Genomic DNA, 109,105 nt, shown 5'->3' with positions numbered 1-109,105 from the left:
AAGACCAGATCGGATTTTCGATCAAACTTTTTAGAAGTTCTTTGTGTATCTTTCTTTATACTATAAACTGCGATATTACTTATGATATAAAAATAAAGAGGTGAAATTCAATGCAGCTCATAATACATTTGAAATCTCAGAATAAATTATCACTTCCTGTTGATTACGGTTATAGGCTCTCAGCGGCGATATACCATCTGGCAAGCTCAGATGCGGAGTACAGCAGGTTCCTTCACGATGAGGGCTATGGAGAGCAGGAGCATTTCAAACTGTTCGTGTTTTCGCCGCTTAAAGGCAAGTATATTATAAAAGATAAGCAGATCATCTTTGATGGTGATATGTCTTTTGAAATAAGGAGCATCTCAAAAAGATTTTGTGATGCGGTTAAAACTTCGCTTCTCAAAAACGGCAGTATCAGGCTAATGGATACAGAGCTTGATATCGTTATGACAGAGGTGTATGATAATGCCCCTGCGGTATCCTCGGTGGATATACGCACAGCTTCACCTATTATAGTGAGTTCTACCGATAATAAGCATACCACCTTTGTTTCACCCGAAGATGATGCCTGGCTTGAAATGATAAATCTGACGCTCTACAGAAAATTCACTGCCGCATATGGGCAAGAACCGCCCTCTATAGTCAGACTTAGCTTGCTCAAACCGCCTAAAAAGGTTGTCAGCAGGATCAAAGGCAACTGGGTGACAGCTTACCACGGCAGCTTTCATCTTGAAGCCGCCCCCATGGTGACAGCTTTTTTATTTGAAACAGGGCTTGGCTCAAAAAACTCACAGGGATTCGGAATGTTCAATATCACAGGAGGAGATCATAATGACCTATAATGCACTGGTACTTATATTAAGTTTATATAATGACAAAGAAGATCACGTTCCGATGACTTACTACTGTTACGGTGACAAGAAATTTTCAGGCAGACAGACCAATGAAGCTGCAACCAAGCTGACATTATCGGAATGCGACATAAAAAAGCTCGTATGTATTACCAGCAAGGAGACACTTACCGAGATCAAAAATGACCTCGGTGATTTGACAACGTATGATTATTTCAAAAAAGAGATCGCAGACTTTTGCACCGAACATAACATATCAATGCCTGAATTTGTGCAGATACGTGATTTCTGTGAAGCGGACAACAACTATAAGCCGACTACCAAACTTCTTGATGATGTTTTAAAAGAACTGAAAGACTACAATGTATATATTGACACAACAGGCGGTGGAAGAGATGCTTCGGTGCTTATCCAACTACTTGTTAAATACATGGAAAATTTCGGACGAAGACCTCAGCGGGCTTGGTACAGCAGTTTCAAAGATAAAAACATACACGATGTTACAGATTCATACCGTGTTATGGATCTGATCGATGCAATGGGGACTTTCAATACCACTGGTATAAGCAAAGGTCTGGCAGAACTGGCGGCGGTGAAAAATAAAGCTCTTAATGACGCAATAAACGCTATCGACAAATTTTCAGATGAGATACATCTGAACAAGATAGATAACATCGAGGAAACTCTCACGGAAATGAACAACTGCTTCAATAAGGTGATAGGCTCTGACGATCCTGCTGAACTCAACAACACGGAATATATGTTCAAGGCGATAATCCCCGAACTGCAAAAGGGACTGTTTCCAAATAATAAAGCCGATATTCCCGATATAATAGACTGGTGTATACGAAACAATATGCTGCAACAGTCGCTGACCATAGCAACTGAGAGGATACCCAGATATCTATTTGAAGATATGGGTCTGGTAAAATGTATCGGGGATAAAGCGGCTCTGCTCAAAGAAAAGAAAACTTATGAAGATGAATACTATCATCTGTTCTATACTAAGATGCTTACAGCCACTGATATATTCCGTGCAGAAGCCAATAACAAAAAGAAAGAATTCATACAGCAGTATCTAAACGGAAAACTGAAAAACAACAGGGAATTCTGGAAAGAATTTGAAACGCTGACATATGGGCTTCCGAAAAGAAACCTCGATCATAAAACGATATTCAATCATCTGTGTGAGAAGGGCAGTTCTGCTTTCGGCAAAAGGATCGATGTTATAAAATCTCTTATAGGCAGCGGTGCGAATACATACGAAAAACTGGCAGATGCCTACGCTAACCATAAGAAGAAAGAACTGGCAGACCTGCTGGGATATCCCGAACTTGCGAGAAAGTCGGAAAATGACTCTCTGAACAACAAGTTTCTTTTAGTTGACAGCATGGACAGCTGCAAGCAGAATGATTTTGAAATAGCGGAGGGACAACTTGAACTATTCAAGAAAATAGCAGTGGGATATCTGTACATAAAAGCAAAGCGCAATCAGGTCAACCATTCGGGAGATGATACCGATATGAGGAATATACAAATGATACTTGAAAAGTACGGATACTCAGCACAGCCGGATAGTATTACTGATAATATACAGAAGTTCACAAGCCTGCTTCGTGCGAACCCCTGAAAAACAGCATAAAAAAGCAACACAGAAAACGGTGTTTCGCACCGTTTCTGTGTCATTTTTGTTCTATTTTTGTTTAACAGATATTATGCAATATTGACAAAACCGACATCTTGTGATATAATCTCATCAAGGGGCAATACCTCGCTTTGTATCTTACCCGTGTGTGGGAATTGAAACTACGAGAATTTCATTTACAGCATTATTCTTCTTATTTGTATCTTACCCGTGTGTGGGAATTGAAACCTCCGTCTGCTCCAATGAAGCCATTTCCGTCGACTTTTGTATCTTACCCGTGTGTGGGAATTGAAACTTCATCATATGTTGTAGTATCTTTCTCGTTTATTTGTATCTTACCCGTGTGTGGGAATTGAAACATAATAGACTTAGCGTTTTCACCCTCCTTAATTTTTGTATCTTACCCGTGTGTGGGAATTGAAACGCCGATGAACTCATTAAAGCCCTCAACACCGTCTTGTATCTTACCCGTGTGTGGGAATTGAAACAGATGTACTCTACATAATCGGCGGCGATCATATCTGCTTGTATCTTACCCGTGTGTGGGAATTGAAACATTCTCTCACCGCCTTCTTGATTTTATCATACAGTTGTATCTTACCCGTGTGTGGGAATTGAAACTTATCTGCATAAAAATCGTTGTGTTGTCTTAATTGTATCTTACCCGTGTGTGGGAATTGAAACTTGTCAAAAGCGACTTCTCCCATCTCCACATTCTTTTGTATCTTACCCGTGTGTGGGAATTGAAACTTATGTATTTTAATACATTTCATGATTGTTGGTAAATTGTATCTTACCCGTGTGTGGGAATTGAAACCTTTTCTTTCTTCTTACCAAATAACATATTATTATTTGTATCTTACCCGTGTGTGGGAATTGAAACCTTCATGTTGCGGCGCCTAATACGTTGCATTGCTTGTATCTTACCCGTGTGTGGGAATTGAAACACTCATACAGTGCGGTTGCAAAGAATTCGTACATTCTTGTATCTTACCCGTGTGTGGGAATTGAAACGAAATGCTCCCGATTTTAATTAGACACGCGCCAAGTTGTATCTTACCCGTGTGTGGGAATTGAAACTCAATAGTCTGTTCAGGAAACGCACCGTCTTCAGTTGTATCTTACCCGTGTGTGGGAATTGAAACATATGTCACACCTCCTTTCCATATCCGTCAACCGTTGTATCTTACCCGTGTGTGGGAATTGAAACGTCGGATTATGGTCATCGACCGTGAATATTGATCATTGTATCTTACCCGTGTGTGGGAATTAACAAAAAAACGACCCTTTCGCTTTTACACGAAAGAGTCGTTTTTGTTTTACAGAATTATTCAGTTGTGATATCGGGTCATATTCATCGCTTCCATATAACTCCTGTAAATATCCGAAAGCTGTGATGCCGTTTTTTCTACCTCATGGAACTTTTTGAGATACTCACAAGTTACATTATGAGGGATCATTTTTATTTCCTTGCCCTCTTTGGTGTAGTATTTTCTGGGAACATGGCATTTGAAGATATCATCTATGCTGTTCACTGTTGCAGGGTCGATTATATCAGACTCCATAAGAAAACCAAACAGCGAATAGTATGTTACAGCCTCAAACTGGGTGGATACCTGTTTAAGCAGTCTGCCGTCGGAGTACGGTATATAGTACAGCATTATTTGCTCGCTTGAAAATGTACGCTTGCATATTTTTGAATTCTTTTGCCTTGTTTTATCGATAACAGCTTTAAAAATATCCAGTACCTGACGAATATTTTCCAACTTCTCGGGATCGATGTCATCATCGTAAGATGGTGCTTTATCATAAAGGCTTAACTCTTCACCGTCTTCATTGTAAGTTACTTCAGAGTCAGTCATTTCATCTATTTTTTTCTTGTGGGATTCAGTATAAGCTTGCTCGGAAGAATAGACAAAATCTAAAAGCGGTTTTGAACGCTTTGAAATGGTCACTGCCAGATAATTCGTAAATGAACTGCTCTCAGTATACTCTTTCTTCGACCATACATCCATGATATCTCCGTTTATTGTTGGTTCAAAAACAAGTTTTTGAAATATCTCTTCGTACAGCGGCTTGATATAATGAAGTCCGCCTTTAGCGAGAACATCGGTATAAAGCAGGTTTACAAGGGCTATTTTCTTGTTTTTGTATTCAGCTTCAAAGCCCTTATCGTGTGCTTCTTTCATCTTTAACGCAGTTTCATCGATAAGTTTTTTGCTAGGGAACCAGTCTTTATCTTTCATAAAACGCACCCCCTTATTTTCCAAGCAAAGCCTTTATAACATTTTTGGGAGAATCTCCCATGCAGGGTGAGAATTTCGAGATGATCTCATTCATATAGAAAAGCGAGGTTATATCGTGTATGAATGCCTTTTTTGTACTGTGATCGAAGCGTCCGTAGACTACCCTGTCGATATATACATTTTTAAGCACATTCTTGGCATATGAAAGACCCATCAGTTCTACCATAGGAGTGGGCTTGGTGCCATAGGTCGTACAGGCTGTGAGTATATCATTATCCTCGAACATATCTATCAGCTTCTCGAAAGTATCCAGATGTGCTTCAAGGTCTTCTCCATGTTCATTATCGGGGACAGTTATAGTTTTTACGTTGTATTTGAAACCTATCTTTTCAGCAAGCGCATCTGCTTCTTCTTTAAAATAACCGAGATTGTGTTCTGCGTTGGGGTTATCCTTGATTATACATATAAACGTTATCTCATCATCTTTTTTTACAGAAAGCGACACTGGTATCATTATTGGGAAACGTGTTTCAAGTGAATTTTCAAGGATCTCATTGTCTGCTGCACTATACACATTGATCTTAAGCTGACCCTCAGGCTGCAGCGGAATGGTACTGATAAACTTTTTCATGATCATATCTCCTTTACAAATCAAATATTATGATATTACACTACGGTTTCTTCATTTCAAACCTCTGATATATATACGCATCGTATCAAGCCAAATCGGAGAATGAAATTTGCAAAATCATTTGTATTTTTTTAGGATATTAAGTTGCGGTATCTGTCACTTCTTTTTATTTTTACTGTTGTTATTATTCTGACCGCGCTTACGCATCATGATACCGCCTCCAAAAGTTCCTCCGTCATCTCCGAAAGAATAGCTCTTGGGTGCATTTGGAGTAATTTCGTCAACTTTGACTTTTTCAAAAACAGGAAGGGTAATATTGGGATCGCTGATATCCGGCAAAACGTGTTTATAGTTCCATGCTGTTCCCGTACCATTTGCAGTTCGGTTTGCGGCGAACCACTGGTGCGCAGCTTTGGAATTTCTGGAAGGTCTTGTTTTATCCTCTGCAATGGGATATGATACGTTCATTCCTTCCGTTGTTTTCAAGCCTATCAGCCGTTCAAGCGCTTTGCTGACCTTTATACCACTCTCAGATACAAGACTGTCTATATCCATCTCAGTTACTGTATACGAGAAAGTTTCCTTATCGTAGTTCCTTATCAGTACCTTATCAACGATTATTTTCGCTGAACCAAGCCCCAGTGGCTTGCCGTGACCCAGCTTATACAGTCGGAAACTATCTTCAGTGTTCTCACCGAGAGTTAGCGTCCAGACAAATCTGGACAGCTGTTTTTCGGTTATATTGTCGAAATACACATCAAAATTGAAGGTGCTTCCCATATCTGCAAGCTCCATTGTGCTGTTACGCTTGGTAACTTCACTTGTTTCATACTTATTCTGTTCAGTATGCAGATAGAATTTCCTGCCTTTAACACTTGCATCAGCAAGCTCTCGTACAGGAACATCCATACTTCTTGATTTTCCTTTGAACATTATGGGTTTCTTTTCATATCTGACTGTCTTGTAGTCATAGTTCCAAGCTACAGCATTATCAGGTCGCTCGGTGTAAAACTCCACCGATGTCGTTTTTGGGGAAGCAAGTTCTTTTAGGGTATGATATCCTGCACTTATGAAGTTGACTTCTTTGGCATCGCTAAATCTCACCCTACTTGCGCGTGCTTTGCCGTTTTTACTGATAATTCCGAACAACGTACACGTTTCACAGAGCTTCTCTCCATCGCCGTACATACATGAGATATGGTCACCGAGAAGATCGTTCAGCTTGTTATGAAATACCGATCGGCTGATCTGCGCAGGAGAAAGATACACTATCTGCTGCTCTCCTTTGCCTACCAGTTCATAGAAAAGCGGTGTCATACCTTTTTCGTTTAGCGTATTTGTTGAGCGATTATACAGCTCAAATTTAGAGCCGCCTTCCTTTTCTGCATTTTTTCTGTATATTTCAAGACACTCACGGTAATCATCCACTGCCTTCTCAAGTTCGCTGCATTGAACGGGAGTTCCGATCGTAAATACGGACTTGACATTATGTTGACGGCCTATATCATACCATACTCTCAGCACCTGATCTCCGTTTAATGGGATATCGGGATTGTATTTGTTCTTCCTTGCAGAGAAAAGCTGCCACTTGCCATCAACCTTTTTCAGTATTCCCGGCAACCTCTGATGCGAGTGCCGTGCTGAAAGGATATTATTGTTGTTTACTGAAAAACAGCTGTTTGTTATCGTTTCAAACATACTCCTGACAACTCCGCGAACCGAACTCCCGGATATAAGGTGAGTGCCGTCTGCTTTTGAAAAGAATGGATATATATAATGCTCACTTAGATCATTACTGATCTGCTTTCTTTCATGGTCAGGGATAGCAAGCGGAGTAACAGCTTTAATAGTGCAGATTATTTTACCCGACAGCGTTCCCTGCTCGGGATCTGTTCTTATGACAGTTCCCCTTACAGGCATAAAGCTGTACGGGTTTACGAAAGATTCGTTTGTTTCCTGCCATTTTCCTTTTGGTTTATTCGGCTTGTTATTACTATTATTTGCCATTCCACTTCTCCTCCTCTCTCAAAAGCTTTACTATCCTGAAATCTTTAAGTGAGAACATACCGTCATCATCATACTCGCCGTAATGACGTATCACAAAACGCTCAAAGCCAGCTTCCGGCATTTCATAATGACCTCCGCCTATAGCTGTATATTCGGCGCTGTCGTTTTTGGCGGCATCAAGATACTGCACTTCGTCATATATGTATTCCTTTGCAACTTCTTCATCGTTTATGTATCTCCAGACAAACTCCCTGCCAATATTTGCACGAACTGCTTTTAATTCTCCATGCTTATCAAAAAGCCTTATCTCCAGGATATGGTCAGTATCTTCGATCGGTCTGAAATGAGTACAGCAGAACTTTGTCGTGTAGACACAGAACAAGAAGCTATCATCGTTCTTGTATTTTTCCAGCAAAGTGTTTATACCGCTTTCGTCAATAGTGCCATTTGCTTTTATATATCCGCTCAATCCTGCTCACCTCCGAAAATATCCTTGAGATCATAAGCCTTGAATTTATCTGTCATATCTTCACCGTTCAGCCTGAGTGTTTTTATTTCAAACAGACCACGCCCCACAGATGTAAGCCCGCCCACCGCGATAAAGCCGTTATCAAGGTCGGCAAAAGCTGCAAGCAGTGCGGTTTTCAGGTCGATGTCCGTACCCTTTGGCAGAGTGACGATAAGGCTCGTTTTTCCGCTGTATATCGTCAGCTCGGTATAAAGCGCACCGTCGTTTGTGGCTGCGGAGAAACGGTCTATTGAGTTTCGGGTGATGAGTTTTTTCTCGTAGGTCCCGTCTTCAAAGACGCTTTCAGAAAAAGTTATCTTAGACTTCTGTGTTATCTTAGTACCCTGTTCAACATAGCCGAAAAGTTCCTGCATCTTTGCATCGGTCATCTTGTTCACGCCAAGAAGTCTTGCCACTCCATCTCTGAACACACCTGCCCAGGTAGTCCCCGGGATAACAGGCTTACCGTTGCGCAGTGATAGATATTTAAAGTCGGGGGCAGTCGGTTCACCGTCTGCTGCGATCTCGGTGGTATAACTGCGTATGGAAAGTGCACTTTTCAGTTCAAGTTCAAGCTCTATTATATCCGTGTCACTTCCCGTTTCAGGCGGTTCAAACGTTTCTGCGCCTGTCCAGCAGTCATCGTCATACATATCAAATCTGAGCCATTTGCTGATATCATCAAAAGCCAGCCTTCTGACATTTTCAAGTCTGACCTGACCGTATCCGCGGGTGGTCTTGTGACCAAAGCGAAGTATACCGCTGTTAAGTGCCGCAAGCTGAGATAAGAATAGTTTTTCATCATCAGCACTGACACTGTCATCAAGCTCGATATATGTCCTGAAACGTACACCGGACTCGACTATCTCAAAGTCGAATTTAGCACCGTCTTCGCCAACCTTATCTATAAGATGAACGCTGTTGCGCACCGAGATAACGGGTTCGCTTTCCCCTGCGTATAAGGCATCGTAAAATATCACATGGCTTTGTTTGTTATCTCCGTTATCAGATATTTTTCCGCAGAGCCTTTCTTTATCTTCCTTACCCAGCCTGCTTGCAAGCACGCCCGCTATGGAGGTAGCAGGAATATATGGCTTGTCACGGCTGTCAAGCAGAACATCGGAATCTGTGTTTTCGTTCAGCCCCGAGCCCAGAGAAAGCGATGAAACAAGCACTATATCAAAGCTGAAATATCTTCTATTCATTTCCGCCTGCCTCCTTTAGTCTGTATTTGATAACGGTAAGTGCGATCTTTAAGAACTCACGCCATTCACTGCTATACTGCTCTTCTGCGCTGTCGATGAAGGTCTTTGCCTTTTCACGCTTGTTATCGGTCTTTATAGATGCCACTCTCTTATCAAGGTCGGCTTTATCTTCTGCCTGAGCGACCATAAGCAGCAGCCTTCCGACAAATGACGGAGTGAAGTCTTTTTTGACTTTACCGTACTGCTCATCTGCATAGTTGATCGCCGCAATACGAAGTTTCTCCCGTTTATTGTTCTTTTCGATGAGGTCTGCTAATTTGCAGTCAGCCGAAACTGCTTCTGCCGCAATTCTCTCGGGCAAAGCCCTGCCAAGTGACGTTAGTTCTTCTTTTGTGCATATTTTAACAGCGCCGAAGCCTTCGTTCTGCCTTTCGCCTATCGTCAGGTATTTTGGAAGTGCTGTATTTGTTATAAAGCAAAGCACGCTGCCCTTTTCAAATGCCCTGATGTGTGAACGCTTATATCTGCCGACTGAGATATACCCCATGACTGTTTTATATTTCAGCGAACTGTGTTCTGCATCAATAGCTTCGCTTTCAATTCCCAGTGCCTTTGCAAGAACGGATATATCCGTGGAAAACTCAGCGTTTTCACCTATCAGCAGCACATCGGAACATAGCAGTGCAAAAACCTTTCCGACAGCTGAACTATTCTCTTTAACAGGCACGCATTTTGCATTGACTATATCGCAGGCAGAATACTGCGCCGTTTTGCTTCTTCCAAGATTTATCCTACCGCCTGCAATAACAGGCATAAGTCTGCGAAGATCTTTGCCGATGCCGCGTACTGTTCCCGTAAAGAGCTGTCCTTCGCTCAATACCTCCTGTGTATACAGCAGCTTGCCCTCCTCACCCTGCTTCTGACCGTGGTGGTAGATAACTTCCTTTTCGGGCTTGATCTCTGAATCATTTATCAGATATCCGCCCTTAAATGGTTTTACAAGCGGCTTATCGTCCTCCTTATCACGGAAAATATATCTTATCTCCTTACTGTCCTTAGTCTTTCCGAGCACAGCGGGCGCAGGCTCGGAAACGGTCTGCCCGTCCGAGATATACATGTTTGAGAATTTAACAGCACCGCTTAAAAACAGTCGGTCGAAGTCGCTTTCATCGCCGCCGTTTTTAAGATATCCTCCGGCAAAAGCACCAAGCACCGCACTTCCGGGGATATAGTCCGCAGTTTCCATTGAGCTTTTTCCCAGGAACATTGCAGCAGACCGCAGTCTGACTGTCAGCCAGAGTTCATACTCATTATCCTCATCTGGGATATTTATTTCAAGCTGTTTCTTATCTTCCGACGGTCTGAACTCACACCTGACAGAGCCATAGCCCCTTGTGCGCTTGTAACCTATATTGCGCAGTGCAAGGCAGATATTTTTCAGGTGCTCTTCGTCACCCTCTGCATACTCTATCTCACTTATGAACACCATTTCTTCTTTATCAAAAGGCGAATAGTGATCGACCACCCTTGTAAAACGCAGGCTGTTTTCCTTTGCGGTATCTTTCTCTATTGCAGTTGATGCCTTGACAGAAGTAAACAGTGCAAGCACTTTCTCGGCTGAATATTTTGATTTTTCCGCCTGCTCACAAAGCATTCTGTGATCCCTTAGTCGTGCATCACCGATACGCAGCGAACCTGAGGTGATGCTTCCACTGACACCGAAAATGCTGTCGATACGCTCACAGCCGATATATTCTGCGGCTTCCCTCAGACAGCCCTTCAATCGCCTTGACGGGATAAACGGCAGACCATATCTGTCAGCGCAGATATCGGTATCTATCGAAAGAGAAAAGCCGTCTCCGCTTGCCGCACAAAGATCGGACTTCAACGTGATGTAGATATATCCCCGCATTATCTCTCCTCCTCTTTTGCAAACCATAGGTCGTATACCTGTGCTATGTCAAAGATCATTTTTCTTGATCTTTCATTTGTGGGGTCAATATGTATACCCTTATTCTTATATCGAGAGTTTATGCGCTCTATCTCAAAGCGGTAATACGACTCACCCTTGATGATAGCTGCCGCAAGCTCTTTGATGTTTGACCTGCCTATTTCTTTTATCTTTTTTGCAAAGTCTATAAACTTAGAATAGGAGTATTCCTCATGTTCTCCGTCAACACGGTATGGACGAGCTGTCAGATCCTTTTCCTGCTTCTCACGCACTATCTCCATATCGTTGGTGATACCTGCACGACAGAAATGAAAATCAATAAAATTCGCATTGCTTTCATATTTCCTTGAACACTTCTTGCCGCTCTCGCAGCACTGCTCTGCTATCTCATAAACATCTGCAAAGGGTGCGTGTGAGTGGAATATCGCTACACCCGCACAGGCATAATTATTGCTTTTCTCACTGTCAAGGGTGCGAAAATATACGTACAGTATATCGGGGACTATCCTTGCATTACAGATCAGTGTTATCTCATCGCCGCCTGCGATGACCTTGCGGTATTTGGCATATTTTATACCTTCGTTCTGCTTTCCGAGCAGCATTTTTTCTATCGCACTTATGGGCGCTTCAACAAAATTGTGAGCTGTCTTTTCGGAAAATCGCCTGAGCGCATTGATACACTTGTCGTAGTCGTGTTCATCACCGAGTTCATTCTTTAGCTTAGCACCCATATTGTTTCCGTCAATATATATTATCGCAAGCAGACTTTCCCTGCCCTTTTCGGTAGTAAGTTCGTCAAGATATATAGTTGACAGCTCCTCCTTGATGTCTATATCATCATACGCTTTGTACTTGCACACACTTTCACAGCTCAATGAATCCTGCTTATACTTATTTTTCTCGACTATGGGCATATATGTGCGCATATCCACCTGAGTAAATGGCAGAACGGAACAGGGCACATTAATGCTGCCCGTGCTTTTATTTATAGCATTCTGCCTGTACAGTTCGGCGCGGTCTGCTTTAAAATCACCGCTCACAGAAACGCATGATACCACTGCATTGACTGTCCATGTTTCATCGATCAGCATACGAGATAATAGCTTGTTCGCTTTGCGGTATATATTTTCATTTTTGTATATTACCATGAGGTTTCCGCCGCCGATATATACTACTTCGGCAGAGCGATCGGACTTCTCAAAATCATCAAAAGAAAACTCCCTGCCTATCCATTCTCCACCGTTAATAAATGAAATACCTTCATTCTTAGCTTTCTCTATAAACTTATCATACATCTTTGAAAGCAAAGCAGAACCACCCGATATCTCACGTATCTTATTTGTTCGGTAAATATATTCCTGTTTGCTTCGCAAGTCATAGAGTGCAAGCCTGTTATCTGACATTTTTATCACTCCGTTCTGTTTATTAAATTGATCTGTAATACAAAAGCTGTGATCACAACAAAAAAGCAAAACATTCACCAATACCCTACTGCTTATGCTTTCTGTGAGGCAGATCATCCATATTTCACAGCCTAAATCATTTAATATATATTACATAATTATTATTATATCATTAATGTTTTGTTTTGTCAACAACGAACATAAATTACAGCAATACAATTACAAGCCGTGCAGCACTTATAGCAATCCAACTTTTTAAATTCACAAGATCCAGTCGCAAAAGCTGGGATTTATGGGTTTTGTGACTGGATTTTGTCTGAATTTTAAGGCGGATTGCTATAAGCTACACGGCTCGCCCTCCCGAAATCGTCAATGCGCCTGACTATCCCTGTTGCTTTCATTTTGTTCCCTCCGTTATTTAGATTTGTGGGAATAGTTTGCGCGGAGAATGGCAGATCATTCATTTTCATGGTTATCCCGCTGACACACCACAAAAAACATCGATCTAGCAGAACTTAAAGTGGTTGGCGTATATCTTTTTGTTTACCGCATTTTTAGCTGGTGTGCTAAAGGGATAGTCATATTCATTTTTATGAAAAAGGTCGATCGTCCGATCATTTTCCAAAACCGACACCAATTATTTTCACAGGACTGCCGCCTAAAGTTGCGCTGAACAGGATAGCCGTAAAATACATTGTATTTTATGGCTATTTATGTTATACTAAAATCACATAAAAATGTATGGAGATGAAACTTATCATGAAAAGATATCTGAAACGATACAGAAGTATTGCAGCCATGCTGTGTATGACAGTTATGCTCAGCAGCATGAATGGTTATTCGTCTGCTGTCAGTGTAAATGCAGCGGAAAGCAGCGGAACAATGACTGATTATCTGTCAGCTGACATCTCACTTGATGGCACAAGACAAAGCACTCTACAGGTACAAAAACTTGCTGCTGCGCTGTATGATAAGAACCTTGAATACTTCAGTAGTCGAAAAGGCGGTTTCTCTTGGGATACAGAGAAGAAAAAACGAAGCTGGACGTACTATAACGGCATCATGATGGATGCTTATCTGATGATGGATGACTGCTTTACATCTGATGTAAGCTATTATAAAGCCGTGAACAGCTTCTATGATGCAAATATCAGCTACATTGATAAGGTAGCTGCTGTAGATACGACAGGGAACAGCAGCAATTATTACAGAGAAACTGAGCTGGACTCGATCCCGCCTGTGCGTGCTCTCTTTGATCTGCTCAAAAGCGATGTTCCAACGGAAGCAGAACGTGAAAAATACACTCAGCTTATCATGTATGTCTATGATCTGATGACTGTCGAATACCCAACAGTCGAAGGCACAGACGGTAATTTCAAGCATAAGTACGGCAGTTCAAACAGCGGTTGGAGCACCTATCCTGTTGCCCTCGACGGGCTCTATATGGCGCAGCCGTTTTTCATGGAATTTGCAAATGCCATAGAAGACGGTACTATTGACGTCACAGAAACAGGTATCACAGCTGATGGATTATATTCCGATGTAGTTGCAAGAATGTGCTGGATCGGAGAAAACCTCTATGACGAGAAAACAGGTCTTTATAATCACGGCTGGGGACCTTCGGCGGGCGTGAACGGTCAGTTCTGGCTGAGGGCGGTCGGCTGGTATGCAGCTGCGCTTGCAGATGTTATTGGTATGCTTCCTGAGCGTTTTGATACAGAAAGGAACAAACTCATTGCCATTGAAAAACAGCTCTTTGACGGTATGCTGAAGTATCAGGATCCCGAAAACGGAATGTGGAACAATGTCATTGACCATGACTTGACGCTGAAAGGTTCAAAAGTATCCAATCTTCCTGAAACATCAGGCTCTGCACTGATGGCATACGCTATGCTCAGATCTTATTCAGAGGGTCATATAGAACAGACCTACTGTGAAGCAGGACTTCGGGCATTCAATGGGATAGTTCGTGAGCGTCTTGACAGTGAAGGACTGCAAGGCATATACATTTCTTCGGGTGTGGGCACTACAGCGGAAAGTTACCTTACAAAGAACTATCAGGTCAATGAAGCAAAGGGTGTGGCACCTCTGATGATGGCTGCATGCTATGCAAACAAAGCGGCAGAACGCTGTTACGGTACCGCCCATTGTTTACAGGGAGATGTCAATGGAGATGGCAAATTAAATATTTCAGATGTTATTCTGCTGCAAAAATGGCTTATTTCCCCGTCTGATACTTACCTTGCAGATAGTAAAGCTGCTGATCTAAACAATGATGGCATGCTGAATGATAATGATCTGGATCTGATGAAAACTGTATTATCGGAACAGTATTAACAATAGATGATCAATACTCATGAAATTTCTCAAACACAAAGATCCTGTCAGAGCATCGTTTCAATAATGTAATACTTAAAAAGAAAGGCAAAACGTTCTAGTGATTTTAAGGTGTGAATAAAATGGCAATATTATATTTTTCTGATATTCTGAAAAAAGTCGGGTTAGACCCTAAAAAAGTCAAATTAATTCGTCATGCGTATTCTCATAATAATTTCAAAAAATTAGCAGAAAGAAATATGATCTATGAGTATACTCGTCATCAAAGAAAAGATTTTAGCAAAGGCTATGATTACTGGGCTGTATTTATAAGCGGCAAAGGTACCTTAGCTCAGCTTTATACAGTTTATAAAGTCGGAGATTATGTTTCCGATACGCCTGATATGATACCCGAAGGCAGCACCGAGGAAGAAGCCAGCGGATATACAGGGGAAGGAGCGGTATATGAGCTTACAAGATTAGACATATTAAAAGAATACGAGGGCAAACTGACCATAGACTGGGGTCCTTCTACTCGTAAGTGGGATCAAAAAGGAACGACGGAAAAACCTATCATCTCAATAATGCCAGACGAGAAAAAAGTATTTATGGGATATGAAGAGGTACTGCTTTCCTATGACCAACTTAAAGAGATTGTGGATAACAAAGAGATCTACGAAGCATGGCATGTTGCACTCAAATCTGTAAATGCTATATATCTTATAGTTGATACAGAAACCGGAAAACAATATGTCGGCTCAGCTTATGGTGAAGACGGCTTATTCGGCAGATGGTGCTGCTATGTAAACTCACACCACGGACACAATAAAAAGATGAAAGAGCTTATCTGTAACTACCCCGAAAGGTATCATGCTTTCCAGTTTTCTATCCTACAAATACTGCCAAAAACGATAATTCCCGAAGAAGCAGTTAGAATTGAAAACAAATGGAAATCCAGATTGTTAAGCATGAAGTTTGGTATGAATGATAACTAGGAACTGACAACTTATGTCTTTTGAGATCACTTACTGAAATAAAAACATGTTTTTTCGACTGTCCGGCAAAATTCACTTCTGCAAGATATGATCGATAAAATCTAAAGAATACATCATCTATCTATGACCGTTTTGTATACTCGCGCATACATAAAATGAACCGTGTAGGGAACACCCACTCCTGCACGGTTTTCTTTATATCTCAGACAAGTTTTAAAAATAATATCGAAGTGTATGCAGATGGCGAAATGAATACAATTATCACCGCCATTCAGGATAAATACATCAATGGCATATTAGCACTGAAAGATGGCAGTGACCGGTATATTTTCGGACATTTTATCGATACTTCTCTTTCATACTGCATTACTGATAACGAAATATTGTCATTAAACGTTCGATAGCTGTAACTGTGCTGCTTTGGCTCAACATAGCCGTTTGTGGTCGTTTTATGCAGTACTTTTATAATGTTTCATTGAGCAGATCTATCTACGTTCACTCCGATTTTATGACTGCTGACTCTGATATGAATGATTTTTTCGAGTACCTGTGCTATACTTCAAGTACAGTCAAACAACGGAATGAAACAAACAAAATGCTGTACTTGCTGCGCAGCTGATACGGATGAAACACTGTCGTACACAGTGGAAAAGTTCGGTCTGATATTTCAAAGTCAACGCATTTTTGGTTTCATTACGGTCTTAGTCTGAAATAATCTATATCTGAAAGGAATAAACAAAATGAAAAACACAACATTTACAAGGACAACCAAGAAAGTTATCACCACCCTGACAGCAGCAGGCTGCATGCTCTCTGTTTCTGCGGGCGCTCTGGGAAACAGCACAATAAGCAATGTTATATTCGGCAATGCGATAGTTGCAGATGCGGCATCCAACGATGCAAGCACTATTATTGATGCAAGAAACGGTAATGTCGAACTGGTACAGGGTAAGTTCTACATATCGCCCAACAAGCTGTATGTGCTTGTATTCCAGGGCGACGGCAACCTCGTTGTATATCATTACAACCCCTCTACAGGCAAGGCATATTCACCTACATGGAGTTCTCAGACAGAGAAGAGAAACGGTAAGAAGTGCATACTTCAGGGCGATGGTAACTTTGTTATCTATAGATCCGACGGAAAAGCTATCTGGAATACCAGGACCAACGGCAAGAAGAACGCTTATCTCACATTCAGCAATTCAGGTGTGATAAGAGTAGTTTCCAGAAATACAGGCTCTACCACATGGTCAAGCACTTATAATCACGGCTACAGCATCAATCAGGGACCGATCATAGATAAGCCGGCAGACGGTCAGCTTTCTGCACATTTCCACTCAAGTGAATTTGCGTGCAAGCGCTGCGGCAAGACCCACGCTATCGACCCTAACCTCATAGACAAGCTGGAAGCACTCTACAGCAAGCTGAATTGTTCAAAGATCATCGTTAACTCGGGCTACCGCGATCCTGATTGTTCCGTTGCAGTAGGCGGTTACAGAACTGACGCACATACTCTCGGACTTGCGGCAGATGTTGTTTGCTACGATAAAAACGGCAATGTTATCCCCTGTGAAACTACCGCATGGGCAGCAGAGCAGATCGGCTTTACAGGCATCGGTTTGATGAATGGCGGAGCTATCCACCTCGATGTTCGTACCACCAGCAATTATTCAAATGGTCACTGGTTCGGTGATGAAAGAACAGGCAATAACAATATCGCTACTTTCAAAAACTATCATAGGTGATATCAACGACACCTGATACTGTGAATATATAATGCAAACAAAAGGCAGGCACTTAAAAACAGAGTGCCTGCCTTATATTTGTTTCTGCACTATATCCCGATGCTGATATAATAAATATGACTATCCCTTTAGCACACCGGCTGAAAATGCTGTAAACAAAAGGATAATTGAGCACCATACGCCAGCCACCTTAAGTTCTGTAAAACCGCCGTTTTTGTGGTGTGTCAGCGTGATAACCACGATAATAAAAAAACGGCAGTGCGCATTACACGCACCGCCGTCTACAGAGAGTTGTAGTTTACACCTATATATACTTCAAGAACACAATCCGAGCCGAATTTATCGCCGTTTCGTACCACTACATAATAAACGCCCGTTATAGGCTCATAATTATTTTTTTTGATATAATCTTTCAGGGCTGTTTCTGTTCCCGAAATATCCGCGATGCTTCCCTCGTGTCTTGTCATGACCGCGTTTACCAGACGGAATACAGGCTTCTTGCCGTAGTTTTCCGAAGGTCTTATCTCACCCTTTACAGGTATCAGTATCTCAGCAGACTGTATTTCATCGGAACCGTCATTTCCCTTGAATGTAAATATAGACCTGCCGTTGGCTGTGTGACCCAATACCGAAAGATTATCATGGATATGCTGTATCACTTTCGGTATATCCGCCTTTCTTGTGTTCGCAAGATAGGTTATCAGGTTTTCAGCGTATACATTCATGTGTTGTATGTATTGCAATCTTTTCACCCGTTCATAATCTATTAGAAATATAAAGCTGACTGTCGTTACAGATGATCATGGCATATTTCTTTTATAGATCATATCACAGAATGTATGGTGCTGTCATCTGTTGCGGAGTGAATGGTATTAAAATCGAAGTGAACGGTATTTACACCTCTTCCGCCCTCAGCATAAGCTGAATGTCAAGTGTGAATTTCCCGCTGTCTGCTGACATTTCTGCTTCGCCGTCGTATTTTCTTACTGTCCGCAGAATGTTGGATACACCGAAACCGTGATGTTCTTTGTCGCTCTTTGAAGTTGCTATAGTATTGTTGCTTTTTATCGACACAGCCTCAAATATCGGATTTGCGATATTAAAGAAGAAGTATCCCTGTTGAAAGTCAGCTTCGATATTTATTTCTTTGCGGTCATCGGAAGTGTCTTTGCCGCAGGCTTCTATTGCATTGTCGATAGCGTTTGCCATTATTATACAAAGGTCAACATTGCTTATGCCTGTCGTAGGTACCATGCCCTTAAAGAGTATGACGGAATTTACCGTTGCGGCTCTGTCATTTTTATCATTCAGCAATGCGTCAATGATTATATTTCCTGTATTGAACTGCTTTTTCTCAACAGATGAAAGGTTTTCTATCTCAGTTATATAATCCAGCGCCTTGTCTTTTTCATTCGCCTCGATAAGGCTTCCAAGACAGATCATGTGATTTTTGAAATCATGTCGGAAACTTCTGAATTCGCCATAGATGCTGTTTATCTTTTCGTAGTACTTTACTTCGTTCTCCACCTGCTTTGAAAGCATGTCTATGGTGGTCTTTTTTTCTGCTTCGGATATGCTTATCTTTATGATGGAAAAAGCAAAGATCACCAGACCTATCATTGACGGCAGTATGTATCTCTTGTAATACAGTTCGTGATCGGGCTTGTTTTCGCCCATAACGAACACTGCCGCTATATACGATATAAGAAGAACGTTAATGTATATTTTTTTCGGTAAAGATTCAATGACCTTGCGCACGACCAGTTCCATCTTTTTGCTTTTAAGATATATAAGTATGCACGCTATGATGACCGAATCGATGATAAATGACAGCAGATTGCAAAGTTCGTAATCATCGATAAATGCCATGCAGATATTCATATATATCTGCGGCGGCGACATGGTTTGCAGAAAAATATACAGTACTCTCAGACTTATCTCACTGAATATGATACTGTATGCAGCCAATCGTCCGAAAAAATAAAATAATTGCAGTGCCAGCAGCAATTCTCCCGGACAGAAATCAGGCTTGTTCATAAGTAAAGGTGCGGGAAGCAGGGTGAGTATAAGAACAAAATAACCCAGATATCTGATGCGTGATGCCTTGAAACTGCATACTGTTTTTGACAGCCTGACTATAAGGAACTGCTCTGTGATGTTGGTGAGCAGTACTAAATAAGAAGTGATAGTCATCGTCACAGCCCCTTCCGTAAATTATATCTCTTGATATAGTCGGTGAAGGCTTTTTTGAACGGCGTGAGTTTTATCCTGCTGATAAGTGCTCTTTCCTTATTGTCGAAAAGTATATCCGTAGATGTGTGCGAAACTATATGCCGCAGTCCTGCAAGATATGTCCTGTGGCATCGGAAAAATTTGTCTTCGGGAAGCATTTTTTCTATCTCGGACAAAGTCTTTTTAAAAAGTACAGTACCCTCATTCGTCCTTATGTGGCAGTATTTGTCAGATGCCTCGATGTATATTATGTCGTTTATATTTATCTTCTTACTGCTGTCATCGGTCTTTATAAGTATAAAGTTCGACTCGTCATTGTCCGCAAGGAATGAATCCAGCGCAGACTCCAGCTTTTTTTCGTCTATCGGCTTTACTAAAAACCTGTAGGCATTGACTTCAAAGGTATCAAAAACAATATCCGGAAAGCTGGTCAGGAATATAATGGCAGTCTTGATGTTTTTCTTTCTTATCTGCCTTGCAGTTTCAAGACCGCTTATCTCTGCCATCTGATGATCCATAAAAATAATATCATACTCGTTCTGACTGCCTATAAGGTCAAGTCCGTTGGTATAATCATTGTAGATCATTATAAGGTTTCTCTTTTTTGCATAATTTTCCAGATGCTTTTTCAGTTCTGTGTGGATGATCATCTGATCATCACAGATCGCGATTTTCATAATGTTCTCCCTTCGTTCTGATACATTTATTTTTTATGGTTCGACACATAGTAACTTTTATAGCGTTCGGCAGATCATATCTTATAATAAACGAAATTTATGCCTTTTGCTATGGTGCAGTTTACTCCGTATTATATACCGTTTACTCCAAAATTGTATCGCGATGTCCAAAAATGTAATATAATAAGACCATCGGAACAAGAGATACAACAAAACTAAAAGAAGGAGGCTTCAATAATGCTGGATTGGTTTGACTGGTGGGGCTGGTAATAGAAATTAAGTAAAATACATAGTAAACTGTTAATTTATATCTATATTTAAGTTTATTATAGCACAGTTTATCGTGTTTGTCAATTTTATGACAGTAAAGTGTTCTGAACGTTTCACCAATATTGAAAGATAACAGAAAAGAAATCATAACAGAAAAGCAAGTCGTGCAGTGATATGGTGTCCCTGCACGATTTGTTTTATCAGGAAAATATGTCCATATCCTCGCCCTGTGAACCGCGTTTTGCCCCTGATAATTCGTCTTTTCAGCATAAGGATGCCGACGGCCGCGTGCGTGGCGGTCGGCAAGTGGGATGACTCCACCTCTCGGTCACCGCTGTGCCGTTACGACTTGGCTGTGAACGTCCTGCCCTGTAATTCGCGCCTTTTGCGTAATGACAGCCCGAAAGGACATGAATGGTAAAATCTGAGAACGACAATTACTCTCATTTTTTTGCAATTGCTATTGAAATTCATACAGTATTGTGTTATAATAGAATAAGTATATCATCCGGTTATACTATATCTCTGTCATAGCAAAGAGGGTAAACTTTATGAGCAAAAATTATGATGTTATTATAGTAGGCTGCGGCGCTTCGGGTCTTTATGCGGCACTCAATCTGCCGAGCGACATGAAAGTGCTGGTACTGGCAAAGCGCGAACTGACACTCTGTAACTCTTCACTGGCACAGGGCGGTATCGCGGGCGTTTATAAAAATCCCGATGACTCACCCGCACTGCACAAGGAAGATACTTTTATCGCAGGCGGCTTCGAGAACGACCCCGATTCCACCGAAGTGCTGGTAACTGAGGCGGCGCAGGATATCGACAAGATAATCAAACTGGGCGTTGATTTCGACAAGACTCCCGATGGCGATTACCACCGTACCCTTGAGGGCGGTCACGGTAAGCACCGCATCTTCCACCACAAGGACGCTACGGGCTATGAGATAGAAACAAAACTGCTGGCTTATGTGCAGACTCTCCCGAATGTTGAGATATGGGAGAACGCACTGATGTGCGACTGCCACAAGGTCGGGGACGGTTTCTCTTTCTTAGTGCTGAAAGATGGTGAGTTCATCACCTGCAACTCTCACAAGGCGATATTTGCTACGGGCGGTATAGGCAGAGTCTATGAGTTCACCACAAACTCCGCCATAGCTACAGGTGACGGCATCGCAAAAGCCTATGATATGGGCGCTGAGATAAAGCACCTGAGTTACATACAGTTCCACCCGACAGCTTTCAACAACCGCAACACCCGCGAGTGCTTCCTTATCTCCGAAGCGGTCAGGGGCGAGGGCGCTTATCTGCTCAACTGCAATAAAGAGCGCTTTATGCAAAACTATGACCGCAGAAAGGAACTTGCTCCCCGCGATGTGGTATCCCACTCGATAATTTTTGAGGTAAGGCGCACAGGTTCGGACGAATTCTACATTGACATATCTCACAAAGACCCAGAATTTGTCAAAAACCGTTTCCCGATGATATATAAGAACCTGCTTGAAGCGGGCTATGACATGACCAAAGAGCCTGTGCCGATATTCCCATGCCACCACTACCTTATGGGCGGCATAAATGTTGACACTTTCGCCCGCACAAATATAGACGGTCTTTACGCATGCGGCGAATGCTCGCACACAGGCGTACACGGCAACAACAGACTTGCCAGCAACTCACTGCTTGAAGCGCTGGTATTCTCCCGCAGGGCGGCGGCTGACATCGCTGAAAAGCTGGACAAGAGCAAGACGCTTGAAAGCTACCCCTATGAGATAGACGAGAGCGCACCGCACATACCATCAGGTCTGAGGCGTGAGATAAGGGCGTTGATGCAGAAGTCCTACTTTGTACTGCCCGATATAGGCAGTTTGCAGGACAGCCTGACAAGAGTGGCGCACATAAGAGAGATGCTGGTCAAGGGCAATTACAAACTCGACCGCGATTATGTTGAAGCAAGAAGCCTTGCTACAGTCGCATACATCGTGCTGACCGAAGCCGTTGAGATAGCATTCAGCAGTGTCCCGCTGGACTATGTCGATTACGAACACGGCTTTTGATAATTCATAATTCACAATTCATAATTCATAATTGTTGACATGGACGTTTGATAATTCATAATTCACAATTCATAATTCATAATTGTTGACATGTGCGAAAGTTTTCCGCTTTATCGGAAGAACTCGCCAACAAATGTAGGAGGCTTGCTCACGCCGTTTGACCCGCACAAACACGCGGGAAAGCATTCCCAGAACCATAAATTCAAACCAATAATGAGGGCGAAACGAAACTATAATGCCTGCCAAAGAGCGACCCTCGGCGCGTTATCGCGAGAATGAACAAAACGACCCGTAGGGGCGTTTTGCGAATGAAGCGATAACCCTTCCGCCGAGGCTGAGCGTGGGGGTATGGGGGCGAGTCAGCCCCCATTTAGAATAGGAGTTAATATGAGATTGATGCAATTCCAGATAGATGATATAATCAAGACTGCTTTGCTTGAGGATATAAATTATATTGATGTGACCACCGATCTGCTGGTGGACGAGGAAGCTGTCAGCAGTGCAAGGTATGTTTCCAAGGACGAGGGCGTGCTTTGCGGTATAGATGTGGCTATGAGAGTTTTCACTCTGCTTGATGAGCGCGTGAAGTGCCGCGTTTTCATACATGACGGTGAAATGGTGCAGAAAGGCGATATAATCGCTGAGATAACAGGTCCGACAAGGGCGCTGTTAAAGGGCGAAAGGACTGCGCTGAACCTCGTTCAGCACATGTCGGGCATCGCAACTGCCACAAACAAGTGTGTACAGCTTATCGCAGGCACTAAGGCAAGCGTTGCCGACACCAGAAAAACTCTGCCCGGACTGAGGGCTATACAGAAGTATGCCGTTACTGTCGGCGGGGGAAGAAATCACAGATACAATCTGTCAGACTGTGCCATGCTGAAAGACACTCACCTTGATGCTTACGGCAGTATGACAGGTGCAGTCAATGCACTGAGGGAGAAGATGGGTCACACGGTAAAGATAGAAGTCGAAGCCGCCGATCTTGATATGCTGAAAGAAGCGCTTGACTTGGGCGTTGAGATAATCATGCTCGATAACATGTCCTGCGAGGAGATGGCTGAGGCTGTAAAGATCACTGACGGCAGGGCACTGCTGGAAGCATCGGGCAATGTCACCGAAAGCACCATCAGGGCGATAGCCGAAACAGGTGTGGATATAATCTCGCTGGGTGCGCTGACACATTCGGTAAAAGCGTTCGATATCTCAATGAAAATGGTGAAATAACACTGCTTTCTGACACAGAAAATAACAGACCTGCCCCTGCCCGACAGCGGGGGCTATATATTTTAAGGAGGATATATGCTATATTCGGTAAGTTCTGGCAATATAGAGTTTTCGGCAGATACTTTCGGGGCTGAACTGCATTCGATAAGGTTTGAGGGCAGAGAATATCTCTGGCAGTGCGGCGATGCTTGGAAGAGATACGCGCCTGTGCTGTTCCCGTTCGTATGTTCGCCCGCAGACAGGTCTTACAGGGCTGACGGCAAAGACTACAAGATGAAAGCAAATCACGGTTTTGCCCGCGATATGGAGTTTGAGTTTGCAGGTGCGCAGGCTGACAGCATCGAGTTTATACTGCGCGACAGCGAGGAAACTCTAACGCAGTACCCATATAACTTTGAACTGACTGTGCGCTACACCGCTCTGCCAAACGGTGTAAAGGTCGAAAATATCGTGAAGAATACAGGCGAAAAGACAATGTATTTCTATCTCGGCGGACACCCTGCGTTCAACTGCCCGCTGGCTGATGGCGAGAAATTTGAGGACTACGACATAGTTTATCAGCAGAACGAACATATAGCCGATCCCGCAGGGAATGTTCTTGCAGAGAACGGCAATACCCTTGCGGTGACACGTTCGCTGTTTGATAATGATGCAATAATGATAGACAAGCCCAATTCAAAGGCTGTAACGCTGAAAAGCAGAAAGTCCGAGAGGGCTGTGACAGTGAAGTTCCCGCAGTCTGACTGCATAGCCGTATGGTCGCCCACAGGTGATGACAGGGCATCTTTCGTGTGCCTTGAACCCTGGACATCGGTGCCTGTTTACGCCGATGACGAATATCCCGACATCGAGAAAAAGCCCCACGCTGTAAAACTGGAAGCAGGCAAGGTGTTCAGTTACGCCTACGAAATAGAGGTGCGCTGATGAAAGCACTGGTACAGGTGGTGAACTTTGCGCGGGTAGAAGTTGAGGGCAAGACAGTCGGTGAGATAGGCAAGGGTTTCCTGATACTTCTGGGCGTGGGTCACGGTGATACAGAAGCCGACTGTGAAAAGCTGGCAGACAAGCTGTCCAAACTGCGCATTTTCGCTGATGAGAACGGCAAGACGAACCTTTCGGTCAACGATGTGGGCGGCGATTTCCTGTGTGTCAGCCAGTTCACTCTTTATGCTGACTGTCACAAGGGCAACCGACCGTCTTTCACCAACGCGGGTGAACCAAAGCGTTCCAACGAACTTTATGAGCATTTCTGCGAACTCTGTGCCGACAAGATAAACGGCAAAGTCGAGCGCGGCATCTTCGGTGCAGATATGAAAGTCACACTGGAGAACAACGGACCGTTCACGGTAATGCTTGAATGCGTTAACGGAGAAGTTTTGGGAATTCATAATTCATAATTCATAATTTTTGACAGGCATTACGGATCTGATTTTTATCGGATAATTTTGTGCAGGACGGGGGCTTGCTCCCGCCGTTTGAACCGCACTGCCTTGCGGGGGCGGGGGCGGCAATTCGTGACCGTTGGCATGGGCGGAATTTAAGGTGGGGGCACTCCACCCTATATAGATGCTTGTCACACGGGGGACGTTTCTCCCCCAAAAAATCAAAACCGAATAATGAGGGCAAAACAAAGCCTTGAAACATGCCAAAGAGCGACCCGCGCCGCGTTATCGCGGGAGAGAGCAAAACGACCCGTATGGGCGTTTTGTGAACGAAGCGATAACCATTCCCGGCACGGCGGAGCGTGGGGGCATGGGGGGTGTGCCCCCATTTAGAATAGGATCTAACATGAGAATACTGATAATCAGACACGGTGAACCCGATTATGCTAAGGACTGCCTTACCGATAAGGGTATCGAACAGGCGGCGATATTGGCTGAAAGGCTCGCTGATGAGGACATAACTGCGTTTTACACTTCTCCGATGGGCAGGGCAAGAGAAACCTGCGCGGCAACGTTGAAAAAGTTCGCAGACAAGCAGGCTGAGGTCTGTGACTGGCTTCACGAATTTGACCTTATGTGGGAAAATCCCGACAGCCATAAAAAGGAAATGACTTGGGACGTTCCGCCCGACTGCTGGACGGAGATACCCGAGATGTTCGACAAGGAAGGCTGGTACAAGCACCCTGCCATGTCTGCCGCAGGTATGGGCGGGCGGATACAGTCTGTTGATGAGGGCGTAGACAAACTGCTTGAAAAGTATGGTCTTGTGCGCGAGGGCAGGCATTACAGAGTGGTGAAAAAGTGCGGCGATACCATCGCACTGTTCTGCCATTTCGGGGCGATGTGCGCCGTTACCGCGCACCTGCTGAACATCTCGCCAATGATAATGTGGCAGGGCTTCAACGCCGATTTCACTGCGGTCACAGAACTCTGCACCGATGACCGCTATGGCAGGTCGGCTAACTTCCGTGTCTGCCTGTGGAATGACAATCACCACCTCGCTGACTTTGAAAGAGGTCAGCTGAGCGCGAAATAAGACGATAAACGGGTCGTTAAGCGCGGCTCGTTTTTTGTGCAAAAATCATCTTGGAATATCAGCGGCAGTGTGCTATAATAGGTATTAAAAGACGAACGCTGTCCCGAAAAGCGTTTGACAAAAAATGTATCCCGATTTGGTTGTGTATTGTTCCCCCGCCGAAGGCGGGGGAACAATACGAAAGAACAGCCATTTTGTATCACCAGCAATACACATCAAAATTGGGAGAAAAATGTTTCCCAAATGGAGGAATTAAAATGAAAAAGACAGCTATGACCATTTCTTATGAACTTTGGGGCAAGCTATACCTGAATATCACCAATAAGTGCCCATGTGCATGCACTTTCTGCCTGCGCCAGAATGATGACGGCGCTTACGGTTCTGACCCGCTGTGGCTGGAACATCAGCCCACGCTTGAAGAGGTGCTGGCAAACCTGAAAACACGCGACCTCTCTTCTTATGAAGAGATAATCTTCTGCGGCTACGGTGAGCCTACCAGCGAACTGGACATACTGCTTGAAACAGCAAAGTATATCCGATCGGTGTGCGATACCCCCATCAGGCTCAACACCAACGGTCTTGCAAACCTCATACACGGCAGAAAGACCGAACCTGATTTCAAGGGTCTGATAGATACCGTTTCCATCAGCCTGAATGCTTCCGAGAGTGAGGCTTACATGGCTATCACGCGCCCGAAGTGGAAGGATAAGGACTGTTTCGCTGAATTGCTGAGTTTTGCGAAAGACATGAAACAGTATGTTCCCAACGTGGTGCTTACTGTGGTAGATGTCATCGGTGAAGAGGAGATAGCAAAGTCGCAGAAAGTTGCTGACAGTGTGGGCGTTAAGCTGAGAGTACGTCCGCTGGAATCTTGATACCCAAAAGGAATGAGGAAGTAAAATGTACAGAATACAGATACCCGCTACATCGGCAAATCTTGGTGCAGGCTTTGATGCGCTGGGTCTGGCGCTGACTTACTATAACTATGTCGAGATGGAGGAGTGTGACAGGCTTGATATAGCTTCTGCTGACGACATCGAAGTACCCTGTGACGAGCGCAATCTCATCTATCTTTCGGCAAAAGATCTTTACGCGGTATGCGGCAGAAAGCTGGAGGGTCTTAAACTCAGGCAGACAAACAATATCCCGATGGCAAGAGGTCTTGGTTCGTCCTCAGCCTGCATAATCGCAGGACTGGTGGGCGCTAACAAAATGCTGGGCGACCCGCTTACCAAAGATGACCTCGTTGACCTAGCCGCACAGATAGAGGGTCACCCCGACAACACCGCACCCGCACTGCTGGGCGGCATAGTTACTGCGGTGTTTGACGGCAGAAAGGTACACTGGGTAAAGCAGGAGGTCTACACTAAGCTGAAATTCGTGGCTATGATACCTGATTTTGAACTTAAGACCGAAGAAGCCCGCGCATGTCTGCCAAAAGAGGTCAGCCATAAGGACGCCGTGTACAACCTGTCAAGGGCGGCACTGTTCTCGGCATCACTGCTTACAGGCAAGTTCGAGAACCTGCGCACTGCGGTACACGATAAACTACACCAGCCCTACAGAATGGAACTGATACCGGGCTGCCGCGAGGTCTTTGACATAGCTTACACTCACGGCGCATACGCAGGTTACATAAGCGGCGCAGGTCCTACTGTTATGGCGATAGTCGATGAAGAGAACAAGTTCTTTGCGGGCAAGATGAAATTCTCGCTTGATAATGCCGGTCTTGGCGGCTGGCAGGTAAAGGAACTTGCCATCGATAACGAGGGTACGCTGATAACCGACGTATAGAACGCACAGTCATATCATAAACATAAAAGCAGTCACTCCCTGTCACGGGAAATGACTGCTTTTTTCTTATGTCCTCGCCAGAACATCAGGGTCAAGTATCGATATGCGCGGCTTGCCCTCGCGTATCACAAAGCCCCTCACCGATCCGTTGTCAACGGGCGAACGGGCTATGTTGTCGGGTGTGACAGTTTCAACATCGCACACCCTGTCTACTGCTATGCCGCACTGCATCGTGTTTATCTCAATGACTATCACACAGCTTCTGCTGTCATAAGGCGCTTCTTCCATACCAAGCCGCAGACGCAGGTCAAGCACAGGCACAGCCTTGCCGCGATGGTTCATAAGCCCCCGCACGAATGGCGGTGCTGTGGGTATTGCGGTTATCACGGGCATCTCGATTATGTCTGATACATCTAATATGTAAAATCCGTAATGCTCTTCACCCGCAGTAAAGGTCAACAGCTGACCGCCGTTTTCGATAAGTTCGTTTACATCAGCCATTTTGCGCCTCCTCTCCAAGCTCGCCGCCCAGAAGCGAGAGCATGTCAAGTATTATGGTCATACTGCCGTCGCCCAGTATCGAACAGCCTGCAAGTCCCGCTTCTTTAAGGTGCAGACCGTCCAGCAGCGGCGAAAAAGGCTTGACTACCACCTGCTGGTCGCACACTATCCTGTCTGCCAGCAAAACGGCTTCATACTGACCCTCGCGGCAGTACATGCAGATGCCGTCTGCGGGTTCGGTGATGTCGGTGTCTATCTGTAGTTTCTCACCCAGCCTTATCAGCGGGAAACACCTGTCCCTGAGATACACGAATTCGTTGCCGTCAGGGTCGGTTATAAGGCTTTCTGCCTTGCAGGAAAAGGCTTCCCTGATGGAAGATGCAGGTATCGAGATGCTTGATGCCCCTACCTCGACACTCAGCACATCGAGTATCGAAAGCGAAAGCGGTATCCTTATGGTGAAACTGCTGCCCTTGCCAAGCACCGAGTTTACTATCAGCTTGCCGCCCACTTTTTCGATGTTCTGCTTGACAACGTCCATGCCGACACCTCTGCCGCTGTACTGAGTGACCTGTTCGTTGGTGGAAAATCCCGCCGCCACCACGAAATTGAATATCTCCTTTTCGGTGTACTCGCTTTCGGGCTTTGTCAGCATACCGTTCTTTTTGGCTTTTGCCAGTATTTTCGCCGCGTCCATTCCCGCACCGTTGTCCTTGCAGGATATTACCACTTCGTTCGACTCGTACCCCGCACTCAGCGTAACGGTCGGCGGATTTGTCTTGCCTGCCGCAAGGCGCTCTTCGGGCGTTTCTATGCCGTGATCCACCGCATTCCTGACAATGTGCATCAGCGGGTCGCCCAGCATGTCAACTATAGACTTGTCAACTTCCGTGTCCTCACCGCGAAATACCAGCGTGGCGTTCTTTTTCAGCGTGTTGTTCATGTCACGCACCACGCGGTTCATCTTCTGGAAAGCTGTTGAAACAGGCACCATTCGCAGACTCATCACAACGTCCTGCAATTCATCGGTCAGCTTTTTCAGTTCACGCGAGGACTTGTTGAACCTGTCCAGCCGCGTTTCCAGCCCGCGCAGGTCGGGTGAAGATGTCACTGCGCTTTCGGTAATTACTATCTCCGAAACCAGATCAAGCAGTCTGTCCAGCTTTTCCAGCTTGACGGTCAGCAGACTCTGCTCCTTTTTAGGTGCTTTCGCCGCAGTTTTTTTCGGCTCTGCGGGCTTTTTTTCTGCCTGACCGACCTCCTGTTTTTCTTCCTGCGGCGCAGGTTCAGCAGGCTTTTGCGGAACGGCAGGCTTTTTCACAGGCAGCGCGCTCTCCACATTTATGCCGCTGTCCAGCAGTCTTTCCACCGCGTTTGTATCATCTGTTATCAGCTTTATGTACAGACCGTTCTTCGCTATCTCGTCATCGGCGCTGTCAGCATCTAAGTCTGCGGGTACAGTTCGGCAGACCTCCGCAAACGCGCCCAGCTTTCTCAGCAGTACCATAGCCCTTGCCGACGGCATAGCACAGCTTTCGCTGTACATCACCCGATATGTCAGCAGACTGTCGGGGTCATCGGGCAGAAAGACTCCGTCGGGTATCACCAATTCCTGCTTTGCAGGTGCGGCAGAAGTCTGAGCTTTCAGCATTTCGGGGGTGAACAGCTCGAAGTTCTCCACATTCATGCCCGCTGCCAGCACCCTTTCCACTGCCGCCCTGTCATCGGTCACCAGCTTGATGAAAAGACCTGCCGCCTTTATTTTTCCGTCTGCACCGTCATCGTCCATGTCGGGCGGTATGGTGCGGCAGACTTCTGCCACAGCCCCCAGCTTTCTGAAAAGCACTATCGCCCTTGCAGAGGGCATCTCACAGCTGTCAGAATATGTCAGCCTGTAGGTCAGCATATCGGGCGGTTCGTTTTCATCAAAAATATCCGCAGGCAGAGCATTATCCTCCTGACCCGACTTTTCAGCTTCGCCCTTGAAATATGCCGCCAGCACATGTATATCGTTTATCAGCCCCGAAAAATCCGTCAGCGGTTTGTCCTCATCGGTGAGGTCTTCAAGTTCGCCTTTCAGCGCATCGCTGCTCTTGTAAAGCAGGTCAAAAAGTGCTGATTTGTCGGTCTGCACGTAAGTTTTCTCACGGATTATGTAGAACATATCCTCCATCGCATGGGCAAGTGCAGACATGTTCTGCAAGCCCATCATAGCCGCCGAACCCTTTATAGTGTGCATCGTTCGGAATATCTCGGCTATGTCGCTCTCTTCGATAAGTGATATATCTTCCGCCTGTTCAGCGCGCATAAGTATCTCATCGAGATTTTCCAGCAGTTCGCCTGTTTCAAACAAAAATGTATCGAGCATGCCCTCCATGCTCTCGTCAAATTTTGGCATATTTCTCACCGCCTGTATCTGTTCAGATAGAATTTAACCATTCCTCAAAGAATTTTCTCTGCGCTTCGCTGTCGGGGAAGCTGTCGGGCTCTTTTTCCTCAAATATCCACACTCTGTCAGAAAGCGTGGGCTTTTCGCCCTTCCTCACAAGGTATACCATATCACTGCCTGCCATCATGCCCGACTGCCCCGCGTTAAGCATCGCGCCCGCACAGCACAGCCCGAAGCCCTTTTCTAGCAGACTGTCCCTCAGCTTGCCGAAAGCTGTGAAATAGTCATCGTCTTCGCCTGTCAGCGTTTTGCCGCCAATATCTATGCGCAGTACCGTTACCCCGTCTGCATAGTCCTCTTCGATGACCGCATCTGTATATACATTATCAGCAAGCCTTTTCAGTCTTACATTTATCTCTTCCATATCTTACCTCACAACAAGCCTTTCATCAACCTCGAACCTGTATCTGCCCTCGCTGTCCTCAACATCATCGGGAAATTCGGTGTCTATCACACAGAAGCCGTCCCTTTCACCGACCACCGCGCACCTTATGACACCCTCTCGCGGAACTGTCATATCAGTGTCATCGCGTGCAAATATCGGCAGTTTATCGGAGAAAACATGCTTTTCGCCGTATCTGTCGGTAAACTCTGCCGATGCAAAGCGAGGGTAGCCGCCTGTATCGGTGATCTCGGTAATGGTGACTTTAACTTCTGCCATATCATCACTCCGTTCAGCTATAGAAACATTATACCATATATAATACCTGACAATCAACCCTGTGCGAACTGCTTTTTCATGAAATATGATCGTCCCGTGTGACAAGCCATGCAAACAGACCGACCGCACCCAAAAGCGCAGTCGGTCATCGCGGTGCAGTTCGAGGTATTACTGCTGATACCGTAAAACAGCGGTTCGTTACCGTCTTGTCACCGACACACATAGTCTTGCCGCACATGACCTGAATGCCTGCCGATATCCTTTTTCGTTTATCATATCTCACACGAAAAGTATATCCCGCATCAGCGAACGCTCCTTGATGATGGTTTGCGTTAATAACATTATAACATATTTTTCACAGCATTTTCAACAGTCTGAAAGCCATTCAGCCAAAAAAAGCATACGAAATCAAGCAGATATTTTCGTGCATATCGCCCAAACTCATCTGTCTGCCCTGCATTTTGTCATGTAATATCATTGCCATATAAAAACGGCACCGCCCCATCGGGACAGTGCCGTTTACTATAATTTTGAGAGGCGGGCATAATGCTCGAATAACATTAGTTCTTCTTTCTTCTGGATGCCAGTACTGCACCGCCGAGAATTGCTGCTGCACCCATGATACCGCCTGCTGCCGAACCTGTGGTCGGGTTGGAGGTGGACTTTGTTGCTGCCTGAGATGAAGCCTTTGAAGAAGATGAGCTTGCAGCCGAAGAGGTCTTGGAAGATGTGCTGCTTGATGCTGCCGATGAAGCAGAACTGTCAGCAACAGAGCTTTCGGATTCGCTGTCTTCTACGTTTTCAGATGCGTTGTATACTACCTTTATGCTCCTGATGTAGTAGTTATCGCATGTGAAATCAACTGTGTACTCAGTGCCGTCTGTCAGTTCACCAAAGTTGGTAACTGCGCCTGTGCTGTCGGTCACACTGCCCTTTTCGATGGATACCCTTGTGCCGTTGACATCAACATATTCCATATCGAAACCGTCCCTGTTGTTCACGGTAACGGGAGTGATGTAGCTGTACTCAGCATTTCTGCCGCCTGTGGTGAAGTATACCCTTGCCTTTACATTCTGTGCATCTGCGGGCAGACCGTTTATGTCAAGACCCTTTTCATTTCTGAACTTGCCTGTAACTTCGCCTGTGTAGACCTCTGAAACATCAACATCAACGTTGTAGTCGTAAACATAGTTCTCGTATGCAGGTACCGAAGTGTCAGCAACATCTGCGTCCTTTACCGAGCAGTAGTAGCGAATACCTGTTATCTTCTTGCCGTCAAGACCTTCTGTAGCATCTATGTTCCATGCTATCTGGTTGAAAGACCATATCTGGTCAAGGTGATAAAGACCCTTAGTGGTGCCGTCCTCAGCAGTTATCACCATAGCGTTGATTATCTTGTCAGATGCTTCCTCAGCTTCGCCTATCTCAAGCTGAACATCGCCCCAGTGAGTGCCGTAGGAAGCGCTCACATCAATGCTCTTGCTGCTTGCGGAATCGCTGCCCGCCTTGAAGCTGCTGCCGTCAAGTTCAAGATAGTTTGCAGGTGCGCTGTCCAGTACATAGTAGGAATATGCAGGTGCTTCGGAAAGTGCCTGATAGCCGTTGAGTACGGTGGAATTTGTCGAGCCGTGACCCATAGTAGCCACAGTTACAGAAGACTCATCGGTTATCTCGCTGCCGCCCAGTGCCTTTACAGCGTCAATGCTGTCTACCTTGACTGCCCAGATAACGCCCTGTACCTTAGAACCGTTGTCCTTGCCGACTGCCGCAACACTGCCGTCCTCAGCTGTGCCTGCGGTAACGCCCGAATGATAAGCGCCGCCTGTCTTGCCATAATTGCCTGTTTTGTTGGTGGCAGATGTTATAGCGTCAACATCACCTATCTCGGAATTTTCAGCCGAATAGAACTGGCTGTAGGGGATATTCATAAGAACATAGCCGCTGAAATCGTCACTTGCCGCCGCAGAAGCCGATACAGAGAACATGCCCGAAACTATGCCCAGTGCTGTAACTGATGCCATTAACTTTTTGTATTTCATAGAAATACTCCTTTCGGTATAATATTGATCCATACTCAAACACCGCGACCGTTGTGACGGTGTTTATTTACTTCTCTCTTGGTTAGTTAGTCTAAACTGACTGCATCGTATAGTATATCATATTACTATGAAATAGTCAAACGTTGTTTTTTACGAACTTAATTGGCGTTAGTGGCATCTAATTTGTAATATTGACGAATGCCCGCTAAGTTAACTATAGCTAACATGGCGAATTTAAACTTTTCGTAAAATAATATAATCTATGATTGACAAATTTTTTGCATTAAAGTATAATAGTTCAATGGTTAGTTATAGCAATCCGCCTTAAAATTCAGACAAAATCCAGTCACAAAATCCATAGATCAGAGCTTTTGCGACTGGATTTTGTGAATTTAAATAGTTGGATTGCTATAAATATAACATCAAAGACGGATAGTGAGGTAGAGAATATGTTATTCCTGATAGCGTTTGCTGTCGCGGTGCTGTTTTCGGTGCTGTGTGCGGGTGCTTTGAAGAAAGTGCCAGCGGCGTTCTATGTGGGCGCTGCACTGGTATCGGCACTGATGGTGGTGCTGGCACAACAGCCTGTGGAAAATGTCATACTGCGCAAGTATGTCATCGGGCTGTTTTCAAGAGGTGCGCTGGCGGGCGCACTGTGGGTGGTCGTTATGGGCATGCGCGTACTGCCCGACGGCAGTAAGGCGATAAAACGGCTGATGCCCATAAGGGGCGAACTTTCGATATTTGCGGCGACAGTCACACTGTCACACATATCGGTCTATGGGCTTTCGTACATAAAGCGGATGACCGACTCAAATATCAGCAAGACGACAGATTTTTTGCTGTCTTTTGCGGTGTGTGCGGCACTGGTGCTCATAATGGTACCGCTGACGGTCATATCTTTCAAGAAGATACGCAAAAAGATGAACGCGAAAAAATGGAAGAACATACAGCGGGCGGCGTATGTTTTCTATGCACTGATATATCTGCATATAATCATGCTGTTCATACCCAAAGCGCGGGCAGGCATGGAAGGTTATTTCCTGAGTTGTGTGGTATACACAGCGGTATTCGGGGCTTACCTGATACTTAGGGTAAGAAAGTGGTATGTGAAGAAAAAGTCCCCCGAAAGCAGAGCTTGGCTGAACATCGCAAGCACTGCCTGCGCAGTCCTGCTGACGGGCATAGTTGCTTTTTGCAGTTACGGCAAACCACAGAACAGGGTGAGGACGCGCGATGCTTCTGCAAGGAAAGCAGCTGTAAGGCGTGACCGTGATGTGACCACCACCGCTGACGATGACAGGGCGCGTGTAAGGCTCAGCGCAGGCGATGACAGCAGTTCATCGGCAGAAAGCAGTTCTTCGGTGAGCGGGAACAGCAGTTCCGAAAACGAAAGCGCATCGGAGAGCAGTTCTTCCAAAAAAGACAGTTCATCATCAAGCAAGAGCGACAGCAGTTCAAAAGACAGTTCTTCGGGCGATGAAAGTTCGCAGGTTCAGGAGCAGGAAGAACAGACCGAAGAAACAGTTGTGCAGGAGGAAGAGCAGGTGCAGTCTGAAGAACCTCAGCAGGAGGTCGAAGCCCCCGCTGAAACTCAGCCGCCCGAAACGGCTCCCCCCGAAACACAGCCCCCCGAAACAGCCCCGCCTGAGCCTGAGTATATCTACAACAACGGCACTTATGAAGATTCGGCTTTTGGCTATGACGGCTACATACACGTTACAGTTACTATCGAGAATGATATCATCACCGAGATATATGCCTACACCGATGAAGAGGAAACAGAGTATTTCGATTCGGCATACGAGATAATCGCGGGGGATATACTCTACTATCAAAGCTGTGATGTTGACGCAGTTTCGGGTGCGACTTTCAGTTCTAACGCCATAATGAAAGGCGTAAAGAAGTGCCTTGACCAGGCAAGAAAGTAACTGCTGACCTGCCGATACATCTGAAAACACATGCAAAGACCCCCGTCGGGCTGATAAAGCCTGCGGGGGTCTATTATAGCGATCCAACTTTTTAAATTCACAAGATCCGGTCGCAAAAGCTGGGATCTATGGGTTTTGTGACTGGATCTTGTCTGAATTTTAAGGCAGATTGCTATAATGCCTGTGCATCTTTTTTGGCTGTGCGTATTGACCTTTTGGTGCGGTTGTGATATAATCGATATATGGTTAGTTTCAGCTAATTGAAGACCATACAGAACAGGAAACGGGGGAACACTTAAAATGTGCGAAAAAAATATTTACAGAGCGATAGTCGGTACAAACTCATGGGGGAGCAAAACATACGGCAAAGTGCTGAGGGGAAGCAGTGTCAGCAAGGAAACTCTCAGACAGACGGTGGAAGAAGCAATGTCGCGCAGACTGGTAATTTTCGATACAGCGCAGGATTACGGTCTGGGCGAGGGTCAGCGCCTTATAGGTGAACTTTGCCCGAAAGATGCTATGATATCCTCAAAATACACACCGGGTACGAAGTATACAGCAGGGCAGGTAAGGCGTTCTTTCGAGAAAGACCTCAAAGACTTCGGGCGTGACTATGTTGACATCTACTGGCTTCATCTGCCAAACTGCATCGAGCAGAACCTTGCTGAGATGACAGCACTTTACAAAGAGGGCAAGGTCAGGAACATCGGCATATCAAATTTCACCCTTGAAGAGTGCAAACGCGCCAAAGCACTGCTCGATAAGGCGGGCGTGCCGCTTTTCGGTGTGCAGAACCATTACAGCATCATTGCCCGCGAGTGGGAACAGAACGGTCTTGTGGACTGGTGCAAGGCTAACGGTGTGCAGTTCTGGGCGTGGGCTGTGCTTGAAGAGGGTCTGCTGGTGCCGCCGAAAAAGGGCGGCAAAATGTCTGCGATGAAACTGTTTTATCTGCGCCGCCAGAGCAAACTTCTGCCGCTCTACAAGAAAATGTACATCATCGGCAGGCGGCATAATATCACGCCCGCACAGGTGGCTATGGCTTTCTGCACTTCAAAAGGCATCGTACCGATATGCGGCTGCCGCAAGCCATATCAGGTCACAGACCTTGACACTGCGGCAGATGTCACACTTTCGGAGCATGAGATAGAAGTCCTTGAACAGACTGCTGACAGCACAGGCGTGAAAATTCTGGGCGCTGACATGTTCAGGTTCGCGGTGAAGAAAGAGCGCATCACCGACAGTGCCTACAAACAGCTTACCCTCAGCGAGTTCACCAAAGCCGCTGAGGTCTATGAAACTGACAAGGCGGGCGTTTACAAAATGTGCAAGAAAGATTATCCCGATGTGCTGGCAGAACTTGAAAAAGAACCTTTCACCGACCTGCTGGACTGCGGCTGCGGCACTGCGCCCATGCTTACCCTGCTGCATGAAAAATACCCCGAAAAGCACTACACGGGCATCGACCTGACGCCGAAAATGATAGAAGTTGCAAAGTCCAAAAACATGGCGGGCGTTGAACTGGTGGTGGGCGACTGCGAAAATCTCCCGTTTGCTGAGGAGTCATTCGATGTGGTCATCTGCTGTCAGAGTTTTCACCACTACCCCAACGTGCAGGATTTCTTCAACAGCGTCTACCGCGTTCTGCGTCCTAACGGAAGACTGATACTGCGCGATATGACCGCCGAGAGTGACGGCGTGAGATGGTTCATGAACAACATCGAGATGCCTGTCATAAACCGCACAGGTCACGGCGATGTGCATGTATACGGCAGGGAAGAGGTGAAGAACCTCTGCGATAATGCAGGTCTTAAGCTGGAAAAATTTGAAAAGCGCGGCTTTTTCCGACTGCATGCAGTTGCAAGAAGACCCGAAAAATAGTTGCATTATAGTAAACAACATTAATTTCAGGACATTCAGCGCTCACAGTTCCGGCGAGCACTGAATGTAGAAATTATTATAAGAGAACGTGATTATCCCGCTGACACACCACAAAAACGGCGGTTTTACAAAACATAAGGTGGTTGGCGTATATCTTTTTGTTTACAGCATTTTCAGCCGGTGTGCTAAAGGGATAGTCATATAATAGAATGATAATGCCGTCGGATTTTGAGCCGACGGCATTTTTCTGTGCATATCAGATATATCAAGGGGTATTCGCGTTGACTTCAAGGCTCTTTTTTAACTCGCTTATGTACGTTTCACCTATCTCGCTCAGCTGACTGCTCTTCTTCCTGATAAAGCCGATCTCCATTACACTGTTGGGATTTTCACTGTCCTCGCGGAACGGCACTACTATGTAATCATTGCCGCTCAGTTCTTTGCACAGTATACCCGAACAGAGCGTGTAGCCGTCAAGCTGCTGCATCATCTCGCCCATAGTGGCGCGGTCGGTAGCCTTTATCATGCGCGGGTAGATGTTCTCGCTGAGTATCTCTTCGGCGTACAGATATCCGTCCCTGCCGTTCTGCTCAAATGAAAGGCAAGGGTAAGGTTCAAGCTGTTCAAGACTTATTGACGGTTCATTGGCAAGCGGGTGACCTTTCCACAGGTAGACATACGCTTTGCATCTCACCAGTTCCGTGAAGATAAGTTCGTTCTCTTCCAGCTGTTTCTCTATGGGCTTGCGGTTGAAGTTGGATATATACAGCACGCCTATCTCGCTCCTGAGGTCAGCAACATCGCGTATAACATCGAGCGTTTCTGTTTCGCGCACCGCGAATTCAAATTCAAGGGTGTTGTACTGCTTTACCGTCTGTATAAAAGCGCTCACCGCAAACGAATAATGCTGTGTCGATACACCGAATCGGCGCTTTTTCTCTTTGTTGATGTATTTTTCCTGTATCAGTTCGTACTGGCGGAAAAGCTGACCCGCATTCTGCAAAAAGCCCAGCCCCTCAGCAGACGGCACAGCTCCCTTGTGGGTGCGCATGAATATGCTGACACCCAGTTCCTTTTCAAGTTCCCTGACCGCACTTGTCAGCGTGGGCTGAGATATGCCCAGCTTTTCAGCCGCTTTGTTCATCGACCCGCTCTCAGATATGGTCAGTGCATAGTGTATCTGCTGAAGTGTCATGATAAATGCTCCTTTATCGTCATATATTTTCAGATATAAGGCTGTACCGCCGCCGCACTTTTTGGTCAGAACTGATATGGTGTTATCTGGTATACAAAGTAGTTCAGCCAGTTTGAGAACAGCAGACCCGATGCTGACAGCCATCTGCTGACAGGTTCTTTTTCGGGGTCGTCATCGGGGAAGTAGTTCTCCGGTATATCGGGCGAAAGTCCTGCATCTGTATCGCGTATATATTCCTCACCCAGACGGTAGAGGTCGTATTCGGGGTGACCGTTCACGAATATGTTGCTCCCGCCGTCGGATACTATGTAAACGCCTGCTTTTTCAGACTCAGCCAGTATGGTGAGTTCGGGCACATTTTCGATATCTTCACGCACCAGCCCCGTGTGCCTTGAATGCGGTGCATAAAAATGCCTGTCGATACCGCGCAGAAGTTCATTGGTCGGCTCGGTCACGATATGTTCGTATATGCCCGACAGCTTTTTCGCATAGTCGGTCTTTCTGACACCGTAATGGTAGTAAAGCCCCGCCTGCGCCGCCCAGCACAGGTGCAGTGTCGATGTGACATGCAGTCTTGACCATTCCAGTATCGAGGTCAGTTCGCCCCAGTAATCAACATCTTCAAATTCCAGCTTTTCAACAGGCGCACCTGTTATTATAAGTCCGTCGTAATACCTGTTTTCTATCTGATAAAAGGGAACATAGTTTTTCAGCAGATACGATGCGGGTGTGTTTTTGTACTTATGCGACACCAGCCTGATAAAATCGACTTCTATCTGCAAGGGTGAATTTGAGAGCAGTCTTAACAGCTGTTGTTCGGTGTTCTCCTTATCGGGCATGAGGTTCAGTATGGCTATTTTCAGTTCTCTTATATCCTGGTGAACAGCTCTTTCCTCAGTCATAGCGAAGATATTTTCTTTTTTCAGTTTTTCGATAACGGGAAGAGTATCTTTCAATCTTAATGGCATAATGCTTTCCTCCTTACTATGGGTCTTCAACTTGCGCTCCATACAATTCAGATATGATTAGTATGGATTATATGGAGTATACCACACTCCCGCCGAAAAGTCAATAGCCCCACAGGAATTTAATTCATAATTCATAATTCATAATTGTTGGCATGCACGCGAGAATGCCGTTTTAGCGAAAAGAAAGCGTGCGGTCAAGCGCTCGCAAACGACAGATCAAAGATTTGTCGTAGCAGGCTTTGCACATCAAACAATAAGAGCAAAGCAAAATTACCGCCCACAAGCGGCGGTAAACAACGGCGTGGCGGTGTAACACGGTGGGAAACGCACGAATCTTTCGCCCCTGTCAATAATTATGAATTGTGAATTATGAATTATGAATTAAAAAGCCGATTTAGCGTGCTAAACATTTCGGGATATCCGGCTTGCCATATCCCATGATTTATCAGAAGTAATAACAAAAATTTATAACCAAACGTAACGATGATAGCGTTGTCTTATACACCGCATGATATATGTTAAAAATCATTCCCCGCTTGCGGAAATATATCTAAAAAACGCCGTATCATCGGGGAATATAACGTTGTCACCGTTTGCGGGAAAAGCGTGTCAGCCGCGCTGTGAACAGTACATTTTCCTTGACCTAAAACCGCCGTGATAACTGCCGCGATGTACCTTTTGTGCGAACGTTGTCACCTTTTTTCGTTGACCTTTCGATGTTTTTCAGCTAAACTGGTAACATCTCAAATATCGAAAGGAAATGGTAAATATGAAGAAGAAAATATGTGCGATGATAATTGCGGCTGTTGCAGTGATGACATCATGTTCGGTAAGCGAAAGCAGTGACAGCGGCGCAAAGAAAGATACTTCCCCAAAAGCCGAAAAGACCGACTACAAATACGGCAGTATAGATATACCCGGCAAGGACGGCGCACTCTGCGGCGCACCGATATATGTGGCTTATGAGAACGGCTATTTCGCAGAGGAGGGCTTTGATGTCAACCTCATCTCCACCGACTTTGAAGCCCGCAAGATAGGGCTGAACAACGGCTCGATACCAATAGTGAACGGCGATTTCCAGTTCTTCCCCAGCATCGAGAACGGCATAAAAGTCAAGGTGGTCGATGGTCTGCATGAGGGCTGTATAAAGTTTGCAGTGCGCCCCGACTCCGATATAAGCACCGTTGAAGACTTAAAGGGCAAGAAGATAGGCGTTGACGAGATAGGCGGTACTCCTCATCAGGTGGCTTCGCTGTGGCTTGAAAATGCAGGTATCTCCGCTGACCCCGCTGACGGTGAAGTTTCTTTTCTCCCGTACTCTGACGGCAACCTAGAATTTGAAGCGCTTGCAAAAGGTGAAATTGATGTGGCGGCACTCTGGGACCCGCTCGGTTCGATACATGAAAAGGCAGGCGATGTGAAGATAATCTTCGACTTGGGCAAAGACCCCTATTTTGAGAACCACTTCTGCTGCTTCCTCTATGCGTCCGAAAAGGTGCTTGAAGAAGACCCCGAAAAGGTTGCGGCACTGCTTCGGGCTTACCGCAAGGCGCAGGAATGGATATACGCTAATCCCGAAGATGCGGTAGACCTGATAGTTGACGGCAAGTATGCTTCCATTGAGGACAGAGAACTGGCGGTAAACCTGATAAAAAGCTACGGCTACCCTGCGGCAGAAGAACATGACGAAAACTGGGACGCTCACGTTGAAGAAGATGTAAAGTACTTCGTGGACGGTCTTGCTAAGATAGGCTATCTTGAAAGTGACCCCGAACAGTTTGCGAAAGACATATATCAGAAAGTCGAGGTGGGTGAATGAACACAGCTACAGTAAAGTTGTCAGCCACCGTAAAGGAAAGCATCACCGACAAGCCCAAAGCGGCATGGAACTACAAAAACGGTGCCTATTTTCTGCTTAAAGCACTGCTGACCGTGTCAGGCTTCGTGATAGCTGTCGCGGTGAATATATTCTTCCCGCAGAAAGCGGCAGTGGAGATAAAAAACTATACTCTGAGCATTTTCGGGTTAAATATAGGACTTACGATGAACGACCTCTACCGCGCTTTGCTGGTGGGGCTGATACTGATATACACAGTTTCGGCAATACGGTCGCTTGCTGACAAGGATAAGCGCAAAAAATTCTGCAAGAATGCGGCTTTCAGATCTGCGCTGGGGCTTGCACTTGCAGTCTGGGATATAGGCGGCACTAAATTGCAGATATTCGCACAGCCGTTTTTCCCTGGTCCTGCACAGGTGGCAGAAGCGTACCTTGCTGACGGCGAATATGTTTTGCAGAACACCCTCTACTCGCTAAGACTTTACAGTGCGGGATTTTCATGCGGCGTACTTCTGGGTGTGGGTACAGGAATACTCATCGGCTGGTTCCCGAAAGTTTACTACTGGGTGTACCCTGTGCTGAAGATAACGGGCGTTGTGCCTGCGGTAGCGTGGATGCCTTTTGCACTGACACTTCTGCCGAACTCTTTTACGGCGGCAGTGTTCCTGATAGTTATATGTGCATGGTTCCAGATAGCTTTTCTGACGGCGCAGGGCATACAGTCTACACCGAAACAGAACTATGAAGCCGCACGCATACTGGGCAGTGACCCCGTTGACCTTATCTTCCATGTGGCTGTGCCCCATGCTATGCCCGATATATTCACAGGCATAACATCGGCAAACGCTATGGCTTTCACCACCCTTGTCATGAGCGAGATGCTGGGTCAGCCGGGCGGACTGGGCTACTACATCAACCAGTCAAAAGTATGGAGCGCTTATTACAAAGTGCTGGCGGCGATAGTCATAATGGCGGTGCTGTTCTCGCTGATAAACCACATCATCGGGCGAATACAGAAGCACACTCTGCGCTGGCAGGAGGGGGTAGTCAAAAAATGAGCAGCAGTATAAATATCTCTCAGGTAGACCGCATCTACACCGACACTGACGGCAGAACGGTGCAGGCGCTCAAAAACGTTGACCTTGATATAAAAGCCGGCGAGTTTATCTCGCTGATAGGACCGTCAGGCTGTGGCAAGACCACACTTCTGCGGCTGATAGCGGGGCTTGACAAGCCGCAGGCGGGTCAGCTTTCGATTGACGGCAGAAAGATAACCGGAGTTGACCCCGAACGCGGCTACGTTTTCCAGCAGGGCAGTCTTTTTCCCTGGCTGGATATCGGGCATAATATCGCTTACGGTCTGCGGGCGAGAGGTCAGCTGAAACAGAAGAAAGCAAAAGTCGGTGAATATATCTCTATGGTGGGGCTTGACGGATTTGAGAAAAGCTATCCCCACCAGATATCGGGCGGCATGGCACAGCGCGTGGCGATAGCGAGGGCGCTGATAAACGAACCTAAAGCACTGCTTCTTGATGAACCGATGGGTGCGCTCGATTCTTTCACCCGCGCCGACTTGCAGGACAAACTGCTGGAACTCTGGAAAGAGAACGGCACTACAATGATACTTGTGACCCACGATATCGATGAAGCCATATACCTCAGTGACCGCATAGTGATAATGACTCCGCGACCCGGCAAGATAAGCCGTGTCATCGAAGTTGACCTGCCGCGCCCAAGACATCGCGGCGGCATTGAATTTCTGGCTATGCGCAAGGAGATACTGGAACTATTCGAGCTGGCGCAGGCACAGCCTCAGCCCGAATACAACATCTGACAAGGAGAAGGTTAAATGGATATAGTTTTTGCAGATATATCATATCTCGATGTGATAGCAAATATCGAGCGAAGCTGTTTCCCCGAAGAACAGGCGGCGAAGAAGCATCAGTTCTGTGAGCGGCTGAGTGTATACCCCAAGCATTTCCTGCTGGCAAAAGATGACAGCGGAGATATAGCGGCATTCATAAACGGCTTTGTAACCGACCTTGCAGACCTGACAGATGAGATGTATACCACTCCCTCACTGCACGATGAGAACGGTGCGTGGCAGATGGTGTTCGGGCTGTGTACCCGCCCCGAATACAGGCACAGGGGCATCGCCAAAAGCCTGATGGAAAAATTCCTGAGCCTTGCAGAAGAACAGGGCAGAAAGGGCGCAGTGCTGACCTGCAAGCAGTCGCTTATCGGGTTTTATGAACAGTTCGGGTTTGTGAACGAGGGCATCTCGCAGGGTTCGGTGATAGGCGGGGTGCAGTGGTATCAGATGCGAAAAACTTTTTGATATGGACAGACGGCAGATGTTCTGAAATTTATGTCGTTTACTGTAACGCATCTGCCGATACATCTGAAAACACATGCAAAGACCCCCGTCGGGCTGATAAAGCCTGCGGGGGTCTATTATAGCGATCCAACTTTTTAAATCCACAAAATCCAGTCGCAAATGCTGGAATCTATGGGTTTTGTGACTGGATTTTGTCTGGATTTTAAGGCGAATCGCTATAAAATACCGTTGAAATATTATACTAAAGACCAGACCCCCACATCCATTATAGGATATGGGGGTCAACATATATGGAAGTCGATACTGTCAATTGATAGTGAAGCCGGAGGCTCTCATGTCATGTTTTACATATATCATTTCATCTCTGCGTATCGTCAGTTTTCTTATTATGTCATCTGCGATATGTTCAAATCTGTTTTTATCGGTATAGTGTACCACCAGTTTACCGCATTTGGTATGTTCGTTTTCTCTGCTGATGCCTGCTTTCACAGCGCGGTCGTAACTGCGGCTGCGGGTCTTTATCTTGCTGTTGGAATAGTGTGTTACATACAGTGCATCGACAGTTTTGTTCATATCTTCGGCAATGTAATGATCGAGAAGTTCCGGAGTGACATTTTCAAGAGTGTCACTAAGTACATTCAGCACGATATAGTCAGGCGGGCACACCTTGTTCATAAGATATGCAGGCAGTGAAAGATCCTTTTCGCAGAAAGGCGAAAAGACATCGGACGGAATGCCCACTATGATGACATCGGGTTCGTTGTTCTCTTCAAATCTTACGAAATGGTCTGAGAAATTCTCGGCTATCTCGGCAAAACTTCTGCTGTAGTCAAAAAGTTCAAATGGGAAGACCTCAGCGCCGAACATATCACCTCTGCTGTCAGAAGTTATCAGAGCGGTCTTATAGCCGCGTTCGGTAAGTATCTTCTGCAAGGCGAGTTCGGTATTCAGCTTGTCGGTACCGTCTGCAAGACCCATCACATATATGACAGGCACCGATACCCTACCCATCATGCCCTGAATGACTTTGTCTTTTCGGCTGAGATCCACATAATCACGGCTTATCCTGCGGGCATCGTTTTTCAGCTTTTTAGTCATGTCATTGTCGAAGCAGTGGTAGTTTATCACCTTTACATCGTGGTCAAAGAGTTCTTCGATGAAAGATGCCACATAGCTGTCGGAACATTGTGTGCTTCTGCAAACAACGACCGTATCGCTCTCGGAAGCTATCATTTCAGCATCAGCGTCTTCAAAACCGACAGTCTTGACCTTATCCTGAAAGCTGTTTCGGCTGACAACGCTGACTATCTTTGAGTTTTTGCCCATGAGCACATCGCTGTTCTCAAAGAAAACCATATCATTATCTGCCGCGCCGAACAGACATATATTTTCCATTATTATGTGACCTCCCTGTATTTTACCCTGATTATCTTTTTCAAGCCCCGCATTTTTGCATGTTGCGCGGGCATATCTTACATCTGTACGAAAATATCCTTTACTGTCAGCAGTTTGTTCAGAGTATCCCTTTCTCTCGTTGCAAACGTTCTCATCTTCTGAGCAAACATGCTGTCATCACCGCTTGGGTCTTCTTTTGTGAAAAAAGATTTTATATAGCTGTTTCTGAGCGTCTGGTGCTCTTTGCACAGCTGTTCGTATTCTTCGAGCACTTCATATACTTCGGGGATATCGGTGTGCTTTTCGTAAAAGCAGTGTTCTATCCGTTTGCACATGAGCAGTTTGTGCTCGTACAGCATGTGCAGGTCTTTTGTCATGTTACTGTAGCCTTTTTCCATTTTACGGGCGAGCCTTTCGTAGACATCGATGCCGTATTCGGCTTTGGTGTCGTAAAAACTTACAGGTTCGGGCGAAGCATCGAGATACCTGCCTATCCTTTCAAAGATCTTCTTATAGTCGATGACTGTTATTACGGTGCGGTCGTACTTTTCGTAGGCGATATCCCGCAGATATCTGCTGTCTGCGCTGTCATTTCCGCCTGTTCTGACAGCTGAGAAGAAAGCCTTTACAGTGTCTTCGTAGCTGATCTCCTTTGATACGAACCTTCCGCCGCCGTAGTTGTCATGTGCTATGAAGACCTGCTTGTTGTCATCATAGCCGCTTATTATGGTACTGTGCGGCAGTGTCGGACCGCTGTACTTATCGTTCACATATACCCAGTCAAGGAAGAGGTGTATATAGTTCTCGTTGTCTATGCCGTTTTTCAGTGTGCCGATAAATTCGTCTTCGCCTTTACTGTAGCTGAATACTGTGCTTTTGAGAAAAGGGCAGGCATCGAACAGTTTGAGGTGGTCTTCAAACACGGGCATATCCCAGTTTTCGTGGTACATAAGCTGTATGAAGTTGCTGTAGACCCAATTCATGTCTTTCTCTTCAATGACAGAAAACAGAAAACCGTATATGGGGTAATTGTAAAGTTTTGGCACTTTCATGGGAAGTATCTTTTTTTTTGGCAAATCTGCACTCCCTTTCGCAATGGTCATTCATGCTATCTGTGTTTGAATAAAAAGCCTATCATCCAATCAATAGGGTTAGAAACATTAATCAACGCCCATCACCTCACACGAAATAATGCCTGCGGTCTTTCCACAGGCATTATTATATCATCGTGTTTTCGGTTTTTCAATAGTTCTTTGGAGAACGGCAGTTAATGGGTGTGCAAAGGCATCTTTGCACCAAAAATATTAACTTATTGTTAATTGAGCAGTACTGCTTCGGCGCTTACTGCACCGTCACTGCACTTGATGCTGAACTTTCCACTGTACTTCCTCACGACATCTTCTACATTGCGTATTCCGTAGCCGTGACCACTGCCGGTCTTTGTGGTAGCCACAGCGCCGCCCGAATATTTCAGTTCATGTGAGGTGCTGTTGGATATCATAACATACAGTGCGCCGCTCTCACTGCTGACTTTTGCTTTCACCCACTTGTCGTCACATTTCTGTGCGGCTTCAAAGGCGTTGCTGAGCAGGTTCGAGAACACGGTACACATATCCATCATGGCGATATTTGTATTCTCTGAGAGTTGTCCTTCCCATTCAACAGTGACATCGCTGTGTTCCTCAGATAGTTCGTGCAGTATAACATCTACCAGCCTGACACCTGTGTGTATGCCCGAATTCAGCGGGGTCATCTTTATCTGTAAGTCTTTGAGATACCTGTCAAGTTCGTCATACTGGTCATATTCAAGCAAGGTATTGATGGCGTAAAGATGGTTCTTTATATCATGTCTGAAACGCTTCGTTTCCTCTTCTTTCTGCAAAAGATAGGTGTAGTATTTATCCTGCCACCTCAGCAGGTCGCGGGTGTATTCTATCTCTTTCTGCTTTTGCACAGAATTGCTTTTGTGGAAGAACAGCAGGAATACCACTACCACAAATACGACACAGCTGAGGCATGCGATGACAGTCAGCCGCCTGTCGCGTATGGTCGAACCGCCCGTGAATGAGAACAGCGTAAGACTGCTGATGTACACCATGAACAAGAACTGTCCTATACTCATCAGGACGATATACCTTGCCGATATACGGAATTCGGGGAACTTATCCGCGTACTTGCTTTTGACCAGCCGCAGTATCAGCAGTATGGGTATGGTCAGTGAATTTATCATAAAATCGACCTCATGGTAGCTGCTGCTGCGGTCGATCTGCAGGTCGGTCACTAGCATCACTATATTTGAATTTGTGATATCAAGTATGCAGATGCTCAGATATTCAAAAAGCAGAAACAGCACAGAACGCTTCTTCTCCAGCGCGAAAATGCAGGCAAAAGATGCGAAAACGCCATATAGTATGGCGTAATCATATATATTCAGGACAGAACTTATCGCCATCACCGCAAATACCGATGCTGCCGCCGATACCGCCAGCAGTTTCGGACTTTTTATCTTCACTGAACTTATGCCGAATGCGAACAGCAGCAGCTTTATCAGTTCGATGATGTAAAGACCTGTATTAGTAAGTATCTGGGTCATGGGCTATTGTTTGCGGGCACAGGTGGTTATATAGCTTATATATTTTTCCCTGAATTCCTTGTGCTTTCTTCTTGAAACGGGTATCTCCTCCTTGACATTCCTCAGCTTTACCGACATCTTGCCAAGTTCGGATATATAAGCATATGAAACTATGTATGACTTGTGTACGTAAAAGAACTGTTTGTCGCTAAGCACCTCAGCCCAGTGTTTAAGTGACTTACTGCTGTCTATAACATCATGGGTGGTATAGATATATGTGCCGTCACCGTAGGCGGCAAGATACACTATCTCGTCAGAACTCAGCACATATTCTCTGTCGCCCGTCTTTATGATGACTTTATGTCTGCTGGACATCTCCAGCTTTATCTCGTCTATCATCTTGCTGACTTTATTCGCATCCAGCGGTTTTGTAAGAAATCTGTAAGCCCTTACTTCAAAGGCTTCAGGCATAAATTCGCTGTGTGAGGTCAGAAAAACTATATACGAACTGACACCTCTTCTCCTCAGCAGCGATGCGGTTTCCATGCCGTTCATACCCGGCATATCTATATCAAGGAAAATAATATCGTACTTATCAGCGATATCTATCACGCTCTCACCGAGATAGCAGGTATCGGCATCGATATTCGGGTCAATGCTTTTTATGACCTCCTGCGTCTTTTTACAAAGTATCGGTTCATCGTCACATATCAATATTTTGATGTTCAAATTTAACACCTCCATATTATAAAAGGCTAATTTGTATAAATCATTAAACTAATATTAATTATATCACATCGTTATTCTGTTGTCAAGCGATATGTGCATGTTCACAAATTATGATATGTGCATGTTTACAACTTATGATACTGATATCAAATATCATAGCGGGCGCGGTATGACACAGGCATATTCGGGCATCAGAAAGGGGACGACAGCTGTAAAAGCCATCGTCCCTGTCGGGTAATCAGGTATATCTTTTGCCGAAAGTACAGCCGCCGTCACAGAGGATATCCACACCTGCGAGGTAGCCGTTGCGCTCATCGGCGGCGGTGGCTATGGCGTAGCCCAGTTCTTCGGGAGTGCCCATGCGTTTTTCGGCACCGTATCTAAGCATCTGTGCGCCCTCTTCCGCTTCTGTGTTGCCCATATCTGTCGAGATAAGTCCCGGGCTGAGGGACAGCACCCTTATTCCCTCGCCGCCGTATTCAAAAGCGCACTTGCCTGCGTACCGGACGGTGAAATTCTTTGACAGCGCGTAAGCAAGCCCCGACTGCTTGTACTTGTCTTTCGGCAGACGGCACAGCTTCAGCAGTTTTTTCAGGAACTTTTCTTCATCGGTTTCTGCCAGTTTATAGGTGCGTTTCGGTATGATAACAGACGGCAGGGCGTATGCGGAATTTGATGATATATCCAGTATGACGCTCCCGCTTCCCATGACTTTGCGAAATTCGCTGTTCACATAGACAGTTCCAAGTGCGTTGACTCTCAGCAGTTTTTCGGGGTCAGCCATTGAGGGTGAAAGACCTGCGGCATTTATGACATTGCGCACATTGCCGAGAGATGCGGCATACTCTGCCAGTACTTTTACGCTTTCTCTGTCGGAGGTGTCGCAGGCTTTTGTGTATACCTCAAATCCCTCCGCGCGGAGTTTTTCTGCCGCTTTTTCCAGCTTTGCAACTGTTCTGCCCGCTATGACTATCATCTTGCTTTTCGGCATATATCCTGCGGCGGCAAGACCCATGCCGCTCCCGCCGCCTGTTATAACACAAACATCAGCCATTTCGTTACCTCACGCTATCTTGCCCGACTTTCTCAGCCACGCTATCTCATCTCTCAGTGTTTCACGGTAGGAACGGGTGGTGTAGCCGAGTTCTCGCTTTGCCTTGCTCGAATCGAATGTGTTGTTCCTTGCAAGATTGTATACCGAAAAGCCGGTCATAAGGGGCTTTTTGCCTTTTTTCTTTGCGTTTTTCTCCATTATGCCCGCGATGAATGCGGCAATACTCAGCGGCAGGAAGAATTTCACGGGCTTGCAGCTGCTCTCTTCACAGACCAGCTTTGTGAAGTCGCGGAAAGACACCGCATCGTTGCCGAGAATGTAGCATTCGCCCTTGCGCCCCTTGTCTGCCGCGAGGATAGTGCCGTTGGCAAGGTCGCGCACATCACAGAGGTTGAAACTGCCGTCAATGCCCATCGGCATCTCGCCGCCGATTATTTTCAGCAGTGTGCCTGTAGTTTCGCCAACGGCGTAGTCTTCGGGTCCCATTATGCCGCTGGGGTGGACGATGCAGGCATCAAGCCCATTTTCGCGCACCGCATCAAGCACCAGCTGGGTCGCCATAGCTTTTGACTGACTGTAACAGCCCACCACCTTTTCGGTGTCGAACTGCGAAACTTCGCGTATCGGTGTGCCTGCGGCGGTTTCGGGGATAGCGCCTGTGCTGCTGCAATATACCAGCCTGCGGCATTCTTTGTGGGCAAGGCAGAGGTCTATGATATTCTGTGTGCCGCCCACGTTGACATCTATGACTTTCTGGCTGAAAGACGGATCGACCGTGACTATGCTTGCTATATGGAACACGACTGTTTCGGTATCTTCGGGGACGGTGAAAAATCTCTCCAGCGATTTTTTATCGCAGAGGTCGCCCACAATTATCTCAGCCTCTTCGGGTATGTACTTCATGGCGGGGTCGTTGGGCAGAACGAAAGCCCGCACACTGCGCCCCTGTTCAATAAGCTGACGGCACACCGTACCGCCCAGAAATCCCGCCGCGCCTGTTACCAAATACAATGTTTTCATGTTGATTACCTCCGTATCGTTTATCTTTGATCTGACTAAATGATACAGCGGCGTTGTTTGAGTAAGGTTTCTGTTATGTTTCAGTTTTGTTAAAGGCAAAAAAGTTCGGCAGCCTGTTGTCAGACTGCCGAACTTATCACGATGCTATATATTGCTTATCATTTAACAGTTACGGTAACTGCACGCTTGATGGCGTTTGCGATATCCCACTTGCCATTGACCTTAGCGGCAACAGCTACCTTATAGGTCATGCCCGGTGTCATATTCTTTGGTGAGGTATAGCTTGTTGCTGATGCGGGGATGTTCTGGGTCTGTATCCTCCACTTGCCTGCAAGATATACAGCGATGCCGTACTTTTCGGCGCCCGATACTTTATCCCATGTGAAGCGCATCTGGTGGTACTGCTCGCTGTATGCTACCCTGACACTGTATGGGAGAGGCGCGAGCTGTTTTTCAAATGTTACGGGTGCATTATTCAGGGTTTTGTTGCTCATATCGATATCGATCGAGTACCAACTTAATGAGCTGCCGCCGAAAGTCACCTTGATGCCGCCTGTGAGTTCAAATGCCTTTTCGCCAACAGTCTTAAGGGTAGAGGGCAGCTTAACATCGGTCAGTGACTTGCAGCTGTAGAATGCAAGGCTGTCTATGGCAGTAACGCCCTCAGGTATATCTATGGAGGTGATGCCTGTCAGTATGAAAGCGCCCTGAGGTATGGTCTTCAGGTTCTTCGAGAGAGTGACCTCAGTCAGACCGTGACAGTTGGTGAATGCCTGTTTGCCCAGAGTGGTAACGCTGTCGGGTATGGTAACGGCAGACAGCTTCTTGCAGTTTGCGAAAGCATCACTGCCTATAGAAGTCAGGGTAGATGGCAGGTTCACGCTTGTCAGAGATTCACAGCTGCCGAAAGCAGAATTGCCGATCGCAGTCAGACCCTCACGGAAATATACCTTGTTAAGGCGCTTGCAGTCGAAGAATGTGTACTCAGGTATCTCGGTAACGCCCGCAGGCATAACTACACCCAACAGATTTTCGCAGCCGTAGAAAGCCTTCTTGCCGAAAGAGGTAAGACCCGACGGGAAAGTTGCCCTTGCCAGTGTACCGCAGTCCTGGAAAGCGTAATTACCGATGGAAGTTACATTTTCGGGAATGGTGACTGTCTGCAAAGAGGCACATCTCTGGAATGCGCCTTCGGGTATCTCGGTAAGACTGCTTGAAAGCGACAGACCTGCGAGATTCATGCAGCTTGCAAAAACACCGCGACCCATAGATGTAACGCTGCTCGGTATGATGACTTTTGAAAGATTTGAGCAGCCGCAGAATGCGAAATCACCAATGTATGTGACGGTCGAGGGGATAGTGACATCGACCATATCGGTGTTTTTGATAAATGCGTTTGAACCTATCTCAGTGACGGTCTTGCCGTTTATCTCAGAGGGTATCGTCACCTTAGTGTCGTGACCGCTGTACTTGGTTATTGAAATGGTGCCGCTTGCAAGTTCATCGTAGGTGAAGTCACCATAAACAGATGAAGCGCTTGCAGTAATGGCGGTGTCTGCAAAAAATGTGCCAACGGCAGTGCCGGGCAGGTAAGAAGCCACACTGAGAACAGCCAGCACGCTTGCGAGTGTGGTCTTCATGAACTTGTTTGACATAATGTTTTCTCCTTATAATTTAATTTTACCAAAAAATCGTTCAAAATCAGCCACATGGCTGAGAAACAGGCATTTGAGTGAGTGCAGCACAAAATTTAGTAAACGTTCACCTTGCCTTAACGTGATTATTATATCATAGTGCATCGGGAAGTTCAATAAAAATAATTTGAACATTTTTAAATATATTGTGCAAATCCACGCTACAGAATGTGAATAATACAAGGCTATATTAAAAAATATTATTTTATTACTCGAACGAAACAAAAGGAGTCACCGCAATAATTGGTTGTAAATATCAAAAATTGCTTTCTCAAATATTGCGGAAAGGAAAATGCAAAAAAAGGCGACGGCGATAATGAACACATTGCACATTATGAATTAAGAATTGTGTATTGAAATCCCCTGAAATCTATGCTATAATATAAGTTATGTGAAATTTTGCCAGAATGGGCTATGAAAGGACTGTCAGTTTTGATATATCTCGATAACGCTGCTACCACTAAGCCCTGTGATGCCGCTGTTCAGGGCATTCTGAAAGGGTTGGAAGTCTTTGGCAACCCATCGAGCCTGCACAGGTGCGGGGTCGATGCCGAATTGCTGGTCAGTGATGCCCGACATGCTGTTGCGGAAAGTCTGGGGTGTCTTGAAGAGGAGATATATTTCACCTCAGGGGCGACTGAAAGCAGTAACACCGCCATTTTCGGGGCTTTTAAGTCACAGGGTAAGCGCAGGCACCGTGTCGTTACCACGACTGTTGAACACCCTGCCACCGCGCGTCCAATTGACGAACTGGAACGGCTGGGGTGTGAGGTGGTGCGCATATCGCCTGATGAGAACGGCGTCATATCGGCTGAGAGCATCATAGATGCGGTGAATGAGGATACTTTTCTGGTCAGCATGATGCTGGTCAACAATGAAACCGGTGCGATACTGCCTGTAGGCAAGGCGTTTGCGGCGATCCACAGACGTTTCCCGAAAGTCATCACACACTGCGACTGTGTGCAGGGCTACATGAAACTGCCTGTCAGGGTGAAAACCTTGTCGGCTGACCTGATATCGCTGAGCGCACACAAAATTCACGGTCCTAAGGGGACGGGTGCGCTGTATGTGCGCAAGGGACTGCATCTTCCTGCGCTGGTAATGGGCGGCGGTCAGGAGAAAGACCTGCGTTCGGGGACTGAGTCGGTGCCGCTGATATGCGGTTTCGGGGCGGCGGTGAAGTCGCTGGCAGGCGACCTGAATGACCGTCTGGAAAGGGCGCGTCACCTTGAAAGTTATCTGGCTGAGAAGTGTGCTGAAAACGGCGGCGCAACGCTTAATTATACGGGCGAGAAGTCACCTTATGTGAACAGCATATCTGTGGCGGGGCTGAAATCGGAAGTGCTTTTGCATTACCTTGAAAAGAAAGATATTTATGTGTCCAGTGGTTCGGCGTGCTCAAAGGGCAAAAAGAGCGGTGTACTGGCAGAGTTCAGAATACCTGTACAGAATATGGACACCACACTTCGCATCAGCTTTTCGGCAGAAACGACAGAAGCTGATATCGATGCGCTGTTTGACGGCATAAAGTCGGCACAGGCAGAGTTGGCACATCTCAGATAGAACGGATGTTTTATACTATAATAATATATAGGGAAAAAACTCCGACCAAAACAGACTGATGGAAGAACGTTCCGTGAGCGTGTTACTTGTCTGTGTGATACGTGACTGTGTGTCAAGGTCAGAACGGCAGTTCGGCAAAGTCGGGGCTTTCTGACTGCCTGCAACGGCGTGTTGGGGTATGTGGTGCAAGACCATCGTGTTTGTTTAGTGAAACTGAACATTCTGCCGGCAAAATAATTCGTAAAAGGATACCGAAAACGACAAATTTTTTATAAAGGAGCAGTTATAATGAAGGAAATAATTCTTTGCAAGTACGGCGAGATAGCTTTGAAAGGTCTTAACAAGAGCACTTTCGAGAGCATGATGATAAAGACCATCAAACGCAGGCTGGCAAGTGCGGGTGAGTTCAGAGTAACTAAATCGCAGTCTACCCTTTATGTTGAACCGCTGGGCGATGAACCTGATGTTGACGAGTTCGAGAACAGACTTTCAAAGATATTCGGCATTGTCAAGCTGTGCAGAAGCGGTGCGGTCGAGAAGGATATAAAAGCTATATGCGAGAAAGCGCCCGAATATCTGGCTGATGTGCTGGAGGGTGCGCGCACATTCAAGGTGAACGCGAGGCGCTCGGACAAGAAATTCCCTCTTAAATCGCCTGAGATATGTGCTGAACTGGGCGGTGCGATACTGGAGAAGTTCCCGCACCTGGAGGTAGATGTGCATGAACCGCAGGTGACTGTCACTGTTGAGGTGCGCGAGGACTATGCTTTCATACACTCCGACCCTGTTGACGGTGCGGGCGGAATACCTGTAGGTTCCAGCGGACATGCGATGCTGCTGCTTTCGGGCGGCATAGATTCGCCTGTGGCAGGTTACATGATGGCGCGTCGCGGTGCTGTGGTCGAGGCTATACACTTTGAGGCTCCGCCTTACACTTCTGACAGGGCGAGAATGAAAGTCGAGAAACTGGCAGAACTGATGACCGCATACTGCGGCGACATCAAGTTCTTCTGCGTGCCTTTCACCGAGATACAGCTGAAACTTAGGGCTAACTGCCCCGAAGAACTGTTCACTATCCTCATGCGCAGACTGATGATGGAGATAGCACAGCGTATCTGCGAAAAAGAGGACGACATACAGGCACTTATAACAGGCGAAAGTCTGGGTCAGGTCGCAAGCCAGACTATGTATGCGATGGTGTGCACCGATGCTGCGTGCCGCATGCCTGTGTTCAGACCTTGTGTCGGTCTTGACAAGGCGGAGATAATCGAAATTGCCCGCAAGATAGGCACTTTTGAAACTTCCATACTGCCTTATGAGGATTGCTGTACGGTATTCACGCCAAAGCACCCCAAGACTCGTCCGAGCCTTGAAGAGGTGGAAAAAGCGCAGGCAAGTTTCGATTTTGAACCGTACATCAAAGAAGCGGTCGAGGGTACTACTGTAAGGCTGATAAAGCACATCTGATGTGTGCGGAAGATCTGTCTGAAAAGCGCTGTGAAAGTCGGACGAGCACTTGCGGACATGGGGTCTGACAGACTGACTTTCGGTCAATTTTTAGCATGGAAGCAATCGTTCACAGACGAAAAAATGCACACTTGCAGTTTCGTATTTTTATATATTAGAGATATGGTTAACTGTACAGAAAAAGTCGCAATTTGGCAAAAATGACAAATGGTAACAAAAATTACACAAAAGTTACAAAGTTGACCTGAGTTATATTTTAAGTACAATTTTCAAGACAGCGCCAATGTGAAAATGGTGTGAGCGAATGTGTGCTTTCCCGAAAATCCGATGTTTTATATGTGAACGGAGTCCAAAAAAATCAACACAAAACTTGCTGGAAATGCTTAAAAAACAGTCAGAAAAACCATGTTAAAATGATTTGAATTGCGCCTTGCGTTCACGAAATGTTTAAAAACGACGCGATTTCTTTGTGTGATGTGCTAGTAAAAGGAGGCGTTTCATTGATGAATTTTGCGGAAGATAACAAAGTGGTAACAGAAACTATTGACATTGTTACTGAGTGTGTAGTAAAATATATGTTAGAAAATTCCGTTACTATGTCTACAGCCGAAAGCTGTACGGGCGGAATGGTCGCGGCGGCTGTGACTTCGGTCAGCGGGTCGTCGGGTATGTTCAACGGCGGCGTGTGTACCTACACCGAAGAAATGAAGATGAAACTGCTGGGCGTTAAAAAGCAAACGCTGGAACAGTTCACCGTTTATTCGGAAGAGGTTGCGAGTGAGATGTCGCGCGGGGCGCAGGAAATGTTCGGCACAGACTGCGCGGTAGGCATAACGGGTCTTGCGGGACCTACAGGCGGCACAGCCGAAAAACCTGTCGGCACTGTGTATGTGTCGGCAAGATACAAGGATAAAGAGATAGTCAGAGAACTCAGGCTATTTGAAGAATATGAAAAACTTGACAGAGGAATGATACGCAGGCTGACCACGCTGAAAACCATGCAGATGGTATGTGAGGTCTGCGGGATACCTTACAGCATGCGCTGACAAGGCGCAGGTCAAGGAGAGTGACTGACGATGGCAATGTCAAACGAAACGGCGAACCTCACCGAAAGGGACAGCTCAAATTTCTTTCTGAGGTTCGTGAAATATTTTATCCCCTGGAAGGGCGACAAGAGCAATGAGATATTACGCAAGATAGTTTTCATGGGCTCGATAGTTCTTTTCTCGATGTCGATAGACCAGCTGAGCGACTATCTGGGCGCTTCAAAAGAAGAGCAGAGGTCTTACATACAGGATGTTGTGGTGAAGTATGAACCGCAGTTCGACAGCAATGTAAGCTACGGCATGGAAGCGGGCGGCGATGAATACGATGCCGCGAACCCCGAAGCTGCCGGTCAGAAGCTGAGTCTTCAGGACTGGGCGAAGCCGCTGCTTAAACGCAACAAAGATGTGGTGGGCTGGATAAAGATACCGGGATTTACCGATTACAGCGGTGAAGAGTATATAAATTTCCCTGTGGTGCAGGGCGAGGATAATGAAGAATACCTTTATCTCAATCTTGACCGTGAGTACTACGAATCGGGCAGTATCTTCGCTGATGCGTGGAGCGTGCTCGATGAGAACGGACAAACTGACAACCTCACCATATTCGGGCATCATATGGGCTATGTGGGTACCAGCTTCACACACCTGTCAGAGTATGAGCAGGGAGTTGACTTCCTGAAAAAGTACCCTATAATCGAGTTCAACAGCATATATGAGAGCGGACGCAAGTACGCGATAGTCAGCTGTTTCATAATAAACACTAAGGAAAAGGACGATGGCGGTGACCTGTGGAAATATGTTGGCTGCCGCGACCTTAATGAAGAAGACGGCAGTTTTGCTGACTGGTACGACCAGATAAGCAAGCGCTCGTGGTACACCAGTGACATTGAGTGTACGGCAGATGACAAGTATATCACACTTTCGACCTGCTCAAAATTGCTGAGTGACCTGAGATGGGTAGTCGTGGCGAAGAAACTGACACCTCGCGACAACATCGACCTTATCATCAAGTCATATAAAGAAAAGCCCGACAAGGATGTATATTTCCCGAAATACTGGCGTGATCTTTACGGCAACAACAAGATCTACAAGGGCTGGGAATACTGAGGCGAAAAAGGAAGAACAAAATGGCAAACGATACGAATTTTTCCGAGAGGGAGTCTTCAAACGGCTTTCTCCGTTTTATAAGATTTTTTGTGCCCGCTAAAGGCGACAGCGGCACCGAAAAAGTCCGCAAAGCGATATTTGCGGCATCGGTGATAATATTCGCCGTTTCGGTGGGGCAGCTGAAAGGCTATATTAACACCCACAAGGGCGAACATGATAACATTCATGGCGTGGTAGAGCAGTATGAGCCGAAGTCTGATGACAATATCAGGTATGAGGTGAATACGGGCACTGAGGGCGTTGAGATAGGTGCGGCAGACCTGACAGTCAGAAAGCGCGAAGTGCGTGACTGGGCGAAGGATTACCTTGAAGCAAACGACGATGTGGTAGGCTATATCAAGATTCCGGGTCTGAACGATTCCTACGATGAAGAGATGATAGATTTCCCGGTAGTGCAGGGAAAGGATAATGACTATTATCTCTACAAGGATCTCTACGGCAATTACTATGAGTCGGGCAGCATCTTCGCTGACGGCTGGGGCAGGATAAACGAGGAGGGACAGGCGGATAACCTGACTATCTTCGGACACCACATGGGCTGGGTCGGTACCAGCTTCACCCACCTTTCGGAGTACGAACAGGGCGTTGATTTCCTGAAAAAGTACCCCATCATCGAGTTCAACAGCATTTATGAGAGCGGCTGCAAATATGCTATAGTAAGCTGCTTTATGATAAATACCGATGCAAATGATGACAACGGCAAACTCTGGGAGTATATCGGCTACAGAGATTTCAATGATACAGAGTACAGATTTGATGACTGGTACAGCGAGATATCAAAGCGTTCGTGGTATGCCAACGATGCTATCAAATGTACCGAGAACGACAAGTACATCACCCTTTCGACCTGCTCAAAGCTGGTGGAAGAGGGCGTAAGATGGGTAATAGTCGCAAAGAAGCTGACTCCCGATGACAACATCGACCTTATCAAGTCTTCTTATACCGAGAGGGCTGATAAGGACATCTACTTCCCGCAGGTATGGAAAGATATCTACGGCAATAAGACAGTCTACAACGGCTGGCAGTACTGATGCGGGCGGCTCGGTAAAGGGCGAAGACTCGCGCGGGCGGTCACTTTTTAATGGGGGACGGTCTGCGGGCGGCGGTCCGCAATGGGGCGAAAGTCCCGAAAAATCTACCTTCGGGTATATATTGCTTTATGCTATTAGACCGACAATACCGTCGGTTTAAAATATAAAGCTCCGCAGCAGCTCTCACGGCTGCGGACAGGGGTTCTCGCAAGGGTACTCCGGAAAGGTAATGTGATAAAAATGAAGCAGAAAAGATCAAGGGCAGCTAAACGCAGAAACGTTAAGCCGTCCGTGAGAAGAGTCGGCACTGTGCTGTGGACAAGCGCGCTGAGCGTACTGACTATAGGTACCATTAGCGTATGCGGCATGCTGGGGCAGAAGGCTGACGAAGAAACAAAGGCTGCGAATGTAAACACCACCGACACAGCGAGAGATGAGGGTGCGTATACCGCACTCGATACTGTCACATGGAGAAAGGCAAGTATCAACGAGTATGAGTTTGCAGAGGTTTCTGCGCCTGACACAAGGGCAGCAGATGAGGAGAGCTCTGCGAACGAGATGACAACATCAGCCGCGGAGAAAAAGAACGCAAAGGCGTCAGTCAAGGCTGGGACTGATAAAAACGCCGATGTGAAGACAGAAAACAACATCAAAAGCATTTCAAAGACATTCCTGTATGTGGCTGAACCTGTCAGTCTGAGAAAAACTCCCGACAAGAGTTCAGAGGTACTGGAAGTGATCGATGCCGACGAAAGGGTCGTTGTTGACGGCTGCACCGATGACGGTGTGTGGTATTCAGTAAGGCACGGTGAGGTCACAGGCTTCGCTGCCGCCGAGAATTTCACAGGCAAGTCCCCCGAAGACAGCAAGACCGAAGAGAAAAAGGACGAAAAGTCCAAAGACGGCAAAACGGTCATTGAGTTAAAGGAAGACTCTTCCAAGAAGGGCAGCGTCATAAGCTACACCGATGAAGAGTTTGAGATGCTTTGCTACGTGCTGCAGGGCGAAGTTGGCAACTGCTCTGAAGCCAGCAAGATCGCCGTTGCCAACGTTATCATCAACAGGGTGAGATCGAGCCTGTTTCCCGATTCTATCTCGGCTGTGCTGACTGCACCTTCTCAGTTCGATGCTATCTATGGCTACTATAACGGCACTACCGTCCCCACGCAGAATACAAGAGATTGTGCGGCAAGGGCGCTTGCAGGCGAGGACAACACCAACGGCGCTACCTACTACTACGCTCCCGCGTACTGCGGAGGCGATATAGCAAGCTGGTTTGAAACATTACAGTTTTGTCTGGAAGTAGATGGTCAGAGATATTTCAAAAACTGGTAAAGTGCATAATTTAATGTCACGGTTTTTGTGCAGCATTTGTTAAGGACTACGAAAAGTCAGGACGGACTGCGGTTTTGTCTTGACTTTTTCTCTTTATCTGATAAAATGTAGAATGCAGGGCTATGCGCTGTGAAATGTAAACGATATCCCGCTATGGGGCATCACAAAATTTCAGCTGAGGAAGTTGTTTGATGAACAGGAACAAGAATGAAAAATATAGCGAGCCATCTAAGATGGGGCGGCTGACCGCACATATACGTATGCTGGTGACAGGCATCGCCGTCACAGGCGGCTGCGGGCTGATGATGCTGACTGACAGCGCTTTCAACCCCGCACCAAAGGCGGAGAGCGCTGAGCCTGTACGTGAGGTTACGGCTGACAGTGCGGCAGAAACAGTTATCGTGCATGATGCTGAGGTGCAGAAGGCTGCGGCATCTGCTTTCAGGACGGTGCAGAAGAGTTTTACAGCGCCGCTGGTACTGGCTGAACCGACTGTAAAGAAGATGGAGTTCCCGAAATTCAGAAAGGCTGCCATATGCGAGTATGATATCTCGGCGGCGGAAACAAAGTCAAAAGGCGTGACTGTCGAGAACGGTGAGATAACCGACCCAAACGACTTCACAGTTCCGTTCCCGCAGCAGGATACGCTGATATATTACCCTGAAAAGGGCGAACCGCAGAACCTCACTGCCACAAGGAGCGTGGCAGGGGAGTATTTCAGGGTACATGATGAAAATTCAGGTTCTACCCTTGTGATGAACGGACACGAACTGCTCTGCCTGATGGTGAACAACGAGATAGGTGACAGCTGGGACGAGGACGCGATAAAGGCGCAGATAGTTGCGGCGTACTGCCACCTGCGTTTCAATCAGGAACATGGGCTGACACCGACCATCGGTCTGAGATACGGCTATTCATCAAAGCTGGAGGGCTGCGTCAACTCGGTCGAGGGTCAGGCGCTGACTTATGACGGCGAAGTTATAAACGCTGTTTATTCGGCTTCGAGCGCGGGCTATACCACCACTGCGGGGGATATATGGGGCATGGATTACCCCTATCTCAAATGCGTTGAGAGCATATATGACGAACAGGACGTCAACTGGGGCTACGAAAAGAAGTACAGCCGCGCAGAAGTCAAGGCTTTGCTGGAGGGTCGTTTCGGCATTGCACTGTCTGAAGACCAGACAAAGTGGTTCACCATAGACAGGGCGTACAGCAAGGTGTACATCGATACTGTTACTATCGACGGCAACGCGGGCTGTAAGCTGACAGGCAACCAGCTGTGCAACCTGATGGGTCTGAAATCGAATGCTATAACCATAAAGTACAAGGACGGCGAGTTCACATTCACCTCCTGCGGCTGGGGACACGGCGTGGGCATGTCCCAGTGGGGGGCGCACTATTATGCTGAAAACGGCTGGACATACGATCAGATACTTCGTCACTACTATGTAGATGCAAGGCTTGAACTTTCTCAGCCTGCGGCATCATCGCTTTCGGCGGAGGACGAAACATCGGCGGGTGACAGTTCATCGGCGGCTGAAACGACTGCCCCTGTATACAGCGAGCCTGAACCTGCTGTTACAGAAGCACCTGCTGTTACAGAAGCACCTGTTCAGCAGTGGACACCTGAACCTGATACACAGTGGTCGCCCGATACACAGTGGTCGGACAATTCTGCCGACCAAAGCTGGGACGGCGGATATGACAATAACTACGGCGGCTGGGATCAGTCGTCATACGGAGGGGAAACCTTTGAATATTAAGAACCTGTTGATGGAATACGATGTGATACTGGCATCTGCATCGCCCAGAAGGAAAGAACTTATGCAGCTTATCTGTCCGAGTTTCAGGGTGATACCTGCTGACTGCGGTGAGGCTGTCCCCGAAGCGCTGAGTGCGCGGGATGTACCCGGTTATCTTTCTTATCAGAAGTGCGAGTGCATCTCGCAAGTCTACCAGAAGGCGGTAGTCATCGGCTGTGACACGGTAGTTACGACAGCTGACGGTGAGATACTTGGCAAACCGAAGGACGAGGAAGATGCAAAGCGCATGCTGAGGCTTCTTTCGGGCAGGGTACACACGGTAGATACGGGCGTATCTGTCAGCCACAACGGGCATATCGAAACTTTCACCGAAACAACGAAGGTATGGTTCAAGGAACTGACCGATGAAGAGATAGACGACTATGTGGCTACAGGCGAACCGATGGATAAGGCGGGCGCATACGGCATACAGGGCGAGGGCACTCTGCTTGTTGAAAAGATAGAGGGCGATTTCTTCAATGTGGTAGGTCTGCCTGTATCCAAGCTGGCGGCAAAACTGCACGAGATGCTGGATTAAACAAGGTCTTAACGGCACTGCGCTATGGGCGCGGTGCTTTTTTTGTGAGATATTGTTCGGTCGGGGCGTTATAACGAAAGGGTGCGCTGACAGTTCGTCATCATTACGTTTGAAGATAACATGCCGACACGGTCGCTTATGCCGACACAGTCGCATACGCCGACACGGTCGCATACGCCGACGTAGTCGCGTAATTGAGCAGAACGGTGCTTCTCTTATGTATAAACGCCGCATTTTCGGCAAAACTGTATATATCGGACTTATCCCCGATATGTTAAATTTATGATTTGGTACTTGAAATCATTGCGGAAATATGGTATGATATATACTGAGCGCGAATGCGATGTTTCAGCTTTGCCGCTCGGTCATAGTAACGACATGGATCTCGTGACATTCAACACCTACAGTCTAGGCAAAGCGCGGTGTCTGCAAGTGCTGAATGCAGAAATAGATATGTCGTTTGCTATAATAAAGCAGTCTTGTGCAGAGGAAAGTGGGCTATGGAACAGAGTAATTCGGCAATAAGAAAAAAACGTGTCAAGGCACAGCAGAATATTGTGACAGGGCTTTGTCTGGCTTGTATGGCGTTTACAGTGGGCTGGTCTGTGTTTGCGGGAGTCGTTTCGCATAAAAATGCAGTTAAAGCCGCGCTCGCAGATAAGAACACTTCCTCAAAGGCTGAGGTGGTAAGCAAGGCGGAAGAAACGTCTTCACAGGAAGATATGCCTGAAAGTTCGCAGGACGAAAATGCGGCGGTGGACTCCTTTGCGCCTTACGCACAGGAAGAGGGCGGACACCCTTATGCGGTGGCAAAAGACACTGCTGATGACCTGAGCGATGCGGTATTCATCGGTGACAGCCGAACTGTCGGCATGATGAACAGCACTGACAAACCTCAGGCGACATTCATCTGCGCGGTGGGTCTGAATATCGACACGGTGCTGACTTCTACCGACATAGTACAGGGTGACGGAAGTGTGGGCACACTGGCACAGGCATTGAGCGGACGCGAATTCGGGCGGGTATATATCAGCTTCGGCACGAATGAGATGGGCTGGCCTTATACCGATGTATTTGAAGATCACTTCACCGAACTGGTAACAACTATACAGGGTTATCAGCCGAATGCTAAGATATATCTGATAGGCATACTGCCGCTGGCACAGTCGCAGGATATGGACGGTGATGCGGTCAACAATGAGAATGCGAAGCTGTTCACTCAGTCGATAAAAGCTGTTGCGGACAAGCTGGGTGTGTATTTCCTTGACTGCTCGGCGGCTGTTGCTGATGAGAACGGTTATCTGCCCGAAGAAGCATCGCCTGACGGCATACACATGAATATGGATTACTGTTTATACTGGCAGAACTTTATAATCGATAATTCATGACACTCGGATAATGTTCGATCAACGGGCAGACAGCATAAATGCGCGATGCCCATAAATATACAGAAAAATGTAAATTAAAGGAAAAGGTGAGTAAAATGAATTTCAAGAAAACACTGTGTATCATTCTGGCGGCTGTGTCTGTGACCTGCGCTGTGGCTTCATGCGGAGATGACAAGAGCGAGGATAAGGGCGGCAATACCGCACAGACTCAGACCGAGAGCGCTGATGTTGCGGCTACCGCTGACAAGCTGAAGAGCGATATCACTTTTGAGGACAGCCTTGTAGAGTTCGATAGCGGCAAGATAGAGAAAATTCTCGGCGTTGCACCCGATGCTTACAAGAAGGCTAAGGTATATGTAAGTTCTACAGGCGCTACCCCTGAGGAGATAGCATGCTTTGAAGCTAACGACAAGATGGCTGATATAATAAAGGCATCTCTCGAAACAAGAGTCACCAACCAGAAGAGCACTTTCACCGATTATAAGCCCGAACAGGCTCCCAAGCTGGACGATGCTGTCATAATCGTTAAGGACAACTGCGTTTATTACTGCGTTTCGGGCGACAGCGCCAAAGCTAAGGAGATAATCGGTTAATGCTTTTTTCGAGTACGACCTTTCTTTTCGGCTTCCTGCCTGCGGTGCTGCTGCTGTATTTCGCACTGCCGAAACTGTTCGGCAGACATGCCCGCACTGCACAGAATGCTGTGCTGTTTCTGTTCAGCCTTGTGTTTTATGCGTGGGGTGAGCCGATATACATATTCCTGATGTGCGCTTCGATAATAGTTGCGTACATCACGGGCATATTGGCCGATAAAAGCCGACTGCCTGCGGACAAGCAGGGAAGCAAAGTACCGCTTGCCGCCATGACAGCGGCAGTGGTGTGGAATATGGGTCTGCTGTTGTTTTTCAAGTATACAGACTTCTTCATAAACACCATAAACAGCATCAGCGGCGCAGGCATAAGACCGCTGGGACTTGCACTGCCTATCGGCATCAGCTTTTACAGTTTCCAGACGCTTTCTTATGTCATAGATGTTTATCGCGGTGATGTGAAAAGCCAGCGCAATATCCTGCATCTGGGGACTTATGTGGCGCTGTTCCCTCAGCTGATAGCGGGTCCTATTGTGCGGTATATTGATGTGGCTGAACAGATGGTCGGTCGCCGCGAGAGTCTTGAAAAATTCGCTGACGGTGTAAAGCGTTTCTGTATAGGACTGGGCAAAAAGGTCATCATCGCAAATGCTGTGGGCGAACTGTTCGACACGCTGTCGAATGCGCCGCAGTCACAACTGAGTGTGGCGGCAAGCTGGATAGGCATAATCGCCTATACTTTCCAGATATACTTTGATTTTTCGGGCTACTCCGATATGGCTATAGGGCTGGGCAAAATGTTCGGCTTTGATTTTCTGGAAAACTTCAACTACCCGTATATCTCAGACTCCATCACCGAATTCTGGCGCAGATGGCATATCTCGCTGTCAAGCTGGTTCAGGGATTATGTTTACATTCCGCTGGGCGGCAACCGCAGGGGCAAGGCACGTCAGTGCGTGAACATAATGGCTGTGTGGTTCCTGACAGGCTTCTGGCATGGTGCAAACTGGAATTTCATGCTGTGGGGCGTTTACTTCGGCGTGATACTCCTGCTGGAGAAGAACTTCCTGCTGGGGTGGCTGAAAAAAGCACCAAAAGCTGTGCGGCACATCTACGCACTTCTGCTTATAGTCATTGGCTGGGGCATTTTCGCTTATGAGGATACTTCAAAGCTGTTGCAGAACCTTAAAAATATGTTCGGTCTGGGTGGACTGCCGCTCTGGAACGATGAAACTGCATTCCGTCTTTCGCAGAACGGCATACTTTTCCTGCTGGCGATACTATGTTCGACACCGCTGGTTAAAAAGCTGGGCGAAAAGATAAAGAACTCAAACGAAGAGGTCTACGCAAACTTCTGCGTGCCCGCAGAATGCGCTGTACTGCTGATAATTTCGGTGGCATATCTGGCAGGCAACTCTTTCAATCCGTTTTTGTATTTCAGGTTCTGAGAGATGGAGATATTCACCGAAAGGCTGATACTGCGCGAACTGACTTCAGATGATACGCCCGCACTGTGCGAGGTGCTGTGTGACAGCGAGATAATGCGGTACTATCCCTGCGTGTTCGATGAAGTGCGGGTGCGCGGCTGGATAGAGAAAAATCTTGAAAGATACCGCATTTTCGGCTTCGGGCTGTGGGCGGTATGCCTTAAAGAAAATGGCAGGCTGATAGGCGACTGCGGTCTGACCATGCAGAATATAAACGGCAGTATACGCCCTGAGATAGGCTATCATATCCGCCGCGACATGCAGAGGCGGGGCTATGCTAAGGAATCTGCCTGCGCGGTGTGCGGTTGGGCTTTTGAGAACACTCCGTTTAGGGTGCTGTATTCTTACATGAAGCATGAAAATGTGCCCTCTGCGAAGACTGCCATGTCTTACGGCGCACACTTTGCGGAAAGCTGTGAAGATGACGGGGGCGTGACAGATGTCTATGCCATCACCCGCGAAGAGTGGGAGAAGATAAGGGCGGTTCGATGAGCGCAAGTGCCGTAATTTCGCAAAAATAACAAACAGAGGTAAAACCATGAACACTGAACTTCTCAGCAGATTTGGCGGGCTTGCCGTCGGCTGTATCATTATAATGGGGCTTATCGTGCTGGCTTGTCTGGTCACGCCTAAACTCGCAAAATGGATAGAGAAGAAAAATCCCGCTCTTGCCGAGAAGATAGAGCAGAGAGGTGTCGCGCCCGAAAGGGTGGACGATGCGGCTACGGGACATTCTCCCCACGAATATGAAGCGCACAGCGCTTTTGAAGCCTCAAAGGAAGATGGCTTTGACCCGAATTACAAGATATACAACGAGGACATATATGCGCTGAATTTGGGCAGAAAAAAGAAGAATGCCGAAGCACCGCAGGAGGAAAGCGGCGATGAAGATAAATGAAAAAGCGCTCCGTAATGCGGTCATCAGGATAAACGCGGATAATGATGCGGGCGGATATACGCTTTTGTTGGCGTGGCTGCTTTTGCGCGATGACAAAGCCGCAGTGCTTATCGACCGCCGCGAGAAAGCTGACAGCGGGAACGAGGTCTTGATGTTTGACCTGAACGGCAGACAGTGTTTCGGTCAGCATTGTGAGAGAACTGTTGATGAGAGCTATTTTGAAGCGACAGACTTCTTTGAACGGGCATACATCGGCGGCGCGGAAGATGTCATAACTGCGGAAAGTGAAGATATGGACGGTCTTATCGCGGAAGAACTGCGGGAAATTTATTCTATGTATGAGAATGAGGATAAGTTTGTCCGCGAAGTGCCGATAAAAGAGGTGCGCTATGTTTGCAGTATATTCAAGCTGAACATGCTGTTCGGGATAGATACGGACGAACTATGTGACTCGTTTTTTCTGCGGTATGGTGTGCTTGACGAAAATGGCAGTACCGTTCAGTATCACGATGTTGAATATCTGCCCGATGATGAACAGCCATACGGGTGTTTGTATATTGATGATATTATCCTTGACGGTAAGGAATGATACAAGTAAAAAGTGGCGGTTTGAACTCGCCGTACATATATTTAGGAGTTGAAAAAATATGGCAAAGAACAAGAAAATGGTCGATGCGATAACCTCAATGGACGAGGATTTCGCAAAGTGGTACACCGACATCTGTACAAAGGCTGAACTGATAGCCTACACAAGCGTTAAGGGCTGTATGGTAATAAGACCTTACGGCTACGCTATCTGGGAGCATATACAGCGTATTCTGGACACCAGATTCAAGGAACTGGGTCACGAGAATGTCTGCATGCCCATGTTCATTCCCGAAAGCCTTTTGCAGAAGGAAAAAGACCACGTTGAGGGTTTTGCGCCCGAAGTTGCGTGGGTAACACACGGCGGCAGTGAGAAGCTGGAGGACAGACTGTGTGTAAGACCTACCTCTGAAACACTGTTCTGCGAGCACTATGCAAACATCGTACACAGCTACCGCGACCTGCCCAAGCTGTACAATCAGTGGGTAAGCGTTGTAAGATGGGAGAAGACCACCCGTCCTTTCCTGCGTTCGAGAGAATTCCTCTGGCAGGAGGGTCACACCATACACGAAACAGCAGAAGAGGCTATCGAAGAAACTGAGCGCATGCTCAACTGCTATGCAGATTTCTGCGAGAAAGAGCTGGCTATGCCTGTAGTAAAGGGCAGAAAGACCGACAGCGACAAGTTCGCGGGCGCTGAGGCTACATACGCTATCGAAGCGCTGATGCACGACGGCAAGGCGCTCCAGGCAGGCACTTCACACTATTTCGGTGACGGCTTTGCAAGGGCGTTCGACATACAGTTCACAGGCAGAGACAACAAGCTGAGCTATCCTCACCAGACTTCGTGGGGCGTTACCACACGACTGATAGGTGCTATAATAATGACACACGGCGATGACAACGGACTTGTTCTGCCGCCTGCTGTTGCACCTATACAGGCAGTTATCGTGCCTATACAGCAGTTCAAGGAAGGCGTTCTTGAAAAGGCGCAGGAGGTCTGCGAACAGCTTAAAGCCGCAGGTATCCGCGTAAAGGTCGATGACAGCGAGCAGTCGCCCGGCTGGAAGTTTGCCGAGTATGAGATGAAGGGTGTGCCTGTGCGCATTGAACTGGGTCCTAAGGACATTGAGAACGGTCAGTGCGTTATCGTAACAAGACACGACCGTGAAAAGACATTCACACCTTTGACCGAGCTTGTTGAAACTGTAAATGCAAAGCTGGAAGCAGTACGCGAGGGCATTTATCAGAAGGCTCTTGAGAACCGCGAGCGCAGGACTTACGCATGCAAGACCACCGATGAGATAATCAAGGCGCTGGAAGACAACGGCGACGGCTTCATCAAGGCTATGTGGTGCGGCAACGAGGAATGCGAAGACAAGGTAAAGGAACTGACAGGCGTTGGCTCACGCTGCATACCTTTCGAGCAGGAGAACCTCAGCGATGTCTGCGTATGCTGCGGCAAGCCTGCAAAGAAGATGGTACTCTGGGGCAAGGCTTATTAATTCATAATTCATAATTCATAATTGTTGGCAGGCATTCGGGCTTGCCGATATACCGAAAATGATCGCGCTCACGGGAGGTCGTGGGCGCGATTTTTTAGCAAAAAAGCGTCCGCAGTGAGTGAACTGCGGACGCTTTGCTTTTATCCCAATTTGGTTGTATATCTTTCCCCCACCGAAGGCGGGGGAAAGATATGGGGCGCTCAATTATCCTTTTGTTCACAGCATTTTTAGTTGGTGTGCTAAAGGGATAGTCATATTCATAATTGTTGGCAGGCATTCGGGCTTGCCGATATACCGAAAATGATCGCGCTCACGGGAGGTCGTGGGCGCGATTTTTTAGCGAAAAACGTCCGCAGTGAGTGAACTGCGGACGCTTTGCTTTTTATTAAAGTTTTGAGTAGCCGAAGCTGTTTATGAGCGCGTCTATTTTCTTGCCGCTCTTGCACATGGGGCAGGAATTTGCGGCGTAGTTCTCGTAGTGTGGGAGATCCTTGTCGGTGAACAGCGCGTGTATGCTGATATCGCCGTACTTTTCAATAGCTGAGAATATAGCGCCTATAGCCGTCAGTTTGCCGCTGTAGTATTGCAGGCAGTCAACGGCTCTGCCGATACTTTTGCCTGTTGATGCGCTGGATATGAGCAGGAGTATCTGCTTGCCCCAGACCTTCTTCTGGGTATTGTCGCGGAAGATCATCTGGTTAACGGCGTTCAGCTCAGGGGTGATGAGGTTTATATCTTCGCCCTTATTTATGCCCGCCTGCGACAGCTGGTCTGCGAGGAAACCGCCGAGTATCTCGGTACCTTCAAGGCAGATTATTGTGTCGATATGGGTGTTTGCGTAAGTGCTTGCCAGTTCAGCGGCGGCTTCTTTTGCCATCTTCATGCTGGTCTTGATAGAAGTCATATCCACATAGAAATTTACGTGTGAGTGGTTGGTGGCATAATGACCGGGAATAACGCCTATCTGCACCTTTTTGTTTTTGATGGACTGTATAGTCTGCATACGGTCTTCCATTTTATATTCCTCCTCTATGGCGGCTGACCGCCCGAAAAATTCATGTGTTTCCACGCTATTATTATAACACATTTTATACCATTTGTAAACAGCTTGTTAAGACTTTTTTCTCGACATTTTTCACAATATTGAACCTCTTTTTTTGTTTAGGGAGATATACTAACTGTTTTTGCCAAATGGCTGAAACATAGATTTATCGGCACTTTGCGCGAAAAAAGTTACATTGCTGAACGAATGTTCCTGTTGTCTGTAACAAGTGGTAAAGAAATGGTTACACGAACATTTTTGGACAGTTGAAAAGTCAGGTTTTAAACAACAAAAATGTTGAAAACTCTGTTGAAAGTGTTAAAAAGTAGGTGTAAAAACCTAATAACCGCCTTTTAAGTGTTGAAAACTTTTCAAAGTTTCAACTGCTGTGTGTTGAATTTCTGAAAACTGTAACCACACTGTAATTATTCGGTTACAGCCACGTACTAAAAAACGTACTTCAAAAGGTCTTGTATACTTTTACTTCACGGCGGGTCTGTAACTGCTTTGTTACGAGTATGACAGTTCGGAAAAGCCGATAAAAGCCATTTCTGTCGAATTGTGGTGAGTTTACTTTTTATTCACAATGGCAGTCGGCTGAATGCGGAGCATGCGATTCGTTGTCTGCACATGGTTTCTGCACCGTCGGTGAGCGCCTGACCGCGCGCTCTATCCGCGCACTGCTTTGTGATTTTGCTCTGCTTCGCTTTCGGAACGGCTTTGATTTCTTCAAAATTTACAAAACCTCTTGAAATTATGTGGAAAATGTGTTATAATTTACTATAACGATCCAACTTTTTAAATTCACAAAATCCAGTCGCAAAAGCTGGGATCTATGGGTCTTGTGACTGGATTTTAAGGCGGATTGCTATATATCTTACCGAAAGGAGTTTGTCCGATGTCCGTTGGCTGTGATACCAATATTTCTGAACATGATTTTATCAGACTTGTTAACTTCGTTAAAGCCGGCTACGGCATCGACCTCGAAGGTAAACAATTTATTGTACAGTCAAGACTGGCAAACTATGTGGCTGACTGCGGTTTCCGTAATTTTTCGGAATACCTCGAAGCTGTGTTTGATGATAATTCAGGCAGAGAAGTAGCTAACCTGATAAACAGGCTGACCACCAATCACACATATTTTATGCGTGAGTCCGAACATTTCGACCACTTCCGTGAGGTGTTCCTGCCTCAGGCAGAAAAAGCCGTGAAAGACCATGACCTGCGTATCTGGTCGGCGGGCTGTTCTTTCGGTAATGAACCTTACAATCTCGCCATGTGCCTTGATGAGTATTTCGGTTTCAGACAGCATGACTGGGATCTCAAGATACTCGCGACGGATATTTCCTTCAACGCCCTAAGGTCGGCGGCAAGGGGAGTCTATACCGAAAACGCATTGCACGATCTGCCCGAAGAATGGCGCAGAAAGTACTTTGAACAGCGCTCTCACGGGCTTTATCAAGTCAAGGAAAGTCTGCGGAGCAAGGTGATATTCAAGTACCACAACCTGATGGAAGAGATAGGTTTCAAGAAAAAGTTCGACCTGATACTCTGCCGCAACGTGATGATATATTTTGATGATGATACCAAATCACATCTGTGCAGGCGTTTTTATGATGTCACTGAAGACGGTGGATATCTCTATATAGGGCATGCTGAATCTGCCCCTGCGGATATGCCTTACGTTAAGCAGAAGCCTGCAATATACCGCAAGGAGGTGAGCGGTAAATGACTATTTTTATAATTTCAGACAGCCTTAAGATGCAGGAACTGCTCACGGTCGGTCTTAAAAAGCATTTGCCTGACGGCACTGTCTTAAGGGCGGGCAGGCTGGCAACGGCAAAGCAGATGCTTGCGGGCGGTAAACCTGCGGCGCTGGTGCTTGATGTCAGCAAGACGGTCGGTTTTGATGCGGCTGAATATATTCGCGGGCTGGGACCTCGCTATTTTGTGCCTGTCATAGCGATATTGGCTCAGAACGTATCAAAATCCTCGCTGATACAGGCGGGGGCGCTCGATGTGATAAATATACATGTCGGTGAGGGCGGAAATGAACGTTTGCTGGCGCGGCTGGCAACAAGCATTCGGGGTTGTACGAATATCGTCAGACCGAAGCTGATAACTCCGCCGGAAACGGGGAAAGTCATAGTTATAGGCGGTTCTACGGGGAGCACGAATGCTCTGCCTGTGGTGCTGAAAGGTCTGCCTGCGGACTGCCCGCCTGTGGTGTGCGTGCTTCACATGCCTGAGGGTTATACCAAGCTGTACGCATCTCAGCTGAATGCAAGCCTGCCGCTGACGGTGGTAGAAGCGCATAGCGGCACCTATTTAAAACGCGGCATGGTGGTCATAGCGGCGGGCGGAAGACATCTGCGGCTTTTTAAAGATAAGAAAGGCTATTTTGTCAACAGTGAACCGGGTGTGAAAGTCAACGGGCATTGTCCGTCGGTAGATGTACTGTTTGATTCGGCGGCATACGCGGCAAAAAGCGACGCTATCGGTGTTATACTGACAGGTATGGGCAGTGACGGCGCTAAGGGTATGTTGGATATGCGTAAAATGGGCGCGTACAATATCGCTGAGAGCGAACAGAGCGCGGTCGTATACGGCATGCCGAAAGCGGCGGCAGAAAATGGCGCGGCGAACATCAGCTTATCGCTGGAGAACATTGCGGGACACATCATAATGATATTAAAGAGCAGACAATAAGAGCGGTCGTGAGCGGTCGCTCTTTTTGATTCATAATTGTTGGCATGACCGCGAGAATGCCGTTTTAGCGGACACTTTGCTGTCAAACAAAATCAGGTGAGTTCAAAAAGCGTGCGTGAGTCAGAAAGGTCGGTAATGCCGAAACCGCCGCATTCCAGCTTCACCTGTTTGCGGGCATAGCCATTCCGAAACAGAGCGTGCTCGAAAGGGATTTATGAATAAACGGTAAATAAATAACAGCTATTTTGTGTAACCTCTTGAAATTCCTGCTGTTGGTGGTATAATAGATTTAGCACTCAGAGTAAGGGAGTGCTAAACAAAGATAATTCTAAGGAGCTGAAAGTAAATGGAAACCAAACAGTTCAAAGCGGAGTCGAAAAGACTTCTCGATATGATGATAAACTCCATCTATACGAATAAGGAGATATTCCTCAGAGAGATAATCTCAAACGCGAGCGATGCCATCGACAAGCTGTACTTCAAGTCGCTGACTGATACCAGCATCGGGCTGAACAAGGACGATTTCGCTATAAATATAGCCGCTGATAAGGAGAAGAGGACACTCACAGTTTCCGATAACGGCATCGGTATGACTGAGGACGAACTTGAAAACAATCTCGGCACTATCGCTCAGTCAGGTTCGCTGGCTTTCAAGAACGATAATGAGTTGGGCGAGGACGTTGACATCATCGGTCAGTTCGGCGTGGGCTTCTATTCAACATTCATGGTGGCTAAGGAAGTTCAGGTGTTGACTAAGGCTTACGGCAGTGATAAGGCTTATCTCTGGAAGTCCAACGGCGTTGACGGCTATACCATCGAACCTGCTGAGAAAGATACTGTCGGCACTACCATAACCATGATACTCAAAGATGATACTGAGGACGACAAGTATTCCGAGTATTGCGAGGAATGGCGCATAACTCAGCTGGTAAAGAAGTATTCGGATTATATCCGCTTCCCGATAAAGATGGAAGTTGAGCATACCAATTATGCCGAAGAGGGCAAAGAACCTACTTCCACCGTTGAGGTAGAAACTCTCAACAGCATGACACCTATCTGGAAGAAGAACAAGAACGAACTGACCGAAGAGGAGTACAACAAGTTCTACACCGAGAAGTTCCTCGATTATCAGGAACCTGTTACACACATACACTCCCATAACGAGGGCATAGCTACTTACGATGCTCTGCTCTATATCCCATCAAAAGCGCCTTTTGACTACTATTCAAAGGATTATGAGAAGGGTCTCCAGCTGTATTCCAGCGGCGTGCTGATAATGGATAAGTGCGCTGACCTTCTGCCTGATTGGTTCAGCTTTGTAAAGGGCGTTATCGACAGCGAAGACCTCTCGCTGAATATCTCCCGTGAGATGCTACAGCAGGACAGACAGGTGAAGATAATCGCCAAGAACGTTGAGAAGTCCATCAAGAACGAACTGACCAAACTGCTGAAAAATGACCGCGAGAAGTATGAGAAGTTCTTCGAGGTGTTCGGTTTGCAGTTCAAGTTCGGCATTTACCAGAGTTACGGTTCGGCTATCGAAACACTTAAAGACCTGCTGATGTTCAAGTCTACCTTTGAGGACGGCAAGAACGTTACCCTGAAAGAGTACGTTTCCCGTATGAAGGAAGACCAGAAGTATATCTACTATGCTTGCGGCGAGACCAAAGAGCGTATAGACAAGCTGCCGCAGATCGAGAAGATAAAGGACAAGGGCTATGAAGTGCTTTACATGACACAGGACGTTGATGAGTTCTGCGTCAAGGTGATGATAAATTACGACGGCAAAACATTCAAGTCCATCAGCGATGCCGATATCGACCTCGACACTGAGGAAGAGAAGGAAGAGGCTAAGAAGCTGGACGAGGAGAACAAGGACATGTTCGATTTCATGCAGAAAGCTATTTCCGACAAGGTAAAGACTGTCCGCCTGTCCAAAAAGCTGAAATCTCACCCTGTTTGCCTGTCAAGCGACGGCGGCATGATCTCTATCGAGATGGAGAAAGTCCTCAACGCTATGCCGCAGAACGATGCTAACCGCGTAAAGGCTGAAAAGGCGCTGGAGATAAACCCCAACCACGAGATATTCGGCAAGCTGAAAGCCCTCTACGCCGATGACAAGGACACCCTTACCGAGTACACCAAACTGCTTTACGATCAGGCTTTGCTGATAGAGGGTCTGAGCATTGATGACCCTGTTGAGTTCGCAAACCTTGTCTGCAAACTGATGACTAAGTAATTCAAAACTTGGTTATCCCGCTGACACACCACCAAAACGGCGGTTTTACAGAACTTAAGGTGGTTGGCGGATATCTTTCCCCCGCCGCAGGGGGGAAGATATCCTGCGTTCAATTATCCTTTTGTTTACCGCATTTTCAGCCCTTGTGCTAAAGGGATAGTCATATTCATAATTATTGGCATGTACGGAAGAATACCGTTTTAGCAAAAAAATATCGCGCTCACAGGTGAGTTCCTGTGAGCGCGTTTTTCGTTATAACAGCAAAGCCGTAATGCCTGCCAATAATTATGAATTAATAAAACGTTGCTACCGGCTGTGCAGGTGCAGATGCTTCGGTAAGGTTCTCAACTACCAGCACAGGTCCTTTACCCTTGTACAGCGGATGCTTCTGCATCTTCACAGTGAAGGTGACATCTACCCATTTCGGCTCTTTAAGGTCGATGGGCTTGTCGTAGGTGCTTGCATACCAGCAGAAAGTTATGTCTTCCACACAGCAGGTCATTATCTGTCTGCCAAGACCTATAGTGCCTTTCGGAAATTTAGGATTGTGTGCCGCCATAGCTTTAAGGTGTACACGCTTGCCGTTGTATTTATCGGGTTCTTCGTTGACATCTCTGTACCACAGCGCATAATCCCTGTCTTCCACCTCGATGGTGGGGGCGTTTATATCAAATGGGAGCGGGTCTTCGATATCGTCATACTCGGAAGTGCCGTCAGTGTACTCATAAGCTATCTCTGTGCGCCTGCTTACACCCCTGACTATCTTGTGGAACTCCATTTTGTCCATAGTCGCCTTATTGAAGCGGTTGAAGACAGTCAGTTCGCAGTTTTGCAGCTTGTCCACCACCAGCGAGCGCATGTTCTGGTTGTAGTTGAGAAATGTGTTCGCATCGGTGAAGTTCATTATCTGGTAGATAGCCCATTCATCGGGCAGTGCGTTGAACAGGTCGTTCATCGTCCACATGCCGTTGTACTCTATCATTACCCTCTGACCCTTTATCTCATCATAGAGTCTTTGCAGGTTTTCGGGGGTGAAGTCCTCTTTGTCCTCAATGGTCCTCAGGTAGATATGGCTCTTCTCAAAATCGGTAGTATCGTATTCCTCGATGCCCTCTTCACAGACCAGCAGCAGTGTTCTGTCGCCGTTGTTGAAACGCTTGTCGCCCAGCGTTTTCTGTATAAAGGTGGTCTTGCCGCCCTCCAGAAAACCTGTGAACAGGTACACGGGAACAAAATTATCTTCATTCATGTCGTAAAACTCTCCTTGTTTTATACTAACGCACAGGGCGTTCATACAGACATATTATCATACGGCTGTCTTTTTGCAGATCATATCGCAGACCGCCGAACCTCGCCGCCCTGTCAGAACGGCACAAAGCCGTCAGGGTCATATGAAATAAATTCGTCTATCTCGTCCTTTATGACAAAGTCGTCCATAAAGCCGCGCTCTTCAAAGCGCATGCCGAGAAAATAGTTTATCCCGTCATCGTAGGGAAGTTCGGGCACATCGGATAAGTCAAGATATGCAAGCGGCATCTCGGTAACAGTGTTATCGGGGTTAGTCTGCTCAACATATGTCCATTCAAGCTGTAATGCGCCGTTGGCGCGGCGGATCATTCCCTCGCTGTCGATGTAGTCAAAGCTGATGCACTGACCGTTACTGAGTGCGAGTATCTCTTCGGGAGTGAAGATGTGACCTTTCCATGCGGCAGGGAATACGGGTACTGCCCTCTGAATGACCCAATCGCTGAAATGTCTGATGTCTTCGGCTTTATGATATTCTTCCAGTTCAGCAACGTTCAAAAACTCATTCATTATCTTGTCACTGTCAAGGTTTTCTGGCAAAGCAAGACCGTTAAGCCTTATCTCGCCGCCTGATTTTGTAACATCGCGCCTGTACAATACATAAGCCTTGCCGACTGGTGCGCTGTTATCGAAAAGACGCTCGGTCTTCTGCCTGTCAGCGCCCTGATAATAGCCGTAATAATATGCGGGACGGTCGCTGTCGGTCAGTTCTGCCGCCGTCAGTTCAACTATCTCACCGTTCAGCAGAGCGGCAGTCTGTGCGGCATCGGGCAGTTCCTTACAGTTGAAATACAGTGTTGTTTCACTGGCATCTTCCCTGACGAATATCGTCTTTGACTTGTAGCCGAATGTCCTGATGGGCGGCTCGAACTTTTTCGGGAAGCGCACAGGTACGAATTCGCACAGCGTTTTCGGGTACAGCTTGTAGCTTGACGGTGCGTAGCTTTCAAACATATCAGTGTCCCTTTTCAGAACAGGCTTAAGCCCGCCCGTAACGCGGTAGAGCAGTTCGCCCTCGATGGTCAGGAAGCTGACAGACCCGCCGCTGCACAGTTCAGCAACCTCTTCTTCGCTGAAAACGTGGTTGTGCCATCTTCTGCTGAACTCGTAATCAACGCCGTCCTTTTTGAAGCTGACCCACGAATCAAGGAGAATGTTGTATTCCATTCCGTTGAACTCATATTCTTCCTTGCCGTTTCTGAAAGTCTTTTTTGAAAGTGAACGGTTGTCGCGGTCAAAAGCGCTCTGTTCGAGCAGTCGGTTGTTTATCTCGTAGTTTTTGTTGTCAGCCATGCTGTGTACCCTCCTTTATGCAGCTGTGTGCGGTTATTTTGAAAAAATAGGGTGCTGCCTTTCCGCTGAAAGCTATCATCAGCAGGAAAGGCATACCTTAACTGATTATATTTTACTGTACGCCGAACAGTTCGGCAACGGCATCTTCTTTAAGTTCTGCGCCTATAACGCAAAGTATGCCGATGGTGCTTGCTGAACCTGTTCTGACATCGGGCACACCCGGAACGTAGTCGTAGTGTATCCAAGTGCCGTCAGTGCCCTCAACGATGCCCTTTGCTCTCAGCACCAGACCGTACTTCTTTTCATCTTCAAGTGCTTCTAGAGCCGCCTTTATCTCTTCCTGAGTGTACTTCTTTGTAGTTTCTCTGCCCCAGCTTTGGAATACTTCATCGGCATGATGATGGTGATGTTCATGGTCGTGGTCATGGCAGCCGCAGGTGCAGCCCTCGCCGTGATCGTGGTCATGGTGATGATGTTCATGCTCGTCATCGTGGTCATGGTGGTGATGCTCATGCTCGTCATCGTGGTCGTGGTGGTGATGCTCATGCTCGTCATCATGGTCGTGGTGATGGTGCTCATGCTCGTCATCGTGGTCGTGGTGATGATGCTCATGCTCGTCATCGTCGTCATGGTGATGGTGGTGCTCATGCTCGTCATCATCGTCATCGTGGTGATGATGGTGGTGATGTTCATGCTCCTGTTCCAGAAGAGCTTTCAATTCGTCATCGAGGGTGTTCTTCTGTGTCATTGCATCGGTAAGCTGTTCGCCTGTAAGCTGATCCCACTCGGTAGTAACGATGGGTGCTTTGTCGTTCAGTGCGCGGAGCCTTGCTATGACATCGTCAAGTCTTTCCTGCGAAACGCCTGCGGTATGGCTGAGGATAAGGCAGCTTGCATAAGTTATCTGGTTGTTGAAGAACTCACCAAAGTTCTTCTGATACATTCTGCACTTGTTAGCGTCAACAACGGTGGTAAAGCCGTCGAGAACGACATCATGCGCATCGATATTCTGAACAGCCTTTATAACGTCGCTGAGTTTGCCGACACCCGATGGTTCAATGAGTATGCGGTCGGGCTTGTAGGTTTCGAGCACCTGCTTGAGTGCTTTACCGAAGTCGCCCACCAGTGAACAGCAGATGCAGCCCGAATTCATTTCGGTTATCTCAACGCCTGCGTCCTGCAAAAAGCCGCCGTCGATACCTATCTGACCGAACTCGTTCTCGATAAGCACCAGTTTTTCGCCCTTATAGCCTTCAGCTATGAGTTTTTTTATCAGCGTGGTCTTACCTGCACCGAGAAAGCCGCTGAATATAGTTATCTTTGTCATTTTAAAACACTTCTTTCCTTAAATTTGTGAGCATTTACATGTCGCTCGCATCATCTTATATTATAGCACAAACTAACCCCGATTGCAAGCCCTGCGGGAATTCATTTCACACAATTATCAGAATGAATACTTTTGCGGTATAGTTTGGCGTTTTATCGTCGTGAATGCAGGTCGAAGGGCGGGAGCAAGCCCCGCCCTACAATTGGCTTTGTGTGCATCTTATCTGCTTTGCGCACTTGCTGTTGAGGGCTGGTTGTACTCTTTTTATGGGGGTGTTCCCCTCCCTCCCGCCCGCGTATTTTTGTGCCTTGAATATTGACACTCTATCGCGGGGGGGGGGGCGCCCGCCCACCCGCCCACCGGGTTTTGTGCCTTGAATCTTGACAGGCTTATCATTTGAAGCTATGACCGACCGCCGAAGACGCTATCGCTGTTCGGCTAGAAGACGCGGGCAATTCGCGCCCTCACACATGGAGCGTTTTTTGCGGGAAATGAGTACGCTCTTTTCTATGCGAATTGCCCGCTTGTTTTTATCGATGGTTTTGACCTCTTACCGTCTATCACATTGTTCGCCCAAATAGATAGCACGTATCGTTGCTTTGCCGTTCCACGATTGAGGGCTCTGCCCTCAAACTCCCGCAAGCCTGCTGGCGCGAGGCTTGACCGCGCGCTTTGACTCGGCTCTGCTTTGTGTTCTTTTCCAACTTTGTCCGCGTCATGGTTCGCTCTCTTTTCCGCTGAAACAGCTATCTTTCGTTCATGCCAATAATTATGAATTATGAATTATGAATTATGAATTAAAAAACCCCCTCTTGATTTTAACGGCAATATGTGTTATAATATAGTCAACTTGAATAAATTTTCACTCAGAAAAGAGGTATGTATTATGAAAATAACATTCATCGGCGCTAACCATGAAGTCACAGGCAGCTGTACTTATATCGAAGCCTGCGGCAAAAAATTCCTCATAGATTTCGGTATGGAACAGGGTACTGACCTGTATGAAAATGCTAAAGTGCCATGTCCGCCGTCAGCGGTGGATTTCGTTCTGCTCACTCATGCCCATATCGACCATTCGGGTCTGCTGCCATTGTTGTTTGCAGGCGGTTTTCAGGGCGAGATACATGCCACTAAAGCGACCTGCAATCTCTGCGCCATAATGCTGCGCGATTCAGCTCATATCCAGGAGTTTGAAGCCGAGTGGCGCAGCCGTAAGGGCAGGCGTAAAGGTCAGGAAGATGTTGAACCCCTTTACACCCTCGCTGATGCTGAGGGCGCTATCGAACTTCTCCGCCCCCACCCCTACGGTGAGGACATCGAGCTTGCAGAGGGGATAAAGGTGCGCTTCACCGATGCAGGGCATCTGCTCGGCTCTTCCAGTATCGAGATATGGCTGACTGAGGGTGACGAAACGCGCAAGATAGTTTTTTCGGGCGATATTGGCAACCTTAATCAGCCGCTTATCCGCGACCCGCAGTACATCGACCGCGCCGACTATGTGGTCATGGAGTCCACTTACGGCAACCGCCGCCACGACAAGGTGAATAATTATGTCGAGAGTTTTGCCGAGCTGATACAAAAGACTTTTGATCGCGGCGGAAATGTTGTCATACCTTCTTTTGCGGTGGGCAGAACGCAGGAACTGCTGTATTTCATCAGGCAGATAAAAGAGCGCGGTCTTGTGAAAAACCACGCGAATTTCCCTGTTTATGTTGACTCGCCTCTTGCGATAGAAGCAACGCGGGTATTTATGGAGAACAAGGAAAGCTGTTTTGATGAAGAAGCGCTGGAATATGTCAACAAGGGCATCAACCCCATCACTTTTGAAGACCTGCACATCGCAGTCACCAGTGACGAGTCTAAGGCGATAAACTTTGACAAAACGCCGAAGATAATCATTTCTGCCAGCGGCATGTGCGAAGCTGGACGCATCAAGCACCACCTCAAACACAACCTGTGGCACAGCGAGAGCCTTATATTGTTTGTGGGCTATCAGGCGAACAACACGCTGGGCAGAAGTCTTGTTGAGGGCGCAAAAACAGTCAAGCTGTTCGGTGAAGAGATAACCGTTGCGGCTGAGATACGTGTTCTGCCCGGCATAAGCGGTCATGCTGATATTGACGGGCTTGACAGGTGGATAGATTCGATGGAACATGCGGGTACTGTATTTGTAAATCATGGCGAAGACGCTGTAATGGAGGAATACCGCCGCCATCTTGAAGACAAGGGATATCACGCCATAGCGCCTTTCAGCGGTGCATGGTGCGACCTCATCACAGGCGAATTCGTTCAGGCTGAGCCAATAAAGGTCGTGAAAAAGACTGCACCCAATACAGGCTACCAGCGGCTTTGCGCATCGCTTGACCGCCTGAGCGCCCTTGTAGCGTCCAGCAAGGGACTGACCAACAAAGACCTTGCCAAACTGACCGACAGCATCAACAACCTTTGCGCCAAATGGGAAAACTGAGATATTAATTCATAATTCATAATTCATAATTCATAATTGTTGACAGGGTCGGGAGAATGCTGTTTTATCGCGGGTGTGTGCGGAACGTTCACGACTGTGTCGGTATATGCGACTGCGTCGGCATAACTCTCGCCCTGTTACTTCCACATGTTGCCCACAAATCTCTATGTTTGAGGAAAATCGGTCAGCCGACACAAAATACAAAAAACATAGCAAATAGCTTTTATTCTCTCACACTATACATTTGAATATCGTTTTAGCAAAAATTATCGCGCCCGCAGGGAAGACCCTGTGAGCGCGTTTTTCGTTATAACAGCAAAGCTGTAAATTCATGCCAATAATTGTGAATTATGAATTATGAATTAAATCGCGCCCGCAGGAAAGTTCCTGTGAGCGCGATTTTTCGTTATAACAGCAAAGCCGTAATTCATGCCAATAATTATGAATTATGAATTATGAATTATGAATTAACCAGCTCTTCCATTTCCGAGATGATAGCCTGCACTTCTTCGTTGGTGTAGCTGTCACCGTCCCATATCTCGTGGGCTTTGACTGCCTGCCATACCAGCATAGCCATGCCGCCCGATGCTTTTTTGCCCATCTCGCGCGCTTTCCTCAGCAGGACTGTTTCGCGCGGGTTGTATATGACATCGAACACAGCGGCGCTTGCACCGATAACTTCGTCACTGACAGGGCAGCCGTCAACGCGGGGGAACATTCCAACAGGGGTCGCATTCATCAGCAGGTCATAGCTGAGGGTGCTGTCTATGGCAGTGTTCAGCACGATGTTTATGTTGGCGTCTTCCTTCATGGCGATGATCTCTTTTTTCGCCTGTTCTGCAAGGGGAAGATCACTTTCGAGTACTGCGATATAAAGTTCGGCACCTGCGAGGGCGGCTTCTATCGCCATCATTCTGCCGACACCGCCGCAGCCTATCAGCAGTACACGCCCGCCAAGATCGACACCCATAGCGCGGATCGTTGCAAGGAAACCGTCACAGTCGGTGTTATAGCCTGTGTGGATACCGTCCTTGTTGTCAACGCAGTTGACCGAATTATAGCGTTTTGCCGACTCAGCCAGCGCATCGCAGTGAGGTATTATGCCCATCTTATGTGGGATAGTTATATTGAACCCCGCCAGACTTTTCAGGTAGTCTGCATGGGGTGCAAGCTGTTCGGGCGGCAGTTCGATTACCTCATACTCAAACTCTCTGCCTTTGAGTTCAAACAGCCTTTTATGAATGGGCGGTGACATAGTATGTTTAAGACTCTCGCCCAGCAGTGCATATTTTCTGTTCATTTTAGCTCCTATCTTAAATGGGGGCACGCATTCGACGCAGTCAATGCTCCCCCATACCCCCGCGCGAGCCGCCTGCCAACGCAGGCTATTTGGCATGCTTTTGGGGAATTGTGTTTGTGTGTATCAAACGGCGGGAGTTACGCCGACGCAGTCGCGAACGTTCAGCACACACACGCGATAAAACGGCATTCTCCCGACCCTGCCAATAATTATGAATTATGAATTATGAATTATGAATTAGAATCCTTGTTGCGCTTGCGCAGGTTCATGTTGTGGTGGTTCTCCATCGGTTTGAGGACTTCCTGACGCTGGGGGGCATTGTTAGTCCTTACCTTTATGGTGAACAGCATTCTTACAGTGTCCTCACGGATAGATTCTATCATCGCATCGAACATGTCCATGCCTTCCATTCTGTACTCGACAACAGGGTTCTTCTGACCGTAGCTTCTCAGGGTTATACCCTTTTTCAGTTCTTCCATGTCATCGATGTGATCCATCCACTTTGTATCAACTACCTTAAGCAGGCAGACTCTCTCTATCTCGTGCAGAAGTTCAGAGCCAAGCTCCTTTTCTCTTGCTTCGTAGAGTTTCTGTGCTCTCTCCTGCAAGGTGCTTACGATCTCGTTTCTGTCCAGTTCGTCCATCTGTTCGGGGGTGTAGTTGAAGTCGTCCTCAGTGGTCAGCAGACCGTTCAGTCTTTCTTTCAGACCAACAAGGTTCCAGTCATCAGCTATGTCGCCCTGAACATACATGTTCACCGAGTCATCGACAAAATCCTTTATCATGTTGACGATGTACTCATGCAGATCTTCACCGTCAAGCACCATCTGGCGCTGACCGTAGATGATCTCACGCTGAGTGTTCATAACATCATCGTAGTTAAGTACGTTCTTTCTTATATTGAAGTTCCTGCCCTCGATCTTCTTCTGTGAAGACTCGATAACGCTGGAAAGCATCTTCGACTGTATAGGTGTATGCTCATCGACATTCAGTGTATCCATCATGCCTGTGATGCGGTCGCCGCCGAAAATTCTCATCAGGTCATCTTCCAGCGACAGGAAGAATGTGCTCTCACCCGGATCGCCCTGACGACCCGAACGACCTCTCAGCTGGTTGTCGATACGCCTTGATTCGTGTCTTTCTGTACCGATTATGTAAAGACCGCCTGCTTCTCTTACCTTTTCAGCCTTTTCCTTTACCTCAGCATCGAACTTCTTGTACAGCTCTCTGTACTTCTCTCTTGCCTTGAGTATCTCTTCATCGTCGGTGTTGGAGTAGCTTGCGGCTTCAACAGCCTGCTCTTCGGTGTAGCCGTCCTTTTGCAGAGCCGCCAGCGACAGATATTCGGCGTTGCCGCCCAGTGTGATATCGGTACCACGACCCGCCATGTTGGTAGCGATGGTAACAGCGCCGTACTTGCCTGCCTGTGCAACTATCATAGCTTCCTTGTCATGATACTTGGCGTTCAGTACGTTGTGCTGTACGCCTTTCTTTTTAAGCAGTTTTGACAGATGCTCGGACTTCTCGATGGAAACGGTGCCTACCAGTACAGGCTGACCCTTTTCGTGGCACTCAACTATCTGGTCGATGACCGCATCGAACTTGCCTGCCTCAGTCTTGTAAACGACATCGGGGTGGTCTTTTCTGATGACGGGTCTGTTGGTGGGTATCTCGATAACGTCCAGCTTGTATATCTCCCTGAACTCGTCTTCCTCAGTCAGCGCAGTACCTGTCATGCCCGACAGCTTGCCGTACAGTCTGAAATAGTTCTGGTAAGTTATGGTAGCGATAGTCTTGGACTCGCGCTTTACCTCAACGCCTTCCTTAGCCTCGATAGCCTGATGCAGACCGTCATTGAAACGTCTGCCGTCCATAACACGTCCTGTGAACTCGTCAACTATCAGCACTTCGCCGTCACGGACGATGTAGTCAACGCCCTCTTTCATAACGCCGTTAGCCTTGATAGCCTGATTGATGTGGTGCGCCAGAGTCATGTTCTCAGCGTCCATGAGGTTCTCTATGTGGAATGCCTTTTCTGCCTTCTTGACACCGCTCTTGGTGATGGTGGCAGTCTTAGCCTTTTCATCGATGATATAGTCGCCGTCCAGCAGGTCATTATCAGCCTTGTCGTCCATCTCGATGACGGTGACGGGCTTCAGTGTCTTTGCGAACTTGTCAGCCATGCTGTACAGTTCGGTGGACTTATCGCCCTGACCCGAAATGATAAGAGGTGTTCTCGCCTCATCTATCAGTATCGAGTCTACCTCGTCCACGATGGCGAAAGTATGCTCTCTCTGCACCTTATCCTTCTTGTATATTACCATGTTGTCACGCAGATAATCGAAGCCCAGTTCGGTATTTGTACCGTAGGTTATATCCGCGTTATAAGCATCTCTCTTGGCTGACTTGTCCATGCCTGTCAGCACACAGCCGATGGAAGTATTCAGGAAGTTGAATACCTTGCCCATTTCCTCAGACTGGAACTTTGCCAGATAGTCGTTTACGGTAACGACATGCACGCCCTTGCCTGTCAGCGAGTTTGCGTAAGCCGCAAGACAAGCCACCAGAGTTTTACCTTCACCTGTTTTCATTTCTGCGATACGACCCTGATGCAGTACGATAGCGCCGATTATCTGTACAGGGTAGGGCTTTTTGCCCAGAACTCTCCATGCAGCCTCACGGCACACAGCCAGTGCTTCGGGCAGTACATCGTCAAGGCTGGTCTCTTCCACTTTAGTTCTCAGCAGAGCGGTCTGCTCGCCCAGTTCCTTGTCCGACATTGCCGCATACTTATCTTCCAGTTCAAGTACCTTATTTTTGATAGGTTCGATCTTGGCAAGCTCCTTTTTAGAGTAGTTGCCGAATATTTTGTCAAGTAATCCCATTTATCTAGCCACCTTTTTGATTTAGGTCAGTTGCCTTCCCTTTAAATGATATAAATAGACTATTATATTATACAACATCTTCCCGCAAAAGTCAAGGCTTAGCAATTCATAATTCATAATTCATAATTCATAATTCATAATTGTTGACATGAACGAAAGTTTGCTGTTTTATCGCGGGTGTGTGCGGAACGTTCGCGACTGTGTCGGCGTTACTCCCGCCTATTGACCAACGCTCGCCCGCTGGAAACGCATTTTTTTGGCGCATGGCGGGGGCTTTTTTAATTCATAATTCATAATTGGTTGACATGGTCGGAAGTATGCCGCGTTAACGCGGGTTTGGCAAACTTGGTGTAGGGCGGGGGCTTGCTCCCGCCGTGTTACATCACACCACCGTGTTTACCGCCAAATTATAGGGGATTTCCGCGATGGTTTGCTGTTTTATCGCGGGTGCGTGCGGGTCGAGCGGCACATTCGACTGCGTCGGCGTTCGCGACAGCGTCGTCAGAGATATGGACAGAACAGTTTACCTGTCGAAATTTTTTCCGATATCGTTTACAATCGTAAACAATTTGTGATGCCCTTGAAAATCGGTCTGCGATGGTGTATAATTAAACCATCAACACAGGATATATGCCCGCTTGACGGGCAAAATGAAGGAGCATATAACATGATGAAAGAAGAAGTTAAACAGGAACTCACAAGCCACATAATACCTTTCTGGAACAAGCTGAGAGATGATGAGAACGGCGGCTTTTACGGCTATCTCAGCTTTGATCTGGAACTTGACAGGAAAGCTGATAAGGGCGTTATACTCCATTCGCGCATACTCTGGTTCTACTCAAACGCCTATATGACCCTCAAAGATGAAAGTCTGCTCGACTATGCAAAGCACGCATACGAATTCATCAAAGACCACTGCATCGACTACGAGTTCGGCGGAGTTTACTGGATGATGGACTATAAGGGTCAGCCCGCTGACACCATGAAGCACACCTACAACATCGCGTTTGCCATATATGCGCTTTCAAGCTATTACAGGGCGAGCGGTGACAGACATGCCCTTGAACTGGCGTACAGGCTGTTCGATGACATCGAGAAGAACACCCTCGATGAATACGGCTATCAGGAGGCTTTCGACCGTCAGTGGAATTTAGTTGACAATGAGGCGCTGAGTGAGAACGGTCTTAAAGCTGACAAGACCATGAACTCGATACTCCACCTTATCGAAGCCTATACAGAACTGTATCTGGCTGACCATAACGAAAAAGTAGGGGAGCGTCTGAAATTCCAGCTGGGTCAGATGCGCGACATCGTATACACACCCGAAACCAATGCGCTGAAAGTTTTCTTTGATACAAAGTTCGGTCTGGTGGGTGATATACATTCTTTCGGACACGACATTGAAGCCACATGGCTGATGGACAGGGCGTGTGATGTGCTGGGTGATGAAGAACTGAAAAAGCAGTTTGCCGAGATGGATCTTAAAATTTCCCACAACATACAGAATATCGCCATAGACACTGACGGTGCGCTGATGAACGAGCGTGAGAACGACAAGATAGACCATACCCGCGTATGGTGGGTGCAGGCGGAAGCGATAGTCGGCTTTATTAATGCCTACCAGCACAGCGGGGAAGAGAGTTTCCTCAACTCAGCTAAGGGTGTATGGGAGTATGTGAAGCGTGAGATAATAGACCCGCGCGAGGGTTCGGAGTGGTATTCCGAGATAAGCGGAGAGCATATCCCGCACGACTACAAAGAGATAGTCGGAGCATGGAAGTGCCCGTATCACAACGGCAGAATGTGCATGGAAGTCATCAATAGACTTTAATTCATAATTCATAATTCATAATTCATAATTGTTGACAGGGTCGGAAGAATGCTTTGCCGCCAAACAAAGTGAGGATAGAACACAGAGTGTAGGGTGGGGGCTTGCCCCCACCGCTTGATTATCGCCATGCCGTGTTTGCCGTCCCGCCGTGTTACATCACACCACCGTGTTTACCGTCAAATTATCGGGGATTTCCGCGAGGGCTCGCTGTTTTATCGCGGGTGTGTGCGGAACGTTCGGGTAGGGCTTTTGTAATTCATAATTCATAATTCATAATTGTTGACATGGTCGGAAGAATGCTTTGCCGTCAAACAAAGTGAGGATAGAACACTGAGTGTAGGGCGGGGGCTTGCTCCCGCCTATTGACCAACGCTCGCCCGCTGGAAACGCATTTTTTTGGCGCATGGCGGGGCGTTCGCGACTGCGTCGGCGTTCGCGACTGCGTCGGCGTTACTCCCGCCGCTTGATTATCGCCATGCCGTGTTTGCCGTCCCGCCGTGTTACATCGCACCACCGTGTTTACCGTCAAATTATCGGGGATTTCCGCGAGGGTTCGCTGTTTTATTGCGGCGTTGCCCCGACAATTCAAGACCTCACAGCGGAGCGCGTACACACAAATATGGTCTTATCCTTTCGCTATAATATAAAAGTTGACAAAGCTGACATAAATCGACACTGCTTTGTCAACTTTTGAAAGCCCTATTTTACGGCGTTTCAGCCTTGTCTTTGAGAAAATTGACAATGTTGACAGGGTAAGGGGAAAAATGAAAAAATAGCAGATAATTTCCAATATATAGTAAATTTATTTTTTAAAGTATCCTTACTACCCCGTCAATTTTGTCAACTTTTATGTTTTGACCCCTGAAAGCCCTATTTTTCGGGGTTTATATAGTTGATACTTTCGTGTCAGCTTTTGTCAATTTTGTCAATTTTTATGTTCGGATTGCTATAGGTCTGCAAGCAACTCAGGCGGCACACTCTGCCGCAGTCACATTCGCGGGACAATATCAGCAAATAGAAAGGCAAATCAATGTACAAATACGAAACACATCTGCATACAGCCGAAACTTCTGCCTGCGCTTCTGCAAAAGGTGCTGAACAGGCAAGGCGCTATAAGGAAGAGGGCTATGACGGCATTTTCGTCACTGACCACTTCTTCAATTCAAATACCACCGTACCGCGTGATATGGCGTGGGCTGATAAGGTCGAACTCTACTGCAAGGGTTTTGAAAATGCAAAAGCTGAGGGCGACAGGATAGGTCTGAAAGTCTTTTTCGGGATAGAATATACCTATCAGGGCGCGGATATACTCGTTTACGGACTTGATAAAAAGTGGCTGCTCGCTCACCCCGACTGCGACAAGGACTTCTTTAGATTTCACGATGATGCCAAAGCCGCAGGCGCTCTGCTGATACATGCACACCCTTTCAGACAGGCAAATTACTTAAACGGCAAGATCGTGCTCCTGCCCGAATGGGTGGACGGCATAGAGGTCTATAACAGCGGCAACGGTGAAGAAAGCTGGAACAGACACGCTGAGTGGTACGCTGACGAGTTCGGTTTCAGAAAGACGGCGGGCAGTGATAACCACCATCTCTGGGTGGCAAGCGAAAGGCTGACAGGCGTGTTCAGTGAGGTGGAGATAAACAGCCCCGCTGACTACCGCGACGCTTTCTTTGCAGATAAGATAACACCCGCTTACCCTGCAAAAAAGGCTGACGAACAATAAGGCAGATACCGCTTCGTGCGGGAAGATATGAATGATAAGGCAGATACCGCTTCGTGCGGGAAAATATGAATGATAAGGTAAAAAGGAGAATGTCTATGAAACTTAAAAAGTTTGCGGCGCTGTTCATCGCGGCGGCAATGTCAGTCGGGACACTGTCTGCCTGCGGCGATAAGGACAGCAAGACAGAAAGCAGGAACGATACCAAGTCGGCGGCTGAAACTTCTGCCGAAAGCAAGGCTGGGGAAGATGACACCGCTGAGGGTACTCCCGTTTCCGAAACACATCAGAACGACACAATGACACCCACCTCAGCTGTTGACCTCGTTGCACAGATGACCAACGGCTGGAATCTCGGCAACACTATGGACGCGAGCGGAAACGGTCTTGATGCCGAAACTGCATGGCTCCCCAATAAGGTGCAGACCAATCAGTATATGATGGACAGACTGGTTGAGGCGGGTTTCAACGTACTGCGCGTGCCTGTCAGCTGGGACGGTCATATAACAGGTGACGATTATCAGATAGACCCCGCATGGATGGACAGGGTGCAGGAAATAGTCAACTACGGCATAGATGACGGCATGTTCGTTATACTCAACACACATCATGAAGAATGGTACAAGCCGAAGCCATCTGAGAAAGAACAGGATATAGAAGAGCTGAAAGCTGTATGGTCGCAGATAGCCGACCGCTTCAAGGGCTATGACGAACACCTTATATTCGAGGGTCTGAACGAGCCAAGACTTCGCGGCGAGGGCGCTGAGTGGACAGGCACTTCCGAAGCGAGGGATATCGTAAACGAGTATGAGAAGGCTTTCGTGGAAACTGTACGCGCATCGGGCGGCAACAATGCTGACAGATGCCTGATGATAACAGGCTATGCGGCATCTTCCGCATATAACAACCTTTCCGCTATAGAACTGCCCGAAGAGAGCGACAAGCTGATAATCTCGGTGCATGCTTATCTGCCTTACTCTTTCGCGCTTGACACTAAGGGTACGGATAAGTACGATGCAAACGACACCGCAATACCCGACCTCTTTGAGAATCTCAACGAACTTTTCATAAGCAAGGGTGTGCCTGTCATAGTGGGCGAGTTCGGTTCTGTCAACAAAGACAACATCGACCAGCGCGTGGCTTGCCTTGATGATTACCTTGCCGCCGCCGCTAAGTACGATATACCCTGTGTATGGTGGGATAACTACGCAAGGATAGGCAACGGCGAGAACTTCGGTCTGCTGAACCGCGCCGACCTTGACTGGTATTTCCCCGAAATGATGGACGTATTCAAGAAGTACTCCGACAGCGACCCTGCTTCCGCTTCATGATTGTCGGCACATGCGACTGTGTCGGCATGAGCGCCCGGTATTCTTTGAGCGCCAAGTATTCTTATAGTGGACAAAATAAATGCTCTCGCGGATATATTCCGTGAGAGCATTAACTATATGCGCCGAATGGTTCGGTATGTATGCTTTTATCCGAATATCATCACGCTTTAAATCGTGATGGTATATCAGAGCACATTTTCGGTCACGCCAAGATATATATCTATGATAAGGTCTTTGATATCCTCAGGAGCAGCGGGTTCCTGCACTGTGACATTATATCCCGCTGTTATCGGGGTAAGACTATTTGCTTTTACATATTCCATAAGTTCGTCAGCGGTATCCTTGAGCAGTGCGGGGTCACCCTTGTGCCTTATCCTGAGAGCGTTGGTCAGCCTGAATAAAGGCTTTATCGCATATGGCGGTGTGACGGATATCTCCTTGTCCAGCGGAACGAGTATCTCGATATCCATTACAGGTTCTGCACCTGACGCATCCATAGCGAATGTTGCAGTCACAGTCGGACCGACAGCTTTAGCACCGTTGGCTTTGAGCATCTCCGCGATATCCTTTGATACCTGCGTGAGCTGTGCCTGTGTAGCCCTTGCGCGGTATGATAATACATTTTCCATTTCAAGCCTGACATTGCTTATTATTTCGTGCATATTTATGACCTCTTTTCTTTGTTTTCAAATGAACTATAGCGATTGGGGCTTTTAAATTCACAAGATCAAGTCGCAAAAGCCGGGATCTATGGGTCTTGTGACCGAATTTTAAGGCGGATCGCTATAATGGTCGGAACTATATATATATTATACACATATTTATATGAAATGTCAACATATATCTGATGAATTTGCCTGCACACATCTATTCTCTGTTTAATGACTGCTGCCGCCGCAGATAAGCGGCAATATCATTATATCCGAACGGATATATAAAAGAGCCACAACGCAGATATATCTGCATCATGGCTCTTCTGATATTTAAATAAGAAGGAATACTTTGAGTTTTGCCGCCCGTTATCCTGAGATCTTCCTCACAGCAGACAGCGGCGTTATACAGCTTTTATCAGACGATCTTCTCAACAGTGTAGCCCATGCCTTCAAGGAGGTTATCAACACCGTTATCGCCTGAATAGTGACCTGCACCTACCATAAACAGGCAATTCTTGCCTTCCTTTATATATTCTGATGCCTTGTCTGCCATATACTTGTTGCGGTCATCAACCATCGTCTTGAGATATTCTTCGTGGTCATCTTTGAGGTCTTCGGGAAGTTCGTCGATATCCATATCCATATCCAGGAGTATATCGCCGCTTCCCTCAGCCCAGAGTTCATAAAGTTCGGCGTAATCTTCGGCAAAGCCCTCGATATCGTCCATATCATCAACTGCTTCACCGATAAGATAATCGGCATATTCATCTGAGAATGCGTTGAGCGCACCTGTCTGCATCGAAAGTTCTTCAATGCTGATGACTTCCTTGCCGTCTTCCTGTGCTTTGCCGATGAAATATGTATCTGTGCCTGCCATCTCCATATTTTCCAGCCTGAGCATCATGATGCTGGTAAGCTGATTTATCCAGTAGCCTGCGGTATACTGGTCGAGCATATCGACATATACACCTATACTTGTGAAGTAATCTTTTGCCTTGTTATAGGACTCTTCAGATATATGGTCTTTTACAGTCGAACCGTCGGAATATACCATGCCGTTCACATAATCCATCTGAGCATTGATATCGTTCTGCAAAGCGGTGACATCATATTCTACAGCTATGGAATCAACGCTGTTGTAAATATCCATCAGGTCAGCGGGGTATTCGGATACATTGTTAGGCAGGACATGAATAGTGCCAAGCAGATACATCGAATTGCCGCTCTTAGGGTCGGTGACTTTCCACAGGGGAGGGTCTATCTCGGTATTCTTGATATATTTGGTTATATCAACAGTTTCACCGTATGGGTTTGTGGGAACAGGGGATTCGACAGTTTCTTCCGAAGTCGGCTCACCTATTACCTGTGTTTCTTCAGCGGTGGTTTCGGAAACTTCTTCAGTGCTCTCTTCACTGCTTTCAGCGGTATCAGATGATACAGCCGAAGATTCACCTGCGGCAGAAGAGTCAGACTCGGTCTTTCCGCAAGATGCACATGAAACTGACATTATGATAGCCAGAACTGCTGCCAATACTTTCTTTTCCATAGATATTTTACTTTCCTTTCCTTATTAAAGGTACACGAATTGTACCTTTTGTATGATAGTACATTTAATTTATATATATAATATACAATTATTACCGCTAAAAGTCAATAAATAGAAAATATATTTAATCTTATATACACAATTATTGTGTTTTTTAACTTTATCTTTTGGGTTTCAGCCGATTATTTGTACATTTTAGTATAACTTTGTGATATATTACGATATTATCTTTGAACTGTGGTTTGAGGGCATGTCTTTTTTGTCCATTTGATGGTCGGGTTTTGATATATAGGGGTGGGTTATGCAGTAATATTATATAATAAGCGTTCTCGGATATTGCTGATTTTTACGCGCTGATGCCGCCCGATAATGCCGCTGCACTTACCATCACTCCGCTTGCTGGCGGAACGCGCCCTGTATCGGCACATCCGGTCATAACTCAGCTGAGGTGAACGCATAGCTGTATAAAGATTAAGATCAGACTTTCAGCGGTCTGCTCTTTTTTATGTTTCGTGTTGTATATTTTCCACAAAATCTATTGACAAATGGTCGGGCGTTTGATATAATACAGGTGCGAAAATTATTTATAGTAAACGACATATTTATTTCAACATTCAGCGCTCGCGGACGCTGTGGTTAGCATTGACTGCGTCGAATGCGTGGGGCTGTGAGCGGGAAGACCACGATTATTTATAGGAGGATATTATGAAGACAAACATATTACAGCGCGCAGTGAAAGTCTGCGCAGTATCGGTCGCATCGGTGCTGATGCTGACATCATCGGCACTGATGATGACTTCCGCTTCTTCACAGGCGGGGTCTGCAAACGGCTATAACAAGAGCGTGACGTTCAATTCTTTCCCCGTATCTGTCAACGGCGGTGAACCTGTGCGCGGTGTGGATATCTCTTCGATAATCTCGATAGAGGAAGCTGGTGTCGTTTTCCGTGACGACAGCGGAAGAGAACAGGACATATTCCGTGTTTTGTACGACCATGATGTGAACTATATACGTGTGCGCGTGTGGAACGAGCCGAATGACGGCAACGGTCACAGCTACGGCGGCGGTCACAACGATGTCGCTACTGCCTGCGAGATAGGCAAACGCGCCGCTAAATACGGCATGAAACTGCTGGTGGATATCCAGTATTCGGATTTCTGGGCTGACCCTGCAAAGCAGACTCGCCCCAAATACTGGGCTGAACATGACCACGATACCCTCGCGGGCGAGATATACAAGTGGACGACTTGGGTGCTGACTGCCATAACTGAGGCGGGCGGCGATATCGGCATGGTGCAGGTCGGCAATGAAACCAATTGCTTCTTCTGCGGTGAAAAGGACATGTACAAGATATGCGACCTGTTTGCCAGCGGCGACAAGGCGGTGCGTGACTTTGACAGGGATATACTTATCGCACATCATTTTGCTGACCCATCAAATGCGGAACACTACTACTGGTACGCAAAAGTTATGGACGAATGCAGGCTGGATTATGATATCTTTGCAACATCTTACTACCCCTACTGGCATGGCACGACCGAGAACCTCACAAACGTGCTGAGTACGATAGGCAACAGATACGGCAAGTATGTCATGGTAGCTGAAACTGCTTATCCTTATACTTCTGAGGACGGTGATAATTTCGGCAATGTGGTATCTGCGGGTTCATCGGGTGCAGACCTGCGCTATGATGTTTCCGTCAGGGGACAGGCAGAATGTCTGACCGATGTATTTCAGGCTGTGGCTGACTGCGGCGGCAGGGGTATCGGTGTATTTTACTGGGAACCTGCATGGCTGGGTGTCAGCAATATCTCGTGGTCTGAACAGCGCGATAAATGGGAAAGATACGGTTCGGGCTGGGCAACTGAACATGCCTCAGGCTACGACCACGATGCTTCATCAGCGGGAGGTTCTTCCTACGACAATCAGGCGTTGTTCGATTTCAGGGGTCGCCCGCTGGAGTCGCTTGATGTATTCACCCGAATTTATCCTAAAAATCAAAAGCCGAATATCCCCGATGACCACAAGACACGTCTGCGCGGTGATATAGACGGCGACGGTGCAGTTACCGCGAATGACCTCACTCTTCTGAAAAATGCCGATGTAAAAAAGTGTGTCCTTGATGAAGAGCAGTTCATTTCAGCAGACCTTAACATCGATGCTCGCGTAGATGTCCATGACATCATAATGCTGGAAAGGATACTTTCTAAATCGTAATTTTTAGCAGGGCGGGAAGTTTCGTGCGTTTGCATTGTAGGGCGGTGGCTCACAAAGATATGTGCGGCGCATGATCTCCCTAAAGTGAACCTGCATAGCTTACGACACTTGGACGCAAGCCTGCTCATCAGCTCGGGCACTGGGCGCAGTGGCGGATATCCTCACAGACAGCAAGCCGAGAAAAGCGGAATAGAAACACAAAGAGCAGGTTTGAAAGAGTGCGCTTATATAGAAGTTTTCCAAACTACTATATTCAATACCTTTACATCAGGCTATAAAAAAGCAGATGCTTCCCAATCGAAAGCATCTGCTTTTTGCTATGTTATGGACTCAAACGGTATCTGTTCTGACTCCCAAGTGCTGTCGGCGTGAATGGTAATCAGTTCAGCACCACGCTGTTTTGTTTCCTTTTCAATGCCGGGCATTGCGAGGTAGTCAATACTCATACAGTATATCCTTATCGGTTTGACTAAGCTGACTAATGCAAGATCTCCACGCAATAATATCAAATTCCGAATAACTGTCTTCCAAATAATAATTCTCATCATTATATTCTTCGGTGTTCAGATTGATTTTTTCTTTCTTCAAAGCATCCTTTGCTGTGTTTCTAATACTTATGACGATATATTTGATCTGTTTGTTAGATTCTAATTTGTTAACAGTCTGAAAATTTTTTGCAATGGATAAAAAGGTTTCCGATACGCATTCCTCTGCAAGTGAATTGTTATTCAAGCAGTCCATTGCAACGAGATATGCCTTGTTCTTGTATTTGTTATACAGCTTTTCAAAAGCCTTTTTATCCTCCTCATCATCGATGAGTTCCATATATATCATCGGTATCATAGGCGTCACTTCCCCGATAGTAGTTATTATGTTATCATACCATTTTTTACAGAAAAATACAAGTGTCCTGGCGCAAACGGTCGTTTTTTAGCTCTAAATGGTAAAATCAGCTCAATTTGTCATATCCTCCACCAGCCACCATGCCTCTCTGAACTTTCTTAGCTCGCTAAAATGCCAGTACCAATAGTAAAGCAGTTCCGTAGCTTCGTGCTTTTGTTTCTTGACAGCATCCTCGGTCATAAGCTCAAAATTGGCAATCTTCTCGATGGTCATCTCCTCATAGCCGTAAGCTCCGAAGAAACTTCCGATTATCTGCTGCTGTTTAGGTGACAGCTTATCAAACAGCAGCTTCAGCCTCTCGGCACATATCTTCACATAAGCAGCGTGGTCTGGCTTGGGTTCTTTTGAGATAAGCTTCGGATTTTCAAGATACTCTTCACCGTACTCATCGTTGAGCGTAAGCATAATACTCTCAGTCTTGAACGAAAACCGCAGATACCTTGCCACAAGCTGTTTACTGATACCAAGCTCATTTGCAATGCTCTCATCGGCCATTCCGTCCCTGTGCATTTTCCTGCATTTGCTTATCGCCAGCATATCCCTATGCGCTATGGCAACAGGCGTTATGAACTTTTCAACGTGCCGTATCATTGCATACTTTAGATACGGATAAATATACGATGTAAAGATGCCCTTGTTCGGGTCATAACTGCGCTTGTAAACAAGCTCTATAAGCTCCACCGAACCCACCTGAAACAGCTCGTCCTCCAGTTCCTCATTGCTTATCCCAAACTTTTTCATAACGTCCTTGACAATAGACTTAATAAATATATCAAGCTGTAAATACAATTCATTAAGCGCAGTCTTGTCTCCGTTTTCAAAACGCAAAACTAATTCTTCATTGGTCATTCTTTTTACCGGGTCGTCCTTTCTTCGGCGGTGTGATACCGCATAGCTTGTACAGATTTGCAGAGCATAACTGCTGTTCAAACTCCTCATTCGTAAATTCGGGAGAGGTCATAGCTGTGTGGTAAAGCTCCTCTGCTTTGGCTGAAAGTGTTCGTTTTTCATCTTCTGTAACAGCCCCACGCTGACAGCTCTTTGTAAGCCTTGCAATGCACCTCTGATAGCTCTGATATTTTGGGTTGTCAGCATTTTTCTCCTTTGGCTTTTTCTTTGCAAAGGCTATCTGATTGCAGGTGCGCTTTGGATTTTCGGGCGAGGGCATATCGCAATACTTGGTCTTGTAGCCGCCTTTTACAATGAAAAATCTGTTGCAGTTCAGGCATCTGCGTATCTGATGCCCGACCATCAGCCCTTTGAAGAAATCAACTTTCAAAAGCGGCTGCAGCCGTTTAGCGTGATAGTACTCGGCAATAATATACTCTCCACTGCCCTCTGCTGTCTCTCTCGGAACAAGGTTCATATCAAGATTGTCTGTAAAATCATAGCTCATATAAGGGTCGGTCAGAGGGTTTGCGATCTTCTTGTACGCATTTGGCGCATTGATAAAATCAAAGTAAGCAGCCGCATAGTTTTCCGGGTCACACTTTTTCAGGTGCATAATGTTGTCTGTAACAAAATAGTAAATGGTCTTGTTGAAATTATAAATGTCGTTGATTATAGGCTCCATAGCTTGGGCCGTTTCCACATATATTTTCCATGTTTCGGGAGTGAGCATATTATCTGTAATGTTTTTGAACTGTTCAAGAATTTTTACATAATTAGGGTCTGCAAGGACTTGAAATATCTTATGCTGCAAAAGTATACTGCACAGCTGCAGCAGAATATCATTCAGCTTCTGCCACTCCTCTTTGCTGGGCGGGGTGTATTCAAGCTCCGGTTCATCAGTCAGGTTGTCAGCGTCAAATTCAGCTTCGTCCCAATTGCCTACCATATCCATAGCCCATTGCGCTGACTTTTCATTGTACTCTTTATCAAGAACCTGCTTGGCAGACTGATACAGCCCGTAGATCTCCTCATACTCCTTTGGAGTTATGTTCATACAAGTCGCAGAAAGCTCGCCCAGCATAAACTCCTGACCGTTGACCTCGATCATATCACCCTTGACCCAGAACACACAATCTGAAAACATAAAGCACCTACCGAAACCTATTTTAACAATTATATCATACTCCGCCGCACCAAATCAATAGACTAAATGTAAAATGTCCAACGAGTTAAAAATTAAATGTCCTGTGATTTTATACCTTTTTTCAAAATCGGAACATATATATAGTGAAAGGCAAAATTGCCCCGGGCGCAGCGATGCGTTCGGGGCTTTTAATATTATGTAGGGAGATGATATGATGAAAAAACTTATCACAAAAACCTGTGAGGAGATCATGACCACGCTTTACAAGCCCACCGTGTTCGCCGTGGACGGTCTGCTGGCACAGGGACTGTTCATTCTCGCCGGCTCACCGAAGGTGGGAAAGTCGTGGCTTGCGCTGGAACTTTGTCTTTCCGTCACAAAGGGCGAGCCGCTTCTTGAACGCCCGACACAGCAAGGCTCGGCATTATACTTCTGTCTGGAGGATAGCTACCAGCGAATACAAAGCCGGCTCTATGAACTGACCGATGTGCCGTCGGACAAGCTGTTCTTCTCGCTCAAAGCTGACACTATAGGCAACGGTCTGGAAGAACAGATCATCAAGTTCAAGTCCGAGCATGATGACCTGCGACTCGTCGTCATCGACACCTTACAGATGGTGCGTAACGAAACGGAATCAAGCTACGGCAGCGACTATGCTGAGATCGTTCCGCTGAAAAATCTGGCAGAGCAGCTTGGGATTACAATAGTTCTTGTTCACCACTTGCGCAAGGCAGCGGACAGCGACCCGTTCAATATGATATCGGGGAGTACAGGGTTAAGCGGTGCAACTGACGGTCAGCTTGTGCTGAAAAAAGATAAGAGGGGTGGTACACAAGCTGTGCTCTATGTCACCGGTCGTGACATAGAAGATCAGGAGATGTCGCTGACCAAGCAGGGTGCAAAGTGGGTGCTTGCCGATAAGCATGAGGACAAGCCACCAGACTTATTTGCCTTCGCTGTGCATGATATGATGACGGAGTTGTGTTCATTCAAAGGCTCGGCAACTGAACTGTGCGGTCTGCTGAAAGCAAAGTTCGGCGGTGAGTATTTTGCCAACCGACTGACAAGAGATATGTTCCGCAAGGCATATGAGCTTCGTGACTTGGGTGTGACCTTCGAGCCAAAGCGCAGCAACGGGCAGAGACTTCTGCTTCTCCGCTATGATAAAAATAGTGACAGTAGTGACGGTAAAATGCTGATGCCAGAGCAGCCTCAAACTGCTGACCCTACCGTCACTATGGAGAGCGATGACTGTTCGGAAACCGTTGAAAATGCGGCATCTGCGGATGATGATGGCAGTACAAGCGCAGACTCTTTTACTGACCCTGCGCCCGAAGCTGCTGTCCCTGCTGACGGTGCTGCCGACCCTGAGTTCGTTCTCATCAACGGCAAGCAAGTACCTATCGTGAGTTTTTCGCTGGACGATCTGCTCCACCGCAGCGCCGCCAAGATCCGAGCGCAGCTCTACAACGAGAGGGGGATAACAGTCCCCGAGTTCAAACTCGCACCGTGAGCCGATTTGTGCCCTCCGAGCACCGAGGTCGGGTAGTTTAACCAACGAGCCGACAAAACGCCACACAAGCGATTTGTGGGCGACTGTCGGGCAAACAGGACGGAGCACACAGTTCTGATGAGAGATCAAAGCAGGCACATTAAAGTCGTGTTTCCGGTTTGCAGGTTAAATTGCGGCGTCATTCGCCGCAAAATTCACAGCGGACGGCAAAGCCGACCGCCATTCTGCGGGGTTTTCGGGCTATTCGGAATTGGCGTCATTCTCTGTATTTTCAGAAAATGGCGGCGTTAAAAATCTGAAAATCATGCTGAAGCGGCGTAAGTGCGGGCTGTTTCGATGGAGTAAAGGGCAATTATTAAGCCCGATCAAAACACGATACCAAAATGGTATTGAGATACGGAATCTGATTCCGACATATCGGGGAGTCAGTAAATGACAGCCCCCCTTTGAAAACACTACGAAAGGAAAGATGTACTATGAACATCACACATACCAAACACAACATGACAAAGACAACAAGGAGTGTGATAATCACATGGCAGAAAAGAAGATCGAAAATAAAATCGTAATGCTGACGATCAAGGAGGCCGCTGCTCTGGTGGAAGGTCTGACTGAATACCGAGTACGGGAACTGTGCAAGTCAGGAAAGCTGCCTTGCTTCAAAGCGGGCAAGAAATACCTGATAAACAAAGATATTCTGTACAAATACTTGAACGGCGAGTTGGTGGTTCAGTAGAAATTTATGTTGTAGAGTTTAATTCCGAGCCTGTCGGCTGGCAATGCCCGTTAGTCTGTGGTAATGTGGTAGCTGTCGACAGGCAAATTTATGAAGGAGGAAACGCAATGGCGTATATCGAAAGAAGAAAAAACAAGAAAGGCGAGCTGACCGCCTATCGCTTCCGTGTGTATAACGGCTATGATGTGAACGGCAAGCAGATGGTTCAGTTCAAAACATGGGTGCCGCCCGAGGGCATGACCGCAAAGCAAGCGGAGAAAGAAGCCCAGCGTTTGGCGGTGCTGTTCGAGGAAGAATGCGCTCACGGTCAGGTGACGGCTACAGTAAAATTCCAGAAGCTGTGTGAGCAGTGGTTCGGTGAGTATGCGGAGTTGAACCACCGCAGCACGACCTTGCAGAGGGAACACCTTCTCGCTGGTCGTATCTACCCTGCGCTCGGACATCTCCGTATCGACAAGATAACAGCGAGGGACATTCAGAAATTCATCAACAGCCTTGCCAAACCCGGTGCCAACAAGCGCAACGGCAAGCCGCTATCTCAGAAAACGATGCGGCATCACCTGTCGTTTATCTCGTCCATATTTGAGTATGCGATAAGGCTGGATATGATCAGCACAAACCCTTGCAGCAAGGTCATCATACCAAAGATCGACGCTAACGGCAAGGTGTACAAGAAACCTGAAAAGCACATCTACACAAAGGAGCAAGCAAAGGAGTTTATGACGATACTCCGTGAAGCACCGATAAAATATCGGGTGTTCTTCACGCTGGCAATTTACACCGGTTGCAGGCGTGGAGAGATACTCGGAATCGAGTGGAAGAACATCGACTTTGAAAACCGCACCATAATGATCGACCACACATCGAACTACACAGCTAAAAATGGTATCTACACCGACGCTACCAAGACTGATAAATCAACTCGATTGGTTGACCTTCCGCCAACGGTCATAAAACTTCTGAAAGCCTACAAGCACGATCAAGACAGCTACAAAGCTAACCTCGGGGACAAGTGGCAGGAGCATGACCGCCTGTTCACGAAATGGGACGGTGCTCCGATGCATCCGGCCACACCGTACTCGTGGCTGAAGAAAGAGTGTGAGCGCAGGAGCTTCCCATTCTATGGGGTTCACACCCTACGTCACTTCTTCGCCTCAGTAGAAATTGAAGCGGGAGTTGACCCGACAACCGTTGCAGCAATGCTTGGGCATTCGACTCCCCAGACAACTTTGACAACCTACTCGCATTATTTTGCGGAGAGCAAAAAGCGGGCGAGCAATATCGTGGCTGATGTCCTTGAGGGCAAGGATGCAATGTAATGTACAAACCAATATGGAGATAGTTCAATAAATGAACTACCTCCATATTGGTTATAATTTCATTATTTAGGAAATAAGGTTTTGTTTATCAAATCAGTATATCGCTTACATATTGGAACTAGTTCATCTGCACTTATTCCTTTTGCAATCACGTCTTCCGCTGTTAGTTGATTTGTTGAGACTTTAAAGAATATATCTTTGTATTCATCCATAAATTTTAATTCTTCTCCAGTTAGGGTTGCATCTCCCAAACTGATGGATGCATCATCAGGCAGAATCTCTTTTGGGACTACTAGTTGAAGACCATCTAATGCATGACTATTGTTCGCATATGCCAATAAATCAGGTGGAAAATTCTTTGTAGTATTTAAATGTTGTTGTAACAGTAGATAGAAAACATATAGGTTGATCTCTTCTTTATTCTTGGTTATACACCATGTTGTTTGTTCTGAAGGCATCGTACATATTTGTTTTAACCCATTTTTATCCACATTAATGATATTTCCTTGATCAAGGATACAAATAATACTAGGTTGATTGCTTTTAGGGACAGATTTACATAATTCTTGTAAATTGGATGCTATAGTTTCTATTTTATTCTCCGAAGTATAAGCAAATATAGATCCAAATATTTGGTTGTGATAATTTGGAATAAAAGGACTGTTAATTAATGCTGATATTTTCAACTCTTTTACACTCTTTATGTTATTTATACTTTGAGATAAAGTGTTTTTGTTTAATGTTGACTTTATCTCCACAGTAGCATATACACTTTCTACAGGGATCACTATAGATGTTTCATATTTCAAAAAAACAGGCGAGTTAAAAGCATCATACACAAAAAAATCTTGCTGTTTACTTTGTGTGCCATTAACATCAGTAATTATTCCATTTCCGACAGAAAATTTTTGTGGAAGCAAATCCTTTATATATAATCGTAATTTATCTTCACGCCCAGCTCCTCGTGTCGCCATATGCTCAATATGAGATAATACTTCTGAATCACTTTGTAGTTTTTTTGCAATTGACTCTATGTTGTATAATAGCATTATTATCACCTCAAAACTATATATATTATTATATCACATTTCCGTTTCTCAGGCAAGAGTCTTTTTCATACTATTATTGATAATGTCAAAAAATCTATTTTTGTCATTAGGTTCAATCGGCGGGAGTCCCATCTACGGGGCTCCCGCCTACGCTATTTCCGAAATAAGGTCCAAAATAAAGTCCAAAGGGCGATTTTTGGCAAAAAAAGAGCCCCGAAACGCCGTAGTTTCGGGGTTTTTGATTGGTGCGGCAAACGGGACTTGAACCCGTACGTCTAGGACACACGCCCCTCAAACGTGCCTGTCTGCCAGTTCCAGCACTGCCGCATTAATGATTTATGTGAGGGTGAAGCACTGAATTACACATTCAGCTTAATTATTATATCATAGCAAGAGCGGATTGTCAAGAGTTTTGTGAAAATAATTTGAGATATATCAAATTTTATATGTGGTATAACTAAAAGTGCATATTAACGATACCCTGCCCTCATGTTTTTTTAAGAAGCCTTTTGTAGATATGCCTCTAGTGGCAGGAAAGATTTCGGCGCGGAGATAAATTCATAAGAAAACCGCCCTATTGGGGATTTTTTTCACCGGTTCTTCCGAATATTTTCTCAAAATCGGTATCTATTATTCATCACTTATATCACCGAATATTTGTACAAATGCAGATACGGCAGCCATTTATCCGAGAATATACGAAATATGGTTCAACTATATCAAATAACTCACGTTTTTCTTTATTCCGAATATACCGTATTACTCCACCTCACCGGTTGACTGTTACATGTCAAACCACTTCCAACGTTATTATAGCACTGTTTTCAGTAAATGTCGCTCCCCCATTCACCCCGCCGCCGCATTCAGCATAAAATAAAGTACCCGAAAGCAAAAGTGCAGGGCGGGGAAATTTCACGCGGGGGTGAATTTTCCTCTGCAAAGCGGGAATAATACTGACAGAAATGATCTTACAAGCAAGGAGTGTTTTCAGGTGATCGTTCACAGAGGTGACATTTATTATGCTGATCTCAGCCCTGTGGTGGGGTCTGAGCAGGGCGGGCTTCGACCTGTGCTGATAGTTCAGAACGATATAGGCAACCGACATTCACCGACAGTGATAGCGGCGGCTATAACCAGCAGGCAGGACAAGGCTCGGCTGCCGACGCACATTTCGGTGGGTGCGGGGTGCGGTCTTTCGCGTGACTCGGTGGTCTTGCTGGAGCAGATACGCACCCTTGACAAGCGCCGTCTGCGCGAGAAGATGGGTCAGCTGGATAAAGGTTCGATGAATGCGGTGGACAACGCACTTTCGGTGAGTTTTGGGCTGAACGGTTAGCTTCGGCGGAACAGTCCTGCACACAGCTGATAATTCGGACAAAAAAACGGCAGGTCTTTGCTGACCTGCCGTTTTGTGTTTTATAGATCATTTATAAGGGTTTTCACCGAAGTATCTTACGCCTGCGGGTCTGTTGTACTCTCTGTCGTCAACGCCCAAGAATTTCAGGGTATCGAACAGTGCCTTGCCGTGATGACCGAATACGACCGCACCGTGATGAGGATAGCCCTTTTCGATCAGAACGTATCTGTAGAAGCGAGCCATCTCCTTGATGCCGAAGATGCCGATAGTACCGAAAGAGCGTGTAGCAACAGGCAGTATCTCGCCCTCAGCCGCATAAGAACGCAGAGTTGCGTCAGCAGTGGACTGGAGTCTGAAGAAAGTGATCTCGCCGGGCTTGATGTCACCCTCAAGAGTACCTCTTGTGATATCAGGCTCAACATCAGGCTCAAGACCCCTGTGCATTATCAGCTGATACTTCATAACAGGGTTGTTCAGTATGCAGGCAGAACCGTTGCCGCAGTGGAAGCCCATGAAAGTATCTCTCTGGGTGTAGTCGAACTTGCCCTCAATATCTTCTCTGTAGATGTTGCCCGGAACAGTGTTGTTGATATCCAGCAGAGTTACCACCTCATCGGAGATGCACTCACCGATGTACTCGCTGAGTACGCCGTAGATGTCAACTTCGCAGGAAACGGGGATGCCGCGCGCGCCAAGTCTGCCGTTTACATAGCAAGGCACGAAGCCGAACTGTGTCTGGAAAGAAGGCCAGCACTTGTTGGCAAAAGCAACGAACTGTCTTTCGCCCTTGTGCTCTTCTGCCCAGTCCAGCAGAGTCAGTTCATACTGAGCCAGTCTTGGCAGAATGCCTGCCATCTTGTTGCCGTCGCCCAGTTCCTTAGCCATATCGTCGATAACGCCCTGAATGCGGGGGTCGTCCTTATGCTCATTATAAGCGGCGAACAGGTCAAGTTCAGAGTTTTCCTCTATTTCAACGCCCAGATCATACAGTCTTGCGATGGGTGCGTTGCATGCGAGGAAGTCCTGCGGACGGGGACCGAAAGATATTATCTTCAGGTTTTTCAGACCGACAACAGTTCTTGCTATGGGGATAAACTCATGTATCATGTCAGCTACTTCGGGTGCAGTGCCGACGGGATATTCGGGAATGTAAGCCTTAACGCCTCTCAGCTTGAGGTTGTAGCTTGCATTGAGCATACCGCAGTAAGCATCGCCTCTGTTATCGACCAGTGCATTGCCGCAGTCGTCCTCAGCGGCGGCTACGAACATAGCGGGACCGTCGAAGTACTTAGCCAGCAGAGTTTCGGGTGTTTCGGGACCGAAGTTGCCCAGATAAACGACCAGTGCGTTACAGCCAGCGGCATTTACTTCATCAAGTGCCTGACGCATGTGCTTCTCGTTCTCGATAACGGTGGGACATACGAACAGACCCTCAGCGCCATATTTTGCGGCATAAGCCTCAGCAACGGCATTTCTTCTGTTTTCGGACAGGCTCATGGGGAAACAGTCCCTTGAAACTGCCACCAGACCCAGTTTTACTTCGGGTGTGTTTGCGAGTTTGTTGCTCATGGTAAATTACCTCCGTGTAGACTGCGCGGCGCTGTGTGTGCCAACGACCGCAAGGCCGAACAGTGCTGCGCAAATAAAATGCGATCTTCAATCGTTACGCACATTATAGCACAAATATAAACAAGTGTCAATTCTATAATTTGACATGGTCTTGCCATTTATTGCGGAAATTTTTTTGCTCATCGCCTTTCTTTTACGCCTTCTGTTCTGAGGGCTTTGAGCACCTTGCAGAGTTGTTCGATATCGTCATCGGACAGTTCGTCAAAACGGTCAAGCTGGGCTTTTACCGTTTCTATGACGGCATCTGCGGGCTTTTTATGCTGTCTGTTCATAAAGAACGAAGTGAGGGTACTGGTCAGCGAACCTATCAGCCCGATACCGACCAGCATCAGCACCATAGCGATAAGTCTGCCGTAGAGGGTACTTGGGGAGATATCGCCGTAGCCGACTGTAGTTGCGGTGACGAAAGCCCACCAGATGCCGTCACCGAAGTCCATGCCCTCAGCGTAATGTATCAGCACGCCGCCCGTGATGATGGTCATGAAAGTGGCGAAGACCACGTATTTGAAGCCATTTGTATTGTAGAAACGCTGTGCTTTTCTCAGCGGGCGTGATAGAAAAGCGACTATCCTGATGAGGTTGAGCACATTTAAAAAGGTATCGGCGCGGGGGTCGGGCAGCGGGGGCAGAATGCCATGTATCGGCAGAACAGCGACCGCGTCCCAGAAATTTATCTTAAAGAACCTGTGTTTATCCGGCGCGGCGGCGGTGCGCACTGCGAGGTCGGCGGCAAACAGGACGTAAATTGCCACACTGACCGTTCTTACCCACTCCGACAGACTGCCTGTGCAGTCAAAAAGCACCAGCACAGCGGCAAAAACAGCCAGAGCGCTCATGACCACATCATAGACGATATGCTGTGTTTTTCCTAGTTTCATATTTTATCACCATCCGAAAGATCTTATAGATGCGGCAGAAGTTGTAATGTCAGATTACACAAATTTTGCATTAAAATTTGAGCATCGCCGCAAAATATGGTAAGAAAAAAAGCGCCCCGCAACGGAACGCTTGCAGATAATATCACAATGCTTTGGTTTCTATCAGTCTTCTGCGCAATTTCCTCTCATTCTGAACATCCTGAATGCTTGAATGCAGGAAAAGCAGTGCGGCTGACAGTGCAAAAGTCCCCGCCAGCTGTTTGTTTTTTATGACCGAACTGAAAAGCATCAGTGCCGAACCTACGATGATCTCTTCCTTTGGATCCATTACAGATGACCCCCTTTAATATTTTTATATTTTTGCACTCTTCGACACGGGCATGACCTTCCGCCGCGAAATGCTGACATATACAAAAAAAGCCCGCATAACGGACTTTTGAAACCTTATAGGGTGGGTAGAGGGATTCGAACCCTCGATCTTCAGGACCACAATCTGACGCGTTAACCAACTACGCTATACCCACCATAACACGCCATACTGGATTCGAACCAGTGACCTACCGCTTAGAAGGCGGTTGCTCTATCCAGCTGAGCTAATGACGCATATCTGCTAAAATATGTTCAGCAGTAAAGCGGGTGATGGGAATCGAACCCACATGGCCAGCTTGGAAGGCTGGAGTTCTACCACTGAACTACACCCGCAGTTCGGTCATTGACCTCTTGTCGGTCAACGTTGTCTATTATAGCACACCTCTGCGGGTTTGTCAAGAGGATTTGAGTGGATTTTCAAACATTTGATTGTTTGTTTAAAAATAGTTAAAATCCAAAACGAAAGATGGGCATTTTGCCGAATGTATCGATCTGTTGCATGCGCTCTTGTCGGAAGGACTGCTGTGTTTATCACACCTGCGGGTATCGTTCTTTTCGTCTGACTTTTTTGCTTGACTACGTGTTTTTTGCGAACTGCTTTGTGTTATATCTCAGCTTTTTCTGAATAGAGGGTTTAGATGTGGACAATATCGCTAAATTTCTTTTGTGACTTTTTGCTCTTTCGCTGAAAAATATTGACTAAATGTAAACAAATCAATTCAACTCTTTTAACTTCGGTGGAATGTGATATAATAAAATTGTAATACTATGACCTTTGGGGATCGGAGGTGGCAGCATTCATGATCGCTCTGAAAGGGCGCTCTGTTTATGGCGGCATCGCTCGCGGGACTATAAGTTTTTACCAGCGCGACCGCTTGAATATCCCCAGAATAAAGATAAATGACCCCGCTAAAGAGTGGGACAGATATACAGAAGCTAAAAATGCCGCAGTCAATGAACTTAAACTTCTGCGTGAACGCACCGCTGAAGAGATAGGGCAGACTGATGCGGATATTTTCTATATTCAACAGATGCTATTGGGCGACAGTCAGTTCGAGCGAGGTGTCAGCGGGCTTATATATACCGAAAAGTGCAACGCCGAATATGCGGTGGCAAAGACTTCTCAGAAGCTGGCGGAAGTAATGCGTCAGGGTGACTCGGATTATATCCGTGAACGCTGTACTGATGTTTTTGATGCCTCCGAGCGCGTGATAAGGCTTTTACAGAACCAGTCGAGCAGTGATTTCGTGCTTGATGATGTGAGCATAATCTGTGCGGAAGACCTTCTTCCGAGTGAAACGGCAACGCTTGACAAGTCGAAGGTGGCGGCTTTCTGCACCAGCGGCGGCTCAACGAATTCCCATACGGCTATACTGGCGAGGACTATGAATATCCCCGCGCTGATAGGTCTTGGTGATGTAAGGCTTGAAGATTATGACGGCAGATATGCTATAGTTGACGGCTATGACGGTGTCATCTACATTGAGCCTGACACTGAAACTACTATAAAGATGGCGCGCCGCGAAGAGGAAGAGGGACGCAAGCGTGAACTTTTGCAGCGGTTGAAAGGCAGGCGCAACCTTACCCGTGACGGGCGCGAGATAGAGGTTTACGCCAACATCGGCGGTATAGGTGACCTTGAGTCTGTCATTGAGAACGATGCGGGCGGTATCGGTCTGCTGAGGTCGGAATTTCTCTATTTGCAGAGAGACAGTTTCCCTGATGAGGAAGAACTTTTCTACAATTACCGCAGGGTGGTCGAGGAGATGAAAGGCAAGAGGGTCGTTATAAGGACGCTGGATATCGGTGCTGACAAGACGGCTGACTATTTTGAACTTGATAAGGAGGAGAACCCTGCGCTGGGCATGCGTGCTGTAAGGCTCTGCCTGCGGCGGCAGGATATTTTCCGCACACAGCTGAGGGCTTTGCTGAGGGCATCGGCATACGGCAAACTGTCGATACTGATACCGATGATAATAGATGTTGACGAGGTATACCGTGTCAAGGACATAATACACAAGGTAAAGGACGAACTTATCAGCAGGAAGATATCGTTCGATGACAGGGTCGAACTGGGCGTTATGATAGAAACTCCCGCCGCAGTGATGATAAGTGACCTGCTGGCGAAAGAGGTCGATTTTTTCAGTATAGGCACCAATGACCTCGAACAGTACACACTGGCGATAGACAGGCAAAATCCAAATTATGAGAATGTGGTGCCGCCGAACCATCTGGCGGTGCTGAGAATGATAAAGATGGTGGTGGACAATGCTCACAGTCACGGCAAGAAGGTATGCCTGTGCGGTGAGATGGGTGCAGACCTTTCGCTTACAGAAGTGCTGATGGATATGAAACTGGACGCGCTTTCGGTCGCGCCGCCGCAGGTGCTCCCCATAAGACGAATGGTACGCAGTCTGAACCTCAGTGACAGGCGGCAGGTACACGACAATATCCAGAGGGTGCTGCACTATTGATAGGCACGGCTGTTCTGCTGACGCGCAGGCGGCGTGCAAAAGCGATATGATACTTAAGAATACAGCAA

At 46.7% G+C, this 109,105-nt stretch carries 87 protein-coding genes, 4 tRNA genes and 1 CRISPR repeat array; of the genes, 46 read left to right on the top strand and 45 right to left on the bottom strand.

Annotated elements, in window-relative coordinates; all coding sequences use genetic code 11:
* Positions 1-110 precede the first annotated feature (110 nt).
* Together cas6 and CUS_RS03910 are read left to right on the top strand one after the other, a co-directional pair.
* Complete coding sequence (cas6, locus tag CUS_RS03915; protein WP_002847617.1) at positions 111-842, top strand: CRISPR-associated endoribonuclease Cas6; 732 nt, start codon at positions 111-113, stop codon at positions 840-842.
* Positions 832-2,481, top strand: a complete 1,650-nt coding sequence (locus CUS_RS03910; RefSeq protein ID WP_002847605.1) for a TM1812 family CRISPR-associated protein — start codon at positions 832-834, stop codon at positions 2,479-2,481. Before cas6 ends, CUS_RS03910 begins: the two co-directional genes overlap by 11 nt.
* A gap of 146 nt (positions 2,482-2,627) precedes the next feature.
* Positions 2,628-3,772: direct repeats of the CRISPR family, unit length 31 nt; unit sequence TTGTATCTTACCCGTGTGTGGGAATTGAAAC.
* Positions 3,773-3,827: 55 nt separating this feature from the next.
* On the opposite strand, the gene CUS_RS03905 is transcribed toward CUS_RS03910, so the two are convergent.
* The 7 genes from CUS_RS03905 to CUS_RS03875 all read right to left on the bottom strand — a co-directional run bounded on the left by CUS_RS03905 (position 3,828) and on the right by CUS_RS03875 (position 12,447).
* The gene (locus CUS_RS03905) at positions 3,828-4,742 is read right to left on the bottom strand and encodes a hypothetical protein (protein ID WP_002847562.1); all 915 of its coding nucleotides are present in this window, start codon (positions 4,740-4,742) and stop codon (positions 3,828-3,830) included.
* A 13-nt stretch (positions 4,743-4,755) separates the two neighbouring features.
* Positions 4,756-5,373, bottom strand: a complete 618-nt coding sequence (locus CUS_RS03900) for a TM1812 family CRISPR-associated protein (RefSeq protein WP_002847643.1) — start codon at positions 5,371-5,373, stop codon at positions 4,756-4,758.
* Between the two features lie 156 nt (positions 5,374-5,529).
* The gene (locus tag CUS_RS03895) at positions 5,530-7,380 is read right to left on the bottom strand and encodes an RAMP superfamily CRISPR-associated protein (RefSeq protein ID WP_002847553.1); all 1,851 of its coding nucleotides are present in this window, start codon (positions 7,378-7,380) and stop codon (positions 5,530-5,532) included.
* Positions 7,370-7,849: a type III-D CRISPR-associated protein Csx19 gene (csx19, locus tag CUS_RS03890; protein WP_002847555.1), complete on the bottom strand. Its 480-nt coding sequence runs from the start codon at positions 7,847-7,849 to the stop codon at positions 7,370-7,372. Before csx19 ends, CUS_RS03895 begins: the two co-directional genes overlap by 11 nt.
* Positions 7,846-9,093 carry an RAMP superfamily CRISPR-associated protein gene (locus tag CUS_RS03885; protein WP_002847576.1) on the bottom strand — a complete coding sequence of 416 codons (1,248 nt, stop codon included), beginning with the start codon at positions 9,091-9,093 and terminating at the stop codon, positions 7,846-7,848. The genes csx19 and CUS_RS03885 overlap by 4 nt, the downstream gene beginning before the upstream one ends.
* Entirely contained in the window at positions 9,086-11,005 is a 1,920-nt protein-coding gene (locus CUS_RS03880) for an RAMP superfamily CRISPR-associated protein (protein ID WP_002847586.1), read from the bottom strand. Before CUS_RS03880 ends, CUS_RS03885 begins: the two co-directional genes overlap by 8 nt.
* Complete coding sequence (locus CUS_RS03875; protein ID WP_002847585.1) at positions 11,005-12,447, bottom strand: Cas10/Cmr2 second palm domain-containing protein; 1,443 nt, start codon at positions 12,445-12,447, stop codon at positions 11,005-11,007. Before CUS_RS03875 ends, CUS_RS03880 begins: the two co-directional genes overlap by 1 nt.
* 759 nt (positions 12,448-13,206) lie before the next feature.
* Here CUS_RS03875 and CUS_RS03870 point away from each other — a divergent pair.
* From CUS_RS03870 to CUS_RS18510, 3 genes are all read left to right on the top strand, one after another.
* Positions 13,207-14,784: a glycoside hydrolase family 88 protein gene (locus CUS_RS03870; RefSeq protein ID WP_037276428.1), complete on the top strand. Its 1,578-nt coding sequence runs from the start codon at positions 13,207-13,209 to the stop codon at positions 14,782-14,784.
* Positions 14,785-14,906: 122 nt separating this feature from the next.
* Positions 14,907-15,758: a GIY-YIG nuclease family protein gene (locus tag CUS_RS03865; protein ID WP_002847593.1), complete on the top strand. Its 852-nt coding sequence runs from the start codon at positions 14,907-14,909 to the stop codon at positions 15,756-15,758.
* A gap of 740 nt (positions 15,759-16,498) precedes the next feature.
* The gene (locus CUS_RS18510) at positions 16,499-17,503 is read left to right on the top strand and encodes a D-Ala-D-Ala carboxypeptidase family metallohydrolase (protein ID WP_002847640.1); all 1,005 of its coding nucleotides are present in this window, start codon (positions 16,499-16,501) and stop codon (positions 17,501-17,503) included.
* A 281-nt stretch (positions 17,504-17,784) separates the two neighbouring features.
* On the opposite strand, the gene CUS_RS03855 is transcribed toward CUS_RS18510, so the two are convergent.
* The 3 genes from CUS_RS03855 to CUS_RS03845 all read right to left on the bottom strand — a co-directional run bounded on the left by CUS_RS03855 (position 17,785) and on the right by CUS_RS03845 (position 20,412).
* A complete protein-coding gene (locus CUS_RS03855) occupies positions 17,785-18,255 on the bottom strand; it encodes a hypothetical protein (protein ID WP_242831534.1) in 471 nt (156 codons plus the stop codon).
* A 142-nt stretch (positions 18,256-18,397) separates the two neighbouring features.
* Positions 18,398-19,696, bottom strand: a complete 1,299-nt coding sequence (locus tag CUS_RS03850) for a sensor histidine kinase (protein ID WP_002847577.1) — start codon at positions 19,694-19,696, stop codon at positions 18,398-18,400.
* 2 nt (positions 19,697-19,698) lie between these two features.
* Complete coding sequence (locus CUS_RS03845) at positions 19,699-20,412, bottom strand: LytR/AlgR family response regulator transcription factor (RefSeq protein ID WP_002847635.1); 714 nt, start codon at positions 20,410-20,412, stop codon at positions 19,699-19,701.
* Positions 20,413-21,233: 821 nt separating this feature from the next.
* On the opposite strand from CUS_RS03845, the gene CUS_RS03840 reads away from it, so the two are divergent.
* From CUS_RS03840 to thrB, 7 genes are all read left to right on the top strand, one after another.
* Entirely contained in the window at positions 21,234-22,736 is a 1,503-nt protein-coding gene (locus tag CUS_RS03840; protein WP_002847631.1) for an L-aspartate oxidase, read from the top strand.
* A 387-nt stretch (positions 22,737-23,123) separates the two neighbouring features.
* Positions 23,124-23,963, top strand: a complete 840-nt coding sequence (gene nadC, locus CUS_RS03835; protein ID WP_002847644.1) for a carboxylating nicotinate-nucleotide diphosphorylase — start codon at positions 23,124-23,126, stop codon at positions 23,961-23,963.
* A 75-nt stretch (positions 23,964-24,038) separates the two neighbouring features.
* A complete protein-coding gene (locus CUS_RS03830) occupies positions 24,039-24,887 on the top strand; it encodes an aldose 1-epimerase family protein (protein ID WP_002847626.1) in 849 nt (282 codons plus the stop codon).
* Positions 24,887-25,360 carry a D-aminoacyl-tRNA deacylase gene (gene dtd / locus CUS_RS03825; protein WP_002847610.1) on the top strand — a complete coding sequence of 158 codons (474 nt, stop codon included), beginning with the start codon at positions 24,887-24,889 and terminating at the stop codon, positions 25,358-25,360. Before CUS_RS03830 ends, dtd begins: the two co-directional genes overlap by 1 nt.
* Positions 25,361-25,751: 391 nt before the next feature.
* Positions 25,752-26,441 (top strand): histidine phosphatase family protein, encoded by a 690-nt coding sequence (locus CUS_RS03820; RefSeq protein ID WP_002847602.1) that lies wholly within the window; start codon positions 25,752-25,754, stop codon positions 26,439-26,441.
* A gap of 257 nt (positions 26,442-26,698) precedes the next feature.
* Complete coding sequence (locus CUS_RS03815) at positions 26,699-27,316, top strand: TIGR04100 family radical SAM protein (RefSeq protein ID WP_002847608.1); 618 nt, start codon at positions 26,699-26,701, stop codon at positions 27,314-27,316.
* A 25-nt stretch (positions 27,317-27,341) separates the two neighbouring features.
* Positions 27,342-28,235: a homoserine kinase gene (gene thrB, locus CUS_RS03810; protein WP_002847587.1), complete on the top strand. Its 894-nt coding sequence runs from the start codon at positions 27,342-27,344 to the stop codon at positions 28,233-28,235.
* Between the two features lie 66 nt (positions 28,236-28,301).
* On the opposite strand, the gene CUS_RS03805 is transcribed toward thrB, so the two are convergent.
* From CUS_RS03805 to CUS_RS03785, 6 genes are all read right to left on the bottom strand, one after another.
* The gene (locus CUS_RS03805) at positions 28,302-28,736 is read right to left on the bottom strand and encodes a chemotaxis protein CheW (RefSeq protein ID WP_002847603.1); all 435 of its coding nucleotides are present in this window, start codon (positions 28,734-28,736) and stop codon (positions 28,302-28,304) included.
* The gene (locus tag CUS_RS03800) at positions 28,729-31,134 is read right to left on the bottom strand and encodes an ATP-binding protein (protein ID WP_002847596.1); all 2,406 of its coding nucleotides are present in this window, start codon (positions 31,132-31,134) and stop codon (positions 28,729-28,731) included. The genes CUS_RS03805 and CUS_RS03800 overlap by 8 nt, the downstream gene beginning before the upstream one ends.
* 22 nt (positions 31,135-31,156) lie before the next feature.
* Entirely contained in the window at positions 31,157-31,549 is a 393-nt protein-coding gene (locus CUS_RS03795; protein WP_002847622.1) for a hypothetical protein, read from the bottom strand.
* Between the two features lie 3 nt (positions 31,550-31,552).
* The gene (locus CUS_RS03790) at positions 31,553-31,846 is read right to left on the bottom strand and encodes a hypothetical protein (protein ID WP_002847580.1); all 294 of its coding nucleotides are present in this window, start codon (positions 31,844-31,846) and stop codon (positions 31,553-31,555) included.
* Between the two features lie 145 nt (positions 31,847-31,991).
* Positions 31,992-32,129: a hypothetical protein gene (locus CUS_RS19725; protein WP_002847569.1), complete on the bottom strand. Its 138-nt coding sequence runs from the start codon at positions 32,127-32,129 to the stop codon at positions 31,992-31,994.
* Positions 32,130-32,406: 277 nt separating this feature from the next.
* Positions 32,407-33,885, bottom strand: a complete 1,479-nt coding sequence (locus CUS_RS03785) for an NPXTG-anchored protein (protein WP_002847568.1) — start codon at positions 33,883-33,885, stop codon at positions 32,407-32,409.
* A 449-nt stretch (positions 33,886-34,334) separates the two neighbouring features.
* Here CUS_RS03785 and CUS_RS03780 point away from each other — a divergent pair, with 449 nt between their 5' ends.
* Positions 34,335-35,816, top strand: a complete 1,482-nt coding sequence (locus CUS_RS03780; RefSeq protein ID WP_002847599.1) for an FMN-binding protein — start codon at positions 34,335-34,337, stop codon at positions 35,814-35,816.
* A gap of 300 nt (positions 35,817-36,116) precedes the next feature.
* Positions 36,117-37,697 (top strand): aldo/keto reductase, encoded by a 1,581-nt coding sequence (locus tag CUS_RS20715; protein WP_002847628.1) that lies wholly within the window; start codon positions 36,117-36,119, stop codon positions 37,695-37,697.
* A gap of 265 nt (positions 37,698-37,962) precedes the next feature.
* Here the strand turns inward: CUS_RS20715 and CUS_RS03765 are convergent, their stop codons facing one another.
* The gene (locus tag CUS_RS03765; protein ID WP_002847589.1) at positions 37,963-38,892 is read right to left on the bottom strand and encodes a LysR family transcriptional regulator; all 930 of its coding nucleotides are present in this window, start codon (positions 38,890-38,892) and stop codon (positions 37,963-37,965) included.
* 65 nt (positions 38,893-38,957) lie between these two features.
* Positions 38,958-39,860, bottom strand: a complete 903-nt coding sequence (locus tag CUS_RS03760) for a homoserine O-succinyltransferase (protein ID WP_002847611.1) — start codon at positions 39,858-39,860, stop codon at positions 38,958-38,960.
* A 760-nt stretch (positions 39,861-40,620) separates the two neighbouring features.
* Between CUS_RS03760 and CUS_RS03755 the strand changes: the two genes are divergently transcribed.
* Genes CUS_RS03755 through CUS_RS03740 form a run of 4 tightly spaced genes read left to right on the top strand, consistent with a single transcriptional unit; the run spans position 40,621 to position 44,035 of the window.
* Entirely contained in the window at positions 40,621-41,679 is a 1,059-nt protein-coding gene (locus tag CUS_RS03755; RefSeq protein WP_100084527.1) for an ABC transporter substrate-binding protein, read from the top strand.
* The gene (locus CUS_RS03750; RefSeq protein WP_002847563.1) at positions 41,676-42,755 is read left to right on the top strand and encodes an ABC transporter permease; all 1,080 of its coding nucleotides are present in this window, start codon (positions 41,676-41,678) and stop codon (positions 42,753-42,755) included. The genes CUS_RS03755 and CUS_RS03750 overlap by 4 nt, the downstream gene beginning before the upstream one ends.
* Positions 42,752-43,531: an ABC transporter ATP-binding protein gene (locus CUS_RS03745; protein ID WP_002847633.1), complete on the top strand. Its 780-nt coding sequence runs from the start codon at positions 42,752-42,754 to the stop codon at positions 43,529-43,531. The genes CUS_RS03750 and CUS_RS03745 overlap by 4 nt, the downstream gene beginning before the upstream one ends.
* 15 nt (positions 43,532-43,546) lie before the next feature.
* A complete protein-coding gene (locus CUS_RS03740) occupies positions 43,547-44,035 on the top strand; it encodes a GNAT family N-acetyltransferase (RefSeq protein WP_002847621.1) in 489 nt (162 codons plus the stop codon).
* Positions 44,036-44,341: 306 nt separating this feature from the next.
* Here the strand turns inward: CUS_RS03740 and CUS_RS03735 are convergent, their stop codons facing one another.
* The 7 genes from CUS_RS03735 to CUS_RS18505 all read right to left on the bottom strand — a co-directional run bounded on the left by CUS_RS03735 (position 44,342) and on the right by CUS_RS18505 (position 52,460).
* The gene (locus CUS_RS03735) at positions 44,342-45,430 is read right to left on the bottom strand and encodes a hypothetical protein (RefSeq protein ID WP_002847630.1); all 1,089 of its coding nucleotides are present in this window, start codon (positions 45,428-45,430) and stop codon (positions 44,342-44,344) included.
* Positions 45,431-45,507: 77 nt separating this feature from the next.
* Positions 45,508-46,506 (bottom strand): hypothetical protein, encoded by a 999-nt coding sequence (locus CUS_RS03730; protein ID WP_002847597.1) that lies wholly within the window; start codon positions 46,504-46,506, stop codon positions 45,508-45,510.
* 239 nt (positions 46,507-46,745) lie between these two features.
* Positions 46,746-48,023, bottom strand: a complete 1,278-nt coding sequence (locus tag CUS_RS03725) for a sensor histidine kinase (RefSeq protein WP_002847592.1) — start codon at positions 48,021-48,023, stop codon at positions 46,746-46,748.
* A gap of 3 nt (positions 48,024-48,026) precedes the next feature.
* Complete coding sequence (locus tag CUS_RS03720) at positions 48,027-48,731, bottom strand: LytR/AlgR family response regulator transcription factor (RefSeq protein ID WP_002847641.1); 705 nt, start codon at positions 48,729-48,731, stop codon at positions 48,027-48,029.
* 238 nt (positions 48,732-48,969) lie between these two features.
* Complete coding sequence (locus tag CUS_RS03715; protein WP_002847642.1) at positions 48,970-49,785, bottom strand: SDR family NAD(P)-dependent oxidoreductase; 816 nt, start codon at positions 49,783-49,785, stop codon at positions 48,970-48,972.
* 9 nt (positions 49,786-49,794) lie between these two features.
* The gene (locus CUS_RS03710; RefSeq protein ID WP_002847620.1) at positions 49,795-50,805 is read right to left on the bottom strand and encodes an NAD-dependent epimerase/dehydratase family protein; all 1,011 of its coding nucleotides are present in this window, start codon (positions 50,803-50,805) and stop codon (positions 49,795-49,797) included.
* 158 nt (positions 50,806-50,963) lie between these two features.
* A complete protein-coding gene (locus CUS_RS18505; protein WP_002847629.1) occupies positions 50,964-52,460 on the bottom strand; it encodes a leucine-rich repeat domain-containing protein in 1,497 nt (498 codons plus the stop codon).
* Between the two features lie 471 nt (positions 52,461-52,931).
* Here CUS_RS18505 and CUS_RS03700 point away from each other — a divergent pair, with 471 nt between their 5' ends.
* The 15 genes from CUS_RS03700 to proS all read left to right on the top strand — a co-directional run bounded on the left by CUS_RS03700 (position 52,932) and on the right by proS (position 68,904).
* Entirely contained in the window at positions 52,932-54,062 is a 1,131-nt protein-coding gene (locus CUS_RS03700) for a cysteine desulfurase family protein (protein ID WP_002847557.1), read from the top strand.
* A 288-nt stretch (positions 54,063-54,350) separates the two neighbouring features.
* Positions 54,351-55,529 (top strand): tRNA uracil 4-sulfurtransferase ThiI, encoded by a 1,179-nt coding sequence (gene thiI / locus CUS_RS03695; RefSeq protein WP_002847616.1) that lies wholly within the window; start codon positions 54,351-54,353, stop codon positions 55,527-55,529.
* Positions 55,530-56,032: 503 nt separating this feature from the next.
* Positions 56,033-56,575: a CinA family protein gene (locus CUS_RS18500; protein WP_002847567.1), complete on the top strand. Its 543-nt coding sequence runs from the start codon at positions 56,033-56,035 to the stop codon at positions 56,573-56,575.
* 30 nt (positions 56,576-56,605) lie between these two features.
* A complete protein-coding gene (locus tag CUS_RS03685) occupies positions 56,606-57,682 on the top strand; it encodes a class B sortase (protein WP_002847590.1) in 1,077 nt (358 codons plus the stop codon).
* A gap of 20 nt (positions 57,683-57,702) precedes the next feature.
* Complete coding sequence (locus CUS_RS03680) at positions 57,703-58,773, top strand: class B sortase (protein ID WP_002847584.1); 1,071 nt, start codon at positions 57,703-57,705, stop codon at positions 58,771-58,773.
* Between the two features lie 240 nt (positions 58,774-59,013).
* Entirely contained in the window at positions 59,014-60,108 is a 1,095-nt protein-coding gene (locus CUS_RS03675; RefSeq protein ID WP_037276438.1) for a cell wall hydrolase, read from the top strand.
* 191 nt (positions 60,109-60,299) lie between these two features.
* The gene (locus CUS_RS03670; RefSeq protein WP_002847627.1) at positions 60,300-61,874 is read left to right on the top strand and encodes a SpoIID/LytB domain-containing protein; all 1,575 of its coding nucleotides are present in this window, start codon (positions 60,300-60,302) and stop codon (positions 61,872-61,874) included.
* Positions 61,864-62,451 (top strand): Maf family protein, encoded by a 588-nt coding sequence (locus CUS_RS03665; RefSeq protein ID WP_002847591.1) that lies wholly within the window; start codon positions 61,864-61,866, stop codon positions 62,449-62,451. Before CUS_RS03670 ends, CUS_RS03665 begins: the two co-directional genes overlap by 11 nt.
* 500 nt (positions 62,452-62,951) lie before the next feature.
* Positions 62,952-63,839: an SGNH/GDSL hydrolase family protein gene (locus CUS_RS03660; RefSeq protein WP_100084526.1), complete on the top strand. Its 888-nt coding sequence runs from the start codon at positions 62,952-62,954 to the stop codon at positions 63,837-63,839.
* A 95-nt stretch (positions 63,840-63,934) separates the two neighbouring features.
* A complete protein-coding gene (locus CUS_RS03655; protein ID WP_100084525.1) occupies positions 63,935-64,432 on the top strand; it encodes a DUF4358 domain-containing protein in 498 nt (165 codons plus the stop codon).
* A complete protein-coding gene (locus CUS_RS03650; protein WP_002847578.1) occupies positions 64,432-65,877 on the top strand; it encodes an MBOAT family O-acyltransferase in 1,446 nt (481 codons plus the stop codon). The genes CUS_RS03655 and CUS_RS03650 overlap by 1 nt, the downstream gene beginning before the upstream one ends.
* 3 nt (positions 65,878-65,880) lie before the next feature.
* Complete coding sequence (locus CUS_RS03645) at positions 65,881-66,408, top strand: GNAT family N-acetyltransferase (RefSeq protein ID WP_002847624.1); 528 nt, start codon at positions 65,881-65,883, stop codon at positions 66,406-66,408.
* Positions 66,409-66,454: 46 nt separating this feature from the next.
* Complete coding sequence (locus tag CUS_RS03640) at positions 66,455-66,814, top strand: hypothetical protein (protein WP_002847559.1); 360 nt, start codon at positions 66,455-66,457, stop codon at positions 66,812-66,814.
* Entirely contained in the window at positions 66,801-67,403 is a 603-nt protein-coding gene (locus CUS_RS03635) for a hypothetical protein (RefSeq protein WP_002847581.1), read from the top strand. Before CUS_RS03640 ends, CUS_RS03635 begins: the two co-directional genes overlap by 14 nt.
* 58 nt (positions 67,404-67,461) lie before the next feature.
* Positions 67,462-68,904 (top strand): proline--tRNA ligase, encoded by a 1,443-nt coding sequence (gene proS / locus CUS_RS03630; RefSeq protein ID WP_002847615.1) that lies wholly within the window; start codon positions 67,462-67,464, stop codon positions 68,902-68,904.
* A 385-nt stretch (positions 68,905-69,289) separates the two neighbouring features.
* Here proS and CUS_RS03625 read toward each other — a convergent pair whose 3' ends face one another.
* Complete coding sequence (locus CUS_RS03625) at positions 69,290-69,919, bottom strand: orotate phosphoribosyltransferase (RefSeq protein ID WP_037276420.1); 630 nt, start codon at positions 69,917-69,919, stop codon at positions 69,290-69,292.
* Between the two features lie 925 nt (positions 69,920-70,844).
* Here CUS_RS03625 and CUS_RS03620 point away from each other — a divergent pair.
* The 3 genes from CUS_RS03620 (at position 70,845) to htpG (ending at position 74,894) form a co-directional block, all read left to right on the top strand.
* Positions 70,845-71,678 carry a CheR family methyltransferase gene (locus CUS_RS03620; RefSeq protein ID WP_002847564.1) on the top strand — a complete coding sequence of 278 codons (834 nt, stop codon included), beginning with the start codon at positions 70,845-70,847 and terminating at the stop codon, positions 71,676-71,678.
* Positions 71,675-72,655: a CheB methylesterase domain-containing protein gene (locus CUS_RS03615; RefSeq protein WP_002847638.1), complete on the top strand. Its 981-nt coding sequence runs from the start codon at positions 71,675-71,677 to the stop codon at positions 72,653-72,655. The genes CUS_RS03620 and CUS_RS03615 overlap by 4 nt, the downstream gene beginning before the upstream one ends.
* Before the next feature lie 346 nt (positions 72,656-73,001).
* Complete coding sequence (gene htpG, locus CUS_RS03610) at positions 73,002-74,894, top strand: molecular chaperone HtpG (protein WP_002847612.1); 1,893 nt, start codon at positions 73,002-73,004, stop codon at positions 74,892-74,894.
* 292 nt (positions 74,895-75,186) lie between these two features.
* On the opposite strand, the gene CUS_RS03605 is transcribed toward htpG, so the two are convergent.
* From CUS_RS03605 to CUS_RS03595, 3 genes are all read right to left on the bottom strand, one after another.
* On the bottom strand, positions 75,187-76,143 hold the full coding sequence (locus CUS_RS03605; protein WP_002847560.1) for a TIGR03943 family putative permease subunit: 957 nt from the start codon (positions 76,141-76,143) through the stop codon (positions 75,187-75,189).
* A gap of 113 nt (positions 76,144-76,256) precedes the next feature.
* Entirely contained in the window at positions 76,257-77,492 is a 1,236-nt protein-coding gene (locus CUS_RS03600) for a hypothetical protein (RefSeq protein WP_002847619.1), read from the bottom strand.
* Positions 77,493-77,604: 112 nt separating this feature from the next.
* The gene (locus CUS_RS03595; protein ID WP_002847613.1) at positions 77,605-78,819 is read right to left on the bottom strand and encodes a GTP-binding protein; all 1,215 of its coding nucleotides are present in this window, start codon (positions 78,817-78,819) and stop codon (positions 77,605-77,607) included.
* 886 nt (positions 78,820-79,705) lie between these two features.
* Between CUS_RS03595 and CUS_RS03590 the strand changes: the two genes are divergently transcribed.
* Complete coding sequence (locus CUS_RS03590; protein ID WP_002847556.1) at positions 79,706-81,286, top strand: MBL fold metallo-hydrolase RNA specificity domain-containing protein; 1,581 nt, start codon at positions 79,706-79,708, stop codon at positions 81,284-81,286.
* Positions 81,287-81,746: 460 nt separating this feature from the next.
* On the opposite strand, the gene CUS_RS03585 is transcribed toward CUS_RS03590, so the two are convergent.
* A complete protein-coding gene (locus tag CUS_RS03585; RefSeq protein WP_002847604.1) occupies positions 81,747-82,586 on the bottom strand; it encodes a shikimate dehydrogenase family protein in 840 nt (279 codons plus the stop codon).
* 230 nt (positions 82,587-82,816) lie between these two features.
* Complete coding sequence (gene secA, locus CUS_RS03580) at positions 82,817-85,471, bottom strand: preprotein translocase subunit SecA (RefSeq protein ID WP_002847573.1); 2,655 nt, start codon at positions 85,469-85,471, stop codon at positions 82,817-82,819.
* Positions 85,472-86,138: 667 nt separating this feature from the next.
* Between secA and CUS_RS03575 the strand changes: the two genes are divergently transcribed.
* The 3 genes from CUS_RS03575 to CUS_RS03565 all read left to right on the top strand — a co-directional run bounded on the left by CUS_RS03575 (position 86,139) and on the right by CUS_RS03565 (position 90,359).
* The gene (locus CUS_RS03575; RefSeq protein ID WP_002847570.1) at positions 86,139-87,302 is read left to right on the top strand and encodes an AGE family epimerase/isomerase; all 1,164 of its coding nucleotides are present in this window, start codon (positions 86,139-86,141) and stop codon (positions 87,300-87,302) included.
* A gap of 1,030 nt (positions 87,303-88,332) precedes the next feature.
* The gene (locus tag CUS_RS03570) at positions 88,333-89,031 is read left to right on the top strand and encodes a PHP domain-containing protein (protein ID WP_002847636.1); all 699 of its coding nucleotides are present in this window, start codon (positions 88,333-88,335) and stop codon (positions 89,029-89,031) included.
* 95 nt (positions 89,032-89,126) lie between these two features.
* A complete protein-coding gene (locus tag CUS_RS03565) occupies positions 89,127-90,359 on the top strand; it encodes a glycoside hydrolase family 5 protein (RefSeq protein WP_002847579.1) in 1,233 nt (410 codons plus the stop codon).
* A gap of 185 nt (positions 90,360-90,544) precedes the next feature.
* Here the strand turns inward: CUS_RS03565 and CUS_RS03560 are convergent, their stop codons facing one another.
* The gene (locus CUS_RS03560; protein ID WP_002847571.1) at positions 90,545-91,021 is read right to left on the bottom strand and encodes a hypothetical protein; all 477 of its coding nucleotides are present in this window, start codon (positions 91,019-91,021) and stop codon (positions 90,545-90,547) included.
* A 406-nt stretch (positions 91,022-91,427) separates the two neighbouring features.
* A complete protein-coding gene (locus tag CUS_RS03555; protein ID WP_002847595.1) occupies positions 91,428-92,558 on the bottom strand; it encodes a TraB/GumN family protein in 1,131 nt (376 codons plus the stop codon).
* Positions 92,559-93,263: 705 nt separating this feature from the next.
* Here CUS_RS03555 and CUS_RS03550 point away from each other — a divergent pair.
* Complete coding sequence (locus tag CUS_RS03550) at positions 93,264-94,775, top strand: glycosyl hydrolase 53 family protein (RefSeq protein ID WP_002847551.1); 1,512 nt, start codon at positions 93,264-93,266, stop codon at positions 94,773-94,775.
* Between the two features lie 317 nt (positions 94,776-95,092).
* Here the strand turns inward: CUS_RS03550 and CUS_RS20625 are convergent, their stop codons facing one another.
* The 4 genes from CUS_RS20625 to CUS_RS03535 form a co-directional block, all read right to left on the bottom strand.
* Positions 95,093-95,221: a hypothetical protein gene (locus CUS_RS20625; RefSeq protein WP_002847625.1), complete on the bottom strand. Its 129-nt coding sequence runs from the start codon at positions 95,219-95,221 to the stop codon at positions 95,093-95,095.
* Positions 95,211-95,618, bottom strand: a complete 408-nt coding sequence (locus tag CUS_RS03545; protein WP_002847582.1) for an RNA polymerase sigma factor — start codon at positions 95,616-95,618, stop codon at positions 95,211-95,213. The genes CUS_RS20625 and CUS_RS03545 overlap by 11 nt, the downstream gene beginning before the upstream one ends.
* 111 nt (positions 95,619-95,729) lie before the next feature.
* The gene (locus tag CUS_RS03540) at positions 95,730-96,527 is read right to left on the bottom strand and encodes a sigma-70 family RNA polymerase sigma factor (protein ID WP_002847558.1); all 798 of its coding nucleotides are present in this window, start codon (positions 96,525-96,527) and stop codon (positions 95,730-95,732) included.
* The gene (locus CUS_RS03535) at positions 96,517-97,713 is read right to left on the bottom strand and encodes a DUF6076 domain-containing protein (protein ID WP_002847583.1); all 1,197 of its coding nucleotides are present in this window, start codon (positions 97,711-97,713) and stop codon (positions 96,517-96,519) included. The genes CUS_RS03540 and CUS_RS03535 overlap by 11 nt, the downstream gene beginning before the upstream one ends.
* 214 nt (positions 97,714-97,927) lie before the next feature.
* On the opposite strand from CUS_RS03535, the gene CUS_RS03530 reads away from it, so the two are divergent.
* The 3 genes from CUS_RS03530 (at position 97,928) to CUS_RS03520 (ending at position 101,281) form a co-directional block, all read left to right on the top strand.
* Entirely contained in the window at positions 97,928-99,226 is a 1,299-nt protein-coding gene (locus tag CUS_RS03530; RefSeq protein ID WP_100084524.1) for an AAA family ATPase, read from the top strand.
* Between the two features lie 535 nt (positions 99,227-99,761).
* On the top strand, positions 99,762-99,962 hold the full coding sequence (locus CUS_RS03525) for a helix-turn-helix domain-containing protein (protein WP_002847637.1): 201 nt from the start codon (positions 99,762-99,764) through the stop codon (positions 99,960-99,962).
* Between the two features lie 107 nt (positions 99,963-100,069).
* On the top strand, positions 100,070-101,281 hold the full coding sequence (locus CUS_RS03520; RefSeq protein WP_002847545.1) for a tyrosine-type recombinase/integrase: 1,212 nt from the start codon (positions 100,070-100,072) through the stop codon (positions 101,279-101,281).
* 62 nt (positions 101,282-101,343) lie between these two features.
* On the opposite strand, the gene CUS_RS18495 is transcribed toward CUS_RS03520, so the two are convergent.
* Both CUS_RS18495 and CUS_RS03510 read right to left on the bottom strand, forming a co-directional pair.
* Positions 101,344-102,330 (bottom strand): DUF6602 domain-containing protein, encoded by a 987-nt coding sequence (locus CUS_RS18495; RefSeq protein ID WP_002847561.1) that lies wholly within the window; start codon positions 102,328-102,330, stop codon positions 101,344-101,346.
* A gap of 243 nt (positions 102,331-102,573) precedes the next feature.
* A tRNA-Leu gene (locus CUS_RS03510) sits at positions 102,574-102,657 on the bottom strand.
* Positions 102,658-103,321: 664 nt separating this feature from the next.
* On the opposite strand from CUS_RS03510, the gene CUS_RS03505 reads away from it, so the two are divergent.
* Positions 103,322-103,666 (top strand): type II toxin-antitoxin system PemK/MazF family toxin, encoded by a 345-nt coding sequence (locus tag CUS_RS03505; protein WP_002847552.1) that lies wholly within the window; start codon positions 103,322-103,324, stop codon positions 103,664-103,666.
* An 87-nt stretch (positions 103,667-103,753) separates the two neighbouring features.
* Here the strand turns inward: CUS_RS03505 and CUS_RS03500 are convergent, their stop codons facing one another.
* From CUS_RS03500 to CUS_RS03475, 6 genes are all read right to left on the bottom strand, one after another.
* On the bottom strand, positions 103,754-105,256 hold the full coding sequence (locus tag CUS_RS03500) for an L-fucose/L-arabinose isomerase family protein (protein ID WP_002847639.1): 1,503 nt from the start codon (positions 105,254-105,256) through the stop codon (positions 103,754-103,756).
* A gap of 179 nt (positions 105,257-105,435) precedes the next feature.
* Positions 105,436-106,194 (bottom strand): potassium channel family protein, encoded by a 759-nt coding sequence (locus CUS_RS03495; protein WP_002847548.1) that lies wholly within the window; start codon positions 106,192-106,194, stop codon positions 105,436-105,438.
* A gap of 142 nt (positions 106,195-106,336) precedes the next feature.
* Entirely contained in the window at positions 106,337-106,522 is a 186-nt protein-coding gene (locus CUS_RS03490; protein WP_002847594.1) for a hypothetical protein, read from the bottom strand.
* Positions 106,523-106,644: 122 nt separating this feature from the next.
* Positions 106,645-106,718 (bottom strand) — tRNA-His (locus CUS_RS03485).
* A gap of 5 nt (positions 106,719-106,723) precedes the next feature.
* Positions 106,724-106,797 (bottom strand) — tRNA-Arg (locus tag CUS_RS03480).
* 28 nt (positions 106,798-106,825) lie between these two features.
* Positions 106,826-106,896, bottom strand: a tRNA-Gly gene (locus CUS_RS03475).
* 467 nt (positions 106,897-107,363) lie between these two features.
* Between CUS_RS03475 and ptsP the strand changes: the two genes are divergently transcribed.
* Positions 107,364-109,037 (top strand): phosphoenolpyruvate--protein phosphotransferase, encoded by a 1,674-nt coding sequence (gene ptsP / locus CUS_RS03470; RefSeq protein WP_002847549.1) that lies wholly within the window; start codon positions 107,364-107,366, stop codon positions 109,035-109,037.
* Positions 109,038-109,105 lie beyond the last annotated feature (68 nt).

Source organism: Hominimerdicola alba 8, from assembly GCF_000178155.2.
GTDB classification, from domain to species: Bacteria; Bacillota; Clostridia; order Oscillospirales; family Ruminococcaceae; genus Hominimerdicola; species Hominimerdicola alba_C.
Note: the sequence above shows the minus strand (reverse complement) of the source record. Positions and strands in the feature narration are given on the sequence as shown.

Excerpts from the sequence above, each read along its gene's own strand:
- cas6 (WP_002847617.1), top strand. The coding sequence starts at position 111 with ATGCAGCTCATAATACATTTGAAATCTCAGAATAAATTATCACTTCCT.
- CUS_RS03910 (WP_002847605.1), top strand. The coding sequence starts at position 832 with ATGACCTATAATGCACTGGTACTTATATTAAGTTTATATAATGACAAA.
- CUS_RS03905 (WP_002847562.1), bottom strand. The coding sequence starts at position 4,742 with ATGAAAGATAAAGACTGGTTCCCTAGCAAAAAACTTATCGATGAAACT.
- CUS_RS03900 (WP_002847643.1), bottom strand. The coding sequence starts at position 5,373 with ATGAAAAAGTTTATCAGTACCATTCCGCTGCAGCCTGAGGGTCAGCTT.
- CUS_RS03895 (WP_002847553.1), bottom strand. The coding sequence starts at position 7,380 with ATGGCAAATAATAGTAATAACAAGCCGAATAAACCAAAAGGAAAATGG.
- CUS_RS03885 (WP_002847576.1), bottom strand. The coding sequence starts at position 9,093 with ATGAATAGAAGATATTTCAGCTTTGATATAGTGCTTGTTTCATCGCTT.
- CUS_RS03880 (WP_002847586.1), bottom strand. The coding sequence starts at position 11,005 with ATGCGGGGATATATCTACATCACGTTGAAGTCCGATCTTTGTGCGGCA.
- CUS_RS03875 (WP_002847585.1), bottom strand. The coding sequence starts at position 12,447 with ATGTCAGATAACAGGCTTGCACTCTATGACTTGCGAAGCAAACAGGAA.
- CUS_RS03870 (WP_037276428.1), top strand. The coding sequence starts at position 13,207 with ATGAAAAGATATCTGAAACGATACAGAAGTATTGCAGCCATGCTGTGT.
- CUS_RS03865 (WP_002847593.1), top strand. The coding sequence starts at position 14,907 with ATGGCAATATTATATTTTTCTGATATTCTGAAAAAAGTCGGGTTAGAC.
- CUS_RS18510 (WP_002847640.1), top strand. The coding sequence starts at position 16,499 with ATGAAAAACACAACATTTACAAGGACAACCAAGAAAGTTATCACCACC.
- CUS_RS03850 (WP_002847577.1), bottom strand. The coding sequence starts at position 19,696 with ATGACTATCACTTCTTATTTAGTACTGCTCACCAACATCACAGAGCAG.
- CUS_RS03845 (WP_002847635.1), bottom strand. The coding sequence starts at position 20,412 with ATGAAAATCGCGATCTGTGATGATCAGATGATCATCCACACAGAACTG.
- CUS_RS03840 (WP_002847631.1), top strand. The coding sequence starts at position 21,234 with ATGAGCAAAAATTATGATGTTATTATAGTAGGCTGCGGCGCTTCGGGT.
- nadC (WP_002847644.1), top strand. The coding sequence starts at position 23,124 with ATGAGATTGATGCAATTCCAGATAGATGATATAATCAAGACTGCTTTG.
- CUS_RS03830 (WP_002847626.1), top strand. The coding sequence starts at position 24,039 with ATGCTATATTCGGTAAGTTCTGGCAATATAGAGTTTTCGGCAGATACT.
- dtd (WP_002847610.1), top strand. The coding sequence starts at position 24,887 with ATGAAAGCACTGGTACAGGTGGTGAACTTTGCGCGGGTAGAAGTTGAG.
- CUS_RS03820 (WP_002847602.1), top strand. The coding sequence starts at position 25,752 with ATGAGAATACTGATAATCAGACACGGTGAACCCGATTATGCTAAGGAC.
- CUS_RS03815 (WP_002847608.1), top strand. The coding sequence starts at position 26,699 with ATGAAAAAGACAGCTATGACCATTTCTTATGAACTTTGGGGCAAGCTA.
- thrB (WP_002847587.1), top strand. The coding sequence starts at position 27,342 with ATGTACAGAATACAGATACCCGCTACATCGGCAAATCTTGGTGCAGGC.
- CUS_RS03805 (WP_002847603.1), bottom strand. The coding sequence starts at position 28,736 with ATGGCTGATGTAAACGAACTTATCGAAAACGGCGGTCAGCTGTTGACC.
- CUS_RS03800 (WP_002847596.1), bottom strand. The coding sequence starts at position 31,134 with ATGCCAAAATTTGACGAGAGCATGGAGGGCATGCTCGATACATTTTTG.
- CUS_RS03795 (WP_002847622.1), bottom strand. The coding sequence starts at position 31,549 with ATGGAAGAGATAAATGTAAGACTGAAAAGGCTTGCTGATAATGTATAT.
- CUS_RS03790 (WP_002847580.1), bottom strand. The coding sequence starts at position 31,846 with ATGGCAGAAGTTAAAGTCACCATTACCGAGATCACCGATACAGGCGGC.
- CUS_RS03785 (WP_002847568.1), bottom strand. The coding sequence starts at position 33,885 with ATGAAATACAAAAAGTTAATGGCATCAGTTACAGCACTGGGCATAGTT.
- CUS_RS03780 (WP_002847599.1), top strand. The coding sequence starts at position 34,335 with ATGTTATTCCTGATAGCGTTTGCTGTCGCGGTGCTGTTTTCGGTGCTG.
- CUS_RS20715 (WP_002847628.1), top strand. The coding sequence starts at position 36,117 with ATGTGCGAAAAAAATATTTACAGAGCGATAGTCGGTACAAACTCATGG.
- CUS_RS03765 (WP_002847589.1), bottom strand. The coding sequence starts at position 38,892 with ATGACACTTCAGCAGATACACTATGCACTGACCATATCTGAGAGCGGG.
- CUS_RS03760 (WP_002847611.1), bottom strand. The coding sequence starts at position 39,860 with ATGCCATTAAGATTGAAAGATACTCTTCCCGTTATCGAAAAACTGAAA.
- CUS_RS03755 (WP_100084527.1), top strand. The coding sequence starts at position 40,621 with ATGGTAAATATGAAGAAGAAAATATGTGCGATGATAATTGCGGCTGTT.
- CUS_RS03750 (WP_002847563.1), top strand. The coding sequence starts at position 41,676 with ATGAACACAGCTACAGTAAAGTTGTCAGCCACCGTAAAGGAAAGCATC.
- CUS_RS03745 (WP_002847633.1), top strand. The coding sequence starts at position 42,752 with ATGAGCAGCAGTATAAATATCTCTCAGGTAGACCGCATCTACACCGAC.
- CUS_RS03740 (WP_002847621.1), top strand. The coding sequence starts at position 43,547 with ATGGATATAGTTTTTGCAGATATATCATATCTCGATGTGATAGCAAAT.
- CUS_RS03735 (WP_002847630.1), bottom strand. The coding sequence starts at position 45,430 with ATGGAAAATATATGTCTGTTCGGCGCGGCAGATAATGATATGGTTTTC.
- CUS_RS03725 (WP_002847592.1), bottom strand. The coding sequence starts at position 48,023 with ATGACCCAGATACTTACTAATACAGGTCTTTACATCATCGAACTGATA.
- CUS_RS03715 (WP_002847642.1), bottom strand. The coding sequence starts at position 49,785 with ATGGCTGATGTTTGTGTTATAACAGGCGGCGGGAGCGGCATGGGTCTT.
- CUS_RS03710 (WP_002847620.1), bottom strand. The coding sequence starts at position 50,805 with ATGAAAACATTGTATTTGGTAACAGGCGCGGCGGGATTTCTGGGCGGT.
- CUS_RS18505 (WP_002847629.1), bottom strand. The coding sequence starts at position 52,460 with ATGTCAAACAAGTTCATGAAGACCACACTCGCAAGCGTGCTGGCTGTT.
- thiI (WP_002847616.1), top strand. The coding sequence starts at position 54,351 with ATGAAGGAAATAATTCTTTGCAAGTACGGCGAGATAGCTTTGAAAGGT.
- CUS_RS18500 (WP_002847567.1), top strand. The coding sequence starts at position 56,033 with ATGAATTTTGCGGAAGATAACAAAGTGGTAACAGAAACTATTGACATT.
- CUS_RS03685 (WP_002847590.1), top strand. The coding sequence starts at position 56,606 with ATGGCAATGTCAAACGAAACGGCGAACCTCACCGAAAGGGACAGCTCA.
- CUS_RS03680 (WP_002847584.1), top strand. The coding sequence starts at position 57,703 with ATGGCAAACGATACGAATTTTTCCGAGAGGGAGTCTTCAAACGGCTTT.
- CUS_RS03675 (WP_037276438.1), top strand. The coding sequence starts at position 59,014 with ATGAAGCAGAAAAGATCAAGGGCAGCTAAACGCAGAAACGTTAAGCCG.
- CUS_RS03670 (WP_002847627.1), top strand. The coding sequence starts at position 60,300 with ATGAACAGGAACAAGAATGAAAAATATAGCGAGCCATCTAAGATGGGG.
- CUS_RS03660 (WP_100084526.1), top strand. The coding sequence starts at position 62,952 with ATGGAACAGAGTAATTCGGCAATAAGAAAAAAACGTGTCAAGGCACAG.
- CUS_RS03655 (WP_100084525.1), top strand. The coding sequence starts at position 63,935 with ATGAATTTCAAGAAAACACTGTGTATCATTCTGGCGGCTGTGTCTGTG.
- CUS_RS03650 (WP_002847578.1), top strand. The coding sequence starts at position 64,432 with ATGCTTTTTTCGAGTACGACCTTTCTTTTCGGCTTCCTGCCTGCGGTG.
- CUS_RS03645 (WP_002847624.1), top strand. The coding sequence starts at position 65,881 with ATGGAGATATTCACCGAAAGGCTGATACTGCGCGAACTGACTTCAGAT.
- CUS_RS03640 (WP_002847559.1), top strand. The coding sequence starts at position 66,455 with ATGAACACTGAACTTCTCAGCAGATTTGGCGGGCTTGCCGTCGGCTGT.
- CUS_RS03635 (WP_002847581.1), top strand. The coding sequence starts at position 66,801 with ATGAAGATAAATGAAAAAGCGCTCCGTAATGCGGTCATCAGGATAAAC.
- proS (WP_002847615.1), top strand. The coding sequence starts at position 67,462 with ATGGCAAAGAACAAGAAAATGGTCGATGCGATAACCTCAATGGACGAG.
- CUS_RS03625 (WP_037276420.1), bottom strand. The coding sequence starts at position 69,919 with ATGGAAGACCGTATGCAGACTATACAGTCCATCAAAAACAAAAAGGTG.
- CUS_RS03620 (WP_002847564.1), top strand. The coding sequence starts at position 70,845 with ATGTCCGTTGGCTGTGATACCAATATTTCTGAACATGATTTTATCAGA.
- CUS_RS03615 (WP_002847638.1), top strand. The coding sequence starts at position 71,675 with ATGACTATTTTTATAATTTCAGACAGCCTTAAGATGCAGGAACTGCTC.
- htpG (WP_002847612.1), top strand. The coding sequence starts at position 73,002 with ATGGAAACCAAACAGTTCAAAGCGGAGTCGAAAAGACTTCTCGATATG.
- CUS_RS03605 (WP_002847560.1), bottom strand. The coding sequence starts at position 76,143 with ATGAATGAAGATAATTTTGTTCCCGTGTACCTGTTCACAGGTTTTCTG.
- CUS_RS03600 (WP_002847619.1), bottom strand. The coding sequence starts at position 77,492 with ATGGCTGACAACAAAAACTACGAGATAAACAACCGACTGCTCGAACAG.
- CUS_RS03595 (WP_002847613.1), bottom strand. The coding sequence starts at position 78,819 with ATGACAAAGATAACTATATTCAGCGGCTTTCTCGGTGCAGGTAAGACC.
- CUS_RS03590 (WP_002847556.1), top strand. The coding sequence starts at position 79,706 with ATGAAAATAACATTCATCGGCGCTAACCATGAAGTCACAGGCAGCTGT.
- CUS_RS03585 (WP_002847604.1), bottom strand. The coding sequence starts at position 82,586 with ATGAACAGAAAATATGCACTGCTGGGCGAGAGTCTTAAACATACTATG.
- secA (WP_002847573.1), bottom strand. The coding sequence starts at position 85,471 with ATGGGATTACTTGACAAAATATTCGGCAACTACTCTAAAAAGGAGCTT.
- CUS_RS03575 (WP_002847570.1), top strand. The coding sequence starts at position 86,139 with ATGATGAAAGAAGAAGTTAAACAGGAACTCACAAGCCACATAATACCT.
- CUS_RS03570 (WP_002847636.1), top strand. The coding sequence starts at position 88,333 with ATGTACAAATACGAAACACATCTGCATACAGCCGAAACTTCTGCCTGC.
- CUS_RS03565 (WP_002847579.1), top strand. The coding sequence starts at position 89,127 with ATGAAACTTAAAAAGTTTGCGGCGCTGTTCATCGCGGCGGCAATGTCA.
- CUS_RS03560 (WP_002847571.1), bottom strand. The coding sequence starts at position 91,021 with ATGCACGAAATAATAAGCAATGTCAGGCTTGAAATGGAAAATGTATTA.
- CUS_RS03555 (WP_002847595.1), bottom strand. The coding sequence starts at position 92,558 with ATGGAAAAGAAAGTATTGGCAGCAGTTCTGGCTATCATAATGTCAGTT.
- CUS_RS03550 (WP_002847551.1), top strand. The coding sequence starts at position 93,264 with ATGAAGACAAACATATTACAGCGCGCAGTGAAAGTCTGCGCAGTATCG.
- CUS_RS20625 (WP_002847625.1), bottom strand. The coding sequence starts at position 95,221 with ATGAGTATTGACTACCTCGCAATGCCCGGCATTGAAAAGGAAACAAAA.
- CUS_RS03545 (WP_002847582.1), bottom strand. The coding sequence starts at position 95,618 with ATGATACCGATGATATATATGGAACTCATCGATGATGAGGAGGATAAA.
- CUS_RS03540 (WP_002847558.1), bottom strand. The coding sequence starts at position 96,527 with ATGACCAATGAAGAATTAGTTTTGCGTTTTGAAAACGGAGACAAGACT.
- CUS_RS03535 (WP_002847583.1), bottom strand. The coding sequence starts at position 97,713 with ATGTTTTCAGATTGTGTGTTCTGGGTCAAGGGTGATATGATCGAGGTC.
- CUS_RS03530 (WP_100084524.1), top strand. The coding sequence starts at position 97,928 with ATGAAAAAACTTATCACAAAAACCTGTGAGGAGATCATGACCACGCTT.
- CUS_RS03525 (WP_002847637.1), top strand. The coding sequence starts at position 99,762 with ATGGCAGAAAAGAAGATCGAAAATAAAATCGTAATGCTGACGATCAAG.
- CUS_RS03520 (WP_002847545.1), top strand. The coding sequence starts at position 100,070 with ATGGCGTATATCGAAAGAAGAAAAAACAAGAAAGGCGAGCTGACCGCC.
- CUS_RS18495 (WP_002847561.1), bottom strand. The coding sequence starts at position 102,330 with ATGCTATTATACAACATAGAGTCAATTGCAAAAAAACTACAAAGTGAT.
- CUS_RS03500 (WP_002847639.1), bottom strand. The coding sequence starts at position 105,256 with ATGAGCAACAAACTCGCAAACACACCCGAAGTAAAACTGGGTCTGGTG.
- CUS_RS03495 (WP_002847548.1), bottom strand. The coding sequence starts at position 106,194 with ATGAAACTAGGAAAAACACAGCATATCGTCTATGATGTGGTCATGAGC.
- CUS_RS03490 (WP_002847594.1), bottom strand. The coding sequence starts at position 106,522 with ATGGATCCAAAGGAAGAGATCATCGTAGGTTCGGCACTGATGCTTTTC.
- ptsP (WP_002847549.1), top strand. The coding sequence starts at position 107,364 with ATGATCGCTCTGAAAGGGCGCTCTGTTTATGGCGGCATCGCTCGCGGG.